Here is a 112,475-nt window from a genome sequence, read left to right as displayed (position 1 = left end):
CCAGGGGTTCCAGGACAGCGAGGGCACGGCGGTGAACAGGGCGCCGACGGCCAGCGTGCCGACGGCGGTGCCGCCGAGCAGGATCCCCCGCTCCTTCCAGCTCGCGAACCGGATGGCGATGGAGCCGTCCTGCGCCTGCTGCTTGCCGCGCGTCCACTGCCGCCAGCCCCACAGCGCGACGCCGATGACGAGGAACTGCTTGCCGACGCCGCCGGACAGCTCCGCGGCGGCGTACGCGGCGACGAGGATGACGCCGGACAGGAACTGGGCGGGCCAGGTCCATATCGAGCGTCGCCAGCCGAGGGCGAGGGCGATGAGGCCGACGGTGTTGCCGATCATGTCGGACCACATGATGTGCTGGTCGAAGGCCGTGAAGGCCTCGCTGTTGAGCCAGTTCACTTGGTGGCCTCCCGACCGGGGGCGTGGGCGCGGTCACCGAGGAGGCGCTCCACGTACTTGGCGATGATGTCGACCTCGACGTTGACCGGGTCGCCGGGCTGCTTGATGCCGAGGGTGGTCAGCGCGAGGGTGGTGGGGATCAGGCTGACGGTGAAGAAGTCGGGGCCCGCGTCGACGACGGTGAGGCTGACGCCGTCGACCGTGACGGAGCCCTTCTCCACGACGTAGCGGGAGAGGTCGGCGGGCAGGGAGACCTTGACGATCTCCCAGTTCTCGGAGGGCTCGCGCTCCAGGATCTCGCCGGTGCCGTCGACGTGGCCCTGCACGATGTGCCCGCCGAGGCGCGCGCCGACCGAGGTGGGGCGCTCCAGGTTGACGCGGGAGCCGACCGTGAGCGCGCCGAGGCTGGAGCGCTTCAGGGTCTCCGCCATGACGTCGGCGGTGAATTCGTCGCCCTCGTGCTCCACGACCGTCAGACACACGCCGTTGACGGCGATGGAGTCGCCGTGGCGCGCCCCTTCGGTGACCACGGGGCCGCGCAGGCGGAACCGGGACGCGTCGGGGAGGTTCTCGACGGCGGTGATCTCGCCCAGCTCTTCGACGATTCCGGTGAACACGTCAGTGCTCCTTCGCTACGGGGGTCGCGGTGATGCGCAGGTCGGGTCCGAGGCGGACGGTCTCGCTCACGTCGAGCCGCAACGCTTCGGTGATGGTGGTGATTCCGCCACCGGTCAGGGCGGTGGGGCCCGCGCCCAGCAGGACGGGGGCGAGGTAGGCGACGACGCGGTCGAGGGCTCCGGCGGCGACGAAGGCGCCGGCGAGGGTCGGGCCGCCTTCGAGGAGCACGGAGCGCACTCCGCGCCCGTGGAGGACGTCGAGGAGGGCCGGGATGTCCAGACCGTGCTGGGTGCGCGGGAGCCGGACGGTCTCGGCGCCGTGCCGGGGGCGGGCGTCCTCGGCCACGGCGATCAGGGTCGGCGCCGCGCCGTCCAGGACGCGGGCACCCGGCGTGACGGCGGTGCCCCGGGTGTCGACGACGACGCGCAGCGGCTGGACGGCGCCCGCCACGTCCCGCACGGCGAGGTGCGGGTCGTCGGCGCGCTGGGTGCCGGAGCCGACGACGACGGCGTCGCTCTCGGCGCGCAGCCGGTGCACGTCGGCGCGGGAGTCGGCGGAGGTGATCCAGCGGCTCGAACCGTCGGCGGCGGCGATCCTGCCGTCCAGCGAGGCGGCGTACTTCCAGGTGACGTGGGGGCGGCCGAGGCGTACGGAGGTGAGCCAGGCGGCGTTGCCCCGCGCGGCCTCCGCTTCGAGCAGGCCGGCTTCGACGGAGATGCCGGCCGTACGGAGCGTCCGCGCGCCGCCGGTCGCGGTGGGGGTGGGGTCGCCGACGGCGTAGACGACGCGGGCGATCCCGGCGTCGATGAGGGCCTGCGCGCAGGGGCCGGTACGGCCGGTGTGGTTGCAGGGCTCCAGGGTGACGAGCGCGGTGCCGCCGCGGGCCCGCTCGCCGGCCGCGCGCAGGGCGTTGACCTCGGCGTGCGGGCCGCCCGCGCGCTGGTGCCAGCCCTCGCCCGCGACCTCGCCGGACGCGTCGAGCACGACGCAGCCGACGACGGGGTTGGGGCTCGTGGCTCCGAGACCGAGCGCTGCGAGCTCGACGGCGCGCCGCATGGCGGCTGCTTCGGCTACGGCGGTGGCCACCGGGTCCTCCTGCCTCTTCGGGCACGGACTCCGGGGCTGTCGATGGCGACGACACGTACGGGCAACGGCATCCACAGACACGTCGTCGCCGAAAGAGACCTGTCCCCGGGAGGTCCCAGGAACCGCCCCTGACCGAGGCCAGGAACAAGCCAAGTCGGCGGCGTGCACAAGATGCCCGCCCGCCGCGCACTGCCTCCCATCCGGACTTTCACCGTCGGTCCAGGAATTTCACCTGGTCAACCGACCGCTGGAGGCGGCCGGGTCGCGGACTGTAACCGCCGGTTCGGAATTACACCGACCCCGGAGTGCGCTGCTTGTGGTACGAGGCCAGTGTGCCACGCCTGATCGTGGGCCAGGCGAGTGACCGGCTGTGGGCTGGCTCACAGGGACGGCCATCGATCTTGCGTTCAACAACTTGGTCCAGACCTATTGACCGACTGGTCTAGTCCTCTTAATCTCTGCGTCACCTCCCAGGAGCCGGAGCCGACGGTGTGCGCACGCCGGGCCCCAGACCGTTCCACCTCTGTACCGGCTGTGCTGTTCCGCCCGTCCGCGTTCCACCGTGCCCCTGGAGGCCCCCTTGCCGTCCCTCGACCGCGCGAGATCCACCGTGCTCGCCACCGGCGTCGCCGTCGCCGGAATGCTGCTCGGCATGGTGTCCGGAGGCGTCTCGCACGCCGCCGACGACGCGTCCTGCCGCCCCGACGGCCTCTACCGGACGCCCGGTGTCGACGTCCCCTACTGCTCCGTGTACGACAGCGCCGGCCGCGAGAAGATGGGCGCCGACCACCAGCGCCGGGTCATCGGCTACTTCACCGGCTGGCGCACCGGCAAGAACGGCGAGCCCGCCTACCTCGCCTCCGACATCCCGTGGGAGAAGGTCACCCACGTCAACTACGCCTTCGGGCACATCGACAAGGCCAACAAGCTCTCCGTGGGCTCCGACGGCGAGAAGAACGCCGCCACCGGCATGACCTGGCCGGGCGTCGCGGGCGCCGAGATGGACCCCGCGCTGCCGTACAAGGGCCACTTCAACCTGCTCAACAAGTTCAAGAAGCAGCACCCGGACGTCAAGACGCTCATCTCCGTGGGCGGCTGGGCCGAGACGGGCGGTTACTTCGGCGACGACGGTGAGCGCGTGAAGTCCGGCGGCTTCTACTCGATGGCGACCAACGCCGACGGCTCGGTCAACCAGGCGGGCATCGACACCTTCGCCGACTCAGCGGTCGCCTTCATAAAGAAGTACGGCTTCAACGGCGTCGACATCGACTACGAGTACCCGACCTCGATGAAGGACGCGGGCCACCCGGCCGACTTCCCGATCTCCAACGCCCGGCGCGGCGGCCTGGTCAAGGGCTACGCGGCGCTGATGAAGTCCCTGCGCGAGAAGCTCGACAGGGCGGGCGCGGCGGACGGCAGGCACTACATGCTGACCGTGGCGGCGCCCTCGTCCGGCTATCTGCTGCGCGGCATGGAGACCTTCCAGGTCCAGAAGTACCTGGACTACGTCAACATCATGTCCTACGACCTGCACGGCGCCTGGAACGAGTACGTCGGTCCGAACGCCTCGCTCTTCGACGACGGCAAGGACGCGGAACTCGCGGCGGCGGGCGTCTACGGCAGCCAGCAGTACGGCGACATCGGCTACTTGAACACCGACTGGGCCTACCACTACTTCCGCGGCTCGATGCCCGCGGGGCGGATCAACATCGGCCTGCCGTACTACACGCGCGGCCACAAGAACGTGCAGGGCGGCACCGACGGACTGTGGGGCAAGGCGGCGGCGAGCACGTGTCCGGCCGGTTCGGGCCTGACCAAGTGCGGTGACGGCGCGGTCGGCATCGACAACCTGTGGCACGACAAGGACGACAACGGCAAGGAGTCCCCGGCGGGCTCCAACCCGATGTGGCACGCCAAGAACCTGGAGAAGGGGATCGTCGGCGACTACGTCACCAAGTACGGCTTCCCCGCGGACACCAAGCTGACCGGCACCTACGCCCGCAAGTACAGCTCCTCGCTGGTCGCGCCGTGGCTGTGGAACGCGGAGAAGAAGGTCTTCCTGTCCACGGAGGACGAGGAGTCGGTGGCGAAGAAGGCCGACTACGTGGTCGACCGGGGCATCGGCGGCACGATGGTCTGGGAGATGGCGGGCGACTACCGCTGGAACGCGGCCAAGGGCCAGTACGAGATGGGCGACACGCTCACCTCGCTGATGCACGACAAGTTCAAGGCCGCGAAGCCGTACGGCGCGAAGGTCGCGAACAAGGAGATGCCCGCCAAGGCCGTCGACATCGGCGTGGAGTTCGGGGACTTCAAGCTCGGTGACTCCAACTACCCGATCACGCCCAAGGTGAAGATCACCAACAACACGAAGACAGCACTGCCGGGCGGTACGGAGTTCCAGTTCGACTACGCCACCTCGGCCCCGGGCAACGCCTCCGACCAGTCGGGCTTCGGCACGAAGGTGGTCAGCAGCGAGCACACCGGAAGCAACGTCGGCGGTCTGAAGGGCGACTTCCACCGGGTCTCGCTGAAGCTGCCCGCCTGGCAGTCGCTGGCCCCGGGCGCCTCGGTGGACCTGTCGTTCAACTACTACCTGCCGGTGTCGACCCCGTGGAACTGGACGGTGAACATCAGCGGCACGACGTACGCGCTCACCGGCGACCTGGCGCGCGGCACCACGGTCGTCGAGCCGGGCACGGGCACCGGCCCCACCGACCCGCCGGGGCCGACGGACCCGCCGCAGCCCGGCGCGTGCACGGCCCCGGCCTGGAGTTCGTCATCCGAGTACGGCTCCGGGACGACCGTCTCGCACAAGGCGCACACCTGGAAGGCGAAGTGGTGGACGAAGGGCGATGAGCCCGGCGCCGGCGGTCAGTGGGGCGTCTGGCAGGACCTCGGCGCCTGCTGACCGCCGCTCGACCCGGCCCGCCGCCCCGCCTCACCGGCCGGGCGGCGGGCCGAACAGTTCGTCCTGGGCCGCGTCGCGGGCGGCGAGCAGCGCGCCGCGCGACACCGCCGAGTCGCCGAGGACGCTCGCCCGGACCTCGGTGCGCAGGGGCGACATGGCGGTGACGCGGTCGGTGACCCGCTCGGCGAGCGCGGCGCCGCCCGCGCGGCCCACCTCGCCGCCCAGCACCACGCAGCCGGGGTCCAGGATCGCGGCCATCGCGGCGGCGCCGACGGCGACCCGGTCCGCGACGGCGTCCAGGAAGGCGTCCGCACCGGTCCCGACGGCACGGTGCACCACGTCGGCGGCGGTCAGGCCGGGGCCGGACAGGCCGTGCTCCGCGCCGAGTTCCCGCAGCGCGGCGGCGCAGGCCAGCGAGTGGAAACCGCCCTCGCAGCCGGTGGCGGAGGGCAGCGAGCCCGTGCCCGGCACCGGCAGGAAGCCGATCTCGCCCGTGCCGCCGGAGGCCCCTCTGCGCAGCACGCCGTCGAGCACGACGGCGGCGCCCACGCCCTCGCCGAGCCAGAGCAGCACGAAGGTGTCCCGGTCGTGCGCGGCGCCCTCGCGCTGTTCGGCGCGGGCCGCGAGGTTGGTCTCGTTCTCCACCAGGACCCGCGCGCCGAGCCGCTCCTGGAGGGCGCCGGGGAGCCGGCGGTGCCAGGCGGGCAGGGACGTCGTGTCGTGCAGCTCGCCGGTGGCGGGGTCGATGAGGCCGGGCGCGCCCATGCCGACGGTGTGCAGCCCCCGGGCCCCGCTCTCGCGTACGGCGTCCTCGACGAGCGCGAGGGCGCTTTCGACCGCGGCGGCGGTGTCGCCGCCGATGGGCGCGCGGGCCTCGGCGAGCCGCGCCCCCAGCAGGTCGGTCACGACCACGCGGACGCCGTCGGTGCGCACGTCGAGCGCGGCGAGGTGGGCACGGTCGGCGACGATCCCGTAGAGCCGGGCGTTCGGGCCGCGCCGCTGGGCGCCCGCCTCGCCCACGACGGTGACGAGACCGGCGCCCTGGAGGCGCTCGACGAGGTCGGCGACCGAGGGCCGGGACAGGCCGGTGAGCTGCTTCAACTGGCCCGCGGTCAGGGGGCCCTCGCTCTGCAGGAGGCCCAGTGCGAACCGGTCGTTGATGGCCCGGGCGGTCCTCGGTGAGGCAGGCATGCCGCGATCCTTCCACAGAGCGCTTCTATTTATCAGGCAGGGTTCCTGATAGTTTACGTCGCCGTATCGGGGCACATCTCGGGAGGGGCGGATCGGTGATGGGTGAAGTGGTCCACGACAAGAGGCGGCTGCGGCGCGCGCGGATCGCCGTGGCCGCCGTCTTCTGTGTGCACGGCGCGGTCACCGGCTCCTTCGCGACCCGGGTCCCCTGGATCCAGGAGCACGCCTCGGTCAGCGCCGGTCTGCTCGGCCTGGCCCTCGCCTTCCCGGCGATCGGCGCCTCCCTCGCGATGCCGCTCGCGAGCCGGATCAGCCACCGCTTCGGCGCGCGCAACGCGCTGCGCGGACTGCTGGCGCTGTGGACGCTCTCGCTGATCCTGCCGTCGCTCGCGCCCAACCTGCTCACGCTCTGCCTCGCGCTCTTCGTGTACGGCGCGACGTCCGGCATGTCGGACGTCGCGATGAACGCGCTCGGCGTCGAGACCGAGACCCGCATGCAGAAGTCGATCATGTCGGGCCTGCACGGCATGTGGAGCGTGGGCGCCCTGATCGGCTCGGCGGCCGGCACGGTCGCCGCCCATCTGGGCTCGGACGCCCGGCTGCACCACGCGCTCGCCGCCGCCGCGCTGACGGTGCTCGGCCTCGCCGCCTGCCAGGGAGTGCTCGACCTCCAGGCGGCGCCCGAGGAGGAGGCGCCGCCGCGGTTCTCGCTGCCGCCCAAGTCGGCGCTGCTCATCGGCGCGGTGGGCTTCTGCGCGGTCTTCGCGGAGGGCGCGAGCCTGGACTGGTCGGCGGTCTACCTGCGGGACGTCCTGGACACATCGGCCGGTGTCGCCGCCGCGTCCACCACCGGTTTCACGCTCACGATGGCCGTCGCACGGCTGGCGGGCGACGCGGTGGTGGACCGGTTCGGGGCGGTGCGCACGGTGCGGGCCGGCGGGGTGCTCGCGGCCCTCGGCGGGCTGCTCGTGGTCTTCGCGACCCATCCGGTCATGGCCATGGGCGGCTTCGCCCTGCTGGGCCTCGGGATCGCCGTCGTGGTGCCGCTGGCGTTCGCCGCGGCCGGGCGCAGCGGCCCGAACCCCAGCCAGGCCATCGCGGGCGTCGCCACCATCACGTACACCTCGGGTCTCATCGCGCCCTCCGCGATCGGCACGCTGGCGGACGCGACGAGCCTCGTGGTCTCGTTCGGCCTGGTGACGCTGCTCGCCTTCGGCCTCGCGGTCTTCGCGGGCGTCCTGCGCACGGACGGCCGGGCAGCGGCGCCGGCCCCGAGCGCGCAGCCGACCGGAGAGAAGTCGCACTGACGTCGCATTAACATGGCGTCGATCATTTCGGGCCACGCGCGAGACGCTGCGCGGCCCGGTCCAGCGCACAGAAAGCGACACTCACCATGGATCTCGGCGTGCGCTGGAAACTGCACGGCGACGGCCGTACACCCGCCCCCGGCGCGGTCGTGCGGCCCGACGAGCGGCTCTCGTGGCCGCGCACCTTCGGGCTCGGCGCGCAGCACGTGGTGGCCATGTTCGGCGCGTCCTTCGTGGCGCCCGTGCTGATGGGTCTCGACCCGAATCTCGCCATCATGATGTCGGGTGTCGCGACCGTCATCTTCCTGCTCGCCACGCGCGGGCGGGTGCCGAGCTACCTGGGCTGTTCGCTCTCGTTCGTGGGCGTGGCCGCGGTCATCCGGGCGCAGGGCGGCTCCAGCGCGACGGTCACCGGCGCCGTCCTCGTGGTGGGCGCCGTGCTGTTCCTGGTGGGGCTCGCGGTGCAGAGGTTCGGGGCGCGGATCATCCACGCCGCGATGCCGCCGGTCGTGACCGGCGCGGTCGTCATGCTGATCGGCTTCAATCTGGCGCCCGTGACCGCCTCGACGTACTGGCCGCAGGACCAGTGGACGGCTCTGCTGGTGATGCTGTTCACCGGTCTGGCCGTGGTGTGTCTGCGCGGCTTCTGGTCACGTGTCGCGATCTTCCTCGGCCTGGTCTTCGGCTACGCCGTCTCCTGGGTCTTCGACCAGGTCTTCGGCGCCATCCACTCGGCGGACGCCTCCGGCAAGGTCGTCGACCACTGGCGCCTGAACCTGTCCGGCGTCGGCAAGGCCGACTGGATCGGCCTGCCCTCCTTCCACGCGCCGAGCTTCGAGTGGTCGGCGATCCTCGTGGCGCTGCCCGTCGTCATCGCGCTGGTCGCGGAGAACGCGGGCCACGTCAAGGCCGTCGGCGAGATGACCGGCGACAACCTCGACGACAGGCTCGGCACGGCGATCTCCGCCGACGGCGCCGCCTCCATGCTCTCCACCGCGGTCGGCGGCCCGCCCAACACCACGTACTCCGAGAACATCGGCGTGATGGCGGCGACCCGCGTCTACTCCACGGCCGCGTACTGGGCGGCGGCCGCCTTCGCGCTGCTCTTCGGGCTGTGCCCCAAGTTCGGCGCGGTCGTCGCGGCGATCCCCGGCGGGGTGCTCGGCGGCATCACCGTCATCCTGTACGGCATGATCGGCCTGCTCGGCGCGCAGATCTGGCTCAACGCCGGGGTGGACCTGCGCAATCCGCTGAACCTCGTGCCGGCCGCCGCCGGCATCATCATCGGCGTCGGCGGTGTCTCGCTGAAGATCACCGACAACTTCGAGCTGAGCGGCATCGCGCTCGGCACGATCGTCGTCATCACGGGCTACCACGTGCTGCGCGCGTTCGCCCCGCCGCACCTCAAGTCCCAGGAACCGCTGCTGGACGCGGGCACGTCGACGTACGACGAGAGCGACGCGACGGACGAGAGCGACAGGACCCGGTAATCGGGTGGACAGGGCGCGCACCGCTTGACTACCGTGCCCGCCATGTCCAGCCCCGAGGCGTCAAGACTGCGGCCACCGGTCCTCCGGTGGCTTCCCGCGCCGTCGCACTGACACCTCGGCCGTACGCGACTTCCCCCTCGGCCGTACGCGACTTCCGCGCCGCCACCGGATCACCGCCCCGTGCCCTGATCCCGGCGTTTCCTCGTGGTTGCGGAGTCCTGCTGTGCCCTTTGCCCTCTACCTGCTCGGCCTTGCCGTCTTCGCGCAAGGCACTTCCGAGTTCATGCTGTCCGGTCTGGTGGCGGACATCGCCCGGGACCTGGATGTCTCCATCCCGTCCGCGGGCCATCTGACCTCGGCTTTCGCCATCGGGATGATCGTCGGCGCGTCACTGATGGCCGTCGCGAGCCGCCGTTTCTCGCGGCGCGGCGCGCTGTCGGCGTTCCTGGTCGCCTTCTTGCTGGTGCATGTCGTCGGCGCGCTCACCACGAGCTTCGCCGTGCTCCTCGCCACCCGTGTGGTGGGCGCTCTCGCCAACGCCGGCTTCCTCGCGGTCGCCCTGGTGACCGCCACCGCCATGGTCGAGCCGGACGCGAAGGGCCGCGCGACATCGGCCCTGCTCGGCGGGGTGACGGTCGCCTGCGTCGCGGGGGTGCCCGCGGGTGCGCTGCTCGGCGAGGTGTGGGGGTGGCGCTCCGCGTTCTGGGCCGTGGCCCTCCTCTCGGTGCCCGCCGTCCTCGCGATCGTGCGGGCCGTGCCGAGGGGGGCGCCGGACACCACCGGGCCGGGCGTGTGCGGCGAGCTGCGCGCGCTGCGTGACCCACGGCTGCTGGTCACCCTGCTGCTCGGCGCGCTGGTGAACGGTGCGACGTTCTGTACGTTCACCTATCTCGCGCCCCTGGCCACCGAGGTCACCGGGCTCGGCTCCGCCTGGGTGCCGATGGTGCTCGCGCTCTTCGGCATCGGTTCGTTCGCCGGGGTCACCCTGGCGGGCCGCGCCGCCGATGTACGGCCCGTACCGCTCCTGGTGTCCGGCATGGTGGCCCTGCTGACGGGCTGGGTCCTGTTCGCGGTGACCGCCGCGCACCCGGTGGCCGTGGTGGTGCTGGTCCTCGTGCAGGGCGCGCTGTCCTTCGGCGTGGGCTCGACGCTGATCTCGCAGGCCCTCTACGCGGCGGGCGACGCACCCCAGCTGTCGGGCGGCTTCGCCACCGCCGCCTTCAACGTGGGCGGCGCGTTCGGTCCCTGGGCCGGTGGTCTGGCGATCTCGGCGGGGCTCGGCCACCGTTCACCGCTGTGGGTGAGCGCGCTGCTCGTGGCACTGGCGCTGGTCACCGGAGGCGTGGCACTCGTCCTGCGGCGGCGGGCCCCGGCGGGCGTCGGCGCCCCCTTCGGCGCCCGCTCGTAGCCGGGCGGCGGGGTCCCTCGTTTCGGGGAAGCGACCGGTGCGCCGAGGGCCCGGTCGGGCCGGGCCTGGGACCCTGCCCCCATGGCGCAGGTGGAGCGGTTCGCACAGACACGGGCCCCGGAGCGCGGGGGCGACGGCATGGTGACGCAGAGGTCCGGGCCGACCGGCCCGCCGGCGCGCACACCGGAGGTCGACAGCGTCCTGGCACGGATGCGCGCGCTCGGCGACGACTGGCCGCCGCACGACGGGGTGGCCGTCTTCCACCGCGTCTACCTCTCGGTGACCGAGGAGGTCGGGCGGAGCATCGGTCTGGGCGCCTTCCCCGACACCCGGGCCGCGGCCACGCTGGGGGGCCGGTTCGCGCGGCGTTACCTGGCCGCCGTCGACGCCGCGTCCGACGGCCGCACACCGCCCGCCTGCTGGCGCCCGCTGTTCCAGTACCGGCGCCATCCCGGCGTACGCCCGCTGCAGTTCGCCCTCGCGGGCATCAACGCGCACATCGGCCACGATCTGGCGCTCGCCCTGCTGGACACCTGCCGTGCGCTCGGCTGCGCGCCGGCCGATCTGGAGGACGAGTTCGACCGGGTGGGCGACATCCTCGTATCGCTGGAGGAACACATCCGCGAGGAGCTGATGCCCGGCCCCGACCTCCTCCAGATCAGCGATCCGCTGACCCATCTGGCGGGCTCCTGGAGCCTGGAGCGGGCCCGCGACGGCGCGTGGGCGGCGGCCCGCACCCTGTGGGCGCTGCGGGAGTTGCCCGGCGTCGCCGAGGAGTTCACGCAGCGCCTGGACGGGGCGGTGGGCCTGGTGGGGCGCATCCTGCTCACCCCCCTGCCGGACTGAGCGCGGCCGCCGCCACCGCGCCCTTCGCCCGTCCTCCGGCGGTCAGTCCTCCGGCGGTCAGTCCTCCGGCAGCTCGACCGGCGCGATCTCGTCGTACACGTCGCCCGGACCGGGGTTCGTGGCGTCCGTGGCCCCGCCGAAGTGGTGCATCACGCCCCACACCGCGTTCAGCGCGGTCTGGATCGCGCCCTCGGCCCAGCCGGCCGTCCAGGAGATGTCGTCGCCCGCGAGGAAGATGCCGCGCTTGTCCTCGGGCAGGCGGTCCTGCATGAAGTGGGTGAACAGGCGCCGCTGGTAGCGGTAGTGGCCGGGCAGGTTCGCCTTGAAGGCGCCCATGAAGTAGGGCTCGTTCTCCCAGGAGACCGTCACCGGGTTGCCGATGATGTGGCTGCGGATGTCGACCTTCGGGTAGATCTCGCCGAGCGACTTGAGCATGACCTCCATGCGCTCGTTCGCCGACAGGGGCAGCCACTTCAGGCTGTCGTCGCACCAGGTGTAGGAGAGGCAGATGACGGCGGGCTTGTCCGGGCCGTCGTCCAGGAGGTAGGTGCCGCGGGTCATGCGGTCGGTGAGCGTCATCGACATGACGTCACGGCCGGTCTCCTCGTCCTTGTCCAGCCAGAACGGCCGGTCGACCGGCACGAACAGCTTGGAGGACTCCATGTAGTGGGTGCGCTCCATCGCCGTCCAGTGGTCGATGGGGAAGAGCGAGTCGTCGCACTCGATCTTGGAGAGCAGCATCCACGACTGGGCGGTGAAGATCGCCGCCTGGTAGGTGCGGATGTCACCGGAGGCGTCGGTGACGGTGACACGGTTGCCCGCGGTGCGGGTCAGGCGGGTCACGGCGGGCTTGGGCTCGCCGCCCTCGTGCAGCGACTTCAGGGAGGTGCCGGGCTCCCAGTGCACGATCTTCTGCGGCTCGCGCTCCCACAGGCGCAGGGGCAGCTGCTGGCTGCCGCCGACGATGCCGCGGTGGTGGTCGTCGGCCTCGGTGTAGACGACGCGCAGGATCTCCAGGATGGAGTTCGGGAAGTCGGTGTCCCAGCCGCCGGTGCCGAAGCCGACCTGGCCGAAGATCTCGCGGTGCCGGAAGGACTTGAAGGCCTCGGAGTCGCAGAGGAAGCCGTAGAAGGTCTGGTTGTCGAGCTTCTCGACCAGCTTCGACCAGATCTCGCGGATCTTGGGCACGTCGCGCTCGCGCAGGGCGCGGTTCATGTCGGAGAAGTCGGCGCCCTCCTCGAGGCAGTCCGCCCACGCCTTCGCCACGTCGCGGTAGACCTGCGGCAGGTCCGCCACGGTCTCGGCGTAGTGCGACTCGCCCTTGAGGTCCACGACCGTGGAGGGGGTCGACTCGGCGAGCGGGTTCGGGAACGCGCGGGTCTTCAGGCCCACCAGGTCGATGTAGTGCTGGAGCGCCGTCGAGGAGGGCGGGAACCGCATGGCGCCCATCTCGGCGGTCAGGTCGGCGTCGCACCCCTCGAAGCCGACGGTGCGCAGCCGGCCGCCGATCTGGTCGGCCTCGTAGACGACGGGCTTGAGGCCCATCTTCATCAGCTCGTACGCGGCGACGATGCCGGACAGGCCGCCGCCGATGACGGCGACCTCGGTGCCGTGCTCGGTCGCGGGTATCTGGCCGAGGCCCGCGGGGTGCGCGAGGAAGTCGTCGTACGCGTAGGGGAAGTCCGGGCCGAACATGGTGATCGGCGGCTGGGCGTCGGTGTGCTGGATGGCGGTGGGCACCGTGGACGTCATGGGGTACGGACTCCTTGCACGAACTGAAAAGTCAGGTGAGGGGGTGGGCTCAGACGAGGGACGCGTACAGGCCGGGGCGGCGGTCGCGCAGGTAGGGGTTGCTCTCGCGGGACGCGCGCAGGAAGTCCGGGTCGACGTCGCCGACGACCAGCTCGGTGCCGCGGCCGGCGCGGGCCCGCGCCACACCGTCGGGGCCGGCCAGCGTGGAGAGCCCGACGAACTCGAACTCCCCCTCGGGGCCGACGCGGTTGACGTACGCGACGTACATCTGGTTCTCGAAGGCGCGCACCGGGATGACCGATTCGGCGACGAACTGGAAGGGGTGCATCTGCGCGGTGGGGACGACCAGCAGGTCGGTGCCCGCGAGGCCGTGCGCGCGGACGTTCTCCGGGAACTCCACGTCGTAGCAGATCATGAGGCCGACGCGGACGCCGCCCAGCTCGGCCTGGACGACGGGCTGCTCCCCCGGGGTGAAGGCGTCGCGCTCGAAGCAGCCGAAGAGGTGGGTCTTGCGGTAGTTCGCGAGGCGGGCCCCGTCCGGGCCGATGAGCTGCGCGGAGTTGAAGACGACGTCGCCCTCGCGCTCCGGGTAGCCGTAGACGACACCGACCCGGTGGCGGACCGCGATCTCGGCGATCGCCGTCGCGGAGGGACCGTCCGCGGCCTCGGCGAGGCGGGCGATGTCGTCGCCGATCGCGTACCCGGTCAGGAACAGCTCGGGCGCCACGAGCAGCCCGGCCCCCTGGGCGGCGGCGCGCCCGGCCGCCTCGTCGAGCGCCGTGAGGTTCTCGGCGACGGATCCGAGCTGCCCGGAACTCTGGAGCAGGGCGGTGCGCAGCGCAGGCATGGCTGATCCTCATGGCGTACGAAGGGGCAGGTGGGGTCCGTTAGACGGTACGGTCGCCGACCTCACCGGTACAAGACGCGACCGTTGCGGGCAGCCGCACGATCTGTTGCGCGTACGGACGCCGAAACGGCGATTCATTGCGCCCGCCCCTGGAAGCCGACCCGAGGAGCGCCCCGTCAGGGGCGCGGGGAACTGCGCGACCAGCCACAAGGGACCCGCACCCGCAACGAACCCGCTAGGCGGGCGACCCCGAAGAAAAACGCCGCATCAGCGGTGAAAGCACCAGAACGGACTTCGTCCGTTCCACGAACGGCTCCCCCGCGATCCGCTCCAGGACCCGCTCGAAATGCCGCATGTCCGCGGCGAAGACCTGAACGATCGCGTCCGCGTCCCCCGTGACGGTGGACGCGGACGCGATCTCGGTGTAGCGCTCGAGTCCTCGCTGGATCGCCTCCGGCGAGGTGTTGCGGCGACAGTAGATCTCGATGAACCCCTCGGTCTCCCAGCCGAGCGCCGCGGGGTCCACCCGCACCGTGAAGCCCGTGATGGCCCCGGTGGCCCGCAGCCGGTCCACGCGCCGCTTGACGGCGGGCGCGGAGAGTCCGACCAGCTGGCCGATGTCGGCGTAGGAACGGCGGGCGTCCTCGGCGAGGGCGTGCACGATGCGTTCGTCGAGATCGTTCAGTCGCACGGGGGGTGGATCACTTCTCTGCTGTGGCCAATCGGGAGCGGCTCATGCCGTACAGGAAGTAGAACACGAGGCCGACGGCCATCCAGACACCGAACACGGTCCAGGTGATGGAGTCGAGACTGAACATGTTGTACGCGCAGAATCCGAAGCCGAGCACCGGGAAGAGCCAGCCGAGCGGCACCCGGAAGGTGCGCGGCATGTCCGGGCGGGTGCGGCGCAGCACGATCACGGCGATGTTGACCAGGCCGAAGGCGAAGAGCGTGCCGATGCTGGTGGCGTCGACGAGCTTGCCGAGCGGGACGACCGAGGCGAGCGCGCCGCAGAACAGCGACACGATGACGGTGTTCACGCGGGGCGTGCCGGTCTTCTCGCTGACCCTGCCGAACACTTTGGGGACCAGGCCGTCGCGGGACATGGCGAACAGGACGCGGGTCTGGCCGTAGAGGACGGTCAGGACGACGGACGCGATGGAGATGACCGCGCCGGCGGCGAGGATCGTGCCCCACATGTGCTGGCCGCTGACGTCGTTCATGATCGCGGCGAGCGTGGCCTCGGAGCCCTCGAAGTCCTTCCAGTTCCAGGCGCCGACGGCGACGGCCGCGACCAGGACGTACAGCGCGGTGACGATGACCAGCGACAGCATGATGGCGCGGGGCAGGTCGCGCTGGGGGTTCTTGGCCTCCTCACCGGCGGTGGAGGCGGCGTCGAAGCCGATGTACGAGAAGAACAGGCTCGCGGCGGCGGCGCTGACACCGGCCGTGCCGAGCGGCATGAAGTCGGAGTAGTTGCCGGACTTGAAGCCCATGAAGCCGATGGTGCAGAAGAGCACCAGCGCGGCGATCTTCACCATGACCATGATCGTGTTGGCGGTCGCCGACTCCTTGGCGCCGCCGAGCAGGAAGACCATGGCGAGGAGCACGACGATGAGGCCGGGCAGGTTGATGATCGCGCCGTCCACCTCGCCGGGCGCCGCGGAGAGCGCGTCGGGGATGGTGACGCCGATGGTGCCGTCGAGCAGTTCGTTCAGGTACTCGCCCCAGCCGACCGCGACCGCGGCGACCGAGACGCCGTACTCCAGGACCAGGCACCAGCCGCAGACCCAGGCGATGAGTTCACCCATCGTTGCGTACGCGTACGAGTACGAGGAGCCGGCGACCGGGATGGAGCCGGCCAGTTCCGCGTAGGAGAGGGCGGAGAAGAGAGCGGTGAGGCCGGCGATCACGAAGGAGATGGTGACGGCGGGACCGGCCTTGGGGACGCTCTCGCCGAGGACGACGAAGATGCCGGTGCCGAGGGTGGCACCGATGCTGATCATGGTCAGCTGCCACATGCCGAGGGAGCGCCGGAGCGAGCCTCCCTCGCCCTGGCCACCCTCCGCGACCAGGGCTTCGACCGGCTTGCGGCGCATGAGACGGCGGCCGAGGCCAGGGGTGCCCGGGGGGCTGGGGCGGTTCTGCGGGGGTGCGCCTTGGTCGAGCACGCGCTGGCTCCTTCGTCGCTGCCGGTCAGGGCGGCGGGGACCCGTGGCATCCGCGTCCTGGGACGGGAGCCACCGAGCAGGCAGTCCCCGCCACACCACGTACAGCGCCTGACTCTAAGGTCCATGCCTTCCCGGCCGTAATGCAGCAACCTTGCGCACCGGCGGACGATCATTGCGCACTTGCGCCCTGGACGTCAGATCGTTGCGCAGTCCGTTTCGTCCGTTGCGTTCGGGGGGTCGCGAGGCATGCCGAAGGCCCCCGCGGAGATCGCCGCGGGGGCCTTCGTGGGGTGCGATGGCGGCTAGCTCCAGCTGGCGTGCAGGGGCTTGCCCTCCGCGTAGCCGGCGGCGCTCTGGACGCCGACCGTGGCCTTCTCGGCGAACTCCGCGAGGGAGGCCGCGCCCGCGTACGTGCAGGAGGAGCGGACGCCCGCGATGATCGAGTCGATCAGGTCCTCGACGCCGGGACGGGTCGGGTCCAGGAACATGCGGGAGGTCGAGATGCCCTCCTCGAAGAGCGCCTTGCGGGCGCGGTCGTACGCCGACTCCTCGCTCGTGCGGTTGCGCACGGCGCGGGCCGAGGCCATGCCGAAGGACTCCTTGTAGGCGCGGCCCTGGGCGTCGTGCTGGAGGTCGCCCGGGGACTCGTACGTCCCGGCGAACCAGGAGCCGATCATGACGTTCGAGGCGCCGGCGGCCAGCGCCATGGCGACGTCGCGCGGGTGGCGGACACCGCCGTCGGCCCAGACGTGCTTGCCGTACTTCTTGGCCTCGGCGGCGCATTCGAGCACGGCGGAGAACTGCGGGCGGCCGACGCCGGTCATCATGCGCGTGGTGCACATGGCGCCGGGGCCCACGCCGACCTTGATGATGTCGGCGCCGGCCTCGATGAGGTCGCGCACGCCCTCGGCGGCGACGATGTTGCCGGCGACGATCGGGACCTGCGGGTCGAGCGAGCGCACGGCCCTGACGGCGGCGATCATCGACTCCTGGTGGCCGTGCGCCGTGTCCACGACGAGCGTGTCGACGCCCGCGTCGAGCAGCTGCTTGGCCTTGCCCGCCACGTCGCCGTTGATGCCGACGGCGGCGGCGATGCGCAGGCGGCCCTCGGCGTCCACGGCCGGGGTGTAGAGGGTGGCGCGCAGGGCGCCCGTGCGGGTCAGGATGCCCGCGAGGCGGCCGTCCTTGTCCACGGCGGGGGCGTACCTGCGGTTGGCGTGGTCCAGCTTGTTGAAGGCGTCGCGCGGGTCGATGTCGGCGTCCAGGAGCACCAGGTCCTTGGACATGACCTCGGAGAGCTGCGTGAAGCGGTCCACGCCGGTCAGGTCGGTGTCGGTGACGACGCCGACGGGCTTCCGGTCGCCGTCGACCACGACGCCCGCGTTGTGCGCGCGCTTGGGCAGCAGGGCGAGCGCGTCCGCGACGGTCTGCGTGGGGGCCAGGACGATCGGGGTGTCCAGGACGTGGTGGCGCGTCTTGACCCAGGTGACGACCTCGGTGACGACCTCGATCGGAATGTCCTGGGGGATGACGACGAGGCCGCCGCGGCGGGCGACGGTCTCGGCCATGCGGCGGCCGGCGATCGCGGTCATGTTGGCGACGACCAGCGGGATCGTGGTGCCCGTGCCGTCGGGCGAGGTGAGGTCGACGCCCTGGCGGGAGCCGACGGCGGAGCGCCTCGGGACCATGAAGACGTCGTCGTACGTCAGGTCGTACGCAGGCTGGATGTCATTGAGGAAGCGCACGTGCTGCTCATCCCAGTCGATCAGAGGTGGCCCCCGGACAGTTAGGCCGAGGGAAAAGCACGTACTTCATTGTCCCATGCCATGGGGCCCGTGCCGCCTGGGACGATCACCCAGGCCGGTCGCGGGGGCGATGGTCGGATCCTCCAAGGGCGTATCGGGAACGAGACGTTCGGTTCAGCCCTCGCCACGCTCCGTGCGGGGCGGTCCCAGGGCGAGGACGATCTCCAGTCCGGTCTCCGCGCCCCGCCAGTGCTCGACCGCCGAGGAGAAGACCTCCTGCGCGATCTCCCACTCCCCCGGCTCGGCCCGGGCGTACTCCTGCCAGCCGGAGACGACGAGCAGCCGCCCGCGGGCGCGGGGCGCCCAGGACAGGTCGGTGAGGCAGTCGGCGAGGGCGTCCCAGTTGTGCCCGAACCACTCGGGCAGGCCAAGGCTCCGGGCGCAGCGCTCCATGAAGGCCGCCTTGTCCGTCACTCCCGCCAGGGAGAGCGCCGCGGTGGTCCACCCGGCGCCGCGCGCAGCATCGAGGACGGGCGCGAGGGGGTCGGATGCCGGGGTGAGGGGGTCGGGTACGTCGGTCATCGCCTCAGCACCGCCTTGAAGGACGCGTAGTGGTCATCGGTGTAGTAGACCTCGCCGCCGCTCCCGGTGACGATGCGCCGGGCGCCGCGGTCGCGCTCACCGGGCGTGCGGACGGTGTACTCGCGGTAGTGGCCGCGTTCCTCGCGGGGGAGCTTCCGCTCGAAGTTACCGAAGACGGCACCGTCCTTCTCGTACGGGAACGGGCCGCCGTCATCGATGCGCCGCAGGGTCAGCCGGGCCTCGGCGGGCAGCCGGTCGGCCCGGACGGTGTCCATGCCGCGGGCCCAGTCCGGTGCGGAGGAGGCGTCCGGCGCGCACCCGCTCACCAGCACGGCGAGACACATCAGCACGATCCCCAGCACGCGGGGGACAAACCGGCTCACCATGCAAGAGACCCTGCCACAGCGCCCCGCGCGGGGCGCGGGGAACCGTCCTAACGGCCACGCGGAGCCGCGGCCGGTCACCTGCCGTCGGGGTCCGCCCTGTCCAGCGCGGGCCGTGGGGCGGGCCCGGCGACCAGCAGCTGATCGGCGGCGGCGGTGTCCGTGACCAGGCTGGTGACGAGCCCGGACCGCAGCACCGCGTCGATGGCCGCGGCCTTGCGCTGCCCGCCGGCGATGGCGACGACCTCGGGAATGCGCCGCAGCCGGTCCGCCTCGACGGTGATGCACCGCTCCCCGAGATCCCGGCCGACGCGACGCCCCTCGGCGTCGAACAGGTGCGCCGACATCTCCGCCGCCACGCCGAGGGAGGCGTAGTGCGCCCGCTCCTCGTCGCTGAGCATGTCGTGCACGGTGGAGATGCCCCGCTCCCAGGAGCCGATGGAGACCGCGGCGACCGTCACCTTGTCGAAGTACTCGAAGGCGCGGGCGATGCCGGTCTGGTTGCGCAGCGCCGCCGCGGTGGCCGGGTCGGGCAGCAGCATCGGCGCGTAGATGGGGTGGGCCTCGCCGCCGGAGACCTGGGCGGCGCGCCGCACGGCCTCCACGGAGCCGCGCTCGGCGGTCCCCGCGTCGTAGACACCGGTCAGCTGCACGACCGTGCACGGCGGCAGTTGGTCGAGCGCCGCCGCCATGTGGATCGTGGAGCGGCCCCAGGCGAGGCCGAGCACATCGCCCTCGTTGACCAGTTCGCCGAGCAGGTCCGCCGCGACCTCGCCGAGGTTCTCCGGGTCGGGAGAGTCCTCGATCTCGTCGGTGGGCGCCGGGGACTCCACCACGACGGCGTGCCGCAGGCCGTAGCGGGCGCGCAGCGCGTCCGAGCGCTCGGCGTCCAACTCCGCCGGGACCCGGATCTCGATGCGCACGAGATCCCGCTCCAGGGCCGTCTCCAGGACCCGGGCCACCTTGAAGCGGCTGACGCCGAACTCCTCGGCGATCTGGATCTTGGACTTGCCCTCGAGGTAGAAGCGGCGGGCCATGGCCGCCGCCTGCACCAGCTCCGCGGGGCCCATCCGCATGGCTGACCGACCCGCCGACATGGCCGACACGGCGCTCTCCTCACTGCTGTTCACAAACTGGGTTCGCCGCTCATCCTTGCAGATCCGGCCTGGTCGATCAGCCCTGAGGGACTGCGTTCACGTTCCCGTGGCTCAGTGGCCGCATGCCCAGGCGCTTGACGCGGTCTTTGCCGTCGCTTGGGCACGCAGTGAACGTACCGCTTCCGCCGGGTCCGTGGCGCCGTAGACCGCGGAGCCCGCGACGAAGACGTCGGCTCCGGCCTCCGCGCAGCGCTCGATGGTGTCGGCGGACACCCCGCCGTCGACCTGGAGCCACAGCTCCAGGCCGTGCTTGCCGATCAGTTCACGGGTGCGGCGGATCTTGGGCAGCATGATGTCGAGGAACGCCTGTCCCCCAAAGCCCGGCTCGACCGTCATGATCAGCAGCATGTCGAGCTCGCGCAGCAGGTCCTCGTACGGCTCGATGGGCGTCGCCGGCTTGAGGGCCATGGAGGCGCGGGCGCCCTTCGCGCGGATCTCGCGGGCCAGCCGCACGGGAGCGGCGGCGGCCTCCGCGTGGAAGGTGACCGATCCGGCGCCCGCCTCGACGTACTGCGGGGCCCAGCGGTCGGGGTCCTCGATCATCAGGTGGCAGTCGAGGGGCGTGTCCGTCGCGCGGGCCAGCGCCTCCACGACCGGCACACCGAGGGTGAGGTTGGGGACGAAGTGGTTGTCCATCACGTCGACATGGAGCCAGTCGGCGCCCTCGACGGCCTTCGCCTCCTCGGCGAGGCGGGCGAAGTCCGCGGACAGGATGCTGGGGTTGATCTGCACGGCCATGCCCCAAGCCTCCCATGCCCGGCCCCCACCGCGGACCGCGGTCCGAGCCGTGGGCACGGCGCCCCGCGCGGCCGGGTGCCGCGTGCCCCACCGTGCCGTGTACGCCCGCGAAGGACGGTCCGCGCGACGAGGGCCCCGCCCGCGCCGTCGAAGGCGCGCGCGAGGCCGGGGGCTGCGGGGCAAGTGCTTCCCCTCTCGCCGCCCGCTACGGCGACACCGGACGCCGGGCACTCGCTATCGCGAAGCCTGCATCGCCCTGCATCGCCCTGCACTGCCCTGCACCGCCCGCGGTCCACGCGGCTCAGGCGGCTCACGGCTCAGGCGGAGAGGGCGGATCTCCGGATCAGGCGGTCCGCCGGATCAGCGCCAGATACATCGCGTCCGTCCCGTGCAGATGCGGCCACAGCTGTACGTCCGGGCCCTCGCCCAGCGCCGGGACGCCGGGGAGCAGCGAGCGCGCGTCGAGCAGTTCGGCGCCGTCGCTGTGTTTGACGACGTCGTCGACGACCGCCCGGGTCTCGGCCAGATGCGGCGAGCAGGTGGCGTACCCGACGACGCCTCCCACGCGTACGGACTCCAACGCCGTGCGCAGCAGGGAGCGTTGCAGCGGGGCGAAGCCGTCCAGGTCCTGCGGGCGGCGCCGCCAGCGGGCCTCCGGGCGCCTGCGCAGCGCGCCGAGGCCGGTGCAGGGCACGTCCATCAGGACCCGGTCGAAGGTGCCGGGCCGCCACGGCGGGCGGGTGCCGTCGGCGGCGATCACCTGGTAGGGGCCGGGGTTGCCGCGCAGGGACTGGGCGACCAGGCCGGCCCGGTGCGGCAGCTTCTCGGAGGCGAGCAGCACGGCGCCGCGTTCGGCGGCGAGCCCGGCGAGCAGGGCCGCCTTGCCGCCGGGGCCCGCGCACCCGTCGAGCCACTTGGTGTCGGGGCCCTCCAGTGGGGCGTTCGCCAGGGCGAGCGCGACGAGCTGGCTGCCCTCGTCCTGCACACCGGCGCGGCCCTCGCGCACCGCCTCGACCAGACCGGGCTCACCGCCCTCGCTGAGCCGCACGGCATACGGCGACCAGCGGCCCGGCAGCGCCGAGTCCTCCCCCACGGAGTGCAGCAGTTCCTGCGCGGTGGCCCGGCCGGGGCGCGCCACGAGGGTGACCTCGGGGCGTTCGTTGTCGGCTTCGAGCAGGTCCTCGATGCCGGCGCGGCCGCCGCCGAGCGAGTCCCACAGCGCCGAGACGACCCAGCGGGGGTGCGAGTGCACGACGGCCAGATGGTCCTCGGGGTCCTCCTCGTAGGGCGGCGCGACCTTCTCCACCCAGCCGTCGAGGTCGTGCTGGGCGACCTTGCGCAACACGGCGTTGACGAACTTGGCCCGCCCGTCGCCGAGCACCACGCGCGCCAGCTCCACCGAGGCGGAGACGGCGGCGTGCGTCGGGATGCGCGTACCGAGCAGCTGGTGCACGCCGAGGTTGAGCACGTCGAGGACCGGCGGGTCGACCTCGCGCAGCGGCCGGTCGACGCAGGCCGCCACGATCGCGTCGTACGTCCCCTGGCGGCGCAGTGTCCCGTAGACGAGTTCGGTGGCGAGCGCCGCGTCCCGCGCGTCGAACTTCTCGGGCCCCTCCTTCTCCCTGGCCTTGCGCAGCAGGGGCGGCAGGACGAGGTTCGCGTACGCGTCCCGCTCGTCCACGGCGCGCAGCGCCTCGAAGGCGAGGAAGCGGACGGGGTCCTTCTGGGGCCGGCGGTAGGGCTTGCCGGGCTTGCCCGGCTGACCGGAGGGCTTGCGGGGGCGCCGGTTCGGCTGGTCGTTCAAAGGTGCTCCGCTGCTGGATGGGGCGAACCCACTCAGCCTACGTCGCCACCGCCGAGGCGCTCATCGGGGGCGATCCGCACCCCACGCGCCCAGTCGGCGCCGCGCATCGGCTTCTTGCCCTGCGGCTGGACCCAGAGCAGCTCGACGGCGTGCGAGCCGGAACCGACGTACACGTTGTTCTTGGCGGCGGACAGCTCGCCGGGCGCGAGGTCCGTGCGGTCGGGCACCTGCGCGGCCTGGATGATCTTCAGCCGTTCGCCGCGGAAGACGGTCCAGGCGCCGGGCGCGGGCGTGCAGCCGCGCACCACGCGGTCCACGCGCAGGGCGGGTGCGGCCCAGTCCACCTGGGCGTCCTCGACGGTGATCTTCGGGGCGAGGGTGACGCCGTCGGCCGGCTGCGGCACCGCCTGCAGGCTGCCGTCCTCGATGCCGTCCATGGTCGCGAGCAGCAGCCCCGAGCCGGCGAAGGCGAGGCGGGTGAGCAGGTCGCCGCTGGTGTCGGTGGGCCGCACCTCCTCGGTCACCGTGCCGTACACCGGCCCGGAGTCGAGTCCCTGCTCGATCAGGAACGTCGACGCGCCGGTGATCTCGTCGCCCGCCAGCACGGCGTGCTGCACCGGCGCGGCGCCGCGCCAGGCGGGCAGCAGCGAGAAGTGCAGGTTGACCCAGCCGCGCGCCGGCACGTCGAGCGCGACCTTGGGCAGCAGGGCGCCATAGGCGACGACGGGGCAGCAGTCCGGGCCGATCTCCCGCAGCCGCGCCAGGAAGTCCTCGTCACGCGGCTTCGCGGGCTTGAGCACCTCGATGCCGGCCTCCTGCGCGCGCTCCGCGACCGGGCTGGCGACGAGCCTGCGCCCACGGCCCGCGGGCGCGTCGGGGCGGGTCACGACGGCGGCGACCTCGTGCCGGCCGGAGGCGATCAGGGCGTCCAGCGCGGGGACGGCGACCTCGGGAGTGCCTGCGAAGACGAGCTTCACTGGGTGGTACCTCGGATCTCTGGTGGGAGCGACGGCAGCGCACCAGTCTATGGGCCGCCCGCGGGCCCCGCCCAGGACGGCCCCGCCGGTGCCTGGCGTTGACGCTCCCCGGGGCGTACGAAGCGCCGCACGCCCCGTGCATATGCGCATACGCCCCTGCACCGTGACCCCTCACGACCTGGCGCGTTGGTCAAGAGAGAGTTGACCACCCTGGGCCGCGGACGCGGCCCGATCCTTTGCAACGCCGGTTCGAGAGGCTTGTTCATGGCCGACCACGCAACCCACGACGCCCAGGCCCGGGCCAGCCTGCACCTCCTGGTGCGGGACATCGAGCGGGTCCGCCGGCAGGTGGACGCACTGCGGACCCTCACCGCCCAGCTCGGCAACGTCTACCGCCCGCGCCGCTCCAGCCCCTCCGCGGGGTTCGTCGTCTACGGGCGGGCCCCCGCCCCGACCGTCCGACTCGCCCAGGAACTGCGGGACAGCGTCGAGACGCTGGTCACCGCCGCGGTGGACTTCGACCGCTCGCTCGGGTTCTCGTGGGACGCGGTGGGCTCGGCCCTCGGCGTCACCAAGCAGGCCGTCCACCGTCGGTACGGGGCCCGGCGGGCCACCACCCAGGCGGCGGCCGAGGCGGAGCGCGCGACGGAGGCTCCGGCCGCGACCACCACGACCGCCACGGTCACGGCCACCCGCCCGGTCCCGGTCGGCGCTCCCCTGCCGTCCGTCCCCGCGGCCCGTACGATGCCGACCCAGCCGACCGCGGGCAGCCCCAGCCTCCGCGACGAGACCAGGCCGAACGCCTTCCCCGCCCCCCGCAGCGGCTGACTCGCCCCCCTCGCCCCCCCTTCCCTGCCTCCTCGCCCCGCCCGGTGAGGAGGCAGTCGCCTGCGTACGGGACCGCCGGGGGCGGGGAAGCGGGACTGCCGCGTGGCCCCGCCCGCTCGCCGGGAACGGGAGTCGCACATCCGCCACCCGCCCGGCGGCAGGCCGCCGCACGTCCGTGTCCCCGGCCGGCCAGGAAGCAGCGCCCAAGGCCCCCGGTCAGCCCCCGCGGGCACGCCGTGGCCGAGCGCGCAGTTCCCCGCGCCCCTGAGGGAGCCCCAGCACCCCCAACAACAGAAGCCGCACCCCCGTCACCCCGCCCGACCACAAAGAACCACCCAACGCCCCCCGGCCAGCCCCCGCAGGCACGCCGTGGCCGAGCGCGCAGTTCCCCGCGCCCCTGAGGGAGCCTCGGCCGCCCCCCAACAACAGAAGCCGCACCCCCGTCACCCCGCCCGGCTAGCCCCCGCAGGCACACCGTGGCCGAGCGCGCAGTTCCCCCCGCCCCTGAGGGAGCCCCAGCACCCCCCAACAACAGAAGCCGCACCCCCGTCACCCCGCCCGGCCAGCCCCCGCAGGCACACCGTGGCCGAGCGCGCAGTTCCCCGCGCCCCTGAGGGAACCCCAGCACCCCCCAACAACAGAAGCCGCACCCCCGCGCCCCTGAGGCCCGGGAACGGGAAGCCGTGGCCGGTCGTCCTCAGCCGATGTCCGGGGGGTCCACGCGGATGCGGACCGGCTCTGTGCCGGCCTCCTTGGTGCCCTTCGCTCCCCGGGCCATCCGCGCGGCCTGCGCCACCTTCAGTGCGGAGGCGAGCGCGGCGCCGCTCCCCGGCGGTACCCGGATCAGCACCCGCTCCCACCGCTCGCCGACCGGCGCCGCTCCCGGCCGCCGGGCGGGACCGGGCATCGCCTCCTGGACCGGCACCGGGCCCAACACCACGGCTTCCGGTGGCAGTTCGGCCCCGGCGAGGAACCCCCTGAGTGCTTCCGGCGGCCCGGAGACCGCCGCCATGCGCGAGACCGGCGGAAAGTTCAGCTCGGCCCGCTCCTCCAGCTCCCGCACCGCGTGCCCGACCGGGTCCCACCGTACGAGCGCCTGCACGGGCCGCAGCGTGGGCTCAGCGACGATCACCACCGTGCCGCCCTCCCCCTGGGGACGCACGAGCGCGGCCGCCCCGATCCACCGCCGCAGCGCGTCCTCCCCCGCCCGCAGGTCGGGCCGCCCGAGCATGGCCCAGCCGTCGAGCAGCAGAGCGGCGGCGTAACCGCCCTCGGCGACAGGCTCCGCCCCCGGCGTACTGACCACCAGCGCGGGCGCCCCCGGCACCGTGTCCAGCACCTGCTCACGCCCGGAGGTCCGCACCGGCACCGCCGGGAACGCCCGGCCCAGCTCCTCGGCGGTCCGCCGCGCCCCCACGATCTGCGCCCGCAACCGGAACCCGCCGCAGGAACCGCAGTGCCAGGCGGCCTCGGGCACCCCGCACCAGCCGCACCGCAGAGCCGACCCGCTCTCCTGCGCCTCCAACGGCCCCGCACACCGCCGGCACCGCGCGGGCTCCCGGCACCGCTCGCACGCCAGCCGCGGCACATACCCGCGGCGCGGCACCTGGACCAGGACGGGCCCGTGCTTGAGACCCTCCCGGACGGCCCGCCAGGCCAGCGTCGGCAGCCGTGCGGCCCGCGCCGCCTCGTCCCGCGCGAGGTCGCCGTCGCCCACCGTGCGCACCAGCGGCGCGGCGCCGCGCACCTGCTCGCGGTCGGCGACGAGCGGCGCGGCCCAGCCGGACTCGACGAGCTGGGCGGCCTCGACCGTGCAGCTCCATCCCCCCAGCAGAAAGCCGCACTTGTCCCGCGCCGCCCGCAGCTCCAGGACCTCCCGCACATGCGGGAAGGGCGCGTGGTCGTCGCTGTGGCTGGAATCGCCGTCGTCCCAGATCACCACGAGCCCCAGGTCCCGTACGGGCGCGAACATGGCGGCCCGGGTCCCGACGACGGCCCGCACCTCACCGCGCCGCACGGACAGCCACTCCCGATAGCGCCGCTCCTGCCCGGCGTCGGCGGTCAGCAGCGCGTGCCGCCCCTCGCCGAGGAGCGCCGTGAGCGCGGCGTCCACGCGCGCGGCGGGCCGCCCGGTCGGCACGACCACGAGCGCGCCGCGCCCCGAGGCGAGGGTGGCCTGCACGGCGCGTGCGATCTCCTCGGCCCACTGCGGCCCCGGCAGCGCCGTCCACACCGCGCGGGGCGAGCCGCCCGAGGCGAGGGCCCCGAGGAACTCGGCCCCGTGCCCATAGCGGCGCCAGGTCCCGGCGTCGGGCGGCGGCGGGGCCGCGGCGGGGGCGGAGGCGGCCTTGGCCTCGGCCCGCGCGTGCCGGGGCGGGACGGCCAACTGCAGCACGTCGGCGAGGCTGCCCGCGTACCGGTCGGCGACGGCGCGGGCCAGCTCCAGGAGGCCCTGGTCGAGCACCGGCTCCGGCGAGACGACCTGCGCCAGTGCGGCCAGCGGGCCGGTGTACTCGCTCTCGGCCCGCCGCTCGACGATGAACCCGTCGATCAGTCCGCCGCCCTCGCGCCGCCCCTCGCGCACATTGCGCGCCCCGGCGCCGAACCGGACCCGCACCCTGACCCCGGGCTGTGCCACGGCGTCCAGTTCCTCGGGCACGGCGTAGTCGAAGTACCGGTCGAGGTGCAGCACGCCCTTGTCGACCAGGACGCGGGCCACCGGCAGCTCCTTGGCCAGCGCCGCCCCCCGCCACGTCCGCGGCTTGGCCCGCGGCACCTTGGCGCCCCGCACGCTCTCCCGGATCAACGCGAGCTGCTCGCCCTCGGGCACCCCGCCCGCGGCGCCCTCACCCACACCCGGCCCGTTCTCCCTGCTCACAGCAGCATTCCTACCAGACCGCACCGACAGCGCCGGAAAACCGCCGAGGCCCGGCATCCCCCCAGGGGGATACCGGGCCTCGACCAAGTGGAACGGAACGGGACTACAGCCCCGCCGCCTTGCGCAGCGCGTCCACGCGGTCCGTGCGCTCCCACGTGAAGTCGGGGATCGCCCGGCCGAAGTGGCCGTACGCGGCGGTCTGCGAGTAGATCGGACGCAGCAGGTCGAGGTCGCGGATGATCGCGGCCGGGCGCAGGTCGAAGACCTCGCTGATGGCCGTCTCGATCTTGTCCGTGTCGATCGTGGCCGTGCCGAAGGTCTCGACGAACAGACCGACCGGCTCGGCCTTGCCGATGGCGTACGCGACCTGGACCTCGCAGCGGGCCGCGAGGCCGGCCGCCACGACGTTCTTGGCGACCCAGCGCATCGCGTAGGCGGCCGAGCGGTCGACCTTGGACGGGTCCTTGCCGGAGAACGCGCCACCGCCGTGGCGGGCCATGCCGCCGTACGTGTCGATGATGATCTTGCGGCCGGTGAGGCCGGCGTCGCCCATCGGGCCGCCGATCTCGAAGCGGCCGGTGGGGTTGACCAGCAGGCGGTAGCCCTCGGTGTCCAGCTTGATGCCGTCGTCGAGGAGCGCCTTCAGCTCGGCCTCGACCACGAACTCGCGGATGTCGGGAGCGAGCAGCGAGTCCAGGTCGATGTCGCTGGCGTGCTGCGAGGAGACCACGACCGTGTCGAGACGGACGGCCTTGTCGCCGTCGTACTCGATGGTGACCTGGGTCTTGCCGTCGGGGCGCAGGTAGGGGATGGTCCCGTTCTTGCGCACCTCGGACAGGCGCCGCGAGAGGCGGTGCGCGAGGTGGATCGGGAGCGGCATCAGCTCGGGCGTCTCGTCGCAGGCGTAGCCGAACATCAGGCCCTGGTCGCCCGCGCCCTGCTTGTCCAGCTCGTCCTCGTCGCCCTCCACACGCTGCTCGTAGGCCGTGTCGACGCCCTGCGCGATGTCGGGGGACTGCGAGCCGATGGACACCGAGACGCCGCAGGAGGCGCCGTCGAAGCCCTTCTTCGAGGAGTCGTACCCGATCTCGAGGATCTTGTCGCGCACGAGCTGCGCGATCGGCGCGTACGCCTTCGTCGTGACCTCGCCGGCCACGTGGACGAGGCCGGTGGTGATCAGCGTCTCCACGGCGACCCGGGACTTCGGGTCCTCCCGCAAAAGCGCGTCGAGAATGGTGTCGCTGATCTGGTCAGCGATCTTGTCGGGGTGACCTTCGGTCACAGACTCCGAGGTAAAGAGGCGCCGGGACACATCGCTCCCTGTGGTTGCAGCGGCTGCTGGCTGATCATTGATGGACGGCCGGGAGCTGCGCCCGGCGTCGTCCGAGACCAGTTTATCGGTCACACCTGTCCGCCGGACCACGTGTCTCGCCACTTGGGAGCCTGTGACCTGCGGCACTGCATTGTGCGGTACGGCGATCGATCTCCGCCAGAGGCCCTCTCGCCCCATTTCCCCGGGTTTGCGGCCGCTGGTGGTACGAAGATGACATTGAGCCCCGATGAGGGAGACCCGGTCAAGTAACGCACCGCATTGTGGCCGAGTTCCGCCACAAGAGGAAAGGGAACGAAGGAAAAGAGGCGAGGAACGCGGGGAGACGGAAGCCCCTCAGGGAAGCCGCTCGGCGACACCGCCTCAGGAGAGCCGCTCCACGACCAGGTCCCAGACCGTGTCGGCCAGGGCCTCCTTCGGCCCGTGCGGCACCGGCGTCTCGGAGCCGTCCGCGCCGAGCACGAGTGCCTCGTTCTCCTCGGAGCCGAAGGTCTTGCGCTCGCCGACCTCGTTGACGACGAGGAGATCACAGCCCTTGCGGGCCAGCTTGGCCCGGCCGTTGGCGAGGACGTCGTCCGTCTCGGCGGCGAAGCCGACGACCACCTGGCCGGAACGGGCCCTGTCCCCGGCGATCTCGGCGAGGACGTCGGGGTTGCGGACCAGGGTGATGGGCGCCGGTTCCTGGCCGTCCTTCTTCTTGATCTTCCCCGCCGCGTACGTCGCGGGGCGGAAGTCGGCCACGGCGGCGGCCATCACGACGGCGTCGGCGTCGGCCGCGGCCTTCAGGACGGCCTCGCGGAGCTGCACGGCAGTGCCGACCGGCACGACGTCGACACCGGCCGGGTCCGGCAGCGCGGTGTTCGCCGCCACGAGCGTGACCCGGGCGCCCCGCGCGGCCGCGCTGCGGGCGAACGCGTAGCCCTGCTTGCCGGAGGAGCGGTTGCCGAGGAAGCGGACGGGGTCGAGGGGCTCGCGGGTGCCGCCGGCGCTGACCACCACGTGGCGCCCGGCGAGGTCCCGCGCCCGGTCGCCGCGCGCCAGGACCCGGCGTACGACCTCGAAGAGCTCGACGGGGTCCGGGAAGCGGCCCTTGCCGGTGTCGACGCCGGTGAGCCGGCCGACCGCGGGCTCGACGACCAGGGCGCCGCGGCGCCGGAGCGTGGCGACGTTCTCCTGGGTGGCCGGGTGCTCCCACATCTCCGTGTGCATGGCCGGCGCGAAGACCACCGGACAGCGGGCGGTGAGCAGGGTGTTGGTGAGCAGGTCGTCGGCGAGGCCGTGCGCCGCCTTGGCGAGCATGTCGGCGGTGGCGGGGGCGACGATCACGAGGTCGGCGTGCTGCCCGATGCGCACGTGCGGCACCTCGTGGACGTCGGACCAGACCTCCGTCGAGACGGGGTTGCCGGACAGGGCGGACCAGGTCGCGGCGCCGACGAAGTGCAGCGCCGACGCGGTCGGCACGACGCGCACGTCATGGCCCGACTCGGTCAGCCGCCGCAGCAGCTCGCACGCCTTGTAGGCGGCGATGCCACCGCTGACCCCCAGAACGACCTTGGGCTTGCTCACCCGTGCCTCCCCGCACTTGGATCTCCGCAGTCGGAGACGTACGACTCCATGACACACCACAGGCCCGGCAGTCGCGCTGCCGGGCCTGTGGTGAGAGAACGAACAGCGCCTACTGGGCGGGGCCCTCGATGGCCTCGGAGGTCAGCAGGCCCGCGTTGATCTCGCGGAGCGCGATGGAGAGCGGCTTCTCGTGGACGTGCGTGTCCACGAGGGGGCCGACGTACTCCAGGAGGCCCTCACCGAGCTGCGAGTAGTACGCGTTGATCTGGCGCGCGCGCTTGGCGGCGTAGATCACGAGGCTGTACTTCGAGTCGGTGGCTTCGAGCAGCTCATCAATCGGCGGGTTGATGATGCCCTCGGGCGCGGTGATGGAAGAGGACACTCTTCGCCTTCCGATGGGGTCAAGACCAGAAGGGTCAAGACAGGGGTAAAGATCAGAGAACTCTCATCAAGGCTAGCAGCTCGCGGGCCACGTCCTCGACGGAGGTGTTGACGAGGGTCGTGTCGAACTCGGCCTCGGCGGCCAGCTCGATCCTGGCGGCGGCCAGCCTGCGCTCGATCACCTCGGGCGCCTCGGTCCCGCGGCCGGTGAGCCGGCGGACCAGCTCGTCCCAGCTCGGCGGGGCGAGGAAGACGAGCTGCGCCTCGGGCATCGACTCGCGCACCAGGCGCGCGCCCTGGAGATCGATCTCCAGGAGGACGGGCTCGCCCGCCTCCAGGCGCTCCATCACGGCACGCCGCGGAGTGCCGTAGCGGTTGCCGGCGAACTCGGCCCACTCCAGCAGCTCGCCGTTGGCGATCAGCTTGTCCATCTCCTCGTCGGAGACGAAGAAGTACTGGACTCCGTGCTTCTCCCCGGGCCGCGGCTTCCGTGTGGTGGCGGAGACCGAGAGCCAGACCTCGGGGTGTTCTTTGCGCATATGGGCGACGACCGTGCTCTTGCCGACCCCGGAAGGGCCGGAGAGCACGGTCAGCCGCGGACGTACGTCCGGGGGTACGGGGGGCGTCCCCCGGGATGTTGCAGCCATGCAGCGATTATCCAGGTTCTCAGGAGTGCCTGAGAACGTCAGGCAGCGCCACCGCCGAACTCGCGCTCGAGAGACGCGATCTGGTTGGAGCCGAGACCGCGCACACGGCGGCTCTCGGAGATGCCAAGACGCTCCATGATCTGCTTGGCGCGGACCTTGCCCACGCCAGGCAGGGACTCCAGGAGGGCGGAGACCTTCATCTTGCCGATGACATCGTTCTCCTGGCCCTGCTTGATGACCTCGTGAAGCGAGGCGCCGGAGTGCTTGAGTCGATTCTTGACCTCGGCCCGCTCCCGGCGAGCCGCGGCGGCCTTTTCGAGCGCGGCTGCGCGCTGTTCAGGGGTAAGGGGCGGAAGAGCCACGCCTACGTCACCTCGGATGTCGAACTGTCGGATACGGACCGGTGAGGAACCTAATCGCCCCACACCTGGGGAGCAACGTGCAACGCGCTTGCCCGTTGACTCCCTCGGAGACTAGCGGCCATGGCCGCCGGAGTCAGCGAGAACAGACGAAAAGTCCTGGTCAGCCTCTGTCGAGCCGGACATTCCCGGCATATCTCACCGGTTTTCGGCCGGTGAGTCGCCGCCGGGAGCACAACGCGCGCTCCACCGCTCCCTTCAGGCCGCCTCGACGGCCGTCCGGATCTCGTCCGCGAAACGCTCCGCGGCCCCGCGCAGGCCGGCGGCATCCGGCCCGTACCGCAGCACTCCCCGGCTCACGCTCGGCACCACGTTGCGGACGGCGGCGCCGAAGACGCCCGGCAGATCGGCCGGGGTCGCGCCCTGCGCGCCGATGCCGGGCGCGAGCAGCGGGCCGTTGATCCCGAGGTCGTAGGAGGAGAGGTCGCCCAGCGTCGCCCCGACGACCGCGCCGAAGGAGCCGAGGGGCGTCTGGCCGGCGTTGTCGGCGGCGAGGTGGCCAAGGACGGTGGCCGCGACCGTGCGGCCGTCCTCGCGCAGCGCGTGCTGGACCTCGGCGCCCTCCGGGTTGGAGGTGAGCGCCAGCACGAAGAGCCCCGCACCGTTCTCCCGGGCGAGTTCGACGGCCGGCTTCAGCGAGCCGTACCCGAGGTAGGGCGAGACCGTGAGCGCGTCGCTGAACAGCGGGGAGTCCTTCTGCAGGAAGGTCTCGGCGTACGCGGCCATGGTGGAGCCGATGTCGCCGCGCTTGGCGTCCATGACGACCAGGGCGCCGGCCTCGCGCAGCTGGACGACCGCCTTCTCCAGGACGGCGATGCCCCGCGAACCGAAGCGCTCGAAGAACGCGCTCTGCGGCTTGAAGACGGCGACGCTCCCGGCGAGCGCTTCGACGACGGTCCCGGTAAAGCGCTCCAGGCCCGCGATGTCGTCGTTCAGTCCCCACGCGGACAGCAGTGAGGCGTGCGGGTCGATGCCGACGCAGAGCGGGCCCCGCTCGTCCATGGCGTGGCGCAGGCGGGCGCCGAAGGGTTCGGGGGCGCCCACGCGGATCTCCTCGGCACTCATGCGGACTTCCTTGCGTCGGCGCCGACGGCCTCGGCGAGCGTGGCGTACGGGGAGGCGTTCAGACGCGCGGCGAGGCCCTTGTGGATCGCGCGGGCCCAGAAGGGTCCTTCGTAGACGAAGGCGCTGTAGCCCTGGACCAGGGTGGCGCCCGCCAGGATGCGCTGCCAGGCGTCCTCGGCGTTCTCCACGCCTCCGACGCCCACGAGGGTGATGCGGTCGCCCACGCGCGCGTAGAGGCGGCGCAGGACCTCCAGGGAGCGCTCCTTGAGGGGCGCTCCGGAGAGTCCGCCGGTCTCCCGCACCAGGGAGGGGTCGGACCGCAGACCGAGGCTCTCGCGCGCGATGGTCGTGTTCGTGGCGATGATGCCGTCCAGGCCCAGCTCGACGGCGAGGTCCGCGACGGCGTCGACGTCCTCGTCCGCGAGGTCGGGGGCGATTTTGACCAGGAGCGGCACACGGCGGCCCTCGACGCTGCGGTCGGCGGCCTCGCGCACGGCGCTCAGCAGGGGCCGCAGCGACTCGGTGGCCTGGAGGTTGCGCAGGCCCGGGGTGTTGGGGGACGACACGTTGACGACCAGGTAGTCGGCGTGGCGGGCGAGGCGCTCGGTCGACTTCACGTAGTCGGCGGCGGCCTCCTCCTCCGGCACGACCTTGGTCTTGCCGATGTTGACGCCGACGACGGCCTTGAAGACCGGCCTACGGGAGGCGAGGCGCTCGGCGACGGCCGCGGAGCCCTCGTTGTTGAAGCCCATGCGGTTGATCAGCGCGCGGTCCTGGACGAGGCGGAACAGCCGCTTCTTGGGGTTGCCGGGCTGGGGCTCGCCCGTGACCGTGCCGATCTCGATGTGGTCGAAGCCGAGCATCGCCATGCCGTCGATCGCGACGGCGTTCTTGTCGAAGCCCGCCGCGAGCCCGAACGGCCCGTGCATCCGCAGCCCGAGGGCCTCGGTGCGCAGTTCCTCGTGGCGGGGCGCGAGGGCGGCGACGAGGAAGGTGCGCAGCACGGGAACGCGGGCCGCGAGGCGGATCCAGCGGAAGGCGAGGTGATGGGCCCGCTCCGGGTCCATGCGCTTGAAGACGAGGTTGAAGAAGAGCTTGTACATGTTCGATGTCCTCGGAAAGAGCCTCGGAGTGAGCCGCGAATGAGCCTCATGAAGAGGGGGACACCGTTTCCGGTGTCCCCCTCGGGGCTGCTAGTCGCGGGCCGCGGTCAGGCGTTCCGCGTGCTCCTGGAGGGACCGGACGCCCACGCCTCCGTGGTTGAGCGCGTCGATGCCCTGGACGGCGGCGGCGAGCGCCTGGACCGTCGTCAGGCACGGCACGGAGCGCGCCACGGCGGCCGTGCGGATCTCGTAGCCGTCGAGGCGGCCGCCGGTGCCGTAGGGGGTGTTGACGATGAGGTCGACGCCGCCGTCGTGGATGAGCTGGACGATCGTCTTCTCGCCGCCTGGGCCCTCGCCCTCGGACTGCTTGCGCACGACCGTGGCGTTGATGCCGTTGCGCTTGAGCACCTCGGCCGTGCCGGACGTGGCGAGCAGCTCGAAGCCGTGGGCGACCAGTTCGCGCGCCGGGAAGATCATCGAGCGCTTGTCGCGGTTGGCGACGGAGATGAAGGCGCGGCCCTTGGTGGGCAGCGGCCCGTAGGCGCCGGCCTGCGACTTGGCGTAGGCGGTGCCGAAGACCGTGTCGATGCCCATGACCTCGCCTGTGGAGCGCATCTCCGGGCCGAGGACGGTGTCGACGCCGCGGCCGTGGATGTCGCGGAAGCGCGACCACGGCATGACGGCCTCCTTGACGGAGATCGGCGCGTCCATGGGCAGCGTGCCCCCGTCGCCCTGCTTGGGCAGCATGCCCTCCGCGCGCAGCTCGGCGATGGTCGCGCCGAGCGAGATCCGGGCGGCGGCCTTGGCCAGCGGCACCGCGGTCGCCTTCGAGGTGAAGGGGACGGTGCGCGAGGCGCGCGGGTTGGCCTCCAGGACGTACAGGATGTCGCCCGCCATGGCGAACTGGATGTTGATCAGCCCGCGGACGCCGACGCCCTTGGCGATGCCCTCCGTAGAGGCGCGCAGGCGCTTGATGTCGAAGCCGCCGAGGGTGATCGGGGGCAGCGCGCACGCCGAGTCGCCGGAGTGGATGCCGGCCTCCTCGATGTGCTCCATGACGCCGCCGAGGTACAGCTCGCTGCCGTCGTAGAGCGCGTCGACGTCGATCTCGATGGCGTCGTCCAGGAAGCGGTCGACGAGGACCGGCCGCGAGGGGCTGATCTCGGTCGACTCCTCGATGTACGAGGCGAGGCGGACCTCGTCGTACACGATCTCCATGCCGCGGCCGCCGAGCACGTACGAGGGGCGGACGAGGACGGGGTAGCCGATCTCGTCGGCGATGGCCTTGGCCTCGCTGAACGTGGTGGCGGTGCCGTGCTTCGGCGCGGGCAGGCCGGCCTCGGCGAGCACGCGGCCGAAGGCGCCGCGGTCCTCGGCGGCGTGGATGGCCTCGGGCGAGGTGCCGACGACGGGCACGCCGTTGTCCTTGAGGGCCTGCGAGAGGCCGAGCGGGGTCTGGCCGCCGAGCTGGACGATGACGCCCGCGATCGGGCCGGCCTGCGCCTCGGCGTGGACGATCTCCAGGACGTCCTCCAGGGTGAGCGGCTCGAAGTAGAGCCGGTCGGAGGTGTCGTAGTCCGTGGAGACGGTCTCGGGGTTGCAGTTGACCATCACGGTCTCGTAGCCCGCGTCGCTCAGCGCGAAGGAGGCGTGGACGCAGGAGTAGTCGAACTCGATGCCCTGGCCGATGCGGTTCGGGCCCGAGCCCAGGATGATCACCGCGGGCTTCTCGCGCGGGGCGACCTCGCTCTCCTCGTCGTACGAGGAGTAGAAGTACGGCGTCTTCGCGGCGAACTCGGCGGCGCAGGTGTCGACCGTCTTGTAGACCGGGCGCACGCCGAGCGCGTGCCGCACCTCGCGCACGACATCCTCGCGCAGGCCGCGGATCTCGGCGATCTGGGCGTCGGAGAAGCCGTGCCGCTTGGCCTCGGCGAGCAGGTCGGAGTCGAGGCGCTCGGCGGCGGCCAGCTCGTCCGCGATCTCCTTGATCAGGAAGAGCTGGTCGACGAACCACGGGTCGATCTTCGTGTGGTCGAAGACCTCCTCGGGGGTGGCGCCCGCGCGGATGGCCTGCATGACGGTGTTGATGCGCCCGTCGGTCGGCCGGACGGCCTCCTCCAGGAGGAGGGCCTTGTCGCCGGGCTCGCCCACGAACGTGAACTGGGAGCCCTTCTTCTCCAGCGACCGCAGCGCCTTCTGGAGCGCCTCGGTGAAGTTGCGGCCGATGGCCATGGCCTCGCCGACCGACTTCATGGTGGTCGTCAGGGTCGAGTCCGCCGAGGGGAACTTCTCGAAGGCGAAGCGCGGGGCCTTGACGACGACGTAGTCGAGGGTCGGCTCGAAGGAGGCCGGCGTCTTCTCCGTGATGTCGTTGGGGATCTCGTCCAGCGTGTAGCCGACGGCCAGCTTCGCGGCGATCTTCGCGATCGGGAAGCCGGTGGCCTTGGAGGCGAGCGCGGAGGACCGGGAGACGCGCGGGTTCATCTCGATGACGATGACCCGGCCGTCCTCGGGGTTGACCGCGAACTGGATGTTGCAGCCGCCGGTGTCGACGCCGACCTCGCGGATGATCGCGATGCCGACGTCGCGCAGGATCTGGTACTCACGGTCGGTCAGCGTCATCGACGGGGCGACGGTGATCGAGTCGCCGGTGTGCACGCCCATGGGGTCGAAGTTCTCGATGGAGCAGACGACCACGACGTTGTCGTTCTTGTCGCGCATCAGCTCCAGCTCGTACTCCTTCCAGCCGAGGATGGACTCCTCCAGGAGCACCTCGGTGGTCGGCGAGAGCGTCAGGCCCTGACCTGCGATGCGGCGCAGCTCCTCCTCGTCGTGGGCGAAGCCGGAACCGGCGCCGCCCATGGTGAAGGAGGGCCGCACGACGACGGGGTAGCCGCCGAGCTCCTCGACGCCCCTGAGGACGTCGTCCATGGAGTGGCAGATGTAGGAGCGGGCGGACTCGCCGTGCCCGATCTTCTTGCGGACCTCTTCGACGACGCCCTTGAAGAGGTCGCGGTCCTCGCCCTTGTTGATCGCCTCGACGTTGGCTCCGATGAGCTCGACGCCGTACTGCTCGAGGACGCCCTGCTCGTGCATGGAGATGGCCGTGTTGAGGGCCGTCTGGCCGCCCAGCGTCGGCAGCAGCGCGTCGGGGCGCTCCTTGGCGATGATCTTCTCGACGAACTCCGGGGTGATCGGCTCGACGTACGTGGCGTCGGCGATCTCCGGGTCGGTCATGATCGTCGCCGGGTTGGAGTTGACGAGGATGACCCGCAGGCCCTCGGCCTTCAGGACCCGGCACGCCTGGGTGCCGGAGTAGTCGAACTCGGCGGCCTGGCCGATGACGATCGGGCCGGAGCCGATGACCAGGACGGACTGGATATCGGTGCGCTTAGGCACGCTGGCCCTCCATCAGGGATACGAAGCGGTCGAAGAGGTACGCGGCGTCGTGCGGACCCGCGGCTGCTTCGGGGTGGTACTGGACGCTGAACGCCGGCTGGTCGAGGAGCTGGAGCCCCTCCACCACCTGGTCGTTCAGGCATACGTGGGAGACCTCGGCGCGGCCGTAGGGGGTGTCGGAGACCTTGTCGAGGGGGGCGTCGACGGCGAAGCCGTGGTTGTGCGCGGTGACCTCGACCTTGCCGGTCGTGCGGTCCTGCACGGGCTGGTTGATGCCGCGGTGGCCGTACTTCAGCTTGTAGGTGCCGAAGCCGAGCGCGCGGCCGAGGATCTGGTTGCCGAAGCAGATGCCGAAGAGCGGCGTCCTGCGCTCGAGGACGGCGGCCATCAGCGCGACCGGTCCTTCGGCGGTGGCCGGGTCACCGGGGCCGTTGGAGAAGAAGACTCCGTCGGGGGCGACGGCGTACACGTCCTCCTCGGTGGCGGTCGCGGGCAGCACGTGCACCTCGATGCCGCGCTCGGCCATGCGGTGCGGGGTCATGCCCTTGATGCCGAGGTCGATGGCGGCGACGGTGAACTTCTTCTCGCCGACGGCCGGGACGACGTAGGCCTCCTTGGTGGCGACCTCCTCGTACAGGCTGGCGCCCTTCATGGGGGGCTGCGCCTGCACGCGGGCGACCAGCTCGGCGTCGGCGGCCAGGGCCTCGCCGGAGAAGATGCCGGAGCGCATGGAGCCGCTCTCGCGCAGGTGGCGGGTGAGGGCGCGGGTGTCGATGCCGGAGATGCCGACGACACCCTGGTCGACCAGCTCATCGTCGAGGGAGCGCCGGGCGCGCCAGTTGGAGGGGACGCGCGCGGGGTCGCGGACCACGTAGCCGGAGACCCAGATGCGGCCCGACTCGTCGTCCTCGTCGTTCCAGCCGGTGTTGCCGATCTGGGGGGCGGTGGCGACCACGATCTGGCGGTCGTAGGAGGGGTCGGTCAGGGTCTCCTGGTAGCCGGTCATGCCGGTGGAGAACACCGCTTCGCCGAAGGTCTCCCCCACGGCCCCGTAGGCACGACCGCGGAAGATGCGGCCGTCCTCCAGGACGAGTACGGCGGGAGCCTTGCCGGCTCCCCGGGTGGAGGTCGTCATCGTGCGGTGCCTTCCGTAGTAGCGGTAGTGATCATGGTGTTGATGGCCTCGACCCATGCGGCCTGCTCGGCCGCGCGGTCCGAGCGGAAGCCCGAGTCGATGAGCTTGCCGCCGTGCTCCCAGGTGACGATCAGCAGACCGCCCTCGGCGAGCACCTTGCCGGCGATGCCCTTGTCGAGACGGGCCTCGCGCAGCCGGCCGACCGGGATGAAGAAGTCGCTCGCGCCGGGGCGTACGACGTCCAGTCCCTCGTCGGTGAGCGTCAGCTCGACGCGGCTGCGGCTGCCCAGGCCGTGCGCCACGATCCGGTCGAGCCACTGCCCCGCCGTGGTGGAGCCGTGGTAGCGGCCGCTCAGCTCCAGTCTCGCCGGGCCCGCGTCGGACGGCGCGCCGGGCAGCTCGGGCAGGTCGCCCTGGAGCGTGCCGCGCCACTTCCAGCCCTCGCGCATCAGCCAGTACACGAGCGCGATGAAGAGCAGCAGTCCGACGACCCAGCCGAGCCGTGCGGCCCAGTCGGTGACGTCCGCCGATTCCTTCTCGGCGGCCAGTTCCACAAGTGATGTCACGCGAGTTTCCCGTCGACGAGCGTGGCCCGACCCCTCAGCCACGTGTGCGTGACGCGGCCCGGCAGCTCGCGGCCCTCATAGGGAGTGTTGCGGCTGCGCGAGGCGAAGCCCGCGGGGTCCACTTCCCCACGGTAATCGGCATCGACCAGGACGAGGTTGGCGGGCTCACCTGCCGAGACGGGGCGGCCGTGGCCGGTGGCCCCGCCGATCAGGGCCGGCTTGAAGGACATCCGGTCGGCGACCGCCTCCCAGGTCAGCAGGCCCGTCTCGACCATCGTCTGCTGGACGACGGACAGCGCCGTCTCCAGGCCGACCATGCCCATGGCGGCCGCGGCCCACTCGCAGTCCTTGTCCTCGTGCGGGTGCGGGGCGTGGTCGGTGGCGACGATGTCGATGGTGCCGTCGGCGAGGGCCTCGCGCAGCGCCATGACGTCCCGCTCGGTGCGCAGCGGCGGGTTGACCTTGTAGACGGGGTTGTAGGAGCGCACCAGCTCGTCCGTGAGGAGCAGGTGGTGCGGGGTGACCTCGGCGGTGACGTCGATGCCGCGCGACTTGGCCCAGCGCACGATCTCCACGGAACCGGCGGTCGACAGGTGGCAGATGTGCACCCGCGAGCCGACGTGCTCGGCGAGCAGCACGTCCCGGGCGATGATCGACTCCTCGGCGACGGCGGGCCAGCCGCCGAGGCCCAGCTCCGCGGAGACGACACCCTCGTTCATCTGGGCGCCCTCGGTCAGCCGGGGCTCCTGCGCGTGCTGCGCGATGACGCCGTTGAAGGCCTTCACGTACTCCAGGGCGCGGCGCATCATGACGGCGTCGTCGACGCACTTGCCGTCGTCGGAGAAGACGGTGACCCCGGCGGCGGACTCGTGCATGGCGCCCAGCTCGGCGAGCTTCTTGCCCTCCAGGCCGACGGTGACGGCGCCGATGGGCTGCACGTCGCAGTAGCCGGACTCCTTGCCGAGGCGGTAGACCTGCTCGACCACGCCGGCGGTGTCGGCGACGGGGAAGGTGTTGGCCATGGCGAACACGGCGGTGTAGCCACCGGAGGCGGCGGCGCGGGTGCCGGTCAGGACGGTCTCGGAGTCCTCGCGGCCCGGCTCGCGCAGGTGGGTGTGCAGGTCCACGAGGCCCGGCAGGAGGACCTTGCCGTCGGCCTCGACGACATCGGCGCCCTCGGCGCTCAGACCGGCGCCCACGGCCTCGATGCTCTCGCCGTCGATCAGGACGTCCCGCGCCTCGCCGCCCAGCACCTTCGCACCACGGATCAGGATCTTGCTCATGGTTACTTGTTCTCCGAATCGACGGGCCGGGTGTGGGTGACGGCGGGCTCGTTGCCGCCCAGGAGCAGGTAGAGGACGGCCATGCGGATGGAGACGCCGTTGGCGACCTGTTCGACGACCGTGCAGCGCGCGGAGTCGGCGACCTCGGCGGTGATCTCCATGCCGCGGACCATCGGGCCGGGGTGCATGACGATGGCGTGCTCGGGCATCTTCGCCATGCGCTCGCCGTCCAGGCCGTAGCGCCGGGAGTACTCGCGCTCGGTGGGGAAGAACGCGGCGTTCATGCGCTCGCGCTGCACGCGCAGCATCATCACGGCGTCGGACTTCGGCAGCACGCCGTCCAGGTCGTACGAGACCTCGCAGGGCCACTGCTCGACGCCGACCGGCACCAGCGTGGGCGGGGCGACGAGGGTGACCTCGGCGCCGAGGGTGTGCAGCAGGTCGACGTTGGAGCGGGCGACGCGGCTGTGCAGGACGTCGCCGACGATGGTGATGTGTTTGCCCGCCAGGTCCTGGCCGAGCCCGGCGTCGTGCCCGACGAGCCGGCGCCGCATGGTGAAGGCGTCGAGCAGCGCCTGGGTGGGGTGCTGGTGGGTGCCGTCGCCGGCGTTGATGACGGCGGCGTCGATCCAGCCGGAGGTGGCCAGGCGGTACGGGGCGCCGGAGGCGCCGTGCCGGATGACGACGGCGTCGACGCCCATCGCCTCCAGGGTCTGGGCAGTGTCCTTGAGGGATTCGCCCTTGGAGACGGAGGAGCCCTTGGCGGCGAAGTTGATGACGTCGGCGGAGAGACGCTTCTCGGCGGCCTCGAAGGAGATCCTGGTGCGGGTGGAGTCCTCGAAGAAGAGGTTGACCACGGTGCGGCCGCGCAGGGCGGGCAGCTTCTTGATCGGCCGGTCGGCGACGCGCGCCATCTCCTCGGCCGTGTCGAGGATGAGGACGGCGTCGTCGCGGGAGAGGTCGGCGGCCGAGATGAGGTGTCGCATCATCGGGGTGTACTCCGGTGTGTGGAGGTCTGCGGGCACGCGGGCGCACAGGGGCGTGCCCCAGAGCCCGCGAGGGAGGAAGCCGGTCTCTTCAGGCGGAGGCGGGCTTGGCGCCGAGCAGCACGGCGTCGCGGCCGTCCTCCTCGGTGAGCTGGACCTTGACCGTCTCCCGCAGCGACGTGGGGAGGTTCTTGCCCACGTAGTCGGCGCGGATGGGCAGTTCGCGGTGGCCGCGGTCGACGAGCACGGCGAGCTGCACCGCGCGCGGACGCCCGATGTCGTTCAGCGCGTCGAGGGCGGCCCGGATGGTGCGGCCGGAGAAGAGCACGTCGTCGACGAGGACGACCAGGCGGCCGTCGATGCCGTCACCGGGGATGTCGGTGCGGGCGAGCGCACGCGGCGGGTGCATGCGCAGGTCGTCGCGGTACATGGTGATGTCGAGGGAGCCGACCGGGATCTTGCGCCCGGTGATCTCCTGGAGCTTCTCGGCGAGCCGGCGGCCGAGGAAGACGCCGCGGGTGGGAATGCCGAGGAGGACCACGTCGTCGGCACCCTTGGCGCGCTCGACGATCTCGTGGGCGATACGGGTCAACACCCGTGCGATGTCGGGCCCTTCGAGAACGGGGCGCGCGACGGTGGAGTCTTTGGAGCCTTGCGTGTCCATATGAAACGGACCTCCTTCTCCGCCTCACAGGACGGACGTTAAAGGACGTCGAAATTGCGCCATTCACAGTACCAGTACTGATGAGCGAACGCGTCATCGGCCTCCACCGAAGGGGCGGTACGGACCATTCGGCTTGACGCAGCCAAGTAACGCTGCGTAACCTCACAGTGAGTTACCAGCCACGCGGCGGAGCCGCATGATTGTCGCAGCGTCCGGGGAGCTATATGTCCAGCGAATACGCCAAGCAGCTCGGGGCCAAGCTCCGCGCGATCCGTACCCAGCAGGGCCTTTCCCTCCACGGTGTCGAGGAAAAGTCCCAGGGACGCTGGAAGGCGGTCGTCGTGGGGTCGTACGAGCGCGGTGACCGTGCCGTGACCGTGCAGCGCCTCGCCGAGCTGGCGGACTTCTACGGCGTCCCCGTGCAGGAGCTGCTTCCTGGTACGGCTCCCGGTGGCGCCGCCGAGCCGCCGCCGAAGCTGGTCCTCGACCTGGAGCGCCTCGCCCACGTACCGGCCGAGAAGGCCGGCCCGCTCCAGCGGTATGCCGCCACGATCCAGTCGCAGCGCGGTGACTACAACGGCAAGGTGCTCTCGATCCGCCAGGACGACCTGCGCACCCTCGCCGTCATCTATGACCAGTCCCCCTCGGTCCTGACCGAGCAGCTCATCAGCTGGGGCGTGCTGGACGCGGACGCGCGCCGCGCCGTCGCCCACGAAGAGGTCTGAATCCCCCTGCGGGACACCTCAGCAGAAACGTGCCGCCGGGATGGCCGCAGCCGAAAGGCCGCGGCCATCCCGGCGGTTTTCGCATTCCCGGCGCGATGACCCAGACAAACGCGGACGCCGACGAAAGGCTCCGCAGCTGACGGGTATACCGAAGGGCCCGCAGCATTGCGCTGCGGGCCCTTCGTGTGACGTACGAGGACGTCTTACGCCTCGTCGCGGCGCAGGGACGGCTTCAGGTCCTTGAAGCGTCCGAGCAGGCCGTTGACGAAGGCCGGCGACTCGTCGGTGGAGAACTCCTTGGCGAGCTGGACCGCCTCGTCGATGACCACCGCGTCGGGCGTCGCGTCGACCCAGACCAGTTCGTGGGCGCCGAGCCGGATGATGTTCCGGTCGACGACCGGCATGCGGTCCAGGGTCCATCCGACGGCGTACTGCGAGATGAGCTCGTCGATGCGGCGCTCGTGCTCCGCGTACCCCTCGACGAGTTCCATCGTGTACTCGCTCACCGGCGGCTGCCGGGTGTCGGACCGCGAGTGGCGCACCCAGTCGGCGAGGACCGTCAGGACGTCCGTTCCGCGCTGGTCCGCCTCGAAGAGGATCTGGAAGGCGCGCTTGCGGGCCGTGTTACGAGCAGCCACGGTTAGCTGTTCACCCGGCCGAGGTAGTCGCTGGTGCGGGTGTCGACCTTGATCTTCTCGCCGGTGGTGATGAAGAGCGGCACGTTGATCTGGTGGCCGGTCTCCAGGATGGCGGGCTTGGTGCCGCCCGTGGAGCGGTCGCCCTGGACGCCCGGCTCGGTCTCCTGGATGGTCAGCTCGACGGCGGCGGGCAGCTCGACGAAGAGCACCTCGCCCTCGTGCTGCGCGACCGTGGCGGTGAAGCCCTCGATCAGGAAGTTGGCGGCGTCGCCGACGGCCTTCTTGTCGATGTGCAGCTGGTCGTAGGTCTCCATGTCCATGAAGACGAAGTAGTCGCCGTCCATGTAGGAGAACTGCATGTCGCGCTTGTCGACAGTGGCCGTCTCGACCTTGACGCCGGCGTTGAACGTCTTGTCGACGACCTTGCCGGAGAGCACGTTCTTGAGCTTGGTGCGCACGAAGGCCGGGCCCTTGCCGGGCTTGACGTGCTGGAACTCGACGACGGACCAGAGCTGGCCGCCTTCGAGCTTGAGCACCATGCCGTTCTTGAGGTCGTTCGTGGAAGCCACGGTTGCGGAATCTCCTGCACTGACTGACTGGTGGACGACCCCGGTCGGGCACGCGCGCTAGAGCGCGAGCAGTTCCTTGGTCGTGATGGTGAGTAGCTCGGGTCCGCCGTCCGCCTCGGGGCGCACGACGAGCGTGTCATCGATCCGGACACCGCCCCGGCCAGGGAGGTGAACCCCCGGTTCGACGGTGACCGGCACGCAAGCGTCCAGTTTACCCATGGCCGAGGGCGCCAGCTGCGGGTCCTCGTCAATTTCGAGCCCCACACCGTGTCCGGTCAGTGGAGGAAGGCCGTCCGCATGGCCCGCGGCGGTCAGCACCTGACGCGCCGCCCGGTCCACGTCACGGCAGGCCGCACCGGGTACGAGGGCCTCCCTGCCCGCCCGTTGAGCGGCGAAGACGAGGTCGTACAGCTCGATCTGCCAGTCCGCCGGCGAGGTTCCGATGACGAACGTACGCCCGATCTCGGACCGGTATCCGCGGTAGCTCGCCCCCAGGCAGACGGAGAGGAAGTCGCCCTCCTCCACCCGCCGGTCCGAGGGCCGGTGGGCGCCCCGGCCGGAATGAGGTCCCGTGCCGACCGAGGTGGGGAAGGCCGGGCCGTCCGCGCCGTGGTCCACAAGCCGCCGCTCCAGCTCCAGCGCCAGATGCCGCTCCGTGCGTCCGACGAGGATCGACTCCAGCAGCTCTCCCAGCGCCTGGTCGGCGATCTCCGCGGCGATCCGCAGGCAGGAGATCTCCTCCTCGTCCTTGACGTACCGCAGCTGTTCCACCGCCCCGCCGAGGTCCACCAGCCGGAGCCGGGGCGCGACCGAGCCAAGGGCCCGGTGCCGGGAGACCGTCAGGTGGTGCTCCTCCACGGCCAGCGACTCCGCTCCCCCGGCGACGGCGAGCTTCGCCCCCGCCACGGCCGGATCGGCGCCCGGGGCGGGCAGCAGCCGGGTGCGCAGCGCCTCGTCGGGCCGTCCCTCGCCCGGCTGCTCGCCGGGGGGACGCCCGCACAGCAGGACGTCCTCGTCCTCGCCGATGAGCAGCACGGCGCCCTCGGGGGCCGCCCCGGCGAGGTAGCGGACGTTCGCGGGCCGGGAGACCAGCGCCGCGGCGCCCCCGCCGGCGGCGCACCGCTCCCTCACCCGCTCTCTGCGGATCGCGTAGACCTCAGACATGGGGCGAGCCTATGAGCGCGGGCGCACCCCGGCCCGGCCAGCGCGTCCGACCGGGCGGTGGCCCTCAGTACGCGGCCGCGGCGGGCCCCCGCGCTACCACTGCGGCGGGCTCGTGATGGCCCGGGAGAGGACCTCGTCCAGGACGCGGGCCGTGGCGGGGACGTCCAGCTGGGAGTTGTCGATGATGGGCAGGCCGGAGCCGTACCAGCCGGCCATGCGGCCGTGGATGCGGGCCACTTCCTCGTCCGTGAGGCGGCGGTTGCCGCTGCGCTCGGCGTTGCGCTCCAGGACGATCTCCAGGCCGGGCAGGAGCACCACGGGCAGCAGCCCGGGGCCCACGTGCCGCTTCCAGCCGCCGAGGCCCACGACCGGGCGGTCGGGGAAGACCGCGTCGTCGAGGATGCACGATATGCCGTTCGCCAGGAAGTTCCGCGCGGCGAAGCCGCAGGTGCGGCGGGCCAGGCGGTACTGCGCCTCCGAGTGGTCGTTCCACCCCGACTGGGGGTCGGCGAACCCGGAGCGCACCCATTCGCGTACGTCGTCGAGGCTGATGTGGGCCGTCGGCACGCGGCGGTGCTCGGCCCAGAACTTGGCGACGCTCGTCTTGCCCGCGCCCGCGGGGCCGATGAGCAGCACGGCGAGCGTGGTCGCGCCGGTGTCGGCCTGCGCCATGTCCGGCGGCGGGCTCGGCATCGCGACGGGGCCGCCGGGCGGGAGCTGGACGTGCCCGGTGGTGTCCGGGTTCGGCGGCACGGGGCCGTGGCCCAGCTGGAGGGTCGCCGGTGTCCCGCCCGGTGTCTGGGGCGGGCTCTGGCCCGGTGCCCGAGGTGCGGGACCGCCCGCGACGAAGCCCGGGGCGGGCGGGTGCGGCGCCCCCGGCGGCGGGGCGGCGCCCGGGTGCGGGGCGCCCTGGGGCGCGGTGCCCGGCGGCGGGGCGCCCGGGTGGTGTGCGGCCGGCGACCAGCCGGTGGCCGGTCCGTGCCCCGGCTGATGGGGCGGCGGCAGCGGAGTCCCCACTGCGTGCTGCATCCGGTGCCACTCCGTCTCGTGCGACTGACGCTGGTCGGGCGGCGGCCGGGCCGCCCGTTACCGAACGGTACCGTCCCCGGCCGCCGTTGTGTGAACGGCCGGGGAGGCCGTGAAGTGCCCGTGGCCGGATACCGGGGCCACGGCGGCGTGCTACTGGCCCACTTCGCCGTACGCGGCGAGCAGCACCGCCGGGTCGGGGCCCTCCAGGACGGTCGGCTTGCCGAGGCCGTCCAGGACGATGAAGCGCAGCAGGTCACCGCGGGACTTCTTGTCGACCTTCATGGTCTCCAGAAGCTTGGGCCACTGGTCGTAGCGGTAGGTCAGGGGGAGCCCGACCGACTCCAGGACGGTGCGGTGCCGGTCGGCCGTCGCGTCGTCCAGGCGTCCGGCCAGTCGGCCGAGTTCGGCGGCGAAGAGCATGCCCACGGAGACCGCGGCGCCGTGCCGCCACTTGTAGCGCTCGTTCTTCTCGATGGCGTGCGCGAGGGTGTGGCCGTAGTTGAGGATCTCGCGCAGGCCCGCCTCCTTGAGGTCTCCGGAGACGACCTCGGCCTTGACCCTGATGGAGCGCTCGATCAGTTCGGCGGTGTGCGGGCCCGCGGGCGTGCGGGCCGCCTGCGGGTCGGCCTCGATGAGTTCGAGGATGACCGGGTCGGCGATGAAGCCGGCCTTGATGATCTCCGCGAGGCCGGAGACGTAGTCGTTCACCGGGAGCGAGTCGAGCGCCGCGAGGTCGCACAGGACTCCGGCCGGCGGGTGGAAGGAGCCCACGAGGTTCTTGCCCTCGGCGGTGTTGATGCCGGTCTTGCCGCCGACGGCCGCGTCCACCATGCCGAGCACCGTGGTCGGGACGGCGATCCAGCGCACCCCGCGCAGCCAGGTCGCCGCCACGAACCCGGCGAGGTCGGTCGTGGCGCCGCCACCGACGCCGACGATGAGGTCGCTGCGCGTGAAGCCGGACTGGCCGAGGGCCTTCCAGCAGTACGCGGCGACCTCGGCCGTCTTGGCCTCCTCGGCGTTGGGCACCTGGATGGCGACGGCCTCGTACCCCTGGTCGGCGAGGTCCTGGCGCAGCGCGTCGCCGGTCTCGGCGAGCGCCTCGGGGTGGATCACGGCGACCCGCTTGACCTGGCCGCCGATGAGTGCGGGCAGCTCGCCGAGGAGCTGCCGACCGACCAGGACCTCGTACGCATCCGTTCCGGCGGTGGCGCCGACGTGGATTCGGGTGGGGGTCTGCTCCGTCGTCATGCTTCCTTCAACTCCAGTGCGTCGAGGACCGCCTGGGCGACCTCTTCGGGGGTGCGGTCGTCGGTGGCGACGACCGCGCGGGCGACTTCGGCGTACAGCCGGCGGCGGGCGTCCATCAGCTCGCGCCACTGCTTGCGGGGGTTGACCGCCAGCAGCGGGCGCGCCTGGTTGAGACCGGTCCGCTTGACGGCCTCCTCGACGTCCATCGAGAGGTAGACGACGGGGTGCGGGGCGAGCAGCGCGCGCGTCGACGCGTCGAGGATCGCGCCCCCGCCGAGTGCGAGGACGCCGCTGTGCTCCTCGACGGCGGCGCGCACGGCCCGCCGCTCCAGGTCGCGGAAGTACGGCTCACCCTCGTCGACGAAGATGTCCGCGATCTCGCGGCCCTGGGCGGCGACGATGTCGGCGTCGGTGTCCCGGAAGGCGACGGCGAGCCGGTCGGCGAGCAGCTCGCCGACCGTCGTCTTGCCCACGCCCATCGGGCCGACGAGCACGATCTGCGGACCGGTCACCGGATCTGGAGGTTGTCGAGGTACGAGCGCACGTTCCGCCGGGTCTCGGGGACGCTGTCGCCGCCGAACTTCTCGGCGACGGCGTCGGCGAGGACGAGCGCGACCATGGCCTCGGCGACGATGCCGGCGGCGGGGACGGCGCACACGTCGGAGCGCTGGTGGTGCGCCTTGGCGGCCTCGCCGGTGGCCACGTCGATGGTGGCGAGGGCGCGCGGCACGGTCGCGATGGGCTTCATCGCGGCGCGGACGCGCAGCAGTTCACCGGTGGTCAGGCCGCCCTCGGTGCCGCCGGAGCGGCCCGAGGTGCGCTTGATGCCTTCCTCGGTGGTGACGATCTCGTCGTGCGCCTGGGAGCCGGGCACACGCGCGAGGTCGAAGCCGTCGCCGACCTCGACGCCCTTGATCGCCTGGATGCCCATGAGGGCGGCGGCGAGCCGCGCGTCGAGCCGCCGGTCCCAGTGCACGTGCGAGCCGAGGCCGACGGGCACGCCGTAGGCGAGCACTTCGACGACGCCGCCGAGGGTGTCGCCGTCCTTGTGGGCCTGGTCGATCTCGGCGACCATCGCCTTCGACGCGTCGGCGTCCAGGCAGCGCACCGGGTCGGCGTCGAGCTTCTCGACGTCCGCGGGGGTCGGGTAGAGCCCGTAGGGCGCCTTGGCCGCCGCCAGTTCGGTGACGTGACTGACGATCTCGATGCCGGCCGTCTCCTTGAGGTACGAGCGGGCGACCGCGCCGAGCGCGACGCGGGCCGCGGTCTCGCGGGCGGAGGCGCGCTCCAGGATCGGCCGGGCCTCGTCGAAGCCGTACTTCTGCATGCCGGCGAGGTCGGCGTGGCCGGGGCGGGGGCGGGTCAGCGGGGCGTTGCGGGCCAGGTCGGCCAGGATCACGGGGTCGACCGGGTCGGCCGCCATGACCTGCTCCCACTTGGGCCACTCGGTGTTGCCGACCATGATCGCCACCGGCGAGCCCATGGTCAGGCCGTGCCGCACGCCGCCGAGGAAGGTGACCTCGTCACGCTCGAACTTCATGCGGGCGCCGCGTCCATAGCCGAGCCGCCGCCGGGCCAGGTGGTCGGCCACCATGTCCGTGGTGATCGGCACGCCGGCGGGAAGTCCCTCCAGCGTGGCGACAAGTGCGGGTCCGTGGGACTCCCCAGCGGTCAGCCAGCGCAACCTGCTCAACGGTGCTCCTCATGCTCGCGCCTGGAACTGCGGTCTTCGACGGCGCGGCCGGGTGCGCGGCCCTGGCCCGCCGCCCCCGATCCTCCCACGTCCGCGGGGCGCCCCCGGCCTCCGGTCCACCAGGCGGACGCCGCGCCCACCTCCCGGACACGGCGTCATCCCGCCCGAGGGCTACCGCTCGGCGAGCGCGTGTTCCCCCGCCCTGCGCATGGCGTCCAGGGGCGCGGGGGCGCGGCCGGTCATCTGCTCGACCTGGAGCACCGCCTGGTGCACGAGCAGGTCGAGTCCGCCGACGACCGCTCCGCCGTACGCCGACCAGCGGGCCGCGAGCGTGGTGGGCCACGGGTCGTACAGCACGTCGAAGAGGGTCGCCGGGCGCTCGGGCACCAGGGCGGCGAGGGCGTCCGTGGCGCCCGCCGGGGTCGTGGCGATCACCAGCGGTGCGCTCAGCGCCTCTCTGGCGTCCTCCCAGTCCTCGGTCCTGACCTGCACGCCGAGCCGCTCGCCCCACTGCCGCATCTCGGCGGCGCGCGCGTCACTGCGTACGTACGCGACGACCTCGCCCGTGCAGATCCGCGCGAGGGCGGCGAGCGCGGAGGAGGCGGTGGCGCCGGCGCCGAGGATCGCGGCGGAGTCGACCTGCTCGATGCCGTGTTCGCGCAGCGCGGCGACCATGCCGGGGACGTCGGTGTTGTCCCCGACCTTGCGGCCGTCCTCGGTGAACACCACCGTGTTCACGGCTTCCACCGAGGCGGCGGTGTCGCTGATCTCGTCGAGCAGCGGAATGATCGCCCGCTTCAACGGCATCGTCAGGGAGAGCCCCGCCCATTCCGGGCCGATTTCCCCGAGGAATCCGGGCAGCGCCGCCTCGTCGATCTCGAAACGGTCGTACGTCCAGTCGGCCAGCCCCAGCTCCGCATAAGCGGCGCCGTGCAGTACCGGTGAGAGGGAGTGGCCGATCGGGGAGCCGAGCACGGCGGCTCGACGCTTGTGCGCGCTCATTGCCCCTTCAGGTATTTCTCGCGGTTGCGGTTCTGCTCCTCGTTCGTCTCGGCGAAGAGCGTCTTGTCCTCGCTGACCGAGACGAAGTAGTACCAGTCCCCCTTGGCCGGGTGGAGCGCGGAGAGCAGCGCCACCTCACCGGGGTTGCTGATCGGTCCGGGCGGCAGACCCTTGATCTTGTAGGTGTTGTACGGGTCCTTGATCTTGCGCAGCTCGTCGACCGAACCGGTGGCGAGCTTGGACTCGCCCTTGAGGTAGTTCACCGTGGAGTCGAAGTCCAACAGGCCGTAGGTCTCGGTGTTGTCGGGCTTCAGGCGGTTGTAGACGACCGTCGCGACCTTCTCGAAGTCGTGCTTGTGCTTGCCTTCGGCCTGGACCAGGCTCGCCACGGTCAGGACCTGCAACGGGTCCTTCAGATTCAGCTCGCCCGCCTTCGAGGCCAGGTCGAGTTCCTCGTACTTCTCATTGGCCTGGGCGACCATCTTGCGCAGGACGTCCGCGGGCTTTTGGCCCTTGGCGACGGGATAGCTGGCGGGGAAGAGGAATCCTTCCAGCGGGTCCTTGATGTCCTTGTTGGTATTGGCCCACTTGGGAAGACCGAGGGTCTTCCATTCGGTCTTGGCGACCCTTTCCGTGGTGCCCTTCGCCAATTCCAGGCGCCGGTCGATCTCGCCGTAGACCCATTGGTTCCTGCGACCCTCGGGAATGATGAGGTTGCTGCGGCTCTTGGGGCTGAGCATCAGCTTCACCGCGCTCGCCGCGGACATCTCCTTCTTGAGCGTGTAGACACCCGCCTGGATGGTCTGCCCCTGCGGGTGCTTGCCCTGGGCGGAGACAAAGGCGTCGACGCTCTTGACGACGCCGGCCGCCTTCAGCTTCGCGCCGATCTCATAACCGCCGGCGTCCTTGGGGATGTCGACGGTGACCTTGCCCGAGCCGTCGCCCGCGTAGTCCGGGGCCGTGCCGAAGCGGTCCTGATAGAACTGGTATCCGAAATAGCCGACGCCGCCGAGGCCGCCCGCGAAGACGAGCGTCACGACCAGGCAGGCGCAGCCGTTGCGGCGCTTCTTCTGCTTCTTGCCGCCGCGTCCCCCGCGCCGGTCACCGCGGCCACCGCGGCGGCCGGGCTCCTCCTCGTCGTCGTCATCGCCGTCGCCGCCGGCGAAGAAGGCGTGCTCGCCCTGGTCGGGCCCCGGGTCCCAGTCGGTCTCGGAGTCCGGCTCCGGAGCCCGTCGGCGGCCGGGCGGCTCCGGCGGCGCGTAGGCCTCGGGCGTGGCGTAGTAGTCGGGGCTCTCCTGGCCGTAGCCGGCCTGCCGGCCGCCGTAGGGGTCCATCGGGTCGCCGCCGTAGGGGACCTGCTCCTGCTGCCCGGCGTCCCAGCCACCGCTGTGGGAGTCGTGCCCGCCGTTGTACTGGTGCGCGGGGTCGCCCTCGTAGCGCTGCTGACCGGCGTCGTGCGCCGACTGGTCGTAGCCCGCCTGCTGCTGTCCGGTGTTCCAGTCGTCGCCGTACTGCGACTGCTGGGACTGCCCGTGCTGCTGCGGCTGCTGATGCTGCTGCGGCTGCTGCTGATGCTGGTGCGGCTGCTGGTACTGCTCCTGGCCGCCGTAGCCGGACTGCCCGCCCGCGGGCTGCTGTCCTGCCCATCCGCCGTCCCCGTACAACGGGTCCTCCGGATGCCACGGTTGGGAGCCTGGGCCCCGGCCATACTCAGTCATCGATCCCCTACATGCCGCGAGGCGGGGCCGCCGTTGGGATGGCCGGGCAACCGTTCCGCCTCTTGATGCTGTGCGGCAGCTGTTCGAACACCGCCGCATCGCGCGGAACGTTACCGTATCGCGATCAGATGACCACTTCGACGCCCTCGCCGGGTGCCCTCCCTGACGCCCGTTCGGACTCCAGGGCCTGCTGAAGGATGATCACGGCGGCCGCCTGGTCGATGACGGACCTGCCCTTCTTGGACTTCACGCCCGAGGCGCGCAGGCCCTGACTGGCCGTCACCGTGGTCATCCGCTCGTCCACGAGCCGCACCGGGATGGGGGCGACCATGCGGGCGAGGTCCCGGGTGAACGCGCGGATCTTCGCGGCCGCCGGCCCCTCGCGCCCGTTCAGGGAGCGAGGGAGGCCGACGACGATCTCGATCGGCTCGTACTCCTCGACCAGCTGCCGCAACCGGCGCTGGGCGGCCGGGACATCGCGTCCCGGCACCGTCTCGACCGGTGTGGCGAGGATCCCGTCGGGGTCGCACGAGGCGACCCCGATCCGGGCGTCGCCGACGTCGACGGCAAGACGCCGGCCCCTGCGCATGCCCCGGGCAGGCTCGGTCATCAGGCCGTCTCGGTGACGAGGCGCTCGACGGCGGCGATGGCGTCGCCGATGGCGGCCGGGTTCTGGCCGCCGCCCTGGGCGACGTCCGGCTTGCCGCCGCCACCGCCGCCGAGGGTCTTGGCGGCGGTGCGGACCAGGTCGCCGGCCTTGAGACCGCGCTCACGGGCGGCCTCGTTGGTGGCGATGACCGTGAGCGGCTTGCCGTTGGCCGTGGTGAAGAGGGCCACGACCGCCGGACGGTCGCCGGGGATGCGGCCGCGCACGTCGAGGACGAGCCTGCGCAGGTCGTCGGCGCCCGTGCCGTCCGGCACCTGGCCGGTGACGACGGCGACACCGCGGACGTCCTTGGCGCCCTGGACGAGACCGGCGGCGGCCTGGAGGACCTTCTCCGCGCGGAACTTCTCGATCTCCTTCTCGGCGTCCTTCAGCTTGGCGAGCATGCCGGAGATCTTCTCGGGCAGTTCCTCGGAGCGGCCCTTGACCAGCTCCTGGAGCTGGGCGACGACCGTGTGCTCCTTGGCGAGGAAGTTGTACGCGTCGACGCCGACCAGGGCCTCGATGCGGCGCACACCGGAGCCGATGGAGGACTCGCCGAGCAGCTTCACCAGGCCGAGTTGGGCGGTGTTGTGCACGTGCGTACCGCCGCACAGCTCCTTGGAGAAGTCGCCGATGGTCACGACGCGCACGCGCTCGCCGTACTTCTCGCCGAACTCGGCGATGGCGCCCTGCTTCTTGGCCTCGTCGATCGACATGACCTCGGCCTGGACGTCCAGCTCGTGGGCGAGGACCTCGTTGATCTTCTGCTCGACGTCCGTCATGACGGCCGTGGGCACGGCGGAGGGCGAACCGAAGTCGAAGCGGAAGCGGCCGGGCTGGTTCTCCGAACCGGCCTGGGCGGCCGTGGGGCCGAGCGCGTCGCGCAGCGCCTGGTGGGTGAGGTGCGTGGCGGAGTGGGCGCGGGCGATGGCGCGGCGGCGGTGCGCGTCGATCGAGGCCCACACCGGGGCGCCGACGGTGATCTCGCCGACCTGTACGACTCCCTTGTGGACGTGCACGCCGGGGACCGGCTTCTGCACGTCGCGGATCTCCACGAGGGCGCCGCTGTCCAGACGGATGCGGCCGGTGTCACCGATCTGGCCGCCGCCCTCGGCGTAGAACGGGGTGCGGTCCAGGACGATCTCGACGTCGTCGCCCTCGGTGGCGGCGGGCGAGGAGACGCCGTTGACCAGCAGGCCGACGATCACGGCCTCGTTCTCGGTGAGGGAGTAGCCGGTGAAGTCGGTGGCGCCCGCGGTGTCGGCGATCTCGCGGTAGGCGTGCAGATCGGCGTGGCCGGTCCTCTTGGCCTTGGCGTCGGCCTTGGCGCGGTCCCGCTGCTCCTTCATCAGGCGGCGGAAGCCGTCCTCGTCCACGGAGAGGCCCTGTTCGGCGGCCATCTCCAGGGTGAGGTCGATCGGGAAGCCCCAGGTGTCGTGCAGCAGGAACGCCTTGTCGCCGGAGAGGACCTTGCCGCCGGCGGCCTTGGTCTCGGTGACGGCGGTGTCGAGGATGTTCGTGCCGCCCTTGAGGGCCTTGAGGAACGCGCCCTCCTCGGCGAGGGCGACGGTCTCGATGCGCTTGCGGTCGGTGAGCAGCTCGGGGTACTGCTGCCCCATCGTGTCGATCACGACGTCGATGAGCTCCTGGACCACCGGGCCGGTGGCGCCGAGCAGGCGCATGTTGCGGATGGCGCGGCGCATGATGCGGCGCAGGACGTATCCGCGGCCCTCGTTGCCGGGGGTGACGCCGTCGCCGATGAGCATGGCGGACGTACGGATGTGGTCGGCGACCACGCGCAGGGAGACGTCCGAGCCGTGCTCGGCGCCGTAGCGCACGCCGGTCAGCTCGGTGGCCTTCTCCATCACGACGCGCAGGGTGTCGGTCTCGTACATGTTCTGTACGCCCTGCAGGATCATGGCGAGGCGCTCCAGGCCGAGGCCCGTGTCGATGTTCTTCGACGGGAGCTCGCCGAGGATCGGGAAGTCCTCCTTGCCGTCACCGGCGCCGCGCTCGTACTGCATGAAGACCAGGTTCCAGATCTCCACGTACCGCTCGTCGTTGACGGCCGGGCCGCCCTCGACGCCGAACTCGGGGCCGCGGTCGTAGTTGATCTCGGAGCAGGGGCCGCAGGGGCCGGGGACGCCCATGGACCAGAAGTTGTCCTTCTTGCCCAGGCGCTGGATGCGCTCGGCGGGGACGCCGATCTTGTCGCGCCAGATCCGCTCGGCCTCGTCGTCGTCGAGGTAGACCGTGATCCACAGGCGCTCGGGGTCGAGGCCGAAGCCGCCGTCGGCCACGGAGCCGGTGAGCAGCTCCCAGGCCAGCTCGATGGCGCCTTCTTTGAAGTAGTCCCCGAAGGAGAAGTTGCCGCACATCTGGAAGAACGTGCCGTGCCGGGTGGTCTTGCCGACCTCTTCGATGTCGGGGGTGCGCACGCACTTCTGCACGCTGGTGACGCGCGGGCCGGGCGGCTTGACCTCACCCAGGAAGTAGGGCTTGAAGGGCACCATGCCGGCGGGGACGAGCAGCAGAGTCGGGTCGTCCGCGATGAGCGACGCCGAAGGGACGACGGTGTGCCCGCGCTCCTCGAAGAAGCTCAGCCAGCGGCGGCGGATTTCAGCCGACTCCATCAGTGGTCCTCATTCCGGTTGTACGAGTACGTCGTGTCCTGAGACTTCTCGACGTACAGCGTCTTCTTGTCGGTGTTCTTGTTGCTGTGGTTCTCGATGACCGCGAAGCGGCGCCCGGGCGGCAGTTCGGCGTCGGGGTGGCGGTTGAGGCCGAGGGCCTCGCCCAGCTCGGCCTCGCGTTCGAGCATGCCGTCGCGGACGTCGAGCGCGAAGTCCTTCAGCTTGTGGCCCGCCTCGATCGCCTTGTTCGCCGCCTGCGCGGCCAGGCTCTCGGGCGTGAGCTTCTTGAGCTTGCGGTTGACCTTGGTGGTGGCCCATACGCCGGCGGCTGCGCCCGCGGTGAACCAGAACGTGCGGCGGAACATCGCTGCGTCAGTCCCTCTTATTCCGGTTGTCCCGCTTCCTCCGCCGTGCGGAGGGGACGGTACGGCCCACGATCACCGTACGACGGGACGGCTTGGCGGGCATTTCGTTCACTTCGGGGTCGGCCTTGCGGCTGATGGCCCGGCGGACGCCGTATCCGAACGCGGCCACCTTGACGAGCGGGCCGCCGAAGGTGGAGGCGACCGTCGTGGACAGCGCCGAGGCGTTCGACGTGACCTCTTGGACGTCGGAGGCGATGGCGTCGACGCGGTCGATCTGCGTCTGCGCGGAGCGCACCGCGGTGGAGGCGTCGGCCAGCAGGGGGACCGCCTGCTCGGTCACGTCCGCGACGAGCTTGGTGGTCGCCCTGAGCGTCTGGGCCAGCCTCGCGAGCGCCACCGCGAGGAAGGAGACCAGGATCGCCCAGAAGACGGCCACCAGGATCCCGGCAACCTCTCCACCGGACACTTGGCACCGCTCCCTGAGACATCGTCCCTGAACATCGAAAAGTCGTCCCCCGACCCTATCGCGCCGGGGCCTCGCGTCTGTACCGCATTCCCGCACGCTGTCACCGGGCCTGTCATGGGAGCGGGCCCGGTGATTGTACGGACCGCACGCGGATGAGTACGCTCCGTACCCCATGCGACGCTCTCAACCCGGCAATCTCCCGCTGGAGCTCAACGCCTTCATCGGGCGCACCGCCGAACTCACCGAGCTGGCCGCGGCGTTGGAGGCCGGCCGGCTGGTCACCGTGACCGGCGTCGGCGGGATCGGGAAGTCGCGGCTGGCCGTGCGGGCGGCCGCGGGGGTCCGGCCGCGCGACGGCGCCTGGCTGGTGGACCTCACGCCAGTGCGGGACGCGGATCTGGTGGAGCACGCCGTCGCCGAGGCCCTGGGGCTGACCGACCACACGAGCCGGCCACCGCGTCAGGTGCTGCGCGAGCACCTCGCGGAGCGGGACGTGCTCCTCGTCGTGGACGGCTTCGAGCACCTCGTGGACGCCTGCGCCTCGCTGGTGCGGGACCTGCTCGTGCACTCCCCCGGGCTGCGGGTGCTCGCGGTGGGGCGCAGACCGCTGGAGACCGGCGGCGAGCGGCTCATCGCCCTCGCGCCGCTGCCCGAACAGGACGCGGCGGCGCTGTTCGCCGACCGGGCGGCGGCCTGCCTGCCCCGCTTCGCCGTGGACGACGCCAACCGCGCGGACGTCCTGGAACTGTGCCGGCGCCTGGACGGCATCCCGCTCGCGGTCGAACTGGCGGCGGGCCGGCTGCGGGCCCTCTCCCCCGCCCAGCTGCTCGCCCGGCTCGACGACCGCTTCCGGCTGCTGACCGGCACCCGGCGCGATGTGCCGCTCCGGCACCAGACGCTGCGCACGGCCATCGGCTGGAGCCACGAACTGTGCGCGCCCCGGGAGCGGCTCCTGTGGGCGCGGCTCTCGGTCTTCGCGGGGCAGTTCGACCTGGAGGCCGTCGAGTACCTCTGCGCCGGGGACGGGCTGCGGGACGACGAGATCCTCTGCGTACTGGACGAACTGCTCGCGCAGTCCGTGGTGATCCGCGAGGAGGGCCCGGCGGGCGTGCGCTACCGCATGCTCGACACGGTGCGGGCGTACGGCGCCGACTGGCTGGCGGCGGCGGGCGAGGCCACCCGGCTGCGGCGCAGGCACCGCGACTGGTACATGGGGCTCGCCACCTGGTGCGAGCTGGAGTGGTTCTCCCCGCGCCAGGCGGAGGTCGCCGCCCTCGTCGACCTCGAACTGCCCAATGTGCGGGCCGCGCTGGAGTTCTGCCTGACCGAGCCGGGCGAGGCCCACCTGGGGCAGTACCTCGCGGGCACGCTGTGGTTCTGCTGGGTGGGCTGCGGGCGCCTGGCGGAGGGCAGACACTGGCTCGACCGGGCGCTGGAGCTGGACGGCGGCCACGAGGACTCGCGGCTCAAGGCGCTGTGGGTGCTCGGCTATGTGGCGGTGCTCCAAGGGGACGCGGTCGCCGCCCTGGGCGCGCTGCACACCTGCCGCGACGGCGCCGAGCGTTCCGGCAGCGCGATCGCGGCGGCCTACGCCGAGCACCGCATCGGCTGCCTGGCCCTGGTCACGGACGACATCCCGCGTGCGGAGCGGCTGCTGCGCTCGGCTCTGGAGCGCTACCGGGAGATCGGTGAGCTGAACAGCAACGTCCTGATGGGCCAGGTCGAGCTGGCCATGACCCTGGCGTTCCGCGGCGAGCTGGCCGACGCGGTGGAGCTGTGCGAGGAGGTGCGCCGCGTCTGTGCGGACCACGGCGAGCGCTGGGCCCTCGCCTACGCCCTCTACGTCCTCGGGTACGCGGCCTGGACCCGCGGCGAGAGCGGGCGGGCGCGTGAGCTGCTCGCCGAGTCCCTCGATCTCGACCACCGCTTCCACGATCTGCTGGGCACGGTGCTGTCCATGGAGCTGCTCGCGCTGTTCACGGCGGAGGAGGGCGATCCGGCGGAGGCGGCGGTGCTGCAGGGCGCGGCGTCGCGCATCTGGCCCTCGGTGGGGCTGCCGCTGTTCGGTTCGGACCACTTCGGGGCGCCGCATGTGCTGTGCGAGGAGAAGGCCCGCGCGGCGCTCGGCGACGAGCGGTACGAGGAGTGTGTGCGCACGGGGGCGGGACTCGATCTGCGGGCGGCGGTGGCCAGGGCCCTGCGCACCGAGCCCGAGAACGAGCGAACCCGCCGCCTGCCCCGCCCGGAAGGGCGGGGTGGCGACGGGCTGAAGCAGGGTGAGCTACGTCCGGGTCAGCGGGCGTAGTACTCGACGACGAGCTGCTCGTCGCAGATCACGGGGATCTCCTTGCGGTTCGGGTCGCGGTCCAGGCGGAAGGCCAGGGCCTTCAGGTTCACCTGGAGGTAGCGCGGGGTCTCGCCGTCGGGGGCGAAGCCACCCTCGCGCGCGACCTGGAACAGCGGCTTCTCGCGGCTGCGCTCGCGCACCATCACGACGTCGTCCGGCCGGACGCGGAAGGACGGCTTGTCGACCTTCCCGCCGTTGACCTCGATGTGGCCGTGCACGACCATCTGGCGGGCCTGGTAGATCGTGCGGGCGATGCCCGAACGCAGAACCAGGGCGTCGAGACGACGCTCCAGCTCGATGACCAGGGCCTCACCGGTCTTGCCCTGCGTCTTGGCGGCACGCTCGTAGGCGCGGACGAGCTGGCGCTCGGACACGTCGTACTGCGCGCGCAGACGCTGCTTCTCCAGCAGACGGACCTTGTAGTCCGAGTTCTGCTTGCGCCCACGGCCGTGCTCGCCCGGCGGGTAGGGGCGGGCCTCGAAGTACTTGACGGCCTTCGGGGTCAGCGCGATGCCAAGAGCACGCGACTTCTTGACCTTGGGGCGGGACTGGTTCGGCATGAACCAACCTCTCTGTTCAATGGAATTCGGCTTCACCAGTGGTTAGGGGAGGTCGCATCCGCAGCCTGGGAAACCCCGTGGGCCTGGGCCGGTGGGCCCTGGGCCGTGAGGCAGCCGCTCCCTGGTCTGGGCACTATGTGCAGCACGCGAGTGGCCCACCGACCGATTCCCGGGCTCCGGGGTGGTGGTGGGCTGCCCGCGACACCTTCGACGGTGCGCGACGCTCCTGGATCCCCTGCGCCTTACGGCGTGGGGGTTCCGGCTGGATGTCCCGTTCTGGTGGTGCCGGTACGAGACCGGACACGGGACGCAGCACTTCGGGCAAGTGTACCGGGTGCGGCGGGGTGCCTCAGCCGGGGCCCTGGCTCTCGGGCTGCTCGCCCTTGAGCCGGGCGCGGACCCGCTCGACCACGTCGGCGTACCGCGCCTCGGCGCCGTACCTCGTGGGCCGGTAGTAGCGCTTGCCCTCGATGGTGTCCGGGGCGTACTGCTGGGCCGCGATGCCGCCGGGGACGTCGTGCGGGTACACGTACCCCTGGGCGTGGCCGAGCTTGGCCGCGCCCTTGTAGTGACCGTCGCGCAGGTGGGGCGGGACGGGGCCGGTGAGGCCGGCGCGGACGTCGGCCTGGGCCTGCTGGACGGCGATCGTCGCCGCGTTCGACTTCGGGGCCAGGGCGAGGGCGATCGTGGCGTGGCTCAGGGTGAGCGCGGCCTCCGGGAAGCCGATCATGGCGACGGCCTGGGCGGCGGCGACCGCGGTGGGCAGGGCGGTCGGGTCGGCGAGGCCGATGTCCTCGCTGGCGGAGATCATCAGGCGGCGCGCGATGAAGCGGGGGTCCTCGCCGGCCTCGATCATGCGGGCCAGATAGTGCAGGGCCGCGTCCACGTCGGAGCCGCGGATGGACTTGATGAGGGCGCTCGCGACGTCGTAGTGCTGGTCGCCGTCGCGGTCGTACTTCACCGCGGCGCGGTCGACGGACTCCTCCAGCGTCTGGAGGCTGATCGTCTCCTCGCCCTTGGCGAGGGCCGAGCCGGCGCCCGCCTCCAGGGCGGTGAGCGCGCGCCGGGCGTCGCCGCCCGCGATGCGCAGCAGGTGCTCCTCGGCCTCCTGCGGCAGCTCGACGGCGCCGCCGAGGCCCCGCTCGTCGGTGACCGCCCGGCGCAGCAGGTCGCGCAGGTCGTCGTCCGTGAGCGGTTCGAGGGTGAGCAGCAGGGAGCGGGACAGGAGCGGGGAGATGATCGAGAAGTACGGGTTCTCGGTGGTCGCCGCGATCAGCGTCACCCAGCGGTTCTCGACGGCCGGCAGGAGGGAGTCCTGCTGGGCCTTGCTGAAGCGGTGGATCTCGTCGAGGAAGAGGACGGTCTCCTTGCCGTGGCCGCCCATGGCCCGGCGGGCGCCGTCGATGACCGCGCGCACTTCCTTGACGCCCGCGGTGATCGCGGAGAGCTCGACGAAGCGCTTGTTCGTGGCCTTGGAGACGACGTACGCGAGAGTCGTCTTGCCGATGCCGGGCGGGCCCCACAGGAGGACGGAGGACGGCCCGGCCGGGCCTCCCCCGCTCTCGCCGACGAGGCGGCGCAGGGGGGAACCCGGTTTCAGCAGATGCTGCTGGCCGACGACTTCGTCGAGGGTGCGCGGGCGCATCCGGACGGCCAGGGGGCTGCTGGAGGGGTCCTTCTCCTGGCGGTCTTCGGCTGCGGCGGTGAACAGGTCGGGTTCCACGTCGAAAACCCTATGTCACGCCACTGACAATCCGTCCTGGGCCGGCGCGGGCGGCAGCGGCCCGGGCCGGGTCAGGCCCAGAGGTCGGCGCCCCAGCGCGTGAGGATCAGCATCGCGATGACGCCGATGTGCATCACGGGCAGGGCCCAGGTGAAGTCCTCCAGGAAGCTCCTGGCCCAGCGCGGCGCGGGCAGGAAGCCGGCCCGGACGTTGAACGACGTGACGTACCAGAACATCAGCAGGGTCGCGGCCCAGGCCAGGCAGCACCACAGGCAGAGCGCGTTGATGTGGTACAGCGACTGGATCATCAGCCAGGTGCAGAATCCGACGCCGAAGAGCGTGCCCACGTTGAACGTCAGCCAGTACCAGCGCGGGAAGCGGGCCCCGGCGAGCAGGCTCATGGCGACGCAGACCACGATGCCGTAGGTGACCAGGCCGAGCATCGGGTTCGGGAACCCGAAGACCTCCGCCTGCTCGCTCTTCATGATGCTGCCGCACGAGACGATGGGGTTGATGCTGCAGCCCGGCTGGAAGTTCGGGTCCTTCAGCAGCTCCAGCTTGTCCAGCGTGATGACCCAGGCGGCGAGCAGCCCCGCCGCACCCGTGATCAGCAGGAGCAGTGCCAGCCCACGGCTCCCGCCGACGGCGCCTGGAGCGGCCGCCCGCTCGCCGTGGTCCGCGTCCTGGTCCTGCGCCGAGATCGTTTTGGTCATCACGCCGTTCCGTCACTTGTGGAGGCCTGTGGGCACGCACATTGTGCCGCATGTACCTGTGTGTCCACCGGCCGTTGGACATCCCCGCCCGATCAGCCCAGCTTGCCCTTCAGGACGGCGACGATCTCGTCCACCGCGACGGCTTCCTGCTCGCCGGACTCCATGTCCTTGAGCTGTACGACGCCCTCGGCGAGGTCACGCTCACCGGCGACGACGGTGAAGCGGGCGCCGCTGCGGTTGGCGTTCTTCATCGCACCCTTGAGTCCCTTGCCGCCGTAGCTGAAGTCCGCCGCGACGCCGGCCTTGCGCAGTTCGGTCACCTTGGCGAAGAGCACGCGGCGCGCCTCGTCGCCGAGCGGCACCGCGAAGACGCTGGTGGGCGAGGGCAGTTCGAGCTCGACGCCCTCCGCCTCCAGGGCGAGCACCGTGCGGTCCACGCCGAGGGCCCAGCCCACCGAGGGCAGTGAGGGCCCGCCGATCATTTCGGACAGGCCGTCGTAGCGCCCGCCGCCGCCGACCGCCGACTGCGAGCCGAGGCCGTCGTGGACGAACTCGAAGGTCGTACGGGTGTAGTAGTCCAGGCCGCGGACGAGCTTCTCGTCGTCCTCGAAGGCGACGCCCGCCGCCGTGATCAGCTCACGGACCTGCTCGTGGTACGCCTTGCAGGCGTCGCACAGGTGGTCGCGCAGCGAGGGGGCGCCCACGAGCTGCTTCTGCACGTCGGCGCGCTTGTCGTCCAGGACGCGGAGCGGGTTGATGTCGACACGTCGACGTGTCTCCTCGTCCAGGTCGAGGCCGCGCAGGAAGTCCTGGAGCGCCGTCCGGTAGACGGGGCGGCACTCCTTGTCGCCCAGGGAGTTGAGCAGGATGCGGAAGTTCCGCAGGCCGAGCGCGCGGTACGCCTGGTCGGCGAGGATGATCAGCTCGGCGTCGAGCGCCGGGTCCTCGGCGCCGATCGCCTCGGCGCCGACCTGGGAGAAGTGGCGGTAGCGGCCCTTCTGGGGGCGCTCGTAGCGGTAGTACGAACCGGAGTACCAGAGCTTGACGGGGAGGTTGCCGGCCTTGTGGAGGCTGCCCTCCAGCGCGGCGCGCAGCACGGAGGCGGTGCCTTCGGGGCGCAGGGCGAGCCTGTCGCCGCCCTTGGTCTCGAAGGCGTACATCTCCTTGGTGACGATGTCGGTGGACTCGCCCACGCCGCGCGCGAACAGCTCGACGTTCTCAAAGCCGGGCGTCTCGATGTAGCCGTAGCCGGAGTTGCGCAGCGGCGCGGCGATCGCCTCGCGGACCGCGAGGTACTTGGCGGAGTCGGGCGGCAGCAGGTCGTAGGTGCCCTTGGGGGCCTTGAAGGTGCTCACGGGTGTTCTCTCGTCACATTCCTCGTCGCGGGGCGGACGTGGGGTCCGCCCTGTGGCCTTGACGGGCCGCGGCCACCTGCCGCAGATACGGGTTGGTGGCGCGCTCCTGGCCGATGGATGTCTGGGGGCCGTGGCCGGACAGCACCACGGTCGAGTCGTCGAGCGGCAGGCACACGCGGGCCAGCGACTCGAGGATCTCGGGGTGGCTGCCGCCGGGCAGGTCGGTGCGTCCGATGGAGCCGGCGAAGAGCAGGTCGCCCGAGAAGAAGACCGAGGGGATCTCGGCCGTCTCGGGCATCCGGAAGGTCACCGACCCCTTCGTATGGCCCGGTGCGTGCGCGACGGAGAAGTCGAGGCCGGCCAGCCTCAGTTCGGCGCCGTCGGTCAGCTCCCGCAGGTCGTCGGGCTCCCCGACCGTCAGCTCGCCCATGAGCGGCATCCCGATGGAGCGGCCGAGCGCCTTCTCGGGGTCGCTCATCATGTACCGGTCCGAGGGGTGGATCCAGGCGGGCACGTCGTGCGCCCCGCACACCGGGACGACCGAGGCGACATGGTCGATGTGGCCGTGGGTGAGGACGACCGCGACGGGCTTGAGCCGATGCTTCTGGAGTGCGTCCTCGACTCCCTGGGCGGCCTGGTGGCCCGGGTCGATGATCACGCACTCCTCGCCTGCGGCGGGGGCGACCACGTAGCAGTTGGTGCCCCAGGCCCCGGCGGGGAACCCGGCAATGAGCACGATCGTCCTTCGTTCGTCGTCCGGCGGGAGGGCCGCGGATCCCCGTCGGGAGATCGCGGTGGGTCAGAGCCTACCGGCGCTGCCGATTCCACAGCGAACCCATATACGGTACGGGGCACATTCAGGCGGTCCCGCGAAAGGACCGGGGCAGCAGCGGAAAGAGGAGATCACCCGGTGGTCAGCAGCGATCAGCGGCGGCGGCAGCTCGCCCGGGAGAAGTTCGAGCGCCAGCAGCAACGGCGCGAGGCCGCGCGGCGCAGGGCGCGCCTGCGCAACGGCGTGCTCGCGGGGGCGCTCGCGGTGGTGGTGGCGGCCGGCGCGGTGTCGTACGCGGCGGGCGCCTTCGACGGTGACGGTTCCACGAAAGACGACGCGGCGGCGTCGCCCAGCAGCACGCCGAAGGACCCCTGCGGGAAGGCGGCACCCGGCAAGGTGAAGCCGCTGAGCTTCCCGAAGGAGCCGGCGCTCAAGATCGACAGGTCCGCCGACTACACGATGAGGCTGGAGACGACCTGCGGCGACATCGTGCTCGACCTGGACGCCGCGAAGGCCCCGCACACCGTCAACTCTTTCGACTTCCTGGTGAACAAGGGCTACCTGGACCACACCGCGTGCCACCGCCTCACCACCGGCGGTGTCTCCGTCCTGCAGTGCGGCGACCCGAAGGGCACCGGGGAGGGCGGCCCCGGCTACTCGCTCCCGGACGAGAACCTCAAGGACAAGCGCCTGAAGAAGAACGTGTATCCGGCGGGCACGGTCGCCATGGCGAACCAGTACAACGCCCGGACGAAGAAGGGCCGCGACACCGGCGGCAGCCAGTTCTTCCTCGTCTACCGGGACAGTCAGCTCCCGCCCGACTACACACCGTTCGGGACCATTTCCGATTCCGGGATGAAGGTGCTCAAGAAGATCGCCGCCGCCGGGGAGAGCTCCGGGCAGGGCGACGGCGCCCCGAACGCGACGGTCGTCATCGACAAGGCCACCGTCACGAAATCCTGAGCCCGCCGGGCAAACTTCGCTCGTGCGGGATGCGGACAGCCGCCCCGCCGGTCGCCTATGTTGGCGGTGACGAAACTGTGGACGATGCCGGGGGCCCGACGGCCCTGTGCAGGCATCATGTGGAGGAGGCGCTGTGAGCAGCGACCCGTGGGGCCGCGTCGACGAGACGGGGACCGTGTACGTGCGTACGGCCGACGGCGGCGAGCGAGTGGTCGGTTCGTGGCAGGCAGGATCTCCTGACGAGGCCCTCGCCTACTTCGAGCGCAAGTACGAGGGCCTGGTCGTCGAGATCGGACTCCTCGAGCGCCGGGTGAAGACGACCGACCTGTCCGCCAAGGACGCGATGACCGCCGTCGACCACCTGCGCCAGCAGGTCGACGAGGCGCACGCGGTCGGTGATCTGGACGCGCTGGGCAAGCGGCTCGACAAGCTGGTGGAGACCATCGAGGCCCGCCGCGAGGAGCGCAAGGCGCAAAAGGCCAAGCAGTCCGACGAGGCGCGGCACGCCAAGGAGGCCCTGGTCGTCGAGGCCGAGGAGCTGGCCCAGAGCGATCAGTGGCGGCCGGCGGGCGAGCGGCTGCGGGCCCTGGTGGACACCTGGAAGGGTCTGCCGCGCCTGGACCGCAAGTCGGACGACGAGCTGTGGCACCGCTTCTCGCACGCCCGCTCGGCGTTCTCCAAGCGCCGCAAGGCGCACTTCGCCTCGCTGGACGCGCAGCGCGAGGAGGCCCGCAAGGCCAAGGAGAAGCTGGTCGGCGAGGCGGAGGCGTTGTCGAGTTCGACGGACTGGGGCCCGACGGCCGCGCGCTACCGCGAGCTGATGACCGACTGGAAGGCCGCGGGCCGCGCGCAGCGTGAGCACGAGGACGATCTGTGGAACCGCTTCCGCGGCGCCCAGGACGTCTTCTTCGCGGCGCGCAGCGCGGTCTTCGCGGAGCGCGACGCCGAGCAGGGCGAGAACCTCAAGCTCAAGGAGGAGCTGGCCGACGAGGCCGAGAAGCTCGTCCCGGTGACGGATCTGAAGGCGGCCCGCGCCGCGTTCCGCTCCATCAACGAGCGCTGGGAGGCCATCGGTCACGTCCCGCGGGACGCGCGTCCGAAGGTCGAGGGCCGCATGCAGGCCGTGGAGCGGGCGCTGCAGGAGTGCGAGGAAGCCGAGTGGCGCCGCACGAACCCGGAGGCGCGCGCGCGTGCCGAGGGCCTGACGGGGCAGCTGCAGGCGGCGGTGGACAAGCTGACGGAGCAGATCGACAAGGCTCGTACTGCCGGCAACAACTCCAAGGCCGACAAGCTCCAGAAGGAGCTCGAGGGCCGCCAGGCGCTTCTCGACCAGGCTCTCAAGGGTCTGCACGAGTTCGGCGGCTGACAGCCTTCACGACACATGGGCCCGCCCCCGGCGCTTCTGCGCCGGGGGCGGGCCCATGTGCAACAGAAGTCAGGGCCTGCGCGCCGACGTCACCCGGTAGACGTCGTACACGCCTTCCACTCCCCGGACGGCCTTGAGCACGTGCCCCAGGTGCTTGGGGTCGCCCATCTCGAAGGTGAAGCGGGAGGTGGCGACGCGGTCGCGTGAGGTCTGCACCGCCGCCGACAGGATGTTCACGTGCTGGTCCGAGAGGATGCGCGTGACGTCCGACAGGAGGCGCGAGCGGTCCAAAGCCTCGACCTGGATGGCGACCAGGAAGACGGAGGACTGGGTGGGCGCCCACTCGACCTCCAGGATCCGCTCGGGCTCGCGGGAGAGCGAGTCCACGTTCACGCAGTCGCTGCGGTGCACCGAGACGCCGCTGCCGCGGGTGACGAAGCCGATGATCGGGTCGCCGGGGACGGGCGTGCAGCAGCGGGCCAGCTTGACCCACACGTCCTCGACGCCCTTGACGACGACACCCGGGTCGGCGTTGGAGCGGCGCTTGCTGCGGCCGCGCGAGGGCGGCGCGCTCTCGGCGATGTCCTCGTTGGCGGCTTCCTCGCCGCCGAGGGCCTGGACGAGCTTCTGCACGACGGACTGCGCGGTGACATGGCCCTCGCCGATCGCCGCGTACAGGGACGAGATGTCGGGGTAGCGCATCTCGTGGGCGAGCGTCACCAGGGAGTCGCCGGTCAGGATCCGCTGGATGGGCAGGTTCTGCTTGCGCATGGCGCGCGCGATGGCGTCCTTGCCCTGCTCGATGGCCTCGTCGCGGCGCTCCTTGGAGAACCACGCGCGGATCTTGTTGCGCGCCCGCGGCGACTTGACGAAGCCGAGCCAGTCGCGGGAGGGGCCCGCGCCTGCGGCCTTGGAGGTGAAGACCTCCACCAGGTCGCCGTTGTCCAGGGTCGATTCGAGCGGCACGAGGCGGCCGTTGACCCGCGCCCCTATGGTGCGGTGCCCGACCTCGGTGTGCACCGCGTAGGAGAAGTCGACGGGGGTGGCACCGGCGGGCAGCGCTATGACGTCGCCCTTGGGCGTGAAGACGAAGACCTCGTTGCGCGAGAGGTCGAAGCGCAGCGATTCGAGGAACTCGCTGGGGTCCTCGGTCTCCTTCTGCCAGTCCAGGAGCTGGCGCAGCCACGCCATGTCGTTGAGGTGGTCGTCCTTGCCGCCGGCCTTCCTCGGCACGTCGGTGCGCACCTTCGAGGCGCCGGCGACGGCCTCCTGCTTGTACTTCCAGTGCGCCGCGATGCCGTACTCGGCGCGGCGGTGCATGTCGAACGTGCGGATCTGTAGCTCGACGGGCTTGCCGTTGGGGCCGATGACCGTCGTGTGCAGCGACTGGTACATGTTGAACTTCGGCATCGCGATGTAGTCCTTGAACCGGCCGGGGACCGGGTTCCATCGCGCGTGGACGGTGCCGAGCGCCGCGTAGCAGTCGCGGACCGTGTCGACGAGGACACGGATACCCACCAGGTCGTAGATCTCCGCGAAGTCACGGCCGCGGACGATCATCTTCTGGTAGACGCTGTAGTAGTGCTTCGGGCGGCCGGTGACGGTGGCCTTGATGCGGGCGGAGCGGAGGTCGGCCTGGACCTCGTCGGTCACTATGGCGAGGTACTCGTCGCGCTTGGGGGCCCGTTCGGCGACTAGGCGCACGATCTCGTCGTACATCTTGGGGTAGAGGATCGCGAAGGCGAGGTCCTCCAGCTCCCACTTGATGGTGTTCATGCCCAGGCGGTGGGCGAGCGGCGCGTAGATCTCCAGGGTCTCGCGCGCCTTCTTCTCCTGCTTCTCGCGCTTGAGGTAGCGCATGGTGCGCATGTTGTGCAGGCGGTCGGCGAGCTTGATGACCAGGACGCGGGGGTCCTTGGCCATGGCGACGACCATCTTGCGGACGGTCTCGGCCTGCGCGGCCTCGCCGAACTTGACCTTGTCGAGCTTGGTGACGCCGTCGACGAGCAGGGCGACCTGGTCGCCGAAGTCGCGCCGCAGGGTGTCCAGGCCGTACTCGGTGTCCTCGACCGTGTCGTGCAGGAGACCGGCCATCAGGGTGGCGGGGTCCATGCCCAGCTCGGCGAGGATGGTCGTCACGGCGAGCGGGTGCGTGATGTACGGGTCGCCGCTCTTGCGCTTCTGCCCGCGGTGCCAGCGCTCGGCGACCTGGTAGGCCCGCTCGATCTGGCGGAGCGTGGACGTCTCGATCTTGGGGTCGTTGCTGCGCACGATCCGCAGCAGGGGCTCCAGGACCGGGTTGTACGGGTTCGAACGCTGGACGCCGAGCCGGGCGAGGCGCGCCCGCACCCGGTTGGAGGAGCCGGAGCGCGCGGGCTGGCCACCGGCCGGACGGATCGCGGGAGCTGTCGGGAGGTGGTCGGCGGGCGGCTTCGGACGAGGCTCGGCCGGCTTGTCGCCCCCGGAGACCTCTTGCCGGGCACGCTGCGCGGACGTGTCGCCCTGGGCGCCCTCTGCCTTCTTCGCGGGCGCGACGGAGCCCGCCGAGGCCTGCTGGGCCTGCTGGGCGGCCTTGGCGGCGGTGAGTGGCTGGGACTCGTCTGGCAAGAGCGCTCCCTGTGCGCGATCGGGTCCCCCGGACAGGCCCCGAAGTACCCATGGTATCGATCCTGGGGCTCGGCTCGCCTGCGGCGGGTGGGACGCCTCCGTACCGGAGGAACGCCAGGGGCCGGGCGGCGATTCCCCGACCGGCGCCCTGTTCGGCCGCGCGAGCCTCCGGGAGCTTACAGCGCGACGGACGCCCCGGCCGGTGGCGGGACGTCCGTCGCGTCGTCGTGCGTGTCGCCTCAGACGGTGATGAGGGCCTCCAGGGGCGCCCCGGCCAGCGCCTCGACCAGCTTGTGCCGGCCCTGGAGGAAGCCGAGCTCCATGAGGACCGCGACGCCGGCCACCTCGGCGCCCGAGCGCCGGATCAGGTCCAGCGAGGCGCCCGCGGTGCCGCCGGTGGCGAGGACGTCGTCGATGACCATGACGCGGTCGCCCGCGGCCAGGTCCTCGGCGTGCACCTCGATCTCGGCGCTGCCGTACTCCAGGTCGTAGCGCTGGCGCAGCGTCGCGCCGGGGAGCTTGCCCGCCTTGCGTACGGGGATGAAGCCGAGCCCGGCGCGGAGCGCGACCGGGGCGCCGAGGATGAAGCCCCGGGCCTCCAGGCCGACGATCTTCGTGGCGCCGTGGCGCACGCAGAGGTCGGCCAGCGTCTCCGTGAGCGCCGCGAAGGCCGCCGGGTCGGCGAGCAGCGGGGTGATGTCCTTGAACGTCACGCCCGGGATCGGGTAGTCGGGGACGTCACGGATGCGGCTCAGCAGCAGCTCCGTGACGTCCGTCGACGCGGTCATCGGCGCTTCCCCGAGGGACGGCCCTTGCCGCGGCTGCGGGAGGCGGGCTGGGCCCGCGGACCCACGACAGCCGGTGCGGCGTCGTCGGGGACGCCGTCCCGCGGCTCGTCACCCGCGTACTCGGACTCCTCCGCCGAGTCCCCCTTGGCCGCGGCCGACGCGCGCTTGGCGAGCACCCGCTTCTTGAGGGCCTTCAGCTGCGGCTCGCGCTCCTTGAGGTCGGCGACGAGCGGCGTCGCGATGAAGATCGAGGAGTACGCGCCGGCCGCGAGGCCGACGAACAGCGACAGCGAGATGTCGTTGAGCATGCCGGCGCCGAGCGCGCCGCCACCGATGAACAGCAGGCCCGCCACCGGGAGCAGCGCGACGACCGTGGTGTTGATGGAGCGCACCAGGGTGCCGTTGATGCTGCGGTTGGCGATCTCGCTGTAGGTGAAGCGCGTCTGCTTGGTGATGTCCTTCGACTGCTCCTTCAAGCTGTCGAAGACCACGACCGTGTCGTAGAGCGAGTAACCGAGGATGGTCAGCAGACCGATCACCGTGCCGGGGGTGACCTCGAAGCCGACCAGTGCGTAGACACCGACGGTGATCGTGATGTCGTGGATCAGCGCGATCAGTGCGGCGAGGGCCATGCGCCACTCGAAGGCGATGGCCAGATAGATCACCACGAGGACCATGAAGATCGCCAGGCCCTGCCAGGCCTTGTTGGCGACCTGCTCGCCCCAGCTGGGGCCGACCAGGTCGGCGTTGATCTCGTCGGCCTTGACGTCGAGGTCGCTCGCCAGGGCCTTCTTGATCTGGTCGGACTTGTCGATGTCCACGCCCGCGATCTGGATGCGCATCGCGTCGTCGCCCAGCTTCTGGACGATCGCGTCATGGCCCGAGGCCTTCTCCGCGGACTCCTCGGCCTGCGCGACGGAGACGGTGGTCTTCGGGGTGTTGAAGACGGCACCGCCCTCGAACTCGATGCCCATGTTCAGGCCGCGCACCGCCAGGCCGACGATGGCCGTGATGGTGATCAGGATCGAGACGGCGTACCAGATCTTGCGCTTGCCGATGAAGTCGTAGCCGACCTCGCCGTGGTAGAGCCTGGCGCCGAGATTGCCGAGCTTCGACATCTCACGCCTCCTTCGGGTCGACAGGGCCAACGGATGAGCCGGTGGCGCGGCGGGACCGGCGGATCGGGGGCTTGATGCCGAGCCGCTTCGGGTCGAAGCCGGACCACTTGTGGCCGTTCGCGAAGAACTTCTTGCGTGCCATGAGCGTCATCAGCGGCTTGGTGAAGAAGAAGACCACGACGACGTCCAGCAGCGTGGTCAGACCGAGCGTGAACGCGAAGCCCTGCACCTTGCCGACCGTCACGATGAACAGGACGGCGGCGGCGAGGAACGACACGAAGTCGGAGACCAGGATGGTGCGCCGGGCGCGCGGCCAGGCCCGCTCGACGGCGGGGCGCAGCGTGCGTCCCTCCCGGACCTCGTCACGGACGCGTTCGAAGAAGACGATGAACGAGTCCGCCGTGATGCCGATGGCGACGATGGCGCCGCAGACCGCGGGCAGGTTCAGCGCGAACTTGATGGTCGGTCCGAGCAGCGTCATGATCGTGTACGTCAGGGCCGCGGAGACCAGGAGGCTCGCGATGGCGATGAGCGACAGGCCGCGGTAGTACACCACGAGGTAGATCACGACGAGCGCGAGGCCGATGGCGCCCGCGATCAGGCCCGCCTTGAGCTGCTCGCCGCCGAGGGCCGGGCTGACCGTGGTGACGCTCTGCTCGTGGAAGGTGAGCGGCAGGGCGCCGTACGACAGGATGTTCGCCAGCTCCTTGGCGGACTCCTGGTTGAAGCTGCCGGAGATCTCGGCGTTGGCGGTCAGGGTCGTCCGGACGCTGGGGGCCGAGACGACCTCGCGGTCCATGACGATGGCGAACTGGTTCTGCGGGGGCTGCTGCGTCGAGAGCTTGCTGGTGACCTTGGCGAACTTCTTCGAGCCGTCCTTGGTGAAGTCCATGTTGACGACCCAGGTACCGCTCTGCGGATTGATCGTCGCCTGCGCCTCGTCGACGTCCTTGCCGTTGACCTCGGCCGGGGCGAGGATGAACTTGTCCCACGTCTTGCCGTCGGGGCTCTTGCCGCAGGCGACGGTCGGCTCGGACGGCTTGACGCCCTCGCCGGCCGCGCCCCGGGCCTTCTTGTCCGTGCAGTTCAGCTTGGCGAACTGCGCCTGGAGCTTGGCCGTGGCGGGATCGGCGGACGGCGTGGCCGACGGGGCCTTCTTGTCGTCCTTCTTCTTGCCGTCCTCGGCCTTGTCCTTGTCCGACGGGGGCGTGGTCGGGTCGGCCTTCAGGGCCTCGCTGACGGCACGGCCCTGGGGGGACGCGGTGGCGGTCGGGGAGGTCGCCTTGTCCGTGGCCTTGTCCGTGGCCTTGTCCGTGGCCTTGTCCGTGGCCTTGTCGGCCGCCTTTTCCTTGTCCTTCTCCTTGTCCGTCTTGGACGAGGAGCTGGGGGACGGCTCGGGGGTCGGGCCGCTGGGGGCCTGGGTGATCACCGGGCGGAAATAGAGCTGCGCGGTCGTGCCTACCTGGTCGCGGGCCTGCTTCTCGTCCGTCCCCTTGGGGATGTTGACGATGATGTTCTTCTCGCCCTGGGTCTGGACCTCGGCCTCGGAGACACCCAGACCGTTGACGCGGTTGTTGATGATGTCAACAGCCGTGTTCATGTTGGTCGGGTTGATCGCGTTCTCCTGGCCCGGCTCGTTCCTCGCCTCGAGCGTGATGCTCGTACCACCCGCGAGGTCGATGCCCAGGCGCGGTGTGGTGTGCCCGGAAAGGAACATTCCCCCGGTCAGCGCCACGAGGGCGATCAGGATGAAGGCCAGTGCGCGACCCGGTTTGCCCGGCGCGCTCTGCCTTCGGCCCTTCTTCGGTGCTGCCACCTTCTCGTTCTCCCTGTCCAACCGCCCGGCATACGGTCCGGCCCCGAGCGGTGCGGGGCGGGCCCGGGCGGGCGGCCATGAAGTGGTGTCGAGACTCGGCGCGAAATGCACGTGGTCCGGGACCCGTGGTGCGCGAGCGGCGCGCCCCCCGGCTCCCGGTCGTGACTACTTCGCGTCGGACTCGCCGTCGGTCTTCTTCGGCTTCGCGTCGTCGGCGGTGCCGGCCTCGTCGGCCGCGTCCTTCTTGCCGAGGTCGATGCGCGAGTCGTCGGAGGCGTCGGCGGGCTCGGCGGACTCGGTGAGGGAGGAGGCGTCGTCCGGAACGACGGGGGCGTCCTCGTTCAGGTCGTCCTCGGTGCCGTGCACGATGCGGTTGTACTCGTCGTCGGCCAGTACGGCGCCGATCGCGTTCTTCGCGTAAACCGCGTGGACACCGGGGGCCACCTCAAGGAGGACGGCGTCGTCGTGGACCTCCTTGACGGTGGCGTACATGCCGCCGATCGTGCGGATGCCGGTGCCGGGCTGCATGTCGTTACGCATCTGCGCGGCGGCCTGCTGCTTCTTCTTCGCCGACCGGGTCATCAGGAACATGGCCCCGATGAGCACGATGAACGGGAGGAGGGTCACGATATTCACGGGACGGAATTTCCTTCGCACGACCGCGCGAGTGAAGCGGCCTACTGGATGGGGGTGGGCACGCCGCCCGCAAAGGCGGCATCGGCGGAGTCTAAGCGAGTCCGCGCCTAACGAACAACGCTCAGCATGGCACCGCAGTTCCTCGCCACACGACTCCCCGTGCCGTTGTGGCGCGGTTGCGCCGTCGTCCTGCCGCCGTCACGACCCGAACAGGTCCTGCTGTCCCTTTCCGCCCGTCTGCCGCGGGGGCACGAGCCCCAGGTGCGCCCAGGCCGCCGGGGTGGCCACGCGCCCGCGCGGGGTGCGGGCCAGCAGCCCTTCGCGCACCAGGAAGGGCTCGGCCACCTCCTCGACGGTCTCGCGCTCCTCCCCCACGGCGACCGCGAGGGTCGACAGGCCGACGGGCCCGCCGCCGAACAGCTTGAGCAGGGCCTGCAGGACGGCGCGGTCCAGACGGTCGAGGCCGCGTCCGTCGACCTCGTAGACCGCGAGGGCCGCGCCCGCGATGTCACGGTCGATCACCCCGTCGGCCTTGACCTGGGCGTAGTCCCGCACGCGGCGCAGGAGGCGGTTGGCGATGCGGGGGGTGCCGCGCGAGCGGCCCGCGATCTCGGCGGCGCCGGCCACGTCGATCTCCACGTCGAGCAGCTGGGCGGAGCGGTGGACGACCCGCTCCAGCTCGGCCGGTTCGTAGAACTCCATGTGGGCCGTGAAGCCGAACCGGTCGCGCAGCGGCGGCGGCAGCAGACCCGCGCGCGTGGTGGCGCCGACCAGGGTGAAGGGCGGCAGTTCGAGGGGGATGGCGGTGGCGCCGGGGCCCTTGCCGACGATGACGTCGACCCGGAAGTCCTCCATCGCCATGTACAGCATCTCCTCGGCGGGCCGCGACATGCGGTGGATCTCGTCGAGGAAGAGGACCTCGCCCTCCTGGAGGGAGGAGAGGATCGCCGCGAGGTCGCCCGCGTGCTGGATGGCCGGGCCGCTGGTGATGCGGATCGGGGCGCCCATCTCGGCGGCGATGATCATCGAGAGGGTCGTCTTGCCGAGGCCGGGGGCTCCGGAGAGCAGGACGTGGTCGGCGGTGGCGCCCCGCGCGCGGGCCGCCCGCAGGACGAGGTCGAGCTGCTCGCGGACCTTCTCCTGGCCGATGAACTCGCCCAGGTCCTTGGGGCGCAGGGCGGCCTCGACGGCCTGATCCTCGCCGTCGGCGGACGCACCGACGAGCCGCTCGGCCGCTGCGGCAGCTTCGTCGGTCGTGTCGTCCCAGTTCATGCGGTGTGCCTCGCGATGCGGTTCAGGGGGTGGCGGCTGGTGCGGTACGGGGTGGTGGACGGACGCTAGCGGGTGCGGTTCAGGGTCTGGAGCGCGGCCTTGAGGAGCCGGCCGACCTGCGGGGTGCCCTCGGCGGCCTCGGCCTGCGGGGTGACGGCGGCGACGGCCTCGTCGGCCTCGCGCGTGGCGTATCCGAGGCCGATGAGCGCGGCGTGCAGCTGCTCGCGCCAGCCGGAGGTGACGGGGGTACCGACGGCGGGGCCGCCGGTGCCGAGGGGCTCGCCGAGGCGGTCCTTGTACTCCAGGAGGAGCTTCTGGGCGCCCTTCTTGCCGATGCCGGGCACGGCGGTCAGCGCCTTCTCGTCGCCGGTGGAGACGGCGCGGCGCAGGGCGTCGGGGCTGTGCACGGCGAGCATGGCCAGGGCCAGGCGGGGGCCGACGCCGCTCGCGGTCTGGAGCAGCTCGAAGGTCTGGCGCTCGTCGTCGTCCGCGAAGCCGTACAGGGTGAGGGAGTCCTCCCGTACGACCAGCGAGGTGGCGAGCTTGGCCGGCCGGCCCACCCGGAGCGTGGAGAGGGTGTTCGGCGTGCACTGCACGGCCATGCCGATGCCGCCGACCTCGACCACCGCGGCATCGGGGGCGAGGGCGGCGACGGGGCCGCTGACGAAGGCGATCATGCGGTACGGCCTTTCTGGGCTGTGGGGGTCTTGGCCGCGTGCTGGGCGACGGCCTGCTGGAGTCTGTTCCGGGCGACGGCCTGCTGGAGGCGGTTTTGCGCCGGCGCGCGCCAGATGTGGCAGATGGCGAGGGCGAGGGCGTCCGCGGCGTCGGCGGGCTTGGGCGGTGCGTCGAGCCGCAGGAGGCGGGTGACCATCGCGCCGACCTGGGCCTTGTCGGCCCGCCCACTGCCGGTGACGGCCGCCTTGACCTCGCTGGGGGTGTGCAGGACGACGGGGATGCCGCGGCGGGCGGCGCACAGCATGGCGACGGCGCTGGCCTGGGCGGTGCCCATGACCGTGCGGACGTTGTGCTGGCTGAACACGCGCTCCACGGCGAGGACTTCGGGGCGGTACTCGTCGAGCCACTGCTCGATGCCCTGCTCGACGGCGACCAGCCGCAGGCCCAACTCGGCGTCGGCCGGAGTCCGCACGACACCGACGCCGCGCATGGTCAACGGTCGTCCGGCGACGCCCTCGACGACACCGACACCGCACCGGGTCAGCCCCGGGTCGACCCCCAACACGCGCACGTACGCCCCTCCCCTCGCCTGTCCGTGCAGGTTATCGGGTCCCTCTGACAACGCGACGGGCCGACGGGGTGTGTCCCGTCGGCCCTTGCGCGCCCTGCGGGGACGCGGAGAACTGCGCGAGCGACCACGAACGAGCCGCGGCCGGATCGCCGGTGACCCGGCGGAGCGCTTACGCGTCGACCTGCGCCATGACCTCGTCGGAGACGTCGAAGTTGGCGAAGACGTTCTGCACGTCGTCGCTGTCCTCCAGGGCGTCGATCAGCTTGAAGATCTTGCGGGCGCCCTCTTCGTCCAGCTCGACCTGCATGGTGGGCACGAAGTTGGCGTCGGCCGAGTCGTAGTCGATGCCGGCCTCCTGGAGCGCGGTGCGCACCGCGACCAGGTCGGTGGCCTCGCTGAGCACCTCGAAGCTCTCACCGAGGTCGTTGACCTCTTCGGCGCCGGCGTCCAGGACCGCGCCGAGCACGTCGTCCTCGCTCAGGTCGCCCTCGCCCTTGGGGACGATGACGACGCCCTTGCGGTGGAAGAGGTACGACACGGAGCCGGGGTCGGCCATCGAGCCGCCGTTGCGCGTCATCGCGACGCGGACGTCGGACGCGGCGCGGTTGCGGTTGTCGGTGAGGCACTCGATGAGCACCGCGACCCCGTTCGGGCCGTAGCCCTCGTACATGATCGTCTCGTAGTCGGCGCCACCGGCCTCGAGACCGGCGCCGCGCTTGACCGCAGAGTCGATGTTCTTGTTCGGGACCGAGCTCTTCTTGGCCTTCTGGATGGCGTCGAACAGGGTCGGGTTACCGGCGGGGTCGGCACCGCCGGTACGCGCCGCGACCTCGATGTTCTTGATCATCTTCGCGAAGAGCTTGCCGCGCTTGGCGTCGATCACGGCCTTCTTGTGCTTCGTCGTAGCCCATTTAGAGTGGCCGGACATCTGCCTGTCTCCTTCGCGTTACCCAACAACCAGTAGGAACTCTCCCAGACCGTAAGGCTCCGGGGTCCCCGGAGATCCTACAAGGATCCCGCGCGCCCGTTCCCCCGCACCATCTCCACGAACAGCGCGTGCAGACGGTGGTCGCCCGTGAGTTCGGGGTGGAAGGACGTGGCGAGCGCGTTGCCCTGGCGTACGGCGACGATGTGGCCCTCGTGCTCGGCGAGCACCTCCACCTGCGCGCCGACCGACTCCACCCAGGGCGCGCGGATGAAGACACCCTCGACGGGGGCGCCCTCGACGCCCTTGACGCCGACCGCGGCCTCGAAGGACTCGTTCTGCCGCCCGAAGGCGTTGCGGCGCACGATCATGTCGATGCCGCCCACCGTCTCCTGGCCCGAGCGCGGGTCGAGGATCTTGTCGGCGAGCATGATCATGCCCGCGCAGGTGCCGTAGACCGGCATGCCCGCGCGCACCCGCGCACGCAGGGGCTCCATGACGCCGAAAAGGGCCGCCAGCTTGGAGATGGTGGTGGACTCGCCGCCGGGGATGACCAGGCCGTCGACCTCGGCCAGCTCTTCGGGGCGCCGCACCGGCCTGGCCAGGGCGTCCGCCGAGGCCAGGGCGATCAGGTGCTCCCGTACGTCCCCCTGAAGGGCGAGGACGCCCACTACGGGAGTGGTCATCACCAGCCTCGGTTCGCGTAGCGCTCGGTCTCGGGCAGGGTGTCGCAGTTGATGCCGACCATGGCCTCGCCGAGGTTGCGGGAGGCGTCCGCGATGATCTTCGGGTCGTCGTAGAAGGTGGTGGCCTTCACGATGGCGGCGGCACGCTTGGCCGGGTCGCCGGACTTGAAGATGCCGGAGCCGACGAAGACGCCCTCGGCGCCGAGCTGGCGCATCAGGGCGGCGTCGGCCGGGGTGGCGACGCCACCGGCGGAGAAGAGCACGACCGGCAGCTTGCCCAGCTCGGCGGTCTCCTTGACCAGCTCGTAGGGGGCGCGCAGCTCCTTGGCGGCGGCGTACAGCTCGTTGTTGTCGTAGCCGCGCAGGCGGGCGATCTCGTTCTTGATCTGGCGCAGGTGGCGGACGGCCTCGACGACGTTGCCGGTGCCGGCCTCGCCCTTGGAGCGGATCATGGCCGCGCCCTCGGCGATGCGGCGCAGGGCCTCGCCCAGGTTGGTGGCGCCGCACACGAACGGCGTGGTGAAGGCGAACTTGTCGCTGTGGTTGACCTCGTCGGCCGGGGTGAGGACCTCGGACTCGTCGATGTAGTCGACGCCGAGGGACTGCAGGACCTGGGCCTCGACGAAGTGCCCGATGCGGGACTTGGCCATGACCGGGATCGAGACGGCCTCGATGATCTCCTCGATCATGTTCGGGTCCGACATCCGGGCCACGCCGCCGTCCTTGCGGATGTCGGCGGGCACCCGCTCCAGCGCCATGACGGCCACGGCGCCGGCGTCCTCGGCGATCTTCGCCTGCTCGGCGTTGACGACGTCCATGATCACGCCGCCCTTGAGCTGCTCGGCCATGCCGCGCTTCACGCGCGCGGTGCCGGTCTCGGGCGTCGGGTTGCTGGTGGAGGGGGTGCTGGACACGGGGTTGACCTCACTCGCTGAAGAGAAGTTTCTGCACTTCCGAGGAAACGCCCGTCCACCAGGCCACAGCAAGGGCCAATGGATGACCGGTGGCTCATTTTTCCAGGGCGCCGCTGGTCGGTACCGCGCCCGGACGCCCTACCCGGCGGGGCGGTCGGCCAGCGCCGTCGGCGGCTCGTCGTCCATCTCGAACGCCAGCGGGAAGGGCGCGTGCCCCGCGAGGCGGAACCAGCGGACCGTGCGGTGCCTGCGCAGGGCGCGGGCGGCGCGTACGGAGTCGTTGTGGAAGCGCCGGGCCATCGGCACCCGGCGCACGGCCGCGGCCAGTTCGGTGGCCGCCTCGTCCCCGCCGGGGGCCTCGCGTACCGCCTCGACCTGCTGGACCTCGCCGAAGATGGCCCGCAGCGCCTGGCTCAGCTCGCTCTCGGCGACCTCGCGCTGCTCCTCCTCGGCCTGCCGCGCCGCGTGCGCCGCCTCGTACAGCACGATCGAGGCGGCCGGGTCGAGCACTCCGGAGGTGGCCAGTTCCTGGGCGACCGAGGCCCGGCGCAGCAGCTGGGCGTCGAGGGCCGCGCGGGAGGCGTCGATGCGGGCGTGCAGCCGGTCCAGCCGGCCCGCAGTCCAGCTCAGGTAGAGGCCTACCGCGAAGAGGACTGCCGCGATCCAGATCAAAGTGGAGGTCACGGGCCTACACGCTAGTCCCCTCGGGGGGCCGGGCCCGCAGCCGGGGACCGGCGGGGGTTCAGGACGTCAGTCCCTGGCCAGTCCGAACCGCGCCCGCAGCCCCGAGCGTTCGTCCTCCGCGACCGAGGCCGCGCCGTCCGTCACCGTCTCGTACACCGCGAGGATGTCCGCGGCGACGGTCGACCAGTCGAAGCGCCGCACATGCGCGCTGCCGCGCTCCCGCAGCCCCTCGCGGCGCCCGGGATCGGCGAGGAGGCGCACCGCCGCCTTGGCGAGCGAGTCGGCGTCCTCGTTGCCGAACAGGTCGCCGGCCGCACCGTGGTCGAGGACCTGGGCGAAGGCGTCCAGGTCGCTGGCGAGTACCGGCGCGCCCGCGGACATCGCCTCGACCAGGATGATCCCGAAGCTCTCGCCGCCGGTGTTCGGCGCCACGTACAGGTCGACGCTGCGCAGCAGCCGCGCCTTGTCCTCGTCGCTGACCATGCCGAGGAACTCCACCCGGGAGCGCAGGCCGGCGGGGAGCGTGGTCACCGCCTCGTCCTCGTCGCCGCGTCCGGCGACCAGCAGGCGCGCGTCCGGCCGCTCGGCGAAGATCTGCGGCAGCGCCTTCATGAGGACGGGCAGCCCCTTGCGGGGCTCGTCGATGCGGCCGATGAAGCCGATGGTCCCGCCCTGCCACTCGGGCCTCGGCTCGGCCTTCGCGAAGAAGTCGATGTCGACGCCGTTGGGGATGACGACCGCGTCACCGCCCAGGTGTTCGACGAGGGTGCGGCGCGCGTACTCGCTCACGGCGATGCGGGCGCTGATCTTCTCCAGGGCGGGCTGGAGGATCGGGTAGGCGGCGAGCATGGCGCGGGAGCGCGGGTTGGACGTGTGGAACGTCGCGACGATGGGGCCCTGGGCCGCCCAGCACGCGAGCAGCCCGAGCGAGGGCGAGGTCGGCTCGTGGATGTGGATGACGTCGAAGGTGCCGTCGTGCAGCCAGCGGCGTACGCGGGCGGCCGACAGGAAGCCGAAGTTGAGCCGCGCGACCGAGCCGTTGTAGGGCACGGGGACGGCGCGGCCCGCCGAGACGACATACGGCGGCAGCGGGGTCTCGTCATCGGCCGGGGCGAGGACGGACACCTCGTGCCCCAGGCGGATGAGGTGCTCCGCCAGATCGCGGATGTGGAACTGGACGCCGCCCGGCACGTCCCACGAGTAGGGGCAGACGATGCCGATCCTCACGAGGACTCCCCCGCAGCGGGGCCGCCGGGGCGGGGCTCCAGGTCGGCGAGCCACAGCCGTTGCAGCATGTGCCAGTCCTCCGGGTGGTCGGCGATACCGGTGGCGAAGGCGTCTGCCAGCGCCTGCGTCATGGCAGACGTCTTCTCGGCGCGGGTACCTGTCTCGGGGACGTCGACGGGCGGGTGGATCCGGCCCCGCATGACGGGCCCGTCGTACCAGAGGGTCACCGGGAGCAACGCCGCGCCGGTGTGCTGGGCCAGCATCGCGGGTCCGCCGGGCATCCGGGCGGTGTCCCCGAAGAACTTCACCTCGACCCCGGAGGCCGACAGATCGCGGTCCGCGACGAGGCAGACCAGGCCGCCCGCGCGGAGCCGGCGGGCGAGCGTGCCGAAGGCGGCGCCGCCGGTGTGCGGCAGGACCTCCATGCCGAGGCTCTCACGGTAGGCGACGAAGCGGTCGTAGAGCGACTCGGGCTTCAGGCGCTCGGCGACGGTGGTGAACGGGGTGTCCAGCTTCGCTGCGACCCAGGCGCCCGCGAGGTCCCAGTTGCCGAGGTGCGGCAGGGCGACGACGACGCCCTTGCCCGCTTCGAGCCCGGCGGTCAGGTGGTGCACGCCCTTGACGTCGACACCGTCCCTGACGCGCTCCCTGCTCCAGGACGGCAGCCGGAAGGACTCCATCCAGTAGCGCAGGTACGAACGCATGCCCGCCCGGGAAAGCTCCGCGAGCCGCTCGGGAGTGGCGTCGGGCACCACGCGCGCGAGGTTGGACTCCAGGCGCAGCACGCCCGTGCCGCGGCGCTTCCAGACGGTGTCGGCGATGGTCCTGCCGAGCCGCTCGGCGACCGGCTCGGGGAGCTTCTTGACGGTGCTCCAGCCGAGGCCGTACAGCCCGTCGGTGAGTCGGTCCTTCACTGCGCGGCCTCGTTCCCCTGGCCCGGGGCGGCCGTGGCGGCGTCCGCCTCCGCGGACTCGCGGCGCACGGTGACGACCCGCTGGACGAGCGTGACCAGGCTGCCCACGGCGACGATCCACAGGGCGATGGGCAGCAGCACCTGGATGCCGGGGACACCGAACTTGTGGAGCCCGGACAAGCCCGCGGCGACCAGCGAGATCACCAGCCGCTCGGCGCGCTCGACCAGGCCGTTGACGGCGACGGGCAACCCGATCGCCTCACCGCGCGCCTTGGTGTACGACACGACCTGACCGCTCGCCAGACAGAAGATGGAGACGGCGCACAGGATGTTGTCGTCGCCACGACCGGCGTACCACAGGGCGAGGCCACCGAAGATCGCGCTGTCGGCCACCCGGTCGAGGGTGGAGTCCAGGAAGGCGCCCCAGCGGCTCGAGCGGCCGAGCTGGCGGGCCATGTTGCCGTCGACGAGGTCCGAGAAGACGAACAGCGTGATGACGATGGTGCCCCAGAAGAACTCGCCACGGGGGAAGAAGACCAGCGCTCCCGCCACCACACCGGCCGTGCCGATGAAGGTCACCGCGTCGGGGCTGACCCCGCGGCGGATGAGAAACGCGGCGAACGGTGTGAGGACACGCGTGAAGAATGCACGCGCGTACTTGTTCAGCATGGCCTTCCCGAGGGGTCGGTGCGCCGCGTGGCCCCGTTGGCCACCGGCCGACCCATCGTAGTCACGCCCCTGACGGACCGGCTCGCCCCCTCACGATCACGTACGACGTATGGACGCACCGGGACCCGGGTGGAAAGCTCGAAAGCACCACGGGCGCCACCGCAGCAGCCCCGCACCGGGCCCCGCGCGTCCGCGAGCAGCCGGCATCCCCGAGGGGGCTGAGCCTCCTTGACCGCGCACGTGACCGGGAGGCAAGGCATGGGCGACAAGGCGCACGCACACCCCGGAGCCGCCGGCAGGGCGGTGACGGCCGACCACCCCTCCTCCGTACGGAACGTGGTGCTGGTCGGCCACAGCGGCTCGGGCAAGACCACCTTGGTGGAGGCCCTCGCGCTGACCGCGGGGGCGGTGAACCGGGCGGGCCGCGTCGAGGACGGCACCACCGTCTCCGACCACGACGAGATGGAGCGCCGCCGACAGCGCTCGGTGCAGCTGTCCCTGGTGCCCGTCGCATGGGACGGCATCAAGGTCAATCTGCTGGACACCCCCGGGTACGCCGACTTCGTCGGGGAGCTGAGGGCCGGTCTGCGCGCCGCGGACGCGGCCCTCTTCGTCGTCTCGGCGGCGGAGGGTACCGAGGGCATCACGGGCGCGACCCGCATGGTGTGGGAGGAGTGCGCGGCGGTCGGCATGCCGCGGGCCATCGTGGTCACGCACCTGGACTCGGCCCGCGCGGACTTCGCGGACATCACGCGCCGCTGCGCCGAGGCGTTCGGCGCCGACGACCCGGACGCCGTGCTGCCGCTGTATCTGCCGCTCCACGGCGAGCAGGGCCCCGACGGGCACGCGCCGGTGACCGGTCTGGTCGGCCTGCTCTCGCAGCGCGTGTACGACTACGCCTCCGGGGAGCGCAAGGAGTCCGAGCCGGGTGCGGACCAGCTGCCGCCGCTCCGGGAGGCACGCGAGAAGCTGATCGAGGGGATCATCGCCGAGAGCGAGGACGAGTCGCTCATGGACCGCTATCTCGGCGGCGAGGACATCGACTTCAAGACACTCGTGGACGACTTGGAGCGTGCCGTTGCGCGCGGCGTCTTCCACCCCGTGCTCGCCGCCGCCCCGGCCGCCGAGGGTGCCCGGCAGGGCATCGGCACCGTCGAGCTCCTGGAGCTGGTCACGGGCGGCTTCCCGACCCCGCTGGAGCACCCCGTACCGGCCGTGGCCACACCGGACGGCACGGCACGCCCCCGGCTCACCTGCGATCCGCAGGGCCCTTTGGCGGCCGAGGTCGTCAAGACCGCCTCCGACCCGTATGTCGGCCGGATCTCGCTCGTACGCGTCTTCTCCGGCACCCTGCGCCCCGACGAGACGGTGCATGTCTGCGGGCACGGGCCGGGCGGGCGGGGCCAGGAGGGCCGCTCCCTCCTGGAAGCCGACGAGCGGGTCGGCGCGCTCTCCTCCCCCTTCGGCAAACAGCAGCGCCCGCTGACCCGGTGCGTGGCGGGCGACATGGCGTGCGTGGCCAAGCTGCACCGCGCGGAGACGGGCGACACGCTGTCGGGCAAGGACGACCCGCTCCTCATGGAGCCCTGGGACATGCCCGATCCGCTGCTGCCGCTCGCCGTCCAGGCGCACAGCAAGGCGGATGAGGACAAGCTCTCGCAGGGACTCTCGCGCCTGGTGGCCGAGGATCCGACGATGCGGCTGGAACAGAATCCGGACACCCACCAGCTGGTCCTGTGGTGTCTGGGCGAGGCGCACGCCGACGTGGCCCTGGAGCGGCTGCGCAGCCGGTACGGCGTGCAGGTCGACGTCGTGGCGCACAGGGTCGGCCTCCGGGAGACGTTCGCGGACAGGGCGGTGGGGCGCGGCCGCCATGTGAAGCAGTCCGGTGGGCACGGCCAGTACGCGATCTGCGAGATCGAGGTGGAGCCGCTGCCGGGCGGCAGCGGCGTCGAGTTCGTCGACAAGGTCGTCGGCGGCGCGGTCCCGCGGCAGTTCGTCCCGTCCGTCGAGAAGGGTGTGCGCGCACAGGCGGCGAAGGGCGTGGCCTGCGGGTACGCGCTGGTCGACGTGCGGGTCACGCTGCTGGACGGCAAGGCGCACTCGGTGGACTCCTCCGACGCCGCGTTCCAGACGGCGGGCGCGCTCGCGCTGCGGGAGGCGGCGGCCGGCGCCGGGATCCACCTGCTCGAACCGGTCGCCGAGGTGCGGGTGCTGGTCGGCGACGACCACGTCGGCGCGGTCATGAGCGATCTGTCGGGCCGCCGCGGCCGGGTGGTCGGGACCGAGCAGGCGCCCGGTGGCCGTACGTTCGTCCGCGCGGAGGTCCCCGAGATCGAGATCGGCCGGTACGCCGTGGATCTGCGCTCCCTCTCCCAGGGCACCGGACGCTTCAGCCGGGTGTACGCCCGCCACGAGCCGATGCCGGCGCAGCTGTCGGAGCGGTTCCGCGAACAGGCGCGGACCGCCCCGTAGTTGTACCGGCGTGCGCGGAGCGGCCCGCCCCGCGCCCGGCGGGCGGGCGGCCCCCCGGCGCCCCCTGACGGATGTCGGTGCTCCCCGATACGCTGATGACCTGATCAACGGATGCGCGGGACGGCAACAGGTGTGCCGGACAAGGAAGTCGGGAAGAGCCGGGGCGAAGGCGTCGCGGCGAGGGGGCGGCAGTGGCGGACGATGGATTCGACTTCAGGCCCGGGGCCCAGGTCCCGCTCTCGGGGGCCGCGGGGCAGACGGCGGCGACGCACGCCCTCGCCTCGGCCGCGTACCGCGACGGGGACGTCGAGGAGATCCTGAAGGCCAACGGCGAGTGGCACAAGTCCGTGGTGAAGCCCGGCATGTTCTCGCTGTTCAAGCCGAGCCTCGGCGAGGCGTTCGCGCGGACCGTGCAGGTGCGGATGCTCGGCGGCGGCCGCAAGCCGCTCATCCAGTCCTTCGGGATAGAGCCGCAGTCGGTGGTGGAGCACTGCCTCGCGGCCAACCGCATCCGCAAGGAGCGCGACAGCTGGCTCACGGCCGTGATGGTCCTGTGCGGGGTGTTGTTCCTGCCCGGCCTGTTCGTGTGGCTGCTCGTCTTCACCATCAGGCGCCAGGTCGCCAAGAACGACAACAAGCGCGCGGGCGCGCTGGCCACGACCGTCCTGGTCGCCATGGGCGTGCTGGCCGCCCTGGCCCTGCTCAAGCTGCCGTTCGACGGCTTCTGGGCGTGGTATCTGCGAGCGGCGATCGTCCTGCCGGTGGTGGGCTGGTTCTGGGCCAAGCAGATCGCCGAGCGCACCGCCAGGGACATGCGCGACCGGTGGGCGAGCCTGCTCTCGGGCGGCGGCATCGGCGCCAAGATCCCCGAGGCGGTGCCCGGCAGCCCCGGGGAGACGGCCGCCGAGCGGCTCCGCCAGGGCCTGGCCAGGCTCTCCGCCGAGCAGCAGAGCAACTCCGTGTTCTACGCCGGGCCCAAGGGCATACTGGGCATGGGGACACGCTGGGGCAGCTGGCAGCTGGCCGAGGAGCTGGTGCCCGCCGAGGACGGCAAGGAGATCCACCCCTTCCGCAGCTGGGACGTCATAAGGGCGGTGCACGACCAGCTCCGCATGCTGGAGCGCGGCCCGCTGCACACCGGCGGCTTCCCCACCCCGTCGATAAACCACTGGATCGTCTCCCCCATCGGGGAGAACGCCGGATCGGTGGCCCGCCCCACCGGCACGGACGTCGAGGCCTTCCAGATCCGCGGCCACGAGATACAGCGCATCTGCAACGAACAGCAGTTCGGCAGCGGTGACCGGCACTACCTGGGCGTCCAGTTCACGCTCTGGGACGGCCAGTTGGTCATCACGATGCTCATCACGGTCACCGTGCTGCACGAGACGCTGCGCATCGAGGTCACCGGGCACGCCCTCGGCCCGGTGCACCCCCTGTTCACCACCAAGCCCGAGCCCAAGACGAAGACGGTCTCCAAGGCCATCAAGTTCTGGGAGACGGTCGACCGCAACCTGCCCCTGGTCGACGCCGACGAGGTGGTGCGCCTGGCCGTGCGCGCCCCGTTCACCTGGTACCCGCCGCTCCTGGACCACCTCGGCGGCAAGCTCGTTCTGCCCGAGCCCTTCGGTCTGCGGCACGCCTGGGCCGACAAGCCGTGGCGGCACCGCTTCATGGCCGACGACGCGCTGCGCGCCGCCACCCCGGTGCTGCGCGTGGTCCACTCGGCGGCGATCAAGGTCCTCGCGGAGAACGGCGTGAACACCGAGAAGTTCGGCACCCGCTCCGGCTTCCTCAGCGGCGCGATCCAGGACCCGATGCCGAGGAAGGCGGACGTGTACGACGCGTGAGGGCGGCTAGGGCGCGACAGTGGGCCAGGCGCTCGCGAGCATCGTGCGGGTGTCGGCGAGCAGCTGCGGCAGCACCTTCGTGTGGCCCACGACGGGCATGAAGTTGGTGTCGCCGCCCCAGCGGGGTACGACGTGCTGGTGCAGGTGGGCGGCGATTCCGGCGCCCGCCACCGCTCCCTGGTTCATGCCGATGTTGAAGCCGTGCGCGCCGGACGCGCTGCGCAGGGCCGTCATCGCCTGCTTGGTCAGCTCGCCCAGTTCCGCCGTCTCGGGGCCGGTCAGGTCGGTGTAGTCGGCGACGTGCCGGTAGGGCACGACCATCAGGTGGCCGCCGTTGTACGGGTAGAGGTTCAGCACCGCGTACACCTGCTCGCCGCGGGCGATCACCAGCCCGTCCTCGTCGGACTTGGCCGGGATGGAGCAGAAGGGGCAGCCGTCGTCGGCCCCCGGGCCCGTGGGCTTGTTCTCGCCCTGGATGTACGCCATCCGGTGGGGCGTCCACAGGCGCTGGAACGCGTCCTGCGTACCCACTCCGATCTGCTGCTCCGGCTCACTCGTCATGGTGGTCAGCATATTCCCCGGCGAGCACGTGCCGAGGGGCGGCCCCGCACGGGACCGCCCCTCATGTCCCCGCCGGCGCGGGGAGCAGGTCACACCTGTACGCGGCGCTCCACCACGTCGACGAGCTTGGCGATGGCCTCGTCACGGGCGATGCCGTTCTCCTGCGACCCGTCCCGGTAGCGGAAGGACACCGCGCCCGCGTTCATGTCGTCGTCGCCGACGATGACCATGAACGGCACCTTGCTGCGCTGAGCGTTGCGGATCTTCTTCTGCATGCGGTCCGAGGAGGCGTCCACCTCGACCCGCAGCCCGCGCTTCCTGGCCTCCTCCGCGAATTCCTGGAGGTAGGGCACGTGCGCGTCGCCGACCGGGATACCGATGGCCTGTACCGGGGCGAGCCACGCCGGGAACGCGCCCGCGTAGTGCTCCAGGAGCACCCCGAAGAACCGCTCGATCGAACCGAACAGCGCGCGGTGCAGCATGACGGGCTGCTGCTTGGAACCGTCCGCCGAGGTGTACTCGAGGCCGAACCGCTTGGGCTGGTTGAAGTCGACCTGGAGGGTCGACATCTGCCAGGACCGCCCGATCGCGTCCCGCGCCTGCACCGAGATCTTCGGGCCGTAGTAGGCGGCGCCGCCCGGGTCCGGCACCAGCGGAAGGCCCTGCTTCTCGGCCGCCTGACGCAGCGCCTCGGTGGCCTCCGCCCAGTCCTCCTCGGAGCCGATGAACTTGTCGGAGTCGTCGCGGGTGGACAGCTCCAGCTCGAACTCGTTCAGGCCGTAGTCGCGCAGCAGGTCCAGGACGAAGGTGAGGAGCTTGTCGAGCTCCTCGCCCATCTGCTCCTTGGTGCAGTAGATGTGCGAGTCGTCCTGCGTGAAGCCGCGCGAGCGGGTCAGGCCGTGCACGACACCCGACTTCTCGTAGCGGTAGACCGTGCCGAACTCGAAGAGCCGCAGGGGCAGTTCGCGGTAGGAGCGGCCGCGCGACTTGAAGATGAGGTTGTGCATGGGGCAGTTCATCGCCTTCAGGCGGTAGTTCTGCCCGTCGAACTCGATCGGCGGGAACATGCCCTCCGCGTAGTGCGGCAGGTGGCCGGACGTCTCGAAGAGGTGCTCCTTCGAGATGTGCGGGGTGTTCACGAACTCGTAGCCCGAGTCCTCGTGCCGCTTGCGGGAGTAGTCCTCCATCACCTTGCGGATCACGCCGCCCTTGGGGTGGAAGACCGCGAGGCCCGGGCCCAGCTCCTCCGGGAAGGAGAAGAGGTCCAGCTCGGCGCCGAGCTTGCGGTGGTCGCGCTTCTCGGCCTCGACGAGGAACTCCAGGTGCGCCTTCAGCTCGTCCTTCGAGGGCCAGGCGGTGCCGTAGATGCGCTGGAGCTGCGGGTTCTTCTCGCTGCCGCGCCAGTAGGCGGCGGCGGAGCGCATCAGCTTGAACGCGGGGATGTTCCGGGTGGTGGGCAGGTGCGGGCCTCGGCAGAGGTCCTTCCAGCACAGCTCGCCGGTCTTCGCGTCGATGTTGTCGTAGATGGTCAGCTCGCCGGCGCCGACCTCGGCGTCCGCGCCGTCGGCGGCGTTCGCCGCGTTGCCCTTGAGGCCGATCAGCTCCAGCTTGTACGGCTCGTCGGCCAGCTCCACGCGGGCGTCGTCGTCGTTGGTGACGCGGCGCGAAAAACGCTGGCCCCGCTTCTGGATCTCCTGCATCTTCTTCTCGATGCGCTTGAGGTCCTCGGGGGTGAACGGCTCCTTGACGTCGAAGTCGTAGTAGAAGCCGTCCCGGATGGGCGGGCCGATGCCCAGCTTGGCGTCGGGGAACAGCTCCTGCACGGCCTGCGCCATGACGTGCGCGGTCGAGTGGCGCAGGATGTTCAGGCCGTCCTCGGAGGAGATCTCGACGGGCTCGATCTCGTCGCCGTCGGCGACGGCGTACGCCAGGTCCTTCAGCTCGCCGGCCACGCGGGCGGCGACGACGGTGCGCTCACCGGGGAAGAGGTCGGCGGCCGTAGTGCCCGTCGTCACCACGCGCTCTTCCCGCTCGGAATCGCGTTGGATGATCACACGGACGTCTGACACCGGTCTCTCCTTGCAGAAGGGGGGTGCGGCGCTCTCTGATGCGCGCGCACTAGGGATCGTACCGAGCCAGGGGCTCCCGCCGCGAAACGGATCTTCCCGGCCGCCCGGAAGCGGCCCCTCCGCCTCGGCTCCCGGTCAGTCGGAGCGGTAGGTGTCACCGGTGCCGTACGTCCCCTCCGCGTCCCTCTCCTCCCCGTACGTGCCGTCGAAGAAGTCGAGGTTCTCCTGGAGCGACTTCTTGAGATGGTCCCGGTCGGCCTCGTGCAGCCGGACGGGGGCCACGCCGGTCGCCCCGGTGAGCCTGCGGAAACCGCCCCGACTCTCCAGCCGCCCGTGCACCCTGATCGGCAGCCCGACCAGATGCGCGTGGCCCGCGACGCGGTATGCCTCCTCGTCCAGGGTCATCCGTACGTGCGGGATCTCCGCCCCCGCGATCACCCGCAGCCGCACCGCGCCCGCACCGCCCGTCGAGGAGCGGCGCATGCGGACGACGGTCCCGGTGATCCGCACCGGCACCGACGGTTCGTCGCGCAGGTAGCGGGCGCCCGCCTCGCGCAGCACGGTCAGGTCACCGGGCGAGAACTCGACGGGCCCGGCGTGCGCCGCGCAGCCCTCCGGCACGCCCGCGCCGGGCGCCCACTCCACTCCGACGCGCGCCCCTTCGGTGCCGCGTACCAGCGCGATGACGGCCTCGGTCAGCTCGTGGCTGACGCCCGCCGCCACGGCGCCGTCGAAGGCGTCCATGCCGCCGGTGGCGCGCTGGTAGTCGACGGCTTCCCTGGTGGCGTACAGCGCCTGGTGCAGTCGGACCGCGAGCGGCCGCCCGCTCGCGACGGGCACGAACGCGGTCAGCCGCTGCCCGCCGGGATCGGAGGCCACCAGGATGTCCTCCAGGGCCGCGGTGGCGGGCCTGCGGTGCCGCGCCCCGTGGTACCCGGCGCACGCCCGCGCGGCGAGCGCGCCGGCCAGCAGCATCCGGCGGGCCGCGGTGCGCAGGCGCTCCTCCACCGGCCAGGTCGCCGCCCCCGCGGGGTCCCGTCGGCACGTCCCGTGACCAGCGGATCTCGTCGCTGGGCACGGCGAGCCCCACCAGCACGTCACGGGCGGCCGGGGAGCCGCTGCGGGAGAGCGCGAGGAGGGCCTCGCCGAGGAGATCGTCGCAGTCGGGGTAGGCCCGGCTCTCCGGGACGAGGAGGCTGGTGCCGCTGCCGCCGGGCCCGGGCGGTGTCCACCGGGCGTAGCGGCCGGGGGCCCGACCACGCCGCTGCCAGCCGTGCCGGGCGAGCAGCGCGCCGAGCACCGCCGGATCGATCGTGCCGGGGTCGTGGGGGCGGTGCATCAGGGTCTCCCTCCCGTCCCGACGCGCGTCATGATCTCGCAGAGCGCGCGGTCGTCGAAGATCCGCGAGGTCGGGATGCGCACGGTGGTCCTGCGCCGGCCGGTCACGGGGTGGCCGGCCAGATTGGTCCAGTAGCAGCAGTGGCGCAGATCGAGCCGGTCGTGACCGGCGCGCAGCCAGTCCTCCCGCGATCTGGGCACGAGCATGACGACCAGGATCTTGTGGACCGATACCGGCGAGCGGGCGAGCTTCTCCAGGTGCGGGTTGTCGAGCGTGAAGGAGAAGGCGGGCCGCGCCGGGTCGGGCCGTACCTGGTACGTGCACTTGAGCTGGACCTTGATGGTGACCTCGTCGTCGACCGTGTGCCCGGGGGCGCTGTGGCTGACGTGCCAGTCGATGCCGTTGTCCGGGAAGGGCTGGGAGAGGGAACACCCGGCGGCCGCCGCGACGGCGTGCAGATAGGCCACCTGGAGGGTCTCCATACAGGCGGTGGTGGCGAGGGTGCCGCGCGGCGGTGCGATCCGCTCGGGCAGCAGCCCAGGCTGTTCGGGCCGCGCGAGCGCCATGTCCAACACGCCTTCCGAAAGCGGCTGTTCCTTGCCCGGACCATCAACGTCAAGGCTCTGTACCTCTGTTGTCTCCGGGCCGCGTACAGCGCAAACGGCCCGGGTATCACCAGCGTGGCAGGGGACCGACGTCATCTGCCGGACCTGATCGAGGAGTTGCGTCACCATGACGTGCTGGTACGAGGGGCCCTTGGCCGCATTCGACACGGAGACCACGGGCGTCGACGTCGAGACCGACCGGATCGTGTCGGCCGCCGTCGTCGTCCAGCAGGGCGCGGGTACGCGTCCGCGCATCACCCGCTGGCTGGTGAACCCGGGCGTTCCGGTGCCCGAGCAGGCCACCGCGGTACACGGACTGACCGAGGATCATCTCCAGCGCAACGGCCGCTGGCCCGCGCCGGTGATGGAGGAGATAGCGCGCGATCTGGCCGAACAGGGCGCGGCGGGGCGGCCGATCGTCGTGATGAACGCGCCGTTCGACCTGACGATCCTGGACCGGGAGCTGCGCAGGCACCGCGCCTCGTCGCTCGCCCGCTACACGGAGGGCTCGTCCCTGTGCGTGATCGATCCGCGGGTCCTGGACAAGCAGCTGGACCGCTACCGCAAGGGGCGGCGCACGCTCACCGACCTGTGCGCGCACTACGAGGTGGAGCTGGCCGAGGCCCATGACGCGGCGGCGGACGCGCAGGCCGCCCTCGATGTCGTACGAGCGGTGGGGCGCCGTTTCGCGGCTCGCCTGGAGCGGCTCTCGCCGGCCGAGCTGCACACGCTGCAGGCGGTGTGGCACGCGGCGCAGGCGCGTGGTCTCCAGGCGTGGTTCGCCAAGAGCGGGTCTCCCGAGGCCGTGGACCCGGCGTGGCCGATACGTCCCGAACTCCCGGCGGCCGCCTGAGCGTCGTCGGCCGGCAAGCACGGGTGGCGCGGACAACGGAAGTTTTCCCGCAGCCACCCGGTCGAGCCGTTCCGTCAGCAGTCGTCGAGCGACGTCGTGTAGGTCCGCGTATTGATTTCCTTGAACCCTTTGCCGCAGGGGTTGGCGACCCCGCCGAGGTACGCCTTCGCATACGGGGCGTACCGGTGTTCGTTGTCGGTCTCCACATAGGCCGACACCTTGAACGGCTCTCCGTTGTCCTTGACGGTCTGCGTGACCGTCTTGTCGCCCACGGTCATCTTGAAGTTCAAGGTGTACTCGCAGTAGTACTTGCCGGACGACGCGTCGACGACGATGTTCTGCCGTTCCCCGGGTTTCAGGGAAATCGTGTGCCGAGCAAAGTAGTTGGCCGAGATGCTTCCGTCGGACTCGATGCCTTTGGGTGGGGGAATTTGCTCGTCGAGGTCGAGTGTCAGACGAATGGTGGTGGTCTGGCCCGCGCTTGGATTATCGAACAACGTACGAGACAGCGGCTCCCGGCACTTCTTGTCCACGTGCAGGCCGTTGATCTCCACCGGTTCTTCCGAGTTGCCCTCCACCGTGATGAGGTCGCTGCGTTTCTCGACGGGCACCGCGCCCTTGTCGGTGAACCACTCGACATACCCGTCGTAGTTGCTCAGGTCGCTGACCGGTTCCAGTTCGGACGGACTGAACGTCCGCTCGTCCTCGAACACCCAGCTGTTACCACCGGTGTCCTGGTGCTGCACGGAGACGACCTTCACCGGAGCGTTCGCGCTGGCCCTGTTCTCCTCGCTCTGTCCTCGACCGGTGACGCGGTCGCTCGCGCCGGAGTCCTTCTCGCCCTCTCCCAAGGGGCGCCACCCCTGCGACACGGCCACTCCCGCGCCCACCGCACCGAGCGCCAACACGACCCCGATCGCGAGGATCGCCGAGGTGGACTTGTGCCGTTCCCCCGGGTCCGCCGCCCGCACCTCTGCGACCGGCACTTGTTCGGGCGCCGGGTCGAGCTCGCCGAGGTACTCGTACAGCGCCTGTTGGAACTCCTGGAGGTAGCGCTTCGTGTTCCCGCGAACAGCTCGCTCCTTGATGGGAGGAAGCATCCAGTCGCCGGCGGTCGCCTGGCGCGTCGCCTTGCCGGTGGCCGCTCTGCCCATGTCGCTGGGAACGCATGTCGCCGCGTTCGGCCCTCGTGCCACGAGGCCCATGAGCGCGCCGACAGCAAGCACCACCCTCGCGTGTGTGTCCTCCCAATTGCCCCGGTACCGCGTGTAGGAGTCATCGAAGAACTGCACGAGCACGCGGTGGAAAGCCCGCGCCCGCTCGAAGGGCGTATTCCTCGGAAGTGTCCGCTCGATGCCGAAAGGCAAACGACTGAGGAGTGCGGGGCACCCTTGCATCTCCCTGACCGTCGCTTGCTTGTCGGCCAGATGCTCCAGCTCGGCCAGCACCTGGGCGTCGAAGTCCTCCCCGGACATGCGGCACCCCTCCCTGCGCGTCCCCGGACGACGAGGAGTGAGGCTAACGCAGTCACCGCCCCGCGCGGGCCGGAACGTCACACCCGATCCCACCCCCTCGGCCCGCGTGCCAACCGTGTGCCGGTCCCCGACCAGCCGCCGACCAACCCGAGATCGGACCGCATGCCGATGCCCTGCCGCCCGTTCCTCCCGGCCGCCCGCAGGATGGGTTGGGCGGACAGCGAAATTCCGACAGTGAAAGGAGGTCTCGCCCATGGGCGAGATCATCCGGCGACGCGATGCGCCGCCTGTCCCCGGGCGTGTGCAGCCGACCGTGGCGGACACGGCCGAGGACATGCGCGGAGAGGAGGTCGGTGTACGAGTCGCATCGGCCGCGGCCCATGCGATGAGTGAAGTCGCGAACCTCAGGCGCATCCAGAGCGAGTTCGATCAAGCCGTCCTGGACGCCACCGAGGCGCTGACCGTGCTCGCCGACACCGCGGCGATGTCGATCGCCCGGAGCATGCGTCACTCCGGGCGGGAGAGGAGTGAATGACGGTCATCGCGCCTCCCCTGCCAGGGGCCGAGACGGTCCGGGAACCAGCAAGGGCCACCCTTGCGGGTGGCCCTTGGAAGGTGCCGGGAACTTCCTGTGGTGGGCGATACTGGGTTCGAACCAGTGACCTCTTCGGTGTGAACGAAGCGCTCTCCCACTGAGCTAATCGCCCGGGAACGCACTGAACAATACAGGTCCAGGCGCCTTTCCTTCAAACCGCTGCCAGATGTGCCGCGAGACCCCTGCGCCCCGCCCTCATCATCACGGCGTGGTTGAGCAGGAACACGGGCCGGCCGGGCACGGCGAAGCGCCGCATCAGCGGGCGCCGCACCTCGACCTCCTGGTCGTAGCGGGCCCGGGTCCCCAGCGGGCCCGGCGTGACCGTCCAGCGCGCCCAGCCGTCCAGGTCGCCGCTCATGACGACCTCCAGGACGCCCGCGTCCGGGTCGCGGTGGCGTTCCTGTGCGGCGACATGGAGGTCGTACGGGAGGAAGGAGCGGAAGCGCGCGACGCCGCTGCGGCCGTCGGCGGACGTCACCTCGCGCACCTGCGGCCACCACAGCGGATAGTCCTCGACCCGTTCCAGGACGGCGAAGACGTCGGCGGGCGCTCCGGGCAGGTCCCAGAGGCTGCGGAATCGGTAGTGGCACCAGTTCATGGGGGGAGTCTGCCCCGCCTGGGGCCGGATCTGAGTACGTCCTGAGTATCCGCGCCGATACGGCACGGCGTGGCGCGGACCACACTCCTCGGCATGACGAACATTCCGCCACCGGCCGAGGAGCTGCGCCTCCTCGACTGGGAGCTGGGCCAACTGGAGGCGCGCAGGGCACAGTTGCTGCGGCGCAGGGCCTGGCTCCTCGACGTCCTGCGCGCGGCGGACCCCGCCGGGTCGCCCACCGCCCCTCCTCCGGCCGGGCCGTCCGTCCCCGGGGCCGCCGGGCCGAGTGTCCAGAACATTCTGCTGACGCTGGGCGGCGTGCTGCTGACCATCGCGGCGCTCGCCTTCACGGTGGTGAGCTGGGGGCACCTGGGCATCGGCGGGCGCGGTGCGGTCCTCGGGGTGGTGACACTGGCGGCGCTGTGCGCTCCCGTGGCGCTGCTGCGGCATTCGCTGCGCTCGACGGCGGAGGCGGTGGCGGGCCTGGGGCTCGCGCTGACCGTCCTCGACACGTACGCGCTGCGGCATCTGGCCTTCTCCGCAGTGGACACGCTGTCCTACGCGGCGGGCGCCTCGGCGGTGCTGGCCACGCTGTGGGCGGTGTACGGCCGCCTGCTCGGCGAGCTGCGCCTGCCGGTGCCGACCGCGGTGGTCACGGCCCAACTCCCGCTGATCCTCTGGGCGGGGGCCGCGCACGCCGGTGAGCACACGATGACGGCGGCACTGCTCGTGACGGCGGCGTTCGACACGGTGCTCGCGCTGACCGCGGCCGTCACGTCGGTGCGCGTGGCCGCTGCCGTCGCCGGCTGCGCGCTCGGGCTCTGGGGTGCGGCGAGCGCCGGTCGGCTGTCCGTTCGCGCGGTGGATCCGACGGCGGCGGCCCACGCGGGCGTCCTGCTGCTGTTCGCCGCGCTGATCGCCCTGGTGGCGGCGTGGCGGGCGAAGGGCGCGGAGATCTCCGTCGGTGCGGCGGGCGCGGGTGGTCTGCTCGTGGTGGCCGCTTCCGGCGGAGTGCTGCGGACCGTTTTGCCGGCGGCGTGGACCGTCCCGGCCCATCTGGCCTGCGGCGTCGCGCTGTTGGCGGCCGTCCGCGCCGTGCCGCCGCCGGCCGTGCACCGGGGGCTCGCCGGGGCGTCGGCCGTGGTCCAGGGCCTCGCGGTGCTGTGGGCGCTGCCCGTCGCGGCGGTGGCGCTGCTCGCTCCGCTCGGCCGGGCCACCCACGCCTGGTCGGCCATCCCCGCGGACGCCCGCGACGCCCTGCTCACCCCACTTCCGCCGCCCCACCCCACCCTGGCCCCCTTGGTGCTCGCGGTGGTCGCTGCGGCACTGCTCACGACAGCGGGCCTCCTCGTCCCGCCGTCGGCCGGGCCCGCCGCCACGACGCCGGACGGACCGGTGCCGCCCGCGACCGGCGCCCCCCGCACCACGCCCGCCGGCGGCGACCGCCTGTCCGCCGGCGCTCGGCGTGCCGCCTGGTGCGGGGTGTGGGTTCTGGGGTGGGCCGCTGCCGTCGCCCTGCCGGCCGCGCTGCGGTTCCCGTACGTCGTGGGGGTCTCGGCGGATGTCCTGGTGGTCGCCGTCCTGCTGGGCGTCGCCGTCCGGGCCGCGTCCAGCGCGGTGGCCCTGACCGCATCGGTCCTGGCGCTCGCGACCTCCGTGAGCGCCGCGTTCCTCGCACTGGCCACCGAGGCGACCACCCTCGCCGCCCTCGGCGCGCTCACCGCTCTGTTCCTGGCCGCCTGCGGCCGGGAGGCCGTGCGGGGCGGTGCGTCGGTCGGTGCCGACGCCGTGGCGGCAGCGCGACCTGGCGCGGCCACGCCGATGGCCTGCGCGGCCGTCGCGTACGCCACCGCGTTCGTCTGCGCGGTCGGCGCCGCGCAAGGGCTGCGCGTGGAGCACATCGGGTTGACCGCCCTGACCGTGCCGGTCCTCGCCGCGCTCGCCGCCGCCCGTCTGGGCCGGCATCCGCTGGCGCCGCCGGTCGAGATCACGGCGGCCGCGTTCGGGGCCCTCGCCGTCGCCCTCACCTCGGGCCACGCCCCCACGCTCGCACTCGCCCTGGGGCTGGCCGGGCTCATCGCGGCGGGCACCGCCCTCCGCCCGGACCGCCGCCCCGTGGCGTACGCGGCCGGGGCGCTGTTCGTCCTGGCGAGCTGGGTCCGCCTCGCCTCCTGGGAGGTGGTGACCCCGGAGGCGTACACGCTGCCGGTGACGGTCCCCGCGCTGCTCCTCGGACTGCTGCACCGGCGCCGCGTACCGGACACGTCGTCCTGGACGGCCTACGGGCCCGGCCTCGCCACGACGCTGCTGCCGAGCCTCGCCGCCGCCTGGGGGGACCCGTACTGGCAGCGGCCGCTGCTCCTGGGCGGCGCGGCGCTCGCCCTGACCCTGGCCGGCGCCCGGCACCGGCTGCGGGCCCCGCTGGTCCTCGGCGGCTTGGTACTCGCCCTGGACGCCCTGCACGAACTGGCCCCGTACATCGTGCAGGTGGCGGGCGCTCTGCCCCGCTGGCTGCCGCCGGCGCTCGCGGGGCTGCTGCTCCTGGCCGTCGGCGCGACATATGAACAACGCCTGCGCGATGCGCGGCGGTTCCGGAATGCGCTCCACCGAATGAACTGAAATGCCGTCACCCGCCCGACCTGGTCGGGCAGGCGGCCATGGCGGGCGGGGCGAGTATGTGGATCCGTCAATTCCCTTGAAAGACACGGGAATACGACAGCGGCCCGGAGGCTGAAAGCCTCCGGGCCGCAATCCGGGGTGGGCGATACTGGGTTCGAACCAGTGACCTCTTCGGTGTGAACGAAGCGCTCTCCCACTGAGCTAATCGCCCGGGCGCACAGAGAACATTACCGCATGTCAGCGGGTGCTTCCGACCGCCTCGGAGCCACCACCGGTCACTCCTTGATCTTCCACGGCATCGTGATGCCGAACTTCCAGACGTAGATGGCGACCAGCACCGCGACGATGACCAGGCCGACGGTCGTCAAGATGATGTTCCGGCGGCGCACCTCGGGGTCGAGAGCACGCTGCGCGGCCTCCGTGACCTTGCGCTTCGTCCAGCGCAGCACCAGCTGGGCCCAGACGAACTCGGTCGCCCAGATCGCCATGCCGCCGAAGATCACCAGCCATCCCGGGCCGGGCAGCGGCAGCATGATGATGCCCGCGACGACGACCGCGAGCCCCACGACGAAGACACCCACCTGCCAGCTCAGGTGCAGCATCCTGCGGGCCTGGACGTACTGCGGCGCCCGCGATCCGAGTGGCTGCTCGGTCTCCGCCCCGGCGGCCGCTTCGGCGACCTCCCCGGGTTCGTTACTCCCCGTATTCATACGGCCAAACCCTACCGGACGGAAACCCGTCACCGGAATGGACGCATGGATGGGAGAGAGAACCCGCCAAACGAGCTACCTAAAGACACCCAAAACCCTCAGAGGGGTTTACAACGCCACCGTAGGTGGCATGTCGATTTCGCCGACGTGCGAATCCCCGAGCGCACACTGAGCGAAAGGCCCTGGCGCTTATGAACACCACGGTCAGCTGCGAGCTGCACCTGCGCCTCGTTGTGTCGAGCGAGTCCTCACTGCCTGTACCCGCAGGACTGCGGTATGACACGGCCGATCCCTACGCCGTGCACGCCACCTTCCACACCGGAGCCGAGGAGACGGTCGAGTGGGTGTTCGCCCGCGACCTCCTCGCCGAGGGCCTGCACCGGCCCACCGGTACCGGCGACGTCCGAGTCTGGCCGTCCCGGAGCCACGGTCAGGGCGTCGTCTGCATCGCCCTGAGCTCCCCGGAGGGCGAGGCCCTGCTCGAGGCCCCGGCGCGGGCCCTGGAATCCTTCCTGAAGCGAACCGACGCGGCCGTGCCCCCCGGCACGGAACACCGCCACTTCGATCTCGACACGGAGCTGTCACACATCCTGGCCGAAAGTTAGCGGCGCGCAGGCGTCGAGATCTCCTCGCGCCGTCCGACTCGGGGCGACGGCGCACACAGCCACGACACGACGACACAAGGCGAACAGGCAGCAGGCACCGGCGCCGTCGCCGCGGAACCCCCGCGGCGACGGCGCCGGTGCGTGCCAGGGGGAAGCCGCTAGCATCGGCCAGCATCCGCGGACACCGTTCCCCGGCTCTCCATGAGCGGGGGAACCCCCGCCCTTCCCCAGGCCAGGGAGCGAATCGTGCTGATCACCCACGACACCCGGTGTTCCCTCGACGCCGTGGTCGATCTGGTGAACACCGCACCGGAGGAGGCCGGCGCCGACGCACTCGCGGACGTGGCGGCGCTCGGCGACTTCGCACGAAGCCACAAGGTGAGCGACGTGGGGGCGCTCTCGGAGCGTGACCTCCAAGGGGTGCGCCGGGTCCGTGCCCGCTTCGCGGAGGTCTTCGCGAACCCCGAGCCGCGGACCGCCTCCACGATCATCAACGAACTCGTCGCGGCGGCGGGCACCACTCCCCGGCTCACCGACCACGACGGTCACGACTGGCACATCCACTACTTCGCGCCGGGGGCGTCCATCGCGGACCACCTGGCCGCCGACGGCGGGATGGCCCTGGCCTTCTTCGTGGTCGCCGGGGAACAGGAGCGGCTGCGGCGCTGCGAGGCGCCGGACTGCCGCCGCGCGTTCGTCGACCTCTCCCGCAATCGCTCGCGCCGCTACTGCGACAGCCGCACCTGCGGCAACCGGCTGCACGTGGCGGCCTACCGCGCCCGCCGCAAGGAAGCGGCGGGCTAGCCCGCTGCCGCGAGCACCCGCGGCCGGGAGCACAGCGACCGGCGGAGCGCCCGGGGCTAGAGCAACAGCAGGTCGTGCAGCGACGCCAGCAGGATCAGCATGCCGACCACCGTCAGGAAGATCATCAGTGGCGGCTGGGAGAGGGCGAAGAGGCAGCCTCGCGGTTCTTCGTCGGTGGCGTGCCGCTCTGCGTCGGCAGGTCGTCGCGTCGGGTCCGGGGCCGCTCGCCGTCCGTCGTCCGGCGGTGCGGCATCGCCCTGTGTGGGGGTGTCAAGCATCTCGTCGTGATGATGACGCAGGCGGCCGGTGCCCGCCGACCAACACGCCCGGGCGGGAGGGGAGTTCGCCGGAACCCGTGAACAGGCGAAAGTCCCGTGCCCGGTGCGTTCCGCCCCTGGCCCACGGCCGTTCACCCGCGCGCCACCCGGCGGCTCGGGCCACACTCGAACGAGGGAGCGGCCGTGCCCGGCGGGGAGCGCGCGGCACGGCGTGCGCGGCAAGGACTACGCGGGGGGGCCCGCGCCCCCGAGCGCCGCGCGGGCCTCCGGTGAGCGGGTGGCCGGAGCCCTCAGATGCCGTGCTTCTTGAGGATCGCCTCGATGTCGCTGAAGTCCTCCGCGGGCGCGGCCGCCTTCGGCCTGGCGGCGGGCTTCGCGGCGGTCGGGCGGGCGCCCTGGCCGAGCGAGGGCGCCGACGCGGCGGGAGCCACCGCCTCGCGCCGGGCAGCCTTGGCGGCCTTGCGCTCCTCGCGGGTGCCGCCCCTACGGCGCTCCACCGCGCGCGTCCCTAGGAACATCAGCCAGGCCGCGCCGAGCACACCGAAGCCGACCCACGCCTTGAGGCTGAACGCGGTGTCCGCCGCCCATCCGACGACGCCGGTCAGCACGAGTCCTATGGGCACCAGGGAGTACGCGGCGAGACGGGCCGCGGCGAGGAAACGCCTGCGGTAGGCCGTGACCGCGGCGATACCGAGCCCGGCCGCGGAGACGGCGGAACAAACGGTCTCGGCAATCATCCGGTCCTCCAGGAATACGGGCGTCGGCCGAAAGGCCCTGTCCTCCTCTCCATCCTGCACCGTGCGGGGGCCGCGGAGCCACGCCCATGGCGGACCTCAGGGACATATCCGGGTCATCTCGGGGTCCCGGCTCCTCCCCAGGTGCCGGTCGGCGTCCTCTGGTCCCGGTTGGGAGGTCGCCCCGGCGGCTGGAAGACTGTGCCCATGAGCGACTCCCCTGCCCACCACCCTGCCCACCCCGTCGTCCTCGACGTCTGGTGCGAGCTCCAGTGCCCCGACTGCCGCACCGCCCTGGACGACGTGCGCGCCCTGCGCGCCCGCTACGGCGACCGCGTCGAGCTGCGCCTGCGCCACTTCCCCCTGGAGAAGCACAAGCACTCCTTCGCCGCCGCCCAGGCCGCGGAGGAGGCCTTCGAGCAGGGCAAGGGCTGGCCGTACGTCGAGGCGGTGCTCGCCGGGGTCGAGGATCTCGACCGCAGGGGTGAGCCCTTCCTCGTGGACACCGCCCGGGAACTGGGCCTGGACGCGGAGGAGTTCGACACCGCCCTGGTCGACGGCCGACACATCCTGATCGTCGACGCCGACCAGGCCGAGGGCAAGGCCATCGGCGTCACCGGCACACCGACGTACGTCATCGGCGGCGAGCGCCTGGACGGCGGCAAGAGCCAGGAGAGGCTGCGGGAGCGCGTCGAGGAGATCACCGACCGTCTCCTGGCGGCCGAAGGCGCCTGACCACGAGGCGGCTCACCACGAGACGGTCCGGCCGTGAGGCGGTCCGGCCGTGAGGCGGTCTAGAGCAACGGCTTGTAGAGGCAGTGCGTGACCGGCTCGTAGCCGAGGGAGTCGTACAGGCGCAGGGCCGGGGTGTTGCCCGCGAAGACGTTGAGGGCGATGCGGTCGCGGTCCGCCGCTCGGGTCTGCGCCTCGGCCAGGAGCATCAGGGAGCGGCCGTGCCCGCGTCCCCGGTGGGGCTCGTCCACCTCGACGTCGAAGACGAACGCGTCGTCGTCGCCGATCCTGAGCCACAGGTGACCGACCGTGGCGGCGTCCCGTGTGAGCACGCTCAGCAGGACGCCGGGGGTGGCGAGCCCCTGGGGCAGGCCCTTGGCGTGGTCGGCCTCGGACTTGGCGTGGGCCTGGGCCTCGGGCACACCGCGCTTGATCCAGGACTGCGCGTACTGCCGTTTGGCCCGCGCCAGCCACACCTCGTACTCGTCCTGGGTCATCGGCCGCCCCGTGACGCCCGGCGGCAGCGCGGCGGGCTCGGCCGGCACCGGCTTCGCCATGCGGCGGTTGCGCTCCACGTAGCCGAGTGCCCGCACGAGGCGCAGCGCCTCGGCCGCCTCCGCGGGCACGTCGACCTCGATGCGCTCGCAGCCCCAGCCCCGCGCGACCTCCTCCGCGGCGAGCGCGGCCACGGTGCCGCGCCCGCGGCGGCGGTCCGGCCCGGCGATCCGCAGGTCGCGCGCGCGGCACACGGCCGGGCCGAAGACCTCGTCGGTGGCGAGCGCTATGGAGCCGACGGGGCGGCTGTTCACACAGACGTCGTACGTGCGCGCCCTGCCGCCGTCGGCGCTGCGCTGAAGCGGCCCGCTCGGCCGCAAGGTGGTCGTCATCCCACAGGTTCTACCCGCCCCGCGGCTCAGGGATCCAGATCGGCGCCGGCCCGCTCGTCGAATGTCCGCATCGCCTTGGTGGTCACCGGGCCCGGGGCGGCGGACAGCTGGCGCCCGTCGATACGGTGCACACCCTGGACGTCGCGCAGCGTCGAGGTCAGGAAGACCTCGTCGGCGCGCTCCAGGACGTCCATCGGCAGGTCGCTCTCGCGGGCGCCCGTCCATTCGACGGCCAGGGCGCGCGTGATGCCCGCGAGGCAGCCGGAGGCGACCGGCGGGGTGAGGATCTCGCCGTCGAGCACGACGAAGACGTTGGAGCCGGTGCCTTCGCAGAGCTGCCCGACGGTGTTCGGGAACAGCGCCTCCGAGGCGCCCTTGTCGTGGGCGCGGGCGAGGGCGACGACGTTCTCGGCGTATGAAGTGGTCTTCAGGCCGGTCAGGGCGCCGCGTTCGTTGCGGGTCCAGGGGACGGTGATCACGGCGGTGGCGTCGGGGCGCCGCGTGGCCTCGCCGAGGGCCACGATCAGTGTGGTGCCCTGGTCGCCGCGGTCCGAGCCGAGCGGCGACAGGCCCCCGGTGTAGGTGATCCGCAGGCGTCCCAGGGGCAGCGGGTTGGCCTCCAGGACGGCGACGCAGGCGCGGCGCGCCTCGTCGAGGTCGGGCTCCGGCAGCCCGAGGCCCCGCGCGGAGCCGGCGAGCCGGTCCAGGTGGCGGGTGAGGGCGAAGGGCCTGCCCTCGACGGACTTCACCGTCTCGAAGACGCCGTCGCCCACCGTGAGGCCGTGGTCGAGCACGGAGACCCGCGCGGAGTCGATGTCCCGCAGCCCGCCGTTGAGCCATATCTTCACGTTCAGGTTCCTCCGCTCGCTTCGTACGCCCCCGACGCTACCGCCAGCAGCCGCGCGGCCTTCAGCTCGGTCTCCCGCCACTCCCCCTCGGGGTCCGAGCCCCAGGTGATGCCCGCTCCCGTGCCGAAGCGCAGCATTCCCTCGGCCCGGTCGATCCAGAAGGTCCGGATGCCGACGGCCAGCTCTCCGGTGCCCCGGTCGGCGTCCACCCAGCCGATGCCGCCGCAGTACGGGCCCCGGGGCGCCGTCTCCAGCTCGTCGATGATCCGCAGGGCGCTGGACTTGGGGGCGCCGGTGACGGAGCCGGGCGGGAAGGTCGCCGCGAACAGTTCCGGCCAGCCGGCGCCCGGGCGCAGCTCGCCGTGGACGGTGGAGACGAGGTGGACGAGGCCGGGGTGTTTCTCCACCGCGCACAGGTCGGGGACCGTCACCGAGCCGGTCGCGCAGACGCGCCCCAGGTCGTTGCGGACGAGGTCCACGATCATGACGTTCTCGGCGTAGTCCTTGTCCAGGAGGTCCGCCTCCGTGCGCCCGGTGCCCTTGATGGGGCCGGACTCCACGACGCGGCCCTCGCGGCGCAGGTAGAGCTCCGGGGAGGCGGTGGCCGCCTCCACGCCGTGCGCGGGCAGGCGAATCGTTCCTGCGTAGGGGGCGGGGTTCCCGCGCGCGAGGAGGGCCGTCAGGGCGTCCACGTCGGCGTCGGGCGGGACGGGCGCGGACAGAATTCGGCAGAGGTTCGCCTGATAGACCTCGCCCTTCGCGATGTACGCGCGCACCCTTCGTACGCCCTCCGTGTACGCGGCGCGGTCGAGGGAGGACGTCCAGTCGCCGCTCGCGGGGCCCCGCCACCTCCCCGGCACGGGAGCGGGCACGGCCTCTTCGCGTACGTCGTCGAAGCGGGCACAGACCAGACCTCCCTCGAAATCCGCGGACACCGCCCAGAAGCCGGTGGACTCCAGGGCCGAAGGGTCGCTGGTCACGTCGCGCAGGCCGGTGGCCACGCGGCCGCCGAACCGCGCCATGGGAGGGAGCGCCGGTGAGGACGTCAGAGGGGGGTTGTGCACGGCTGCGAGTCTATGACCGGCGTCCTGGCGGCGCCCCGGACCGGCGACAGCGCAGCACGCTGCGCAAACGCGTTTTTGTACTGGCCCGGGAATCCGCTAGAGTTCAACACGTCGCCGGGACGCGCAAGCGGACCGGGAAAGACAAGCGGACGTAGCTCAGTTGGTAGAGCGCAACCTTGCCAAGGTTGAGGTCGCCAGTTCGAACCTGGTCGTCCGCTCGCAGGAACGTGGGGGATCTTCCCGATACCCCGCACTCCTGGTGGAGTGGCCGAGAGGCGAGGCAACGGCCTGCAAAGCCGTCTACACGGGTTCAAATCCCGTCTCCACCTCCAAGGACGATTAGCTCAGCGGGAGAGCGCTTCCCTGACACGGAAGAGGTCACTGGTTCAATCCCAGTATCGTCCACTGATCTTCACGGAGACCGTCTCGACGGTGTGCCCCTGAAGGTCGAACCCGCGCGATTAGCTCAGCGGGAGAGCGCTTCCCTGACACGGAAGAGGTCACTGGTTCAATCCCAGTATCGCGCACGCAGTACGCAGCACACGCAGGTTGACCCGCGCGATTAGCTCAGCGGGAGAGCGCTTCCCTGACACGGAAGAGGTCACTGGTTCAATCCCAGTATCGCGCACCACCCCCGAAGCCCCCGGCCGTCTCCACGGCCGGGGGCTTCGTCGTTCCGGGGCTTCTCAGGAGGAGAAGAGCATGTGCCCGAAGCTCTGGTGGCGCTTGCCGTGGCCGTAGTGACCGCTGTGGCCGCCGTGCGGGGCGCCCCAGGCGGGGGCCGGTGCGGCCGGGTAGGCCTGCGGGGGCGCGGGCGGCGGCGGGGCCTGCTGACCGCCCCACTGGGCCTCCAGGCGGGTCAGGGACTCCAGCTCGCCGTAGTCCAGGAAGATGCCGCGACAGCCGCTGCACTGCTCGATCTGGACGCCATTGCGGTTGTACGTGTGCATCGGTGCGTGACACTTGGGGCACTGCATGGACGGCTCAACTCCTCGCCGGTGGTGACTGCTTCGCCGGATCTCTGCCCGGCTTCGGTGCGTCGCACCCTACTTCGTCGGGTCCCCGGCCGACTCGGGCGGGAGGGCGGGCCCCCGGCTCAGGCCGGGGCCATCCGGCCGCAGGCGTCGATCAAGGCCTGCTCGACCTCGTCCAGGGGGCGGTCGGCGGCGACGGCCTTGGCGATCGCGAGGGCGGCCGTCTGCACGGTCAGCGCGCGGGCCGGGACGTCGAGGGCCGGCCAGGGGTCGGCGCCGTCGGCCGGGACGGCCGGGCCGCCGGCCGCGCGGTAGGCGTCCAGGAAGCGGGTCCACTCCTGCGGGGCGAGCAGTCCGCACGCGTACCAGGCGGCGGGGCGGGCCAGGTCCCAAGCGGGGTCGCCCGCGCCGAGATCGTCCACGTCGATCAGCAGCCAGGTGCCGTCCGGGGTGCGCACGAGCTGGCCGAGGTGGAGGTCGCCGTGGCACAGGCGCGGCGGGCCCGGAGCGGGGGCCTCGTCGCGGGCCCAGGCCGGGAGGGCCCGCCAGGCCCGCAGGACCGGGGGCGCGCCGTGGTGCGGACCGGCCGCACGGAGCCGTCCGACGGCGCGGGCCGCCTTGGCCGGGCCCCGCATGGCGGGCAGCGGGCGCGGGAGGCCCGCCGGGTCGGTGCGGTGCAACCTCGCCAGGAGGGTGGCGGCGGCCTCCCAAGGTGCCGCGTCCGGGTCGTCGCGGTCCACGGGGGTGCCGTGGGGCCAGCAGGTGACCAGGCGGCCGTGGAGCGCGGTGGGCACGGCGGACAGGGGCGGCAAGAGGACGTCCGGGAGCCGCTCGGCCACGGCGAGGCGTACCGCCAGGTCTTTTGGTTCCGTCTCCTCGGCGTGGGCCTTCGCGACGATGTCGCCGTGGCGCACGACGGTGGCGTCAGGACGGTCCGCGAGCACGGCACCGCCCCCTTCGCCTTCACCGCAGAGGCAGCGGCCCGCGCGCGGGTGAGCCGCGCGACGGGCCGTTGCGGTCAGTGCGGGGAGGAGGGTGGTCACGGGTCCCCCGGGGTACGTGGGCGGGCTTACCGGCCGAAGCGTACGCAGTGCGGGGCGGGGGCCTCCTGCGGGGGCGGGCAGGGCGGACACGCCCGGCACTCCGCTGGTGTGATCAGGGGCCGCGTCCGGGCGGGCAGGAGAACGAGCGGACGGCCGGACTCGCTGGACGGACGGACCCCGATGACCGTCGGGGACGGCGTGGGGGCGGGTCGGGCGGTCCATGGGCGGCTGCCCGGGGCGGTTCGTCCGATGGGCTCGTGGGCGTGGTGATGCCCGCGCAGCTCCCCAGCTGCGCGGGCATCTGTGCCGTCCGCCGCACCCCCGTCCCCACGGGGTTTCCTGGCCGGATGTCCCCGCCCGGACCGCTCTTCCGGGCCCGGGGCGCCGCTCAGCGCCCCAGCATCACGCCTACGGACGACGCTTGTGTGACCACTGCTTCCCAGCCGCCGAAGACGACCACGAGCAGGGCTGCCAGCGGGAGGACCAAGGCCGTCGCCACCAGCGGGTGGCGCGTGCCGGACGGGCGGGTGCCGAACGCGGAGAACCTGCGTCCTTGCGTGCGGATCATGGTCCGCGGTGCCGTGTCCGCCATGGTTCCTCTCCTGACCGTTTCCGATGTGGATCTGCAGCGGCGAGTGGCTGACCTCGGGGGACGAGTGCTGCACTCGCCGCTTGACCTCAAATTTAGGTGTGGGAACACCCCCTGGCGTCATGCCCTCGTACCGATTGGTCGGCCTCCCGGAGGATGAGCGGCCTCCGCGTGTGTACTCCCCTGGGTGGAGACGGAGACCTAGGTCTCAGGGTCTTCCCGGAGGGGGCGGGCCGGGGTCTCGGAGTCGTCCTCCCTGGGGACGGGCTGCTCGACGAGGGCCAGGACGCGGGTCGCCATGAACCTGGCGGTACGCACCACCGAGCCGGTACGGGTGACTTCGCTCACTTCCACCACTCCTCTGCGCACCGCCGTCTCCACCCGTCGGCCCGCCCGGCTCGCCACCACCTCGTACGTCTTCGTCGTGTCCCCCGCGTCCACGACTATCTCCACGCGGTCACCCTTCACGGGATCAATCCCCCTTCGGTGCTGGCTGGTTGGAGTCGGGGCCGGTGCCAACGGCCCGTTGCGCCCCGCTCCCTGACCACTCCTCGATTTTCCCACCCGGCACTGACAATCGATCGCCTCGCGAGGGCGCGGCCTCTGCACGTGCCCGCCCGTGGAAACGTAAGCTGTGGCTCGTCAGACGGACCGGGTAGCGGGGATGGACATGGCGATGATGCGGCTCCGGCGCGAGGACCCGCGTGTCGTCGGCTCGTTCAGGCTGCACAGGCGCCTGGGCGCCGGCGGCATGGGTGTCGTCTATCTGGGCTCCGACCGGCGGGGCCAGCGCGTCGCGTTGAAGGTGATCCGGCCGGACCTGGCGGAGGATCAGGAGTTCCGGTCGCGGTTCGCCCGCGAGGTCTCCGCCGCCCGGCGCATTCGCGGCGGCTGCACGGCGCGGCTCGTCGCCGCCGACCTCGACGCGGACCGGCCGTGGTTCGCCACGCAGTACGTCCCCGGCCCCTCGCTGCACGACAAGGTCGCCGCCGAGGGGCCGCTCGCCGCGGCCGACGTGGCCGTGGTCGGCTCGGCCCTCGCCGAGGGGCTCGTCGCCGTGCACGAGGCGGGCGTCGTCCACCGCGACCTGAAGCCGTCGAACATCCTGCTGTCCCCCAAGGGGCCCCGGATCATCGACTTCGGCATCGCGTGGGCCACCGGCGCCTCGACGCTCACGCATGTGGGGACGGCCGTGGGCTCGCCCGGTTTCCTCGCCCCCGAGCAGGTGCGGGGCGCCGCCGTCACACCCGCCACCGACGTCTTCGCGCTCGGCGCGACCCTCGCGTACGCGGGCATGGCCGACTCACCCTTCGGGCAGGGCAGTTCCGAGGTCATGCTCTACCGGGTGGTGCACGAGGAGGCGCAGCTGCACGGCGTGCCGGATTCCCTGGCACCGCTGATCCGCGCCTGCCTCGCCAAGGACCCCGAGGAGCGGCCGAGCACGCTGCAACTGTCGCTGCGCCTCAAGGAGATCGCCGCCCGAGAGGCACAGGGCCTCGGCGACGTACGGCCCCCGGCGCAGCGTCAGGACCACGACCGGCCGACGGGACGGCTCGCCGAGCGCTACGCCGAACAGCGCACCCAGCGGCGGCCCGCCCCCGGCGGCACTCCCCCGCCGCGACCCGCGGCGCCACGGCCGGGCACCTCCCGGACCGGTTCGTCGCGGACCGGTGCGTCCAGGCCCGGCGTCTCACGGACCGGGTCCCGGCCGTCCGCCGCGCGGAACCAGCCGCGTTCCGGCGCCAGGCCGGCCCCGCGCAGCGGCACCGGCAGGCAGGGGCCGCGCACCAGCGGGTCGGGGCGCAGGATGATGCCCGCCAATCCGCGGTTGCTGCGCCAGCGGCTGTTCGTGTTCGTGGTCGTCACCCTGCTGGTGGCGCTGGGCATCGCGGCGGCGCAGGGCTGTCAGGGTCCCGCGCGGAGTCTCGGCGACGTGGATGTGCCGCAGCGGGGGACGACATGGCAGAGCGGCCCGGCCGAGCCGGGACGGACGCCCGGCACCTGACGGGGGCCCGCAGGAGTTACGGGCGTCCCGTCAGGGGTGCGGGCGTCCGGTCGCCACCGCGTAGAAGGCGACCGCCGCCGCCGCGCCCACGTTCAGCGAGTCCACGCCGTGGGCCATCGGGATGCGGACCCACTCGTCGGCCGCGACCAGGGCCTGGGTGGAGAGGCCGTCGCCCTCCGCGCCGAGCATCAGCGCGACGCGGTCCATACGGTGCGGGGCCACCTCGTCCAGGGACTTGGCCTTCTCGTCCGGGGTCAGGGCGAGCAGGCTGAAACCGGCCTCGCGCACGCCCTCCAGGCCCTTGGGCCAGGACTCCAGGCGGGCGTACGGCACCGAGAAGACCGCGCCCATCGACACCTTCACCGAGCGGCGGTAGAGCGGGTCCGCGCAGTCCGGCGAGAGCAGCACCGCGTCCATGCCGAGGGCTGCCGCCGACCGGAAGATCGCACCGATGTTCGTGTGATCGTTCACCGCTTCCATGACGACCACCCGGCGGTGGGTCGCGAGGAGTTCGTCGGCCGTGGGCAGCGGCTTGCGCTGCATCGAGGCCAGGGCGCCGCGGTGCACGTGGTAGCCGGTGACCCGCTCGGCGAGGTCCGGGCTGACCGCGTACACGGGTGCCGGGAGTTCGTCGATGACGTCCCGCATGACGTCGACCCACTTGGCCGACAGCAGCATCGAGCGCATCTCGTAACCGGCGTCCTTGGCCCGTCTGATGACCTTCTCGCCCTCCGCGATGAACAGGCCCTCGGCCGGTTCGCGCCTGCGGCGCAGCTCGACGTCGGTCAGGCCCGTGTAGTCACGCAGGCGGGGGTCGTCGGGGTCGTCGACGGTGATGAGATCAGCCACAGGGTGATACTGCCTTGTCGTGGGTGGGGTGCCAACGGCCGGGAGCGTGTTCCGTTACCGCTGGTTACTCGGATGGCGGGCGAGGGCCCCTCGCCTGGCTAGGCCAGGGCTTCCGGGCCGACCCGGACGACGTCCCCGATGACGATGACCGCGGGGGGCCGCACCTCGTGGGTGCGGACCGCCTCGGCGACCGTGCCGAGCGTGGCGTCCACCCGGCGCTGGGCGGCCGTGGTGCCCTCCTGGATCAGCGCCAGCGGGGTGTCCGCCGTACGGCCGTGGGCGATGAGGGCCTCGGCGATCTTGCCGATCTTGTCGACGCCCATCAGGATCACGAGCGTGCCGCGCAGCCTGGCCAGGGCGGGCCAGTCGACCAGGGAGCGCTCGTCGTCGGGCGCCACGTGGCCGCTGACCACCGTGAACTCGTGGGCGACGCCCCGGTGGGTGACCGGGATGCCCGCGGCGGAGGGGACCGAGATCGAGCTGGAGATGCCCGGCACGACCGTACAGGCGATGCCCGCCTCGGCGAGGGCCTGCGCCTCCTCCATGCCCCGCCCGAACACGTAGGGGTCGCCGCCCTTCAGCCGGACGACGGCCTTGCCCTGCTTGGCGTGCTCGATCAGGGCGTTGTTGATGGCCTCCTGGGCCATGAAGCGCCCGTAGGGGATCTTCGCGGCGTCGATGACCTCGACGTGCGGCGGCAGTTCGTCCAGGAGGTCGCGCGGGCCGAGCCGGTCGGCGATGACGACGTCCGCCGCCGCGAGCAGCCGGCGGCCGCGCACGGTGATCAGGTCGGGGTCGCCGGGGCCGCCGCCGACCAGGGCGACGCCCGGGGTCCGGGTGCGCAGGTGCGGGGCGACGAGGCTGCCGTCGCGCAGGCCCTCCACGACCGCGTCGCGGATGGCGGCGGTGCGGCGCGGGTCGCGGTCCTGCACGTCGCTGCTGAGCACGGCGACGGTGACGCCCTCGGAGCGGCCGGTGGCCGGGGTCCAGGCGGTGGCCGCCTCCGCGTCGTCGGACCGTACGCACCAGACGCGGTGCGCCTCCGCCTCCACCGACGCGCGGGTGTTGGCGTCGTCGTCGCTGGTGGCGATCAGGGCGTACCAGGCGCCTTGGAGGTCGCCGTCCTCGTAGCGCCGCCGGGTCCAGGTGATCTCGCCCGCGTCGGCCATCGCCTCCACCGAGGGGGTCGCCGAGGGGGATACGAGGAGGACGTCGGCGCCTGCCTTGATCAGGGCGGGCAGTCGACGCTGGGCGACCTGGCCGCCGCCGAGGACGACGACGCGGCGGCCTTCGAGGCGGAGGCCTACGGGGTAGGCGGGGTGTTCGGCCATGGCTGTGCGGCTCCTCGTACGGGCGGAGTCTTGAGAGGTGCGGGCCGCTGCGGCGGTGGAGCGGCTGCGTTGACGTGCGGGTTCAGTATGGCGGGGGCGGGGCGGGGCTCTCCCCCGAGCCCCGCCCCACCGCGGCTGTGACACCGTGCGGCTCCGCCGCGTGGGGCTCGCCCCGGCTCGGCTACTTCTCGGTGACGCCCGCCGAGTCGAACGTGGCCACCTCGTGCATCGCGCGGGCGGCGCTCTGGACGATCGGCAGGGCGAGCAGCGCGCCCGTGCCCTCGCCGAGACGCAGGTCCAGGTCGACCAGCGGGCGCAGGCCCAGCTTGTTGAGGGCCGCGACATGGCCGGGCTCGGCGCTGCGGTGGCCCGCGATGCAGGCCGCGAGGACCTCGGGGGCGATGGCGCGGGCGACCAGGGCGGCCGCGCCGGCGCTCACACCGTCCAGGATCACCGGCGTACGCAGGGACGCGCCGCCCAGGAGGAGGCCCACCATGGCGGCGTGCTCCAGGCCGCCGACCGCCGCGAGGACGCCGATCGGGTCGGCCGGGTCGGGCTGGTGCAGCTCCAGGGCGCGCCGGACCACCTCGACCTTGCGGGCGTGCATCTCGTCGTTGATGCCGGTGCCCCGGCCGGTGACCTCGGCGGGGTCCACGTCGGTGTAGACGGAGATCAGCGCCGCGGACGCGGTGGTGTTCGCGATGCCCATCTCGCCGGTGAGGAGCGCCTTATTGCCCGCCGCCACGAGGTCGCGGGCCGTCTCGACGCCGACCTCGATGGCCGCCTTGACCTCTTCGCGGGTCAGGGCGGGCCCGGTCGTCATGTCGGCGGTGCCCGCGCGGACCTTGCGGGGCAGCAGGCCCGGCGTGGCCGGCAGTTCGCTCGCCACGCCCACGTCGATGACGCAGACCTCGGCGCCCACCTGGTTGGCGAAAGCGTTGCAGACCGCGCCGCCGCCGAGGAAGTTGGCGACCATCTGCGCGGTCACCTCCTGCGGCCAGGCGGTGACGCCCTGGGCGTGCACGCCGTGGTCACCCGCGAAGATCGCGACGGCCGCGGGCTCCGGGATCGGCGGCGGGCACATCCGGGACAGTCCGGAGAGCTGGGCGGAGATGATCTCCAGCATGCCGAGGGCGCCCGGCGGCTTGGTCATCCGCTTCTGGCGTTCCCACGCCTCGCCGAGCGCCTTGGCGTCCAGCGGGCGGATGTTGGTGACGGTCTCCGCGAGCAGGTCGTGCGGGTCCTCGCCGGGCAGCGCACGGCGGCCGTACGTCTCCTCGTGGACGACCCAGGACAGCGGGCGCCGCTTGGACCAGCCGGCCTGCATCAGCTCGGGCTCGTCCGGGAACTCGTCGACGTATCCCACGCAGAGGTAGGCGACGACTTCGAGGTGCTCGGGCAGGCCGAGGGCACGGACCATCTCGCGCTCGTCGAAGAAGCTGACCCAGCCGACGCCGAGGCCCTCGGCGCGGGCGGCGAGCCAGAGGTTCTCGACGGCGAGCGCCGAGGAGTAGGGGGCCATCTGCGGCTGGGTGTGCCGGCCGAGGGTGTGGCGGCCGCCGCGGGTGGGGTCGGCGGTGACGACGATGTTCACCGGGGTGTCGAGGATGGCCTCGATCTTCAGTTCCTTGAACTGCTTCGCGCGGCCCTTGGGGAGGGACTTGGCGTACGCGTCGCGCTGGCGCTGGGCCAGTTCGTGCATGGTGCGCCGGGTCTCGGCGGACTTGATGACGACGAAGTCCCAGGGCTGGGAGTGGCCGACGGACGGTGCCGTGTGGGCCGCTTCCAGGACGCGCAGCAGCACCTCGTGCGGGATGGGGTCGCGGCGGAAGCCGTTGCGGATGTCGCGGCGCTCGCGCATGACGCGCAGCACGGCCTCGCGCTCGGCGTCGGCGTAGCCCGGCGCCGCGGTGCCCGGGGAGGTCAGGGACGCGGCCGCCTCCGCGGGGTCCTCGTCGATGACGAGGAGGCCCGGGGACGCGGCGGTCGGTACCTGCGCCGCCTCCGGGACGTCGTCGGCCGCGAGGAACTCGGGGCCCTCCACCGTCTCGGGCGCTTCAGGCGCTTCGGTCATCGCGGGTGCTTCGGCCACTTCGGCCATTCCAGGTGCTTCGGCCACGTCGGTCACTTCGTTCGCTTCGATCGGTTCGAACGAGATGACTTCGTCGGCCTCGTCCAACTCGTCGGCCGGGTCGGCCGTTCCGGGGGCGGCCGGGAACTCGGCCGGGGCCACCACCGGAGGTACAGGGGAATCCACGGACGGCGCGGCCGCGACCGGCGCCTCCGGGAGAGACGGCGCGGCTTCGGCGGCCTGCCCGGCGTCCACCGCCATGGGCTCGGCGCCGTCGCGCGGGGCGGGCATGGGGGCGGCGCCTTCGGGCTCCGTGGGCTCGGCCGGGGCGTCGGCGGGCTGCTGGACGGCGAGCTGCTCGGCCTCCGGGCCGGCCGCCGGGTCGTCCTGCGGGATGACCAGGGGGCGCGGCGGCGTCGGCGCGAGGTGCGGGGTGGTCGGCACGGAACCCTCGACCGGCACGAACCGACCGATGGGCGTGGGCTCGGGGGCCCCGCCCTGCTCGTCGGGGAGCGGCGCGTACTCCGGCGCGTCGGCGCCCTGCGGGCTCTGCTGTTCGGGGTGGTACTGGCCGGGTGCGGCGTGCCGGGCCTCGGCCGGGAGCACGCCGTTCGGCGCGTGGCCCTGGGCGGCGACGGCCGCGGCGTACGCGCCCTGGGCGGTGCCGGGGACGACATCGGCCTGCCCGGCCTGCGCGGTGCCCCACGGCTGGGCGGAGGCGACGGCGAACGCGGGCTCGTTCACGGCGGCGGGCATCGCCTCGGCGAACACCGGCTGCTCTTGGTCCACCGCGGGTGCCTGCTCGGGGAAGCCGCCGGGCACGGCGTCGGACCCGACAGCGAGATCGGCGCTGAAGTCGGCACCGGTCTGCGCGTCGGGACCGGCCTGGGCGGCGACGCCGAACGCGGGCTGGTTCACCGCGGCGGGCATCGCCTCGGCGAACACCGGCTGCCCCTGCTCCACCGCGGGTGCCTGCTCGGGGAAGCCGCCGGGCACGGCGTCGGACCCGACAGCGAGATCGGCGCTGAAGTCGGCACCGGTCTGCGCGTCGGGA

General features: G+C 71.9%; 98 protein-coding genes, 7 tRNA genes, 2 pseudogenes and 1 riboswitch (1 of these 108 cut by a window edge). Of the genes and pseudogenes, 24 read left to right on the top strand and 83 right to left on the bottom strand.

Features of this window, described 5'->3' with window-relative positions:
- The 3 genes in view from ACZ5GP_RS22225 to ribD are tightly spaced (at most 44 nt apart) and all read right to left on the bottom strand, a layout consistent with a single transcriptional unit that may run on beyond the window.
- Window positions 1-351 carry the 5' portion of a nicotinamide mononucleotide transporter family protein gene (locus ACZ5GP_RS22225; RefSeq protein ID WP_468752548.1) on the bottom strand. 249 nt of this gene lie to the left of the window's left edge, so 351 of the gene's 600 nt are visible here — the first part of the coding sequence; its start codon is at window positions 349-351; the stop codon falls past the left edge of the window.
- Between the two features lie 44 nt (window positions 352-395).
- Complete coding sequence (locus ACZ5GP_RS22220; protein ID WP_468752470.1) at window positions 396-1,016, bottom strand: riboflavin synthase; 621 nt, start codon at window positions 1,014-1,016, stop codon at window positions 396-398.
- A 1-nt stretch (window position 1,017) separates the two neighbouring features.
- Window positions 1,018-2,073: a bifunctional diaminohydroxyphosphoribosylaminopyrimidine deaminase/5-amino-6-(5-phosphoribosylamino)uracil reductase RibD gene (gene ribD, locus ACZ5GP_RS22215; protein WP_468752547.1), complete on the bottom strand. Its 1,056-nt coding sequence runs from the start codon at window positions 2,071-2,073 to the stop codon at window positions 1,018-1,020.
- Window positions 2,074-2,285: 212 nt separating this feature from the next.
- A riboswitch (FMN riboswitch) is annotated at window positions 2,286-2,416 on the bottom strand.
- A gap of 267 nt (window positions 2,417-2,683) precedes the next feature.
- Between ribD and ACZ5GP_RS22210 the strand changes: the two genes are divergently transcribed.
- Window positions 2,684-5,014: a chitinase C-terminal domain-containing protein gene (locus tag ACZ5GP_RS22210; protein ID WP_468752469.1), complete on the top strand. Its 2,331-nt coding sequence runs from the start codon at window positions 2,684-2,686 to the stop codon at window positions 5,012-5,014.
- Between the two features lie 30 nt (window positions 5,015-5,044).
- Here ACZ5GP_RS22210 and ACZ5GP_RS22205 read toward each other — a convergent pair whose 3' ends face one another.
- Entirely contained in the window at window positions 5,045-6,205 is a 1,161-nt protein-coding gene (locus ACZ5GP_RS22205) for an ROK family transcriptional regulator (RefSeq protein ID WP_468752468.1), read from the bottom strand.
- 98 nt (window positions 6,206-6,303) lie between these two features.
- On the opposite strand from ACZ5GP_RS22205, the gene ACZ5GP_RS22200 reads away from it, so the two are divergent.
- The 4 genes from ACZ5GP_RS22200 to ACZ5GP_RS22185 all read left to right on the top strand — a co-directional run bounded on the left by ACZ5GP_RS22200 (window position 6,304) and on the right by ACZ5GP_RS22185 (window position 11,256).
- Window positions 6,304-7,512, top strand: a complete 1,209-nt coding sequence (locus ACZ5GP_RS22200; RefSeq protein WP_468752467.1) for an MFS transporter — start codon at window positions 6,304-6,306, stop codon at window positions 7,510-7,512.
- 86 nt (window positions 7,513-7,598) lie between these two features.
- Window positions 7,599-9,002: a uracil-xanthine permease family protein gene (locus ACZ5GP_RS22195; protein ID WP_468752466.1), complete on the top strand. Its 1,404-nt coding sequence runs from the start codon at window positions 7,599-7,601 to the stop codon at window positions 9,000-9,002.
- Window positions 9,003-9,225: 223 nt separating this feature from the next.
- Window positions 9,226-10,410, top strand: a complete 1,185-nt coding sequence (locus ACZ5GP_RS22190; RefSeq protein WP_468752465.1) for a Cmx/CmrA family chloramphenicol efflux MFS transporter — start codon at window positions 9,226-9,228, stop codon at window positions 10,408-10,410.
- A 138-nt stretch (window positions 10,411-10,548) separates the two neighbouring features.
- The gene (locus ACZ5GP_RS22185; protein WP_468752546.1) at window positions 10,549-11,256 is read left to right on the top strand and encodes a DUF5995 family protein; all 708 of its coding nucleotides are present in this window, start codon (window positions 10,549-10,551) and stop codon (window positions 11,254-11,256) included.
- 57 nt (window positions 11,257-11,313) lie between these two features.
- Here the strand turns inward: ACZ5GP_RS22185 and ACZ5GP_RS22180 are convergent, their stop codons facing one another.
- The 11 genes from ACZ5GP_RS22180 to fmt all read right to left on the bottom strand — a co-directional run bounded on the left by ACZ5GP_RS22180 (window position 11,314) and on the right by fmt (window position 23,412).
- Window positions 11,314-13,008, bottom strand: coding sequence for a flavin monoamine oxidase family protein (locus ACZ5GP_RS22180; RefSeq protein WP_468752464.1), 1,695 nt, complete (start codon window positions 13,006-13,008; stop codon window positions 11,314-11,316).
- A 49-nt stretch (window positions 13,009-13,057) separates the two neighbouring features.
- Window positions 13,058-13,855, bottom strand: coding sequence for a carbon-nitrogen hydrolase family protein (locus ACZ5GP_RS22175; RefSeq protein WP_468752463.1), 798 nt, complete (start codon window positions 13,853-13,855; stop codon window positions 13,058-13,060).
- 235 nt (window positions 13,856-14,090) lie between these two features.
- Window positions 14,091-14,546, bottom strand: coding sequence for an Lrp/AsnC family transcriptional regulator (locus ACZ5GP_RS22170; protein WP_358582249.1), 456 nt, complete (start codon window positions 14,544-14,546; stop codon window positions 14,091-14,093).
- 10 nt (window positions 14,547-14,556) lie between these two features.
- On the bottom strand, window positions 14,557-16,026 hold the full coding sequence (locus tag ACZ5GP_RS22165; RefSeq protein WP_468752462.1) for an amino acid permease: 1,470 nt from the start codon (window positions 16,024-16,026) through the stop codon (window positions 14,557-14,559).
- A 302-nt stretch (window positions 16,027-16,328) separates the two neighbouring features.
- Window positions 16,329-17,771, bottom strand: a complete 1,443-nt coding sequence (locus ACZ5GP_RS22160; RefSeq protein ID WP_468752461.1) for a GuaB1 family IMP dehydrogenase-related protein — start codon at window positions 17,769-17,771, stop codon at window positions 16,329-16,331.
- Between the two features lie 174 nt (window positions 17,772-17,945).
- Window positions 17,946-18,353: a barstar family protein gene (locus tag ACZ5GP_RS22155; protein WP_468752460.1), complete on the bottom strand. Its 408-nt coding sequence runs from the start codon at window positions 18,351-18,353 to the stop codon at window positions 17,946-17,948.
- Window positions 18,350-18,739 carry a guanyl-specific ribonuclease gene (locus ACZ5GP_RS22150; protein ID WP_468752459.1) on the bottom strand — a complete coding sequence of 130 codons (390 nt, stop codon included), beginning with the start codon at window positions 18,737-18,739 and terminating at the stop codon, window positions 18,350-18,352. The genes ACZ5GP_RS22155 and ACZ5GP_RS22150 overlap by 4 nt, the downstream gene beginning before the upstream one ends.
- Before the next feature lie 74 nt (window positions 18,740-18,813).
- Window positions 18,814-19,866 carry a sugar-binding transcriptional regulator gene (locus tag ACZ5GP_RS22145; RefSeq protein ID WP_468752458.1) on the bottom strand — a complete coding sequence of 351 codons (1,053 nt, stop codon included), beginning with the start codon at window positions 19,864-19,866 and terminating at the stop codon, window positions 18,814-18,816.
- Window positions 19,867-19,944: 78 nt separating this feature from the next.
- Window positions 19,945-20,631, bottom strand: coding sequence for a ribulose-phosphate 3-epimerase (gene rpe, locus ACZ5GP_RS22140; protein ID WP_358582236.1), 687 nt, complete (start codon window positions 20,629-20,631; stop codon window positions 19,945-19,947).
- Between the two features lie 343 nt (window positions 20,632-20,974).
- On the bottom strand, window positions 20,975-22,435 hold the full coding sequence (locus tag ACZ5GP_RS22135; RefSeq protein WP_468752457.1) for an RsmB/NOP family class I SAM-dependent RNA methyltransferase: 1,461 nt from the start codon (window positions 22,433-22,435) through the stop codon (window positions 20,975-20,977).
- A gap of 32 nt (window positions 22,436-22,467) precedes the next feature.
- Complete coding sequence (gene fmt / locus ACZ5GP_RS22130) at window positions 22,468-23,412, bottom strand: methionyl-tRNA formyltransferase (protein ID WP_468752456.1); 945 nt, start codon at window positions 23,410-23,412, stop codon at window positions 22,468-22,470.
- Between the two features lie 264 nt (window positions 23,413-23,676).
- On the opposite strand from fmt, the gene ACZ5GP_RS22125 reads away from it, so the two are divergent.
- Window positions 23,677-24,240: a hypothetical protein gene (locus ACZ5GP_RS22125; protein ID WP_468752455.1), complete on the top strand. Its 564-nt coding sequence runs from the start codon at window positions 23,677-23,679 to the stop codon at window positions 24,238-24,240.
- Between the two features lie 697 nt (window positions 24,241-24,937).
- On the opposite strand, the gene ACZ5GP_RS22120 is transcribed toward ACZ5GP_RS22125, so the two are convergent.
- The 14 genes from ACZ5GP_RS22120 to pyrR form a co-directional block, all read right to left on the bottom strand.
- Window positions 24,938-27,118: a primosomal protein N' gene (locus ACZ5GP_RS22120; RefSeq protein WP_468752454.1), complete on the bottom strand. Its 2,181-nt coding sequence runs from the start codon at window positions 27,116-27,118 to the stop codon at window positions 24,938-24,940.
- 103 nt (window positions 27,119-27,221) lie between these two features.
- The gene (gene metK / locus ACZ5GP_RS22115; RefSeq protein ID WP_358583997.1) at window positions 27,222-28,430 is read right to left on the bottom strand and encodes a methionine adenosyltransferase; all 1,209 of its coding nucleotides are present in this window, start codon (window positions 28,428-28,430) and stop codon (window positions 27,222-27,224) included.
- 381 nt (window positions 28,431-28,811) lie between these two features.
- Window positions 28,812-30,014, bottom strand: coding sequence for a bifunctional phosphopantothenoylcysteine decarboxylase/phosphopantothenate--cysteine ligase CoaBC (gene coaBC / locus ACZ5GP_RS22110; RefSeq protein ID WP_468752453.1), 1,203 nt, complete (start codon window positions 30,012-30,014; stop codon window positions 28,812-28,814).
- Between the two features lie 109 nt (window positions 30,015-30,123).
- Window positions 30,124-30,396, bottom strand: a complete 273-nt coding sequence (gene rpoZ, locus ACZ5GP_RS22105) for a DNA-directed RNA polymerase subunit omega (RefSeq protein ID WP_005319902.1) — start codon at window positions 30,394-30,396, stop codon at window positions 30,124-30,126.
- Window positions 30,397-30,448: 52 nt separating this feature from the next.
- The gene (gene gmk / locus ACZ5GP_RS22100; RefSeq protein ID WP_468752452.1) at window positions 30,449-31,042 is read right to left on the bottom strand and encodes a guanylate kinase; all 594 of its coding nucleotides are present in this window, start codon (window positions 31,040-31,042) and stop codon (window positions 30,449-30,451) included.
- 38 nt (window positions 31,043-31,080) lie between these two features.
- Entirely contained in the window at window positions 31,081-31,404 is a 324-nt protein-coding gene (locus ACZ5GP_RS22095) for an integration host factor (RefSeq protein ID WP_005319887.1), read from the bottom strand.
- Between the two features lie 255 nt (window positions 31,405-31,659).
- Window positions 31,660-32,526 carry an orotidine-5'-phosphate decarboxylase gene (pyrF, locus tag ACZ5GP_RS22090; protein ID WP_468752451.1) on the bottom strand — a complete coding sequence of 289 codons (867 nt, stop codon included), beginning with the start codon at window positions 32,524-32,526 and terminating at the stop codon, window positions 31,660-31,662.
- Window positions 32,523-33,629, bottom strand: coding sequence for a quinone-dependent dihydroorotate dehydrogenase (locus ACZ5GP_RS22085; RefSeq protein ID WP_468752450.1), 1,107 nt, complete (start codon window positions 33,627-33,629; stop codon window positions 32,523-32,525). Before ACZ5GP_RS22085 ends, pyrF begins: the two co-directional genes overlap by 4 nt.
- 90 nt (window positions 33,630-33,719) lie before the next feature.
- Window positions 33,720-37,028 (bottom strand): carbamoyl-phosphate synthase large subunit, encoded by a 3,309-nt coding sequence (carB, locus tag ACZ5GP_RS22080; RefSeq protein ID WP_468752449.1) that lies wholly within the window; start codon window positions 37,026-37,028, stop codon window positions 33,720-33,722.
- The gene (carA, locus tag ACZ5GP_RS22075) at window positions 37,021-38,163 is read right to left on the bottom strand and encodes a glutamine-hydrolyzing carbamoyl-phosphate synthase small subunit (RefSeq protein ID WP_468752448.1); all 1,143 of its coding nucleotides are present in this window, start codon (window positions 38,161-38,163) and stop codon (window positions 37,021-37,023) included. Before carA ends, carB begins: the two co-directional genes overlap by 8 nt.
- The gene (locus ACZ5GP_RS22070) at window positions 38,160-38,729 is read right to left on the bottom strand and encodes a PH-like domain-containing protein (RefSeq protein WP_468752447.1); all 570 of its coding nucleotides are present in this window, start codon (window positions 38,727-38,729) and stop codon (window positions 38,160-38,162) included. Before ACZ5GP_RS22070 ends, carA begins: the two co-directional genes overlap by 4 nt.
- Window positions 38,726-40,012: a dihydroorotase gene (locus tag ACZ5GP_RS22065; protein WP_468752446.1), complete on the bottom strand. Its 1,287-nt coding sequence runs from the start codon at window positions 40,010-40,012 to the stop codon at window positions 38,726-38,728. Before ACZ5GP_RS22065 ends, ACZ5GP_RS22070 begins: the two co-directional genes overlap by 4 nt.
- A gap of 2 nt (window positions 40,013-40,014) precedes the next feature.
- The gene (locus ACZ5GP_RS22060) at window positions 40,015-41,001 is read right to left on the bottom strand and encodes an aspartate carbamoyltransferase catalytic subunit (RefSeq protein ID WP_468752445.1); all 987 of its coding nucleotides are present in this window, start codon (window positions 40,999-41,001) and stop codon (window positions 40,015-40,017) included.
- Window positions 41,002-41,089: 88 nt separating this feature from the next.
- Window positions 41,090-41,662 carry a bifunctional pyr operon transcriptional regulator/uracil phosphoribosyltransferase PyrR gene (gene pyrR, locus ACZ5GP_RS22055; protein ID WP_468752444.1) on the bottom strand — a complete coding sequence of 191 codons (573 nt, stop codon included), beginning with the start codon at window positions 41,660-41,662 and terminating at the stop codon, window positions 41,090-41,092.
- 224 nt (window positions 41,663-41,886) lie between these two features.
- On the opposite strand from pyrR, the gene bldD reads away from it, so the two are divergent.
- Window positions 41,887-42,387, top strand: coding sequence for a transcriptional regulator BldD (bldD, locus tag ACZ5GP_RS22050; RefSeq protein ID WP_055698930.1), 501 nt, complete (start codon window positions 41,887-41,889; stop codon window positions 42,385-42,387).
- 203 nt (window positions 42,388-42,590) lie between these two features.
- On the opposite strand, the gene nusB is transcribed toward bldD, so the two are convergent.
- The 13 genes from nusB to ACZ5GP_RS21985 all read right to left on the bottom strand — a co-directional run bounded on the left by nusB (window position 42,591) and on the right by ACZ5GP_RS21985 (window position 55,558).
- Window positions 42,591-43,025, bottom strand: coding sequence for a transcription antitermination factor NusB (nusB, locus tag ACZ5GP_RS22045; RefSeq protein WP_358583978.1), 435 nt, complete (start codon window positions 43,023-43,025; stop codon window positions 42,591-42,593).
- A gap of 2 nt (window positions 43,026-43,027) precedes the next feature.
- Window positions 43,028-43,594, bottom strand: coding sequence for an elongation factor P (efp, locus tag ACZ5GP_RS22040; RefSeq protein ID WP_468752443.1), 567 nt, complete (start codon window positions 43,592-43,594; stop codon window positions 43,028-43,030).
- A 57-nt stretch (window positions 43,595-43,651) separates the two neighbouring features.
- Window positions 43,652-44,758, bottom strand: coding sequence for an aminopeptidase P family protein (locus tag ACZ5GP_RS22035; RefSeq protein WP_468752442.1), 1,107 nt, complete (start codon window positions 44,756-44,758; stop codon window positions 43,652-43,654).
- Between the two features lie 93 nt (window positions 44,759-44,851).
- A complete protein-coding gene (locus tag ACZ5GP_RS22030; RefSeq protein WP_468752441.1) occupies window positions 44,852-45,787 on the bottom strand; it encodes a Pro-rich N-terminal domain-containing protein in 936 nt (311 codons plus the stop codon).
- Between the two features lie 150 nt (window positions 45,788-45,937).
- Window positions 45,938-47,035, bottom strand: a complete 1,098-nt coding sequence (gene aroB / locus ACZ5GP_RS22025) for a 3-dehydroquinate synthase (RefSeq protein ID WP_358697645.1) — start codon at window positions 47,033-47,035, stop codon at window positions 45,938-45,940.
- The gene (locus tag ACZ5GP_RS22020; protein WP_468752440.1) at window positions 47,032-47,547 is read right to left on the bottom strand and encodes a shikimate kinase; all 516 of its coding nucleotides are present in this window, start codon (window positions 47,545-47,547) and stop codon (window positions 47,032-47,034) included. Before ACZ5GP_RS22020 ends, aroB begins: the two co-directional genes overlap by 4 nt.
- On the bottom strand, window positions 47,544-48,728 hold the full coding sequence (gene aroC, locus ACZ5GP_RS22015) for a chorismate synthase (protein WP_468752439.1): 1,185 nt from the start codon (window positions 48,726-48,728) through the stop codon (window positions 47,544-47,546). Before aroC ends, ACZ5GP_RS22020 begins: the two co-directional genes overlap by 4 nt.
- Window positions 48,729-48,899: 171 nt before the next feature.
- A complete protein-coding gene (locus tag ACZ5GP_RS22010; RefSeq protein WP_468752438.1) occupies window positions 48,900-49,730 on the bottom strand; it encodes a shikimate dehydrogenase in 831 nt (276 codons plus the stop codon).
- Complete coding sequence (gene mltG, locus ACZ5GP_RS22005; protein ID WP_468752437.1) at window positions 49,727-51,448, bottom strand: endolytic transglycosylase MltG; 1,722 nt, start codon at window positions 51,446-51,448, stop codon at window positions 49,727-49,729. Before mltG ends, ACZ5GP_RS22010 begins: the two co-directional genes overlap by 4 nt.
- Window positions 51,449-51,572: 124 nt before the next feature.
- On the bottom strand, window positions 51,573-52,058 hold the full coding sequence (ruvX, locus tag ACZ5GP_RS22000; protein WP_468752436.1) for a Holliday junction resolvase RuvX: 486 nt from the start codon (window positions 52,056-52,058) through the stop codon (window positions 51,573-51,575).
- Window positions 52,058-54,727, bottom strand: a complete 2,670-nt coding sequence (alaS, locus tag ACZ5GP_RS21995; protein ID WP_468752435.1) for an alanine--tRNA ligase — start codon at window positions 54,725-54,727, stop codon at window positions 52,058-52,060. The genes ruvX and alaS overlap by 1 nt, the downstream gene beginning before the upstream one ends.
- Window positions 54,727-55,092, bottom strand: a complete 366-nt coding sequence (locus ACZ5GP_RS21990) for a DUF6167 family protein (RefSeq protein ID WP_468752434.1) — start codon at window positions 55,090-55,092, stop codon at window positions 54,727-54,729. The genes alaS and ACZ5GP_RS21990 overlap by 1 nt, the downstream gene beginning before the upstream one ends.
- Window positions 55,093-55,099: 7 nt before the next feature.
- The gene (locus ACZ5GP_RS21985) at window positions 55,100-55,558 is read right to left on the bottom strand and encodes a DUF948 domain-containing protein (RefSeq protein WP_468752433.1); all 459 of its coding nucleotides are present in this window, start codon (window positions 55,556-55,558) and stop codon (window positions 55,100-55,102) included.
- 172 nt (window positions 55,559-55,730) lie between these two features.
- On the opposite strand from ACZ5GP_RS21985, the pseudogene ACZ5GP_RS21980 reads away from it, so the two are divergent.
- A pseudogene (locus ACZ5GP_RS21980) lies at window positions 55,731-57,828 on the top strand (ATP-binding protein).
- Window positions 57,829-57,850: 22 nt separating this feature from the next.
- On the opposite strand, the gene rpsD reads toward ACZ5GP_RS21980, so the two are convergent.
- The 5 genes from rpsD to ACZ5GP_RS21955 form a co-directional block, all read right to left on the bottom strand.
- Window positions 57,851-58,465, bottom strand: a complete 615-nt coding sequence (gene rpsD, locus ACZ5GP_RS21975) for a 30S ribosomal protein S4 (RefSeq protein WP_358583954.1) — start codon at window positions 58,463-58,465, stop codon at window positions 57,851-57,853.
- Between the two features lie 349 nt (window positions 58,466-58,814).
- Window positions 58,815-60,188 carry a replication-associated recombination protein A gene (locus ACZ5GP_RS21970; RefSeq protein WP_468752432.1) on the bottom strand — a complete coding sequence of 458 codons (1,374 nt, stop codon included), beginning with the start codon at window positions 60,186-60,188 and terminating at the stop codon, window positions 58,815-58,817.
- Between the two features lie 71 nt (window positions 60,189-60,259).
- A complete protein-coding gene (locus ACZ5GP_RS21965; RefSeq protein WP_468752431.1) occupies window positions 60,260-60,901 on the bottom strand; it encodes a vitamin K epoxide reductase family protein in 642 nt (213 codons plus the stop codon).
- Between the two features lie 92 nt (window positions 60,902-60,993).
- Window positions 60,994-62,256: a histidine--tRNA ligase gene (gene hisS / locus ACZ5GP_RS21960; RefSeq protein WP_468752430.1), complete on the bottom strand. Its 1,263-nt coding sequence runs from the start codon at window positions 62,254-62,256 to the stop codon at window positions 60,994-60,996.
- Window positions 62,257-62,269: 13 nt separating this feature from the next.
- A complete protein-coding gene (locus ACZ5GP_RS21955) occupies window positions 62,270-62,992 on the bottom strand; it encodes an MBL fold metallo-hydrolase (RefSeq protein ID WP_468752429.1) in 723 nt (240 codons plus the stop codon).
- 174 nt (window positions 62,993-63,166) lie between these two features.
- Here ACZ5GP_RS21955 and ACZ5GP_RS21950 point away from each other — a divergent pair, with 174 nt between their 5' ends.
- Both ACZ5GP_RS21950 and ACZ5GP_RS21945 read left to right on the top strand, forming a co-directional pair.
- The gene (locus ACZ5GP_RS21950) at window positions 63,167-63,991 is read left to right on the top strand and encodes a peptidylprolyl isomerase (protein WP_468752428.1); all 825 of its coding nucleotides are present in this window, start codon (window positions 63,167-63,169) and stop codon (window positions 63,989-63,991) included.
- A 133-nt stretch (window positions 63,992-64,124) separates the two neighbouring features.
- Window positions 64,125-65,357: a DUF349 domain-containing protein gene (locus ACZ5GP_RS21945; RefSeq protein ID WP_468752427.1), complete on the top strand. Its 1,233-nt coding sequence runs from the start codon at window positions 64,125-64,127 to the stop codon at window positions 65,355-65,357.
- A gap of 69 nt (window positions 65,358-65,426) precedes the next feature.
- Here ACZ5GP_RS21945 and ACZ5GP_RS21940 read toward each other — a convergent pair whose 3' ends face one another.
- The 15 genes from ACZ5GP_RS21940 to pgsA all read right to left on the bottom strand — a co-directional run bounded on the left by ACZ5GP_RS21940 (window position 65,427) and on the right by pgsA (window position 80,861).
- Complete coding sequence (locus ACZ5GP_RS21940) at window positions 65,427-67,964, bottom strand: RelA/SpoT family protein (protein ID WP_468752426.1); 2,538 nt, start codon at window positions 67,962-67,964, stop codon at window positions 65,427-65,429.
- 239 nt (window positions 67,965-68,203) lie between these two features.
- Window positions 68,204-68,752: an adenine phosphoribosyltransferase gene (locus tag ACZ5GP_RS21935; protein WP_358699427.1), complete on the bottom strand. Its 549-nt coding sequence runs from the start codon at window positions 68,750-68,752 to the stop codon at window positions 68,204-68,206.
- Window positions 68,749-69,870, bottom strand: coding sequence for a protein translocase subunit SecF (secF, locus tag ACZ5GP_RS21930; protein ID WP_468752425.1), 1,122 nt, complete (start codon window positions 69,868-69,870; stop codon window positions 68,749-68,751). The genes ACZ5GP_RS21935 and secF overlap by 4 nt, the downstream gene beginning before the upstream one ends.
- A 1-nt stretch (window position 69,871) precedes the next feature.
- Window positions 69,872-71,686, bottom strand: coding sequence for a protein translocase subunit SecD (gene secD, locus ACZ5GP_RS21925; RefSeq protein WP_468752424.1), 1,815 nt, complete (start codon window positions 71,684-71,686; stop codon window positions 69,872-69,874).
- Window positions 71,687-71,851: 165 nt separating this feature from the next.
- Entirely contained in the window at window positions 71,852-72,322 is a 471-nt protein-coding gene (gene yajC / locus ACZ5GP_RS21920; protein WP_468752423.1) for a preprotein translocase subunit YajC, read from the bottom strand.
- Window positions 72,323-72,520: 198 nt separating this feature from the next.
- Window positions 72,521-73,594: a Holliday junction branch migration DNA helicase RuvB gene (gene ruvB, locus ACZ5GP_RS21915; RefSeq protein WP_358585763.1), complete on the bottom strand. Its 1,074-nt coding sequence runs from the start codon at window positions 73,592-73,594 to the stop codon at window positions 72,521-72,523.
- A 65-nt stretch (window positions 73,595-73,659) separates the two neighbouring features.
- The gene (gene ruvA, locus ACZ5GP_RS21910; RefSeq protein WP_468752422.1) at window positions 73,660-74,271 is read right to left on the bottom strand and encodes a Holliday junction branch migration protein RuvA; all 612 of its coding nucleotides are present in this window, start codon (window positions 74,269-74,271) and stop codon (window positions 73,660-73,662) included.
- Complete coding sequence (gene ruvC, locus ACZ5GP_RS21905; protein WP_468752421.1) at window positions 74,268-74,843, bottom strand: crossover junction endodeoxyribonuclease RuvC; 576 nt, start codon at window positions 74,841-74,843, stop codon at window positions 74,268-74,270. The genes ruvA and ruvC overlap by 4 nt, the downstream gene beginning before the upstream one ends.
- A 169-nt stretch (window positions 74,844-75,012) precedes the next feature.
- On the bottom strand, window positions 75,013-75,771 hold the full coding sequence (locus ACZ5GP_RS21900) for a YebC/PmpR family DNA-binding transcriptional regulator (protein ID WP_468752420.1): 759 nt from the start codon (window positions 75,769-75,771) through the stop codon (window positions 75,013-75,015).
- Window positions 75,772-75,848: 77 nt separating this feature from the next.
- Window positions 75,849-76,454, bottom strand: coding sequence for a pyridoxal 5'-phosphate synthase glutaminase subunit PdxT (gene pdxT / locus ACZ5GP_RS21895; RefSeq protein WP_358585755.1), 606 nt, complete (start codon window positions 76,452-76,454; stop codon window positions 75,849-75,851).
- Window positions 76,454-77,368 carry a pyridoxal 5'-phosphate synthase lyase subunit PdxS gene (gene pdxS / locus ACZ5GP_RS21890; protein WP_466658362.1) on the bottom strand — a complete coding sequence of 305 codons (915 nt, stop codon included), beginning with the start codon at window positions 77,366-77,368 and terminating at the stop codon, window positions 76,454-76,456. Before pdxS ends, pdxT begins: the two co-directional genes overlap by 1 nt.
- 138 nt (window positions 77,369-77,506) lie before the next feature.
- Complete coding sequence (locus ACZ5GP_RS21885; protein WP_468752419.1) at window positions 77,507-78,052, bottom strand: hypothetical protein; 546 nt, start codon at window positions 78,050-78,052, stop codon at window positions 77,507-77,509.
- 66 nt (window positions 78,053-78,118) lie between these two features.
- On the bottom strand, window positions 78,119-79,279 hold the full coding sequence (locus tag ACZ5GP_RS21880) for a glycosyltransferase family 4 protein (protein ID WP_468752418.1): 1,161 nt from the start codon (window positions 79,277-79,279) through the stop codon (window positions 78,119-78,121).
- Entirely contained in the window at window positions 79,276-80,193 is a 918-nt protein-coding gene (locus ACZ5GP_RS21875; protein WP_468752417.1) for a phosphatidylinositol mannoside acyltransferase, read from the bottom strand. Before ACZ5GP_RS21875 ends, ACZ5GP_RS21880 begins: the two co-directional genes overlap by 4 nt.
- Window positions 80,190-80,861 (bottom strand): phosphatidylinositol phosphate synthase, encoded by a 672-nt coding sequence (pgsA, locus tag ACZ5GP_RS21870; RefSeq protein ID WP_468752416.1) that lies wholly within the window; start codon window positions 80,859-80,861, stop codon window positions 80,190-80,192. Before pgsA ends, ACZ5GP_RS21875 begins: the two co-directional genes overlap by 4 nt.
- A 258-nt stretch (window positions 80,862-81,119) precedes the next feature.
- On the opposite strand from pgsA, the gene ACZ5GP_RS21865 reads away from it, so the two are divergent.
- Entirely contained in the window at window positions 81,120-83,336 is a 2,217-nt protein-coding gene (locus tag ACZ5GP_RS21865) for an elongation factor G-like protein EF-G2 (RefSeq protein WP_468752415.1), read from the top strand.
- Between the two features lie 191 nt (window positions 83,337-83,527).
- Entirely contained in the window at window positions 83,528-85,183 is a 1,656-nt protein-coding gene (locus ACZ5GP_RS21860) for a hypothetical protein (RefSeq protein ID WP_468752414.1), read from the top strand.
- A 6-nt stretch (window positions 85,184-85,189) separates the two neighbouring features.
- Here ACZ5GP_RS21860 and ACZ5GP_RS21855 read toward each other — a convergent pair whose 3' ends face one another.
- From ACZ5GP_RS21855 to ACZ5GP_RS21840, 4 genes and pseudogenes are all read right to left on the bottom strand, one after another.
- Entirely contained in the window at window positions 85,190-85,756 is a 567-nt protein-coding gene (locus ACZ5GP_RS21855) for an HIT family protein (protein ID WP_468752413.1), read from the bottom strand.
- 77 nt (window positions 85,757-85,833) lie between these two features.
- Window positions 85,834-87,813, bottom strand: a complete 1,980-nt coding sequence (thrS, locus tag ACZ5GP_RS21850) for a threonine--tRNA ligase (RefSeq protein ID WP_468752412.1) — start codon at window positions 87,811-87,813, stop codon at window positions 85,834-85,836.
- A gap of 135 nt (window positions 87,814-87,948) precedes the next feature.
- Window positions 87,949-89,152, bottom strand: a pseudogene (locus ACZ5GP_RS21845) (hypothetical protein).
- Entirely contained in the window at window positions 89,152-89,718 is a 567-nt protein-coding gene (locus ACZ5GP_RS21840; protein WP_468752411.1) for a DUF4365 domain-containing protein, read from the bottom strand. Before ACZ5GP_RS21840 ends, ACZ5GP_RS21845 begins: the two are co-directional and overlap by 1 nt.
- A gap of 166 nt (window positions 89,719-89,884) precedes the next feature.
- Between ACZ5GP_RS21840 and ACZ5GP_RS21835 the strand changes: the two genes are divergently transcribed.
- The gene (locus ACZ5GP_RS21835; protein WP_468752410.1) at window positions 89,885-90,610 is read left to right on the top strand and encodes an exonuclease domain-containing protein; all 726 of its coding nucleotides are present in this window, start codon (window positions 89,885-89,887) and stop codon (window positions 90,608-90,610) included.
- A gap of 74 nt (window positions 90,611-90,684) precedes the next feature.
- Here ACZ5GP_RS21835 and ACZ5GP_RS21830 read toward each other — a convergent pair whose 3' ends face one another.
- The gene (locus ACZ5GP_RS21830) at window positions 90,685-92,085 is read right to left on the bottom strand and encodes a hypothetical protein (RefSeq protein WP_468752409.1); all 1,401 of its coding nucleotides are present in this window, start codon (window positions 92,083-92,085) and stop codon (window positions 90,685-90,687) included.
- A gap of 253 nt (window positions 92,086-92,338) precedes the next feature.
- Here ACZ5GP_RS21830 and ACZ5GP_RS21825 point away from each other — a divergent pair, with 253 nt between their 5' ends.
- A complete protein-coding gene (locus ACZ5GP_RS21825; protein ID WP_468752408.1) occupies window positions 92,339-92,620 on the top strand; it encodes a hypothetical protein in 282 nt (93 codons plus the stop codon).
- 97 nt (window positions 92,621-92,717) lie between these two features.
- Here the strand turns inward: ACZ5GP_RS21825 and ACZ5GP_RS21820 are convergent.
- Both ACZ5GP_RS21820 and ACZ5GP_RS21815 read right to left on the bottom strand, forming a co-directional pair.
- A tRNA-Val gene (locus ACZ5GP_RS21820) sits at window positions 92,718-92,792 on the bottom strand.
- A 39-nt stretch (window positions 92,793-92,831) separates the two neighbouring features.
- On the bottom strand, window positions 92,832-93,278 hold the full coding sequence (locus tag ACZ5GP_RS21815; protein WP_468752407.1) for an SRPBCC family protein: 447 nt from the start codon (window positions 93,276-93,278) through the stop codon (window positions 92,832-92,834).
- 93 nt (window positions 93,279-93,371) lie between these two features.
- Between ACZ5GP_RS21815 and ACZ5GP_RS21810 the strand changes: the two genes are divergently transcribed.
- Window positions 93,372-95,897: an SCO7613 C-terminal domain-containing membrane protein gene (locus ACZ5GP_RS21810; RefSeq protein WP_468752406.1), complete on the top strand. Its 2,526-nt coding sequence runs from the start codon at window positions 93,372-93,374 to the stop codon at window positions 95,895-95,897.
- Between the two features lie 139 nt (window positions 95,898-96,036).
- On the opposite strand, the gene ACZ5GP_RS21805 is transcribed toward ACZ5GP_RS21810, so the two are convergent.
- Both ACZ5GP_RS21805 and ACZ5GP_RS21800 read right to left on the bottom strand, forming a co-directional pair.
- Window positions 96,037-96,108 (bottom strand) — tRNA-Val (locus ACZ5GP_RS21805).
- A 64-nt stretch (window positions 96,109-96,172) separates the two neighbouring features.
- Window positions 96,173-96,607 carry a TIGR02611 family protein gene (locus ACZ5GP_RS21800; RefSeq protein WP_468752405.1) on the bottom strand — a complete coding sequence of 145 codons (435 nt, stop codon included), beginning with the start codon at window positions 96,605-96,607 and terminating at the stop codon, window positions 96,173-96,175.
- A 191-nt stretch (window positions 96,608-96,798) separates the two neighbouring features.
- Here ACZ5GP_RS21800 and ACZ5GP_RS21795 point away from each other — a divergent pair, with 191 nt between their 5' ends.
- Both ACZ5GP_RS21795 and ACZ5GP_RS21790 read left to right on the top strand, forming a co-directional pair.
- Window positions 96,799-97,212 (top strand): SsgA family sporulation/cell division regulator, encoded by a 414-nt coding sequence (locus ACZ5GP_RS21795; RefSeq protein ID WP_003959770.1) that lies wholly within the window; start codon window positions 96,799-96,801, stop codon window positions 97,210-97,212.
- Window positions 97,213-97,458: 246 nt separating this feature from the next.
- The gene (locus ACZ5GP_RS21790; RefSeq protein ID WP_468752404.1) at window positions 97,459-98,016 is read left to right on the top strand and encodes a CGNR zinc finger domain-containing protein; all 558 of its coding nucleotides are present in this window, start codon (window positions 97,459-97,461) and stop codon (window positions 98,014-98,016) included.
- A 56-nt stretch (window positions 98,017-98,072) separates the two neighbouring features.
- Here ACZ5GP_RS21790 and ACZ5GP_RS21785 read toward each other — a convergent pair whose 3' ends face one another.
- Together ACZ5GP_RS21785 and ACZ5GP_RS21780 are read right to left on the bottom strand one after the other, a co-directional pair.
- Window positions 98,073-98,294: a hypothetical protein gene (locus tag ACZ5GP_RS21785; RefSeq protein ID WP_358590646.1), complete on the bottom strand. Its 222-nt coding sequence runs from the start codon at window positions 98,292-98,294 to the stop codon at window positions 98,073-98,075.
- Window positions 98,295-98,584: 290 nt separating this feature from the next.
- The gene (locus ACZ5GP_RS21780) at window positions 98,585-99,031 is read right to left on the bottom strand and encodes a hypothetical protein (protein ID WP_468752403.1); all 447 of its coding nucleotides are present in this window, start codon (window positions 99,029-99,031) and stop codon (window positions 98,585-98,587) included.
- Between the two features lie 204 nt (window positions 99,032-99,235).
- Between ACZ5GP_RS21780 and ACZ5GP_RS21775 the strand changes: the two genes are divergently transcribed.
- Window positions 99,236-99,763: a DsbA family protein gene (locus tag ACZ5GP_RS21775; RefSeq protein ID WP_468752402.1), complete on the top strand. Its 528-nt coding sequence runs from the start codon at window positions 99,236-99,238 to the stop codon at window positions 99,761-99,763.
- Between the two features lie 59 nt (window positions 99,764-99,822).
- Here ACZ5GP_RS21775 and ACZ5GP_RS21770 read toward each other — a convergent pair whose 3' ends face one another.
- The 3 genes from ACZ5GP_RS21770 to ACZ5GP_RS21760 are packed head-to-tail and all read right to left on the bottom strand — an operon-like array spanning window position 99,823 to window position 102,517.
- The gene (locus ACZ5GP_RS21770) at window positions 99,823-100,647 is read right to left on the bottom strand and encodes a GNAT family N-acetyltransferase (RefSeq protein ID WP_468752401.1); all 825 of its coding nucleotides are present in this window, start codon (window positions 100,645-100,647) and stop codon (window positions 99,823-99,825) included.
- Window positions 100,648-100,673: 26 nt separating this feature from the next.
- Window positions 100,674-101,495, bottom strand: a complete 822-nt coding sequence (locus ACZ5GP_RS21765) for an aminotransferase class IV (RefSeq protein WP_468752400.1) — start codon at window positions 101,493-101,495, stop codon at window positions 100,674-100,676.
- A 2-nt stretch (window positions 101,496-101,497) separates the two neighbouring features.
- The gene (locus tag ACZ5GP_RS21760; RefSeq protein WP_468752545.1) at window positions 101,498-102,517 is read right to left on the bottom strand and encodes a chorismate-binding protein; all 1,020 of its coding nucleotides are present in this window, start codon (window positions 102,515-102,517) and stop codon (window positions 101,498-101,500) included.
- Between the two features lie 187 nt (window positions 102,518-102,704).
- Between ACZ5GP_RS21760 and ACZ5GP_RS21755 the strand changes: the two genes are divergently transcribed.
- From ACZ5GP_RS21755 to ACZ5GP_RS21735, 5 genes are all read left to right on the top strand, one after another.
- A tRNA-Gly gene (locus ACZ5GP_RS21755) sits at window positions 102,705-102,777 on the top strand.
- Window positions 102,778-102,817: 40 nt separating this feature from the next.
- Window positions 102,818-102,891 (top strand) — tRNA-Cys (locus ACZ5GP_RS21750).
- A 1-nt stretch (window position 102,892) separates the two neighbouring features.
- Window positions 102,893-102,964, top strand: a tRNA-Val gene (locus tag ACZ5GP_RS21745).
- A 50-nt stretch (window positions 102,965-103,014) separates the two neighbouring features.
- Window positions 103,015-103,086 (top strand) — tRNA-Val (locus ACZ5GP_RS21740).
- Between the two features lie 29 nt (window positions 103,087-103,115).
- Window positions 103,116-103,190 (top strand) — tRNA-Val (locus ACZ5GP_RS21735).
- Window positions 103,191-103,245: 55 nt separating this feature from the next.
- Here the strand turns inward: ACZ5GP_RS21735 and ACZ5GP_RS21730 are convergent.
- From ACZ5GP_RS21730 to ACZ5GP_RS21715, 4 genes are all read right to left on the bottom strand, one after another.
- The gene (locus ACZ5GP_RS21730) at window positions 103,246-103,536 is read right to left on the bottom strand and encodes a TFIIB-type zinc ribbon-containing protein (RefSeq protein ID WP_361078675.1); all 291 of its coding nucleotides are present in this window, start codon (window positions 103,534-103,536) and stop codon (window positions 103,246-103,248) included.
- 119 nt (window positions 103,537-103,655) lie between these two features.
- The gene (locus ACZ5GP_RS21725) at window positions 103,656-104,576 is read right to left on the bottom strand and encodes a phosphotransferase family protein (RefSeq protein WP_468752399.1); all 921 of its coding nucleotides are present in this window, start codon (window positions 104,574-104,576) and stop codon (window positions 103,656-103,658) included.
- A 388-nt stretch (window positions 104,577-104,964) separates the two neighbouring features.
- Window positions 104,965-105,168, bottom strand: a complete 204-nt coding sequence (locus ACZ5GP_RS21720; RefSeq protein ID WP_468752398.1) for a hypothetical protein — start codon at window positions 105,166-105,168, stop codon at window positions 104,965-104,967.
- 198 nt (window positions 105,169-105,366) lie between these two features.
- Window positions 105,367-105,633 carry a hypothetical protein gene (locus ACZ5GP_RS21715; RefSeq protein ID WP_468752397.1) on the bottom strand — a complete coding sequence of 89 codons (267 nt, stop codon included), beginning with the start codon at window positions 105,631-105,633 and terminating at the stop codon, window positions 105,367-105,369.
- Window positions 105,634-105,829: 196 nt separating this feature from the next.
- On the opposite strand from ACZ5GP_RS21715, the gene ACZ5GP_RS21710 reads away from it, so the two are divergent.
- Window positions 105,830-107,170, top strand: coding sequence for a serine/threonine-protein kinase (locus ACZ5GP_RS21710; protein ID WP_468752544.1), 1,341 nt, complete (start codon window positions 105,830-105,832; stop codon window positions 107,168-107,170).
- Between the two features lie 30 nt (window positions 107,171-107,200).
- On the opposite strand, the gene ACZ5GP_RS21705 is transcribed toward ACZ5GP_RS21710, so the two are convergent.
- From ACZ5GP_RS21705 to cobT, 3 genes are all read right to left on the bottom strand, one after another.
- Entirely contained in the window at window positions 107,201-108,019 is an 819-nt protein-coding gene (locus ACZ5GP_RS21705; protein ID WP_468752396.1) for a TrmH family RNA methyltransferase, read from the bottom strand.
- Between the two features lie 98 nt (window positions 108,020-108,117).
- A complete protein-coding gene (cobA, locus tag ACZ5GP_RS21700; RefSeq protein WP_468752395.1) occupies window positions 108,118-109,350 on the bottom strand; it encodes a uroporphyrinogen-III C-methyltransferase in 1,233 nt (410 codons plus the stop codon).
- Between the two features lie 181 nt (window positions 109,351-109,531).
- Complete coding sequence (gene cobT / locus ACZ5GP_RS21695) at window positions 109,532-112,351, bottom strand: nicotinate-nucleotide--dimethylbenzimidazole phosphoribosyltransferase (protein ID WP_468752543.1); 2,820 nt, start codon at window positions 112,349-112,351, stop codon at window positions 109,532-109,534.
- Window positions 112,352-112,475: the final 124 nt, after the last annotated feature.

Source organism: Streptomyces sp. NPDC031466, assembly GCF_055581265.1.
Note: the sequence above shows the minus strand (reverse complement) of the source record. Positions and strands in the feature narration are given on the sequence as shown.

What these genes read in the sequence shown, in the direction of transcription:
- ribD (WP_468752547.1), bottom strand. Translation starts at nt 2,073, where the DNA reads ATGCGGCGCGCCGTCGAGCTCGCAGCGCTCGGTCTCGGAGCCACGAGC.
- ACZ5GP_RS22205 (WP_468752468.1), bottom strand. Translation starts at nt 6,205, where the DNA reads ATGCCTGCCTCACCGAGGACCGCCCGGGCCATCAACGACCGGTTCGCA.
- ACZ5GP_RS22200 (WP_468752467.1), top strand. Translation starts at nt 6,304, where the DNA reads ATGGGTGAAGTGGTCCACGACAAGAGGCGGCTGCGGCGCGCGCGGATC.
- ACZ5GP_RS22195 (WP_468752466.1), top strand. Translation starts at nt 7,599, where the DNA reads ATGGATCTCGGCGTGCGCTGGAAACTGCACGGCGACGGCCGTACACCC.
- ACZ5GP_RS22185 (WP_468752546.1), top strand. Translation starts at nt 10,549, where the DNA reads ATGGTGACGCAGAGGTCCGGGCCGACCGGCCCGCCGGCGCGCACACCG.
- ACZ5GP_RS22180 (WP_468752464.1), bottom strand. Translation starts at nt 13,008, where the DNA reads ATGACGTCCACGGTGCCCACCGCCATCCAGCACACCGACGCCCAGCCG.
- ACZ5GP_RS22175 (WP_468752463.1), bottom strand. Translation starts at nt 13,855, where the DNA reads ATGCCTGCGCTGCGCACCGCCCTGCTCCAGAGTTCCGGGCAGCTCGGA.
- ACZ5GP_RS22155 (WP_468752460.1), bottom strand. Translation starts at nt 18,353, where the DNA reads ATGACCGACGTACCCGACCCCCTCACCCCGGCATCCGACCCCCTCGCG.
- ACZ5GP_RS22150 (WP_468752459.1), bottom strand. Translation starts at nt 18,739, where the DNA reads ATGGTGAGCCGGTTTGTCCCCCGCGTGCTGGGGATCGTGCTGATGTGT.
- rpe (WP_358582236.1), bottom strand. Translation starts at nt 20,631, where the DNA reads ATGGCCGTGCAGATCAACCCCAGCATCCTGTCCGCGGACTTCGCCCGC.
- ACZ5GP_RS22125 (WP_468752455.1), top strand. Translation starts at nt 23,677, where the DNA reads ATGGCCGACCACGCAACCCACGACGCCCAGGCCCGGGCCAGCCTGCAC.
- gmk (WP_468752452.1), bottom strand. Translation starts at nt 31,042, where the DNA reads ATGGCTGCAACATCCCGGGGGACGCCCCCCGTACCCCCGGACGTACGT.
- pyrF (WP_468752451.1), bottom strand. Translation starts at nt 32,526, where the DNA reads ATGAGTGCCGAGGAGATCCGCGTGGGCGCCCCCGAACCCTTCGGCGCC.
- ACZ5GP_RS22085 (WP_468752450.1), bottom strand. Translation starts at nt 33,629, where the DNA reads ATGTACAAGCTCTTCTTCAACCTCGTCTTCAAGCGCATGGACCCGGAG.
- carA (WP_468752448.1), bottom strand. Translation starts at nt 38,163, where the DNA reads ATGACGACCTCCACCCGGGGAGCCGGCAAGGCTCCCGCCGTACTCGTC.
- ACZ5GP_RS22065 (WP_468752446.1), bottom strand. Translation starts at nt 40,012, where the DNA reads ATGAGCAAGATCCTGATCCGTGGTGCGAAGGTGCTGGGCGGCGAGGCG.
- ACZ5GP_RS22060 (WP_468752445.1), bottom strand. Translation starts at nt 41,001, where the DNA reads ATGATGCGACACCTCATCTCGGCCGCCGACCTCTCCCGCGACGACGCC.
- pyrR (WP_468752444.1), bottom strand. Translation starts at nt 41,662, where the DNA reads ATGGACACGCAAGGCTCCAAAGACTCCACCGTCGCGCGCCCCGTTCTC.
- bldD (WP_055698930.1), top strand. Translation starts at nt 41,887, where the DNA reads ATGTCCAGCGAATACGCCAAGCAGCTCGGGGCCAAGCTCCGCGCGATC.
- ACZ5GP_RS22035 (WP_468752442.1), bottom strand. Translation starts at nt 44,758, where the DNA reads ATGTCTGAGGTCTACGCGATCCGCAGAGAGCGGGTGAGGGAGCGGTGC.
- ACZ5GP_RS22030 (WP_468752441.1), bottom strand. Translation starts at nt 45,787, where the DNA reads ATGCAGCACGCAGTGGGGACTCCGCTGCCGCCGCCCCATCAGCCGGGG.
- aroB (WP_358697645.1), bottom strand. Translation starts at nt 47,035, where the DNA reads ATGACGACGGAGCAGACCCCCACCCGAATCCACGTCGGCGCCACCGCC.
- ACZ5GP_RS22010 (WP_468752438.1), bottom strand. Translation starts at nt 49,730, where the DNA reads ATGAGCGCGCACAAGCGTCGAGCCGCCGTGCTCGGCTCCCCGATCGGC.
- mltG (WP_468752437.1), bottom strand. Translation starts at nt 51,448, where the DNA reads ATGACTGAGTATGGCCGGGGCCCAGGCTCCCAACCGTGGCATCCGGAG.
- ruvX (WP_468752436.1), bottom strand. Translation starts at nt 52,058, where the DNA reads ATGACCGAGCCTGCCCGGGGCATGCGCAGGGGCCGGCGTCTTGCCGTC.
- alaS (WP_468752435.1), bottom strand. Translation starts at nt 54,727, where the DNA reads ATGGAGTCGGCTGAAATCCGCCGCCGCTGGCTGAGCTTCTTCGAGGAG.
- ACZ5GP_RS21990 (WP_468752434.1), bottom strand. Translation starts at nt 55,092, where the DNA reads ATGTTCCGCCGCACGTTCTGGTTCACCGCGGGCGCAGCCGCCGGCGTA.
- rpsD (WP_358583954.1), bottom strand. Translation starts at nt 58,465, where the DNA reads ATGCCGAACCAGTCCCGCCCCAAGGTCAAGAAGTCGCGTGCTCTTGGC.
- ACZ5GP_RS21965 (WP_468752431.1), bottom strand. Translation starts at nt 60,901, where the DNA reads ATGACCAAAACGATCTCGGCGCAGGACCAGGACGCGGACCACGGCGAG.
- ACZ5GP_RS21935 (WP_358699427.1), bottom strand. Translation starts at nt 68,752, where the DNA reads ATGACCGCGTCGACGGACGTCACGGAGCTGCTGCTGAGCCGCATCCGT.
- secF (WP_468752425.1), bottom strand. Translation starts at nt 69,870, where the DNA reads ATGTCGAAGCTCGGCAATCTCGGCGCCAGGCTCTACCACGGCGAGGTC.
- ruvB (WP_358585763.1), bottom strand. Translation starts at nt 73,594, where the DNA reads ATGAACTGGGACGACACGACCGACGAAGCTGCCGCAGCGGCCGAGCGG.
- ruvA (WP_468752422.1), bottom strand. Translation starts at nt 74,271, where the DNA reads ATGATCGCCTTCGTCAGCGGCCCCGTCGCCGCCCTCGCCCCCGATGCC.
- ACZ5GP_RS21900 (WP_468752420.1), bottom strand. Translation starts at nt 75,771, where the DNA reads ATGTCCGGCCACTCTAAATGGGCTACGACGAAGCACAAGAAGGCCGTG.
- pdxT (WP_358585755.1), bottom strand. Translation starts at nt 76,454, where the DNA reads ATGACCACTCCCGTAGTGGGCGTCCTCGCCCTTCAGGGGGACGTACGG.
- pgsA (WP_468752416.1), bottom strand. Translation starts at nt 80,861, where the DNA reads ATGCTGAACAAGTACGCGCGTGCATTCTTCACGCGTGTCCTCACACCG.
- ACZ5GP_RS21865 (WP_468752415.1), top strand. Translation starts at nt 81,120, where the DNA reads ATGGGCGACAAGGCGCACGCACACCCCGGAGCCGCCGGCAGGGCGGTG.
- ACZ5GP_RS21855 (WP_468752413.1), bottom strand. Translation starts at nt 85,756, where the DNA reads ATGCTGACCACCATGACGAGTGAGCCGGAGCAGCAGATCGGAGTGGGT.
- ACZ5GP_RS21840 (WP_468752411.1), bottom strand. Translation starts at nt 89,718, where the DNA reads ATGGCGCTCGCGCGGCCCGAACAGCCTGGGCTGCTGCCCGAGCGGATC.
- ACZ5GP_RS21835 (WP_468752410.1), top strand. Translation starts at nt 89,885, where the DNA reads ATGACGTGCTGGTACGAGGGGCCCTTGGCCGCATTCGACACGGAGACC.
- ACZ5GP_RS21830 (WP_468752409.1), bottom strand. Translation starts at nt 92,085, where the DNA reads ATGTCCGGGGAGGACTTCGACGCCCAGGTGCTGGCCGAGCTGGAGCAT.
- ACZ5GP_RS21825 (WP_468752408.1), top strand. Translation starts at nt 92,339, where the DNA reads ATGGGCGAGATCATCCGGCGACGCGATGCGCCGCCTGTCCCCGGGCGT.
- ACZ5GP_RS21815 (WP_468752407.1), bottom strand. Translation starts at nt 93,278, where the DNA reads ATGAACTGGTGCCACTACCGATTCCGCAGCCTCTGGGACCTGCCCGGA.
- ACZ5GP_RS21810 (WP_468752406.1), top strand. Translation starts at nt 93,372, where the DNA reads ATGACGAACATTCCGCCACCGGCCGAGGAGCTGCGCCTCCTCGACTGG.
- ACZ5GP_RS21800 (WP_468752405.1), bottom strand. Translation starts at nt 96,607, where the DNA reads ATGAATACGGGGAGTAACGAACCCGGGGAGGTCGCCGAAGCGGCCGCC.
- ACZ5GP_RS21795 (WP_003959770.1), top strand. Translation starts at nt 96,799, where the DNA reads ATGAACACCACGGTCAGCTGCGAGCTGCACCTGCGCCTCGTTGTGTCG.
- ACZ5GP_RS21785 (WP_358590646.1), bottom strand. Translation starts at nt 98,294, where the DNA reads ATGCTTGACACCCCCACACAGGGCGATGCCGCACCGCCGGACGACGGA.
- ACZ5GP_RS21780 (WP_468752403.1), bottom strand. Translation starts at nt 99,031, where the DNA reads ATGATTGCCGAGACCGTTTGTTCCGCCGTCTCCGCGGCCGGGCTCGGT.
- ACZ5GP_RS21775 (WP_468752402.1), top strand. Translation starts at nt 99,236, where the DNA reads ATGAGCGACTCCCCTGCCCACCACCCTGCCCACCCCGTCGTCCTCGAC.
- ACZ5GP_RS21770 (WP_468752401.1), bottom strand. Translation starts at nt 100,647, where the DNA reads ATGACGACCACCTTGCGGCCGAGCGGGCCGCTTCAGCGCAGCGCCGAC.
- ACZ5GP_RS21760 (WP_468752545.1), bottom strand. Translation starts at nt 102,517, where the DNA reads ATGGCGCGGTTCGGCGGCCGCGTGGCCACCGGCCTGCGCGACGTGACC.
- ACZ5GP_RS21730 (WP_361078675.1), bottom strand. Translation starts at nt 103,536, where the DNA reads ATGCAGTGCCCCAAGTGTCACGCACCGATGCACACGTACAACCGCAAT.
- ACZ5GP_RS21720 (WP_468752398.1), bottom strand. Translation starts at nt 105,168, where the DNA reads ATGGCGGACACGGCACCGCGGACCATGATCCGCACGCAAGGACGCAGG.
- ACZ5GP_RS21710 (WP_468752544.1), top strand. Translation starts at nt 105,830, where the DNA reads ATGGACATGGCGATGATGCGGCTCCGGCGCGAGGACCCGCGTGTCGTC.
- cobA (WP_468752395.1), bottom strand. Translation starts at nt 109,350, where the DNA reads ATGGCCGAACACCCCGCCTACCCCGTAGGCCTCCGCCTCGAAGGCCGC.
- cobT (WP_468752543.1), bottom strand. Translation starts at nt 112,351, where the DNA reads ATGCCCGCCGCGGTGAACCAGCCCGCGTTCGGCGTCGCCGCCCAGGCC.